The organism is Burkholderia anthinoferrum (genome assembly GCF_002925705.1).
Lineage (GTDB): Bacteria > Pseudomonadota > Gammaproteobacteria > Burkholderiales > Burkholderiaceae > Burkholderia > Burkholderia semiarida.
On sequence record NZ_LFZP01000029.1, the window covers coordinates 1 to 90,321 of the forward strand.

Here is a 90,321-nt window from a genome sequence, read left to right on the forward strand (position 1 = left end):
TTGAACTGCTCGTTGTACTTCGTCATGAAAAACACCCCAAAGGTTGGACGGGTGTCCAACTTTTGGGGTGCAGTTCATTTCCCGCCTTTTTCTTTATGCAAATGCGCAACTAACCGTCGATATTTTTCATTGACGCCGACCTGAGTTTCGCCCGGTTTTGCACCATTTTTGTCAACAAAATCGGCGGAAGGGTATACGACGAGAAGGGCCTCCGTCTTGCCTGTGAGGCTTGATATGCATGGATTTCGTGCGCGTTGCACCGAATGCAGGCACGCCGGCGCACGCCGATTGTGCGAAATCCTTCAAAAGAATTGTTGACAATCTTTGTGTCCACTCTAGGATGAGGACCATCACACGATGCCGATCATGAACGAGCCCGATTCCCCTCCGTCCGGTGCGGCCAGCCCTGACGCGATCGCCGAGCGGATCCGCACCGCGATCCTCGAGCATCGGCTCGCGCCCGGCGCGAAGCTCACGGAGGCGCAGCTCTGCGACGTGTTCGGCGTGAAGCGCGGAACGATCCGCCAGGCGCTCGCGCAGCTCGCGACCGACAAGCTGGTCGAGCTCGAGCCGAACCGCGGCGCGTTCGTCGCGAGCCCGACGCTGCAGGACGTGCACGAAGTGTTCGAGATGCGCCGGATCATCGAGCTGGCCGTGGTCGAGCGGCTCGCGACCGGCCCCGGCGCCAGGCGGCTGAAGGGCGTCGCCGCGCTGATCGACAAGGAACGCAAGGCGTTCGAGCGGCACGACTTCGCGGCGTGGATCCGGCTGTCGGGCGAATTCCATACGGCGCTTGCCGCGCTGATGGGCAATGCGACGCTCAGCGAGTGCCTCGAAGGGCTCGTCGCACGCTCGACGCTGATGTCGGCGCTGTACGAATCGCACGGGCGCAGCCCGTGCTCGTGCGACGACCACGACGAGATCCTCGCCGCGCTGGAGGCGGGCGATCCGAAGCAGGCGGTGACGCTGATGGCGCGCCACCTGCAGCATGTCGAACTGAAGATGCTGGACCGGCCCGCGCAAGGGCAGGTCGATTTGCGCGAAGTGTTCGGCGGCGCCTGAGCGGCGACGCGAACACGGCCGCGCGCCACAGAACGAGCGAAATGCAGGCCCGCGGCGTTTGCCGCGGGCCGCTGGTCCGACTCCGGGCGACGATCCGGGGCGATATCGATGACGGTGGAGCGGCCTTGCGGCCGCGTCAAGGAGAAGTCATGGCTCAGTTCAGTGTGGCGCACGACAGCGCCTATCCGGCGGAAGAAGGCAGCGAGGGCGGTGGTCCGGCACTGCCGGATGGTTACAGCGAACGTCTGTACAACGAAGATTTGGCACCCCTTAAAAATCAGACGTGGGGTGCGTACAACATCTTCGCGTTCTGGATGTCGGACGTCCACAGCGTCGGCGGTTACGTGTTCGCGGGCAGCCTGTTCGCGCTCGGGCTGACGAGCTGGCAGGTGCTGATCGCGCTGATCGTCGGCATCGGCCTCGTGAACGCGCTGTGCAACTTGATCGCGCGGCCGAGCCAGCAGATCGGCGTGCCGTATCCGGTCGCGTGCCGCGCGACGTTCGGCGTGCTCGGCGCGAACGTGCCGGCCGTGATCCGCGGGTTGATCGCGATCGCGTGGTACGGGATCCAGACGTATCTGGCGTCGAGCGCGCTCGTGATCGTCGTGCTGAAATTCTTCCCGCAATGGCTGCCGTACGCGGACGTCCATCGCTACGGCTTTCTCGGGCTGTCGGCGGTCGGCTGGGCCGGCTTCATGCTGCTGTGGGTGCTCCAGGCGTTCGTGTTCTGGAACGGGATGGAGACGATCAAGAAGTTCATCGATTTCGCGGGCCCGGCCGTCTACGTCGTGATGTTCATCCTCGCCGGCTACATGGTGTGGCGCGCGGGCTGGCGCAACATCGGCATCAACCTCGGCGGCGTCAAGTATCACGGCGCGGAAGTGATTCCGGTGATGATCACCGCCGTGTCGCTCGTCGTGTCGTACTTCTCCGGGCCGATGCTGAACTTCGGCGATTTCTCGCGCTACTGCCGCTCGTTCGGCGACGTGAAGCGCGGCAATTTCTGGGGGCTGCCGGTCAACTTCCTCGCGTTCTCGCTCGTCACGGTGATCACCACCGCCGCGACGCTGCCGGTGTTCGGCCAGCTCATCACGGACCCGGTCGAGACGGTCGGCCGCATCGACCATCCGACCGCGGTGATCCTGGGCGCGCTGACGTTCACGATCGCGACGATCGGCATCAACATCGTCGCGAACTTCGTGTCGCCCGCGTTCGATTTCTCGAACGTCGCGCCGCGCCTGATCAGCTGGCGCGCGGGCGGGATGCTCGCCGCCGTCGCGTCGATCTTCATCACGCCGTGGAACCTGTTCAACAACCCGGCCGTGATCCACTACACGCTCGACGTGCTTGGCGCGTTCATCGGCCCGCTGTACGGCGTGCTGATCGCCGACTTCTACCTCGTCAAGCGCGGCCGCCTCGTGCGCGACGACCTCTACACGATGTCGGAAAGCGGCGCCTACTGGTATACGGGCGGCGTGAATCGCCGCGCGCTTGCCGCGCTGCTGCCGGCCGCGGTGATCGCGGTCGCCTGCGTGATGGTGCCGGGTTGGGAGGGCGTCGCGAATTTCTCGTGGTTCATCGGCGCGGGGCTCGGCTTCGTGTTCTACCGGATGCTCGCGAGTGCGAAGGCGTAAGGAGCGGGCGATGAAGATCCGACTGATCAATCCGAATACGACGCAGCGGATGACCGACGCGATGGGCCGCTGCGCGCGCGAGGTCGCGGCCGCCGGCACGGAGATCGTGGCCGTGAGCCCGCCGATGGGTCCGCCGTCGATCGAAGGGTATTACGACGAGGCGCTCGCGACGCCGGGGCTGCTTGCCGAGATCGCGCAAGGCGAGCGCGACGGTTGCGACGCGTACGTGATCGCGTGTTTCGGCGATCCGGGCCTGTATGCGGCGCGTGAGCTCGCGCGCGGGCCGGTGATCGGCATCGCCGAGGCCGCGATGCATGCGGCGAGTGTGCTGGCGCCGGGATTTTCGGTCGTGACGACGCTCGCGCGCACCTGCGGGATGGCGTGGCACCTCGCGGAACGCTACGGGATGAAGCGGTTCTGCCGCAACGTGCGCGCGACCGACGTCGCGGTGCTCGAACTCGACCGGCCCGGCTCGGCCGCGCGCCGGATCATCGCCGACGAATGCCGGCGCGCGCTCGACGAGGACGGCGCCGACGCGATCGTGCTCGGCTGCGCGGGCATGGCCGAATTCGCGCACGAGATCGAGCAGCAGATCGGCGCGCCGGTGGTCGAGGGCGTCACGGCGGCCGTGAAGTGGGCCGAGGCGCTCGTCGCGCTGCGCCTCGCGACCGCGAAGCGCGGCGACTACGCGCGCCCGCTGCCGAAGCGCTACGACGGCGCGTTCGCCCGCTTCAGCCCGCCGGATGGCGAAGCGGCGGAGCCGGGCCCGAATTTGCCGCAACCGCACATACACACCGTCTGACACGCACTATCTGCGCCGCTGTATGGGCGCGTATGAGCGTTTTCGCTACACTGGGCCGTCATCGCATCGGCTCGTGCGGCCGGCCTCGGGCGCCGTGCAGCCGATGCGAACCCATTACTTCAGCAAGGCTTTCGCCGCACCTCGAACCCATGCCACTCGATCCCAATTATCCTCGCGACCTGATCGGCTACGGCCGCCATCCCGTGCAGGCGAACTGGCCGGGGCGCGCCCGCGTCGCCGTGCAATTCGTGCTGAACTACGAGGAGGGCGGCGAGAACTGCGTGCTGCACGGCGATCCGGGCTCCGAGCAGTTCCTGTCCGAAATCGTCGGCGCGGCCGCGTACCCGGACCGCCACATGAGCATGGAGTCGATCTACGAATACGGGTCGCGGGCCGGCGTGTGGCGCATCCTGCGCGAGTTCGAGAAGCGCGGATTGCCGCTGACGGTATTCGGCGTCGGCATGGCGATCGAGCGTCATCCGGAGCTTGCGCGCGCATTCGTCGAGCTCGGCCATGAAATCGCGTGCCACGGCTGGCGCTGGATCCACTACCAGAGCATGACGCCGGAGCTCGAAGCCGAGCACATGCGCCTCGGGATGGAGGCGATCGAGCGCGTGACGGGCGAGCGTCCGCTCGGCTGGTATACGGGCCGCGACAGCCCCAATACGCACCGCCTGGTCGCCGAATACGGCGGCTTCCTGTACGACTCCGACAACTACGGCGACGACCTGCCGTTCTGGATGGACGTCGAGGTGTCGGGCGGCCGCACGTCGCCGCAACTGATCGTGCCGTACACGCTCGACACGAACGACATGCGTTTCGCGACGCCGCAGGGCTTCAACACCGGCGACCACTTCTTCCAGTACCTGCGCGACGCCTTCGACGTGCTGTACGCGGAGGGCGACGAGGCGCCGAAGATGCTGTCGATCGGCATGCACTGCCGGCTACTCGGCCGGCCGGGCCGGTTCCGCGGGCTGCAGCGTTTTCTCGACCACATCGAGCAGCACGATCGCGTATGGGTGACGCGCCGTGTCGATATCGCGCGTCACTGGCGTGAACATCATCCGTATCAGCCCAATCATCGAAACGAAGGGAAAGCATGAAGGCGATGCGTTACACGTTGGAGCAACTGAACACGATGGCGCCCGGCGCATTCGTCGCGGCGCTGTCGGGCATCTTCGAACATTCGCCGTGGGTGGCCGAGGTCGCCGCGGGCAAGCGGCCGTTCGCGAGCATCGACGCGCTGCACGAGACGATGTCGGATGCGGTGGAAACCGGTGGCGAAGCGCGCCAGCTCGCCCTGATCAACGCCCACCCGGAGCTGGCCGGCAAGGCCGCCGTGCGCGGCGAGCTGACGGCCGAGTCGACCCGCGAGCAGAGCGGCGCGGGCCTCGACCAGTGCACGCAGGAAGAATTCGACAAGCTGCTGACGCTGAACCGCACGTATCGCGAGAAATTCGGCTTCCCGTTCATCCTCGCGGTGCGCGGCTATGACCGGCACGGCATCATCGCGAACTTCGAGTCGCGCGTGAATCATTCGCGCGACGAGGAGCTGCGCGCGAGCCTCGACCAGATCTACCGGATCGCGCGCTTTCGCCTCGACGACCTGATCGACGCCTGACACCGCACTCTGGGCCGCCGCGTCGCGGCGGCCCGATCGCTTCACTGAAACAAGGAAACATCATGGCTGTTCCGCTTCTCGATCCGAACGCACCCGATTTCACGCGGCGCTACGTGAACCTTGCCGACCCGCGTCTCGGTGCGCAGGCGCTCGAGGCCAGCGACGATTTCTTCGCGCCGAAGGAGCGGATGCTGAACCCCGAGCCGGCCGTCTTCATTCCCGGCAAGTACGACGATCACGGCAAGTGGATGGACGGCTGGGAAACGCGCCGCAAGCGTACGACCGGCTACGACTGGTGCATCGTCAAGCTCGCGCGGCCGGGCGTGATCAAGGGCTTCGACATCGACACGAGCCACTTCACCGGCAACTTCCCGCCGGCCGCGTCGATCGAGGCCGCGTTCGTGGCCGACGGCGCGCCGACGCAGGCGACCGACTGGGTCGAGATCGTGCCGTCGACGACGCTGCAGGGCAACAGCCATCACTACGTCGAGGCGAGCGACGCGCGTGCGTTCACGCACCTGCGCGTGAACATCTACCCGGACGGCGGCATCGCGCGCCTGCGCGTGTATGGCCAGCCGCAGCTCGACTGGGCCGGCGCGAGCGCGACCGAGCAGTTCGATCTCGCGGCGATGGAAAACGGCGGCTACGTGGTGGCCGCGAACAACCAGCACTTCGGCGTCGCGTCGAACCTGCTGCTGCCGGGCCGCGGCGTGAACATGGGCGACGGCTGGGAAACCCGCCGCCGCCGCGAGCCCGGCAACGACTGGGCGATCATCGCGCTCGCGCAGCCGGGCGTGATCCGCAAGATCGAAGTCGATACCGCGTTCTTCAAGGGCAACTACCCGGACCGCTGCTCGATCCAGGCCGCGTACGTGTCGGGCGGCACCGACAGCTCGCTGATCACGCAGTCGATGTTCTGGCCGGTGCTGCTCGGCGAGCAGAAGCTGCAGATGGACAAGCAGCACTACTTCGAACATGAGATCGCGTCGCTCGGCCCGGTCACGCACGTGCGGCTGAACATCATTCCGGACGGCGGCGTGTCGCGCCTGCGCCTGTGGGGGACGCTCGACAAATGAAGACGCTTGCCATCGAACCGCTGACCAGGGAAGCCTTCGCGCCGTTCGGCGACGTGATCGAAACGGAAGGGGCGAAGCAGATCCCGATCAACCTCGGCACGACGATCCGCTTTCACGATCTCGCGAAAGTCGACGTGGCCGACGAAGGCGGCCGCCCGCTCGTCAACCTGTTTCGCGGCCAGCCGCGCACGCTGCCGTTCGAAGTGAAGATGCTGGAGCGGCACCCGCTCGGCAGTCAGGCGTTCGTGCCGCTGAACGACCGGCCGTATCTCGTCGTCGTCGCGCCGGCGGGCGATCTCGATCCGGCGAAGATCCGCGCGTTCGTCACGAGCGGCTGGCAGGGCGTGAACTACGCGAAGGGCGTGTGGCATCACCCGCTGATCGCGCTCGGCGGCGTCAGCGACTTCATCGTCGTCGATCGTGGCGGCGACGGCCTGAACCTGAACGAGCAGGATCTGCCGGAATCGCTGTGGCTCACCGACGACGCGCTGCATGCGTTGACGGCCTGAGTCGGGCCGATCGTCCGTCGATCGAAACCCGCGCGATTCGCGCGGGTTTTTTCATGCGCGTCGTTTTCAGGCGAATCAGGCCGCCGCGCCCTTGCGCGTATCGCGCGCACCCTGACCGCGGCGGCGGCTCGCGACCGGCGCATGCCGCGCCATCAGCTCGGCCACCCAGTCGACGAATACGCGCAGCTTCGCGCTGACGTGCCGGTTCGGCGGGAAGGCGACATACATCGGCATCGGTTCGAGTTGCCACTGCTCGAACAGCGGCACCAGCTCGCCGCTCGCGCGATGCGCGGCGGCCATGTAGTCCGGCAGCCACAGGATGCCGAGCCCCGCGAGGCCGGCTTCGAGGTACGCATTGCCGTCGTCGACCGCGAGCACGTAGCGCCCGCGCACGTTGACCTGCTCGCCGTCGCATGCCATCGCGAACGGCAGCGTCTTGCCGGTGCGCGCCCACAGAAAGCCGACGACCCGGTGATGCGTGTCTTCGAGCTCGGCCGGATGCGACGGCGTGCCGGCGCGCGCGAGATAGGCGGGCGATGCGTACACGCCGAGCCGCAGGTCGCCGATGTGGCGTGCGACCAGCGCGCGGTCGGTCGGCTCGCCGCCGCGCACGACGCAATCGACGTTTTCGCCGATCACGTCGACCACGCGGTCGCTCACGCCCATGTCGAGCTGGATGTCCGGATGGCGCGCATGAAACGCGGGTAGCGCCGGGATCAGGATCAGGCGCGCGAACGGGGTCGGCACGTCCACCCGCAGCCGCCCGCGCGGCGACGCCGACGCCGCGGACAGGCTCGTTTCGGCATCGTCCATGTCGGCCAGCAGCCGCACGACGCGCTCGTAGTATGCGGCGCCGTCCGCGGTGACGACGACCTTGCGGGTCGTGCGATTGAACAATTTCACGCGCAGTCGCGCCTCGAGCTGCTGCACCAGTTGCGTGACGGTGGTGCGGCTCATGTGCAGCGTGTCGGCTGCCTTCGTGAAGCTGCCGGCTTCCACCACGCGGGCGAACGCCTGCATTGCGTCGAATCGATCCATCGGGTCGGGGCTCCGCGTCGGTCGCAGATTGTTTGGGGCGAGCAAACAGTGTTGGACAGGGTTGCCGGTTTATCCGCCGCGCAACGGTCCTTAAAGTGCCTCCATCGTTGATGCAAGGGCATGTCGCCCGACAAGACCGATGGAGGTGTCGAATGGCAAAGCGTAGCGTAGTTTTCCCGCCGGGTCGCCAGGCGCTGTACGACCGCAACCGTTACTCGCCGGCGCTGCGCTCGAACGGCTTCCTGTTCGTGTCCGGGCAGGTCGGTAGCCGAGAGGACGGTTCGCCCGAGCCGGAACTCGGCGCGCAGGTCCGCCGCGCGTTCGACAACCTGAATGCGGTGCTGCGGGCGGCCGGCTGCACGTTCGACGACGTCGTCGACGTGACGGTGTTCCTCGTCGATCCCGAGGCGACGTTCGAGCGCGTCTGGGAAATCGTGCCCGAATACTGGGGCGATGCACCGCATCCGACGCTGACCGCCGTCGGCGTGACCTGGCTGTACGGCTTCCAGTTCGAGATCAAGGCGATCGCGCGACTGCCGGAGACGGTCGACGCGTGAGTCGAGCGTTGCGGTTCGACGTTCCGCGAAGCGGACGACGCGATGCGCGACTGACGCGCGAAGCGCATTCAGCTCCGCGCGGGCAAAAAAACGGGCCCGTCACCGGGCCCGAGAACGAAGAGGCTGGCGCCGGCGAATGATTTCCGGCGCCCGGCGGGCGGCTTACTTGACCGCGCCGCCCTCGAACCACGCGGCGAGCTTCGTCCGCTCGTCGTCGGTCATGTGCGTGACGTTGCCGATCGGCATCGCCTTCAGGCGCACGGCCTGGTCGTAGATGCGCTGTGCGTTCTTCGACACTTCGTCGGGCGTGTCGAACATCACGCCGGCGGGCGCGCTGCCCATCAGCGTCGGCTTGGCCGAGTGGCACGCGACGCAGCGCTGCTGCAGGATCGGCATGATGTCGTTGATCACGATCTTCGGTGCGTTGGCCGCTTGCGCTTCCGGCGCGACCGGCTTCGGCATCGTCCACACCAGCGCGCCCGACAGCAGCGCGACGCCGCCGATCGGCAGGTACCACAGCTGCTTGCCGCGGTGACGCATCACGAAGAACTGGCGAATCAGCGCGCCGGCCAGCATGATCAGCACGAGCACGACCCAGTTGAACTTGTTCGTGTACGTCATCGCATAGTGGTTCGACAGCATCGCGAACACGACCGGCAGCGTGAAGTACGTGTTGTGCACCGAGCGCTGCTTGCCGCGCTTGCCGTAGATCGGATTCGGTTCCTCGCCCTTGAGCATCTTGTCGACCATCTTGCGCTGGCCCGGGATGATCACGAAGAACACGTTCGCCGACATGATCGTCGCGAGCATCGCGCCGACGATCAGGTAGGCGGCCCGGCCCGAGAAGATGTGGCATGCGAGGTACGCGGCGGCGACGACGTAGAGGCCCACGCAGATGCCGAGCACGCGGTCGTTGGTGCCGAGGATGCGGCACAGCGAGTCGTAGACGATCCAGCCGGCCGCGAGGAAGCCGAGCGCGGAGGCGACGGCGACCACCGGGCCCATGTCGAGCACGTTCTTGTCGATCAGGTACGTGTTCGGGGCGAGCAGGTACAGCACGAAGAACAGCGTGAAGCCCGACAGCCACGTCGTGTACGACGGCCACTTCGACCAGTGCAGGTCGTCCGGCATTTCCGGCGGGGCGACCGTGTACTTCTGCATGTTGTAGAAGCCGCCGCCGTGGACGTGCCACAGCTCGCCGAACACGCCGCGCTTGCGCTGGTTCGCGTCGGTCGGCGGTTTCAGGCTGTTGTCGAGCGCGACGAAATAGAACGACTCGCCGATCCACGCGATGGCGACGATGACGTGCAGCCATCGCAGCGCGAGGTTCAGCCAGTCGGTGATGAAGCCTTCCATGAAACTCCTCCAGACTCAGATCGTTTGTCTTGATGCGGGCGCTGATTCGTGTGTCAGCTGCCGCGATAGGTGCTGTACGACCACGGCGACACGAGCAGCGGCACGTGGTAGTGCGCGCCGGTGTCGGCGATGCCGAAGCGCAGCACGACGCGGTCGACGAAGCGGGGTTCGGGCACCTTCACGCCGAGTGACGCGAAGTAGTCGCCGGCATGGAACACGAGTTCGTATTCGCCGGCGGCGAGCGCGGGGCCTTCGAGCAGCGGTTCGTCGCAGCGGCCGTCGCTATTGGTCAGCACGGTCTTGATCGCGCGGCGCGATTCGCCGTCCAGCGCGTAGAGGTCGACCTTGATGGCCGCGCCGGGACGGCCGTGCGCCGTATCGAGTACGTGGGTAGTGAGCTTTCCCATTCGTTGTGTCCTTGTGTGAATGCGAGGTTCGGCGGCGACCCGATCCATGACTGTGCGGCGGATCGAGGCTCCACGTCACGTGGCTACATACCCGTCGGCGAGCGTGAAGCGAGCGCCGTGCAGGCATTGTAAAAAGGTTCCCCGTGCAAATACGTGCGCGATATCGAAGATAATGCGCCGCGCATGAGCGGCTGTCGACGGCCCGCCCGACAGGGCTTCGCGCGTGGATGCCGGGCGCCCGGCGGGGCGGCGGGCGGCGTACCATACCGAATCCCTGAAGGACGGTATTCGGGATCGCGCATTGTGCGCGGCGCGCGCTTGGGCGATCCTCCCGCCGTGCGCGTCGGCCCGTGGCCCGCGCGTACCCCGAAGACGGCGAGCACGCCGGGTAACCGGGCCAGGGCGTTCGAACGGACGCAGGCACCGGGGCGTGCCGCGATTCAGCGTTCGAACGGCTGTGTGACCGCCTCCAGGGCAACCCGGGAGGCAGACCGACGCGGAGAACGCATGAATCTCGAGCAGCACGCCGGCGCACGCGCGCCGAACCCCACCTCATCCCGCCCGACGACGCTGCTGGTCAAGCACGCCGACGTGCTCGTGACCATGGACGACACGCGCCGCGAGCTGCGCGACGCGGGGCTCTACATCGAAGACAACCGGATCGTCGCGGTCGGCCCGAGCGCCGAGCTGCCCGACACGGCCGACGAAGTGCTCGACCTGCGCGGCCACCTCGTGATCCCGGGGCTCGTGAACACGCATCACCACATGTACCAGAGCCTCACGCGCGCGGTGCCGGCCGCGCAGAACGCCGAACTGTTCGGCTGGCTCACGAACCTGTACCGGATCTGGGCGCACCTGACGCCCGAGATGATCGAGGTGTCGACGCTCACCGCGATGGCCGAGCTGCTGCAGTCGGGCTGCACGACGTCGAGCGATCATCTGTACATCTATCCGAACGGCAGCCGGCTCGACGACAGCATCGGCGCCGCGCGGCGGATCGGCATGCGCTTTCACGCGAGCCGCGGCGCGATGAGCGTCGGCCAGCGCGACGGCGGGCTGCCGCCCGATTCGGTCGTCGAGCGCGAACCGGATATCCTGCGCGACACGCAGCGCCTGATCGAGACCTATCACGACGAAGGGCGCTACGCGATGCTGCGCGTGGTGGTCGCGCCGTGCTCGCCATTCTCGGTGAGCCGCGAGTTGATGCGCGACGCGGCCGTGCTCGCGCGCGAATACGGCGTGTCGCTGCATACGCACCTCGCGGAGAACGTCAACGACATCGCGTACAGCCGCGAGAAGTTCGGGATGACGCCCGCCGAATACGCGGAAGACCTCGGCTGGGTCGGTCACGACGTGTGGCATGCGCACTGCGTGCAGCTCGACGATGCGGGCATCGGCCTGTTCGCGCGCACCGGCACGGGTGTCGCGCATTGCCCGTGCTCGAACATGCGGCTCGCGTCCGGCATCGCGCCGGTGAAGAAGATGCGGCTCGCGGGCGTGCCGGTGGGGCTCGGCGTCGACGGTTCCGCGTCGAACGACGGCGCGCAGATGGTCGCCGAGGTACGCCAGGCGCTGCTGTTGCAGCGCGTCGGCTTCGGGCCCGACGCGATGACCGCGCGCGAGGCGCTCGAGATCGCGACGCTCGGCGGCGCGAAGGTGCTGAACCGCGACGACATCGGCGCGCTGAAACCCGGCATGGCCGCGGATTTCGCCGCGTTCGACCTGCGTCAGCCGCTGTTCGCGGGCGCGCTGCACGATCCGGTCGCGGCGCTCGTGTTCTGCGCGCCGTCGCAGACGGCGTACACGGTGGTGAACGGCAAGGTGGTGGTGCGCGAAGGGCGGCTGGCGACGCTCGATCTGCCGCCCGTGATCGAGCGCCACAACGCGCTTGCGCACGCGCTCGTGGAAGCGTCGCGCTGACGCGTCGGCGCGGAGGTCGCGCAGCACGTTGCGGATCGGGTGCGCGGCCGTGGCGGCCACCGCCCGCCGCGCAACCCGCCGCGGCCACGCGCAACGGCGTGACCGGCGCGCGCGGGGCGCGCCCTGTGCGCTTACGCCTCGATCAGCGTGCGGGTGGCTTCGGCGACGAGGCTGCGCAGCCAGCGCACTTCGTCGGAGTAATGGCAGCGCTCGTGCCACAGCTGGTAGTACTGCATCGGCGGGAAGTCGAGCGGCGCGGGCACGACCGACAACGGCAGGAACTTCGCGTAATGATCGGCGAACAGCCGCGTGGTCGTGAAGATCAGGTCCGACTTCACGAGCACGTAAGGCGCGAGGTTGAAGTACGGCAGCGTGACGACCACGTGGCGCTTGAGCCGTTCGCGCGCGAGATGCACGTCGATCGCGCCGCGCTGGCCGACCGAGTACGGCGTCGGCGCGAGATGCGGCGCGTTCAGGTACTGGTCGAGCGTGAGCCCGCCGCGCTTCGCGAACGGGTGCGTGTTGCTCATCAGGCAGACGATTTCATCGACGAACAGGTTCGACAGGTGCAGTTGCTCGGGCGGCTCGGGCCAGTTGCCGACGACGATGTCGAGCTTGCCGTCTTCCAGCGCGAGCTCGTAGTCGAACGCGGGGCCGAGCGAGTGGAACTCGAGCGTCGCATTCGGCGCGGCCAGGCGAAAGCGTTCGACGACGGTCGGCACGAACAGCACGTTCAGGTAGTCGGGGCAGCCGATCCGGTAGCAGCGGATCGACGTGGCCGGGTCGAAGTTGTGCTGCTGGAACTTGATGCGCTCGATTTCACGCAGGGCGTTCTGCACGGGCTCGAGCAGGCGCAGCCCGTATTCGGTCGGCACCATGCCGGATTTGCCGCGCACCAGCAGCGGATCGCCGGTGATGTCGCGCAGGCGCCGCAGCGCGGCGCTGATCGCCGGTTGCGACTGGTTCAGTTTGACGGCCGCGCGCGTGACGCTGCGCTCCATCAACAAGGTGTGCAAGACGCGCAAGAGGTACGTGTCGATCGCCTCGCGTTGCTGACTCATGTTATCTCCGGGTTATATGGCTGGGCTGATCGAGGAGTGGGTGGGGTATATCGTTTTTAATATGAACGAAAATCAGCGTCAAGAGATGGATACCCGCAGGTATCCGCCGGCCGGGCCGCGACAAGGGGCCTGAACGGATGGGCGCGCGGCGCCGCGCGGATCCGTATTGCGCGGATCCGGACCGCGGCGCGGCGGGTGGCGACGGGTGCGTCAGTCGTCGATGCGCATGCCGACCTTCAGCGTGACCTGCCAGTGCACGACCTGATCGCCTTCGATGTGGCCGCGGGTTTCGGTCACCTGGAACCAGTGCAGGTTGTGCAGCGTCTTGCCGGCTTTCGAGATCGCGTTGCGAATCGCGTCGTCGCTCGATTGCCGCGACGAACCGGTCAGCTCGATCATCTTGTACACGTGGTCGCTCATGATGCCTCCCTGGGATATCGATCTGTTTTGCCGGTGCAAGGCGCGGTCCCGAGGCGGTCCCGCTACGGTCCCCCTACGGTCCCGCTTCGGTTCCGCTACGGTCCCGTGCGTGCCCGGCTTCTTGAGTGATAGGTATGATGGGCGGCAACTGCAACCCATATCGGAGACGACGAACGTGGAAGTCGGATTTTGCGGACCGGGATTGATGGGCGCGCCGATGATTCGGCATTTGCTGGCGGCCGGGCATCGCGTGAGCGTATGGAACCGCTCGCGCGAGAAGGCCGAGGCGCTGGTGAAGGACGGCGCGCAGGTGGTCGGCACGCCGCGCGAGCTGGCCGAGCGCGTCGAGACGGCGTTCGTGTGCGTGCTCGACGGCCGGGCGGTCGGCGACGTCGTGTTCGGCGAGCACGGGCTGCTTTCCGGTGACGCGAGCGCGCGCCGCGTGCGGCGCATCGTCGATCATTCGAGCATTCCGCCCGCCGTCACGCGCGACTATGCGGCGCGTGCGGCCGCGCTCGGCGTCGGCTGGGTCGATGCGCCGGTGTCCGGCGGCGTGCCGGGCGCGCAGGCCGGCACGCTCGCGGTGATGGCCGGCGGCCGCGCGGCCGATCTCGACGCGGTGCGCCCGTTGATCGATACGTACGCGTCGCGCATCACGCACATGGGCGACGCGGGGGCGGGCCAGACGGCGAAACTGTGCAACCAGGCGATCGTCACCGCGACGGTCACCGCGATCGCCGAGGCGGTCGGCCTGGCGCAGGCGAGCGGCATCGACGCCGCGCGTCTGGCCGAGGCGCTGGCCGGCGGATGGGCCGATTCGGTGCTGCTGCAGACCTTCGTGCCGCGCATGACGTCGGGCGGCCATCCTGCGATCGGCGCGCTGAGTACGTTTCAAAAGGATGTCGACGCCATCGCGGACGCCGCGCGCGACACGGGCGCGGTGATGCCCGTGTCGGCCACCGTGCAGCAGGTACTGAGGCTCGGCGCCGCGCAGGGGCTGGCCGGCGCCGATTTCGCCGCGTTCATCGACATCGTGCGGCCGGGAAACGGTCGCCGGCAGGCGCCGTGACGGGCAAGCAGGGCGCGTGAATGGCAGATGGGCCGCCCGGAGGCGGCCCATCGAATGACTGGCGGATCAGCCGAGCGAGCGGGGTGTCGTATCGCCGGCGTTCTGGCGGCCGAGGCCGCCGCGCAGGCTCGCTTTCGTGCCCGCACCAAACTCGGGCAGGATGCGCGCACGCGCGCGACTGGCGAACACGAGGAAGCCGAAGCCGTTCGCTTCGTACCAGTAACCACCGTTCTCGAGGCCGTCGAGCGGTTGCTCGAGCGCGTTGGCGATCGATTCGATGCAGCGCTTGCGCAGCTCGGCGATGGCCGGATAGGGCGGCTGCGCGCCGCGCACGCTGCACAGGAGCACGTCGAGGCCGGGCAGCACGTGCGCATAGAGGACGGGCTCGTCCTGCGCGCGGGCGCGGGCAATCTTGGTGTCGAGCTGGGCAAACGGCTTCGAGTGGCGCAAGACCGCGAGGAACGACTCCTGGCCATCCTGCGGCGCACGCCGACGTTTTTTCGGGAAGGACATAAACACTCGCCTCAAAAACAATTGCAAGAAATGCGGCACTTTCATGCGACCCACTCCCGGCTATGTACGCCGCATGTCGATCCTTTATAGCACACGAAAATGCTGCATTCGTGCAGTACGACGATCAATGTCTCCCGTCGACCTGCTCGCCATGATCGACACAGCCAGCGTCTTGGCGCCCGTACTGTCGTTTAGTCTCCATCATAGACCTGCTTTTCCCGCGCGTGCATTCGCCCGTCACAAAAAAGTGAGATGGGCCGCATGCGGCGGTGCATCGCATGCGCAATAAAAAGGCCCGCACGGGGCGGGCCTGGCACGCGAAGCGTGGCGCGATCAGCGCTGCTTGAGCGAATCGCGGATCTCGCGCAGCAGCACGATGTCTTCCGGCGTCGCGGCCGGCGCGGCTTCTTCCGGCTTGCGCAGCTTGTTGATGAATTTCACCATCAGGAAAATGATGAACGCGAGGATCACGAAATTGATCGCCACGGTGATGAACGAACCGTAGCCGAATGCCGCGACGCCCGCGGCCTGCAGGTCCTTGAACGAATCGGGATTACCCTTGAACGACGGGGGGATGGTGCCGAGCAGAATGAACTTGTTCGAGAAATCCAGGCCGCCGGTCAGCACGCCGATGACCGGCATGATGAGGTCCTTCACGACCGAGTCGACGATCTTCGAGAACGCGCCGCCGATGATCACGCCGACGGCGAGATCCATCACGTTGCCCTTGACGGCGAACTCCTTGAATTCCTTGATGATGCTCATGAGCGGCTTTCTCCTGTTGGGGGGGCGGGGGAGGCGTGCCGCGACGCGCAGGATTGCCTTGCGTCGAATGAGGGTCGGTGGCACGCCGATGGCCGCATGATAGCGAACGTGCCCCATTGCCGGTAGTCCATCTTGAAATGATTGACAAATCCGCGCGTCGGCAGCGGGCGGCCATGCGGCAGCGCGCGGCGTGCGCGGCCGGGCGTCGAGACGGACGTCGACGCCTGGCCGTCGGTGCTTCAGGTGTTGTCGTCGGTCCAGCCGTCGTCGTTGCTGCCGAGGTCCATGCCGCCACCGCCACCATTGCCGTCGCTCCAGCTCGAATCGTCGCCGCGGCCGAGGTCGAAGCCCGGGTCGGCCTCCTGCCGGTGGCGTTCGCCGTCGACGATCACGTCGCGTTCGACCACGCGCTCGCGGCCGCCCGACATCGCTTCGCCGAGCAGCACGCCGGTCAGGAGCCCGCCCATCCCGCCGCCGAAACCGCCGCCTTGCTGAATCACGACGGGCGGCTGCTGTTGCGGATAGGGCTGTTGCGGCGGGTAGGGCTGCTGCTGATACGGCTGGCCCTGGGCGCCCGTCATGCGGTCGGCTTCCTGCGCGTACACGGAGCCGCTGCCGTTCGCCGGCGCCGCGGGCTGCGCCGCCGGGTCGGGACGGCCTTCGACGCGCGCCTTCACGCTGGCGTGGCGCTGTTCGAGTTCATCGACGCGATACGGCGGCACCGGATTCTTGCCGCTCGAGAGCGTCTCGACGAGCGTGCGCGCGTCGTTCTCGATCGCTTCGAGCTCGCCGGTCAGCGCCGCGGCGCCGGGCGCCGTCGACAGCTTCGCATCGAGCTTCAGCGGCCGGATGTCGTTCAGCACGTCGGTCGCGCGCTTGAGCTGCGTGCGGCGTTCGTCGTCGGCGCGGCCGTCGTCGGCCGTGCGCGCGCGTCGCAGCGTCCAGCGCAGCACCAGCGCGATCACGGCGACGATCAGCCCGAGGCCGATCCACATGCCGGTCGACGGGCCGTGTTTTTCGGCCGGCGCGACGGCGGGAGCGAGCCCCGGCTGCAGGGTGCCCGCCTGCGTGGCCGACGGCGTGTTGCCGCTCACGCGCGCGGCATCGGCGCGAATGCGCGACTCCGTCTGCGCGAAGCGCGACGCGTCGGTGAACTTCAGTTGCGGATCGAGCGATTTCGCGCGCTGCAGTTGCGCGAGCGCGTCGGACGCGCGGCCTTCGCGGTCCAGCACCTGCGCATACAGGTAGCGCGCGTGCGCGTTGTTCGGATGGGCATCGATGACTTGCGACAGTTGCGTGTCGGCTTGCTGCCAGTTGCGCTGCGCGATCGATTGCTCGACCTGCTGCAGCGACGGGACCGCAAACGCGACGGACGACAGCAACATCAGCGAGAGGCCGAGTGCGGCGAGAGATTTCTTCATGGTCGAACCGGGCGCGAGGCGCCCGTCTCCTGACGATCGGTTCGCGCCGCGCGCCCGGGCCGGGGCGCGACGCGGGGGCTCGCGGCGGCGGTTACTGCGCGGGCGTATCGAGCTGCTTCTTCAGCGCGGCGAGACGATCTTCGACCGACGGGCCCTTGTTCAACGCGGCGAGCTTGTCCTCGAGCGCCTTGCCGCTCGACGTGTCGGCGGAATTGAGGCGCGCGTCCGAGCGGGCATTCTGCAGCGCGACCTTGTCCTCGAGCTTCTGGAAATCCTCGGACAGGTTCTTGCCGCCGATGCCGCCCAGCGCGCTGGCGGCCACGTCCTTCGCCTGCGCGATTTCCTGCTTGGCCTGCAGGATGTTCGAGCGCGCGTTGAGGTCGTTGCGGCGCTGGCGCATGTCGGCGATCTGCCCCTTCAGCTTGTCGACCGACGGCTCGAGCGTCGCCAGTTCGGCCGCGAGCGCATCGCGCTCGGCTTCCGCGTTGGACTGTGCGGCGAGCGCCTCGCGGGCGAGCGCTTCGTCGCCGGCCTGCAGCGCACGCTTCGCGCCGTCCTCGTACTTCTTCACCTTGTCGTCGGCCGCATCGCGCTTGCTGCGCTGGGTGGCGACCTGTGCCTCGATTTCGATCAGCGAATTCTCGGCACGGCCGATGCTGTCGTCGAGCTCCCGCACGATCTGCCGTGCGTCGCGCGACGGATCCTGTACCGAATCGGCCGCATCGTTCAGCAGGCCTTTGATCGTGCGCGAAATAGAGTCGAAAAGCGACATGAAATCCTCCGTGGTTGAAAGGCGCCGCGTGACCGCGGCAATGCCCGCTGCGAGCTGGTCCCGCTACGGTTCCGCTACGGTTCCGCTACGGTTCCGCTACGGTTCCGCTTCGGTCCCGCTACGGTTCCGGCCCGCGTGAGCCGGCGGATATTACACCACCGGTTCACTTAAATACGGCTTAAACGCGCGAGTTCAAGCGGCTCGTGCATCAGGACGCCCAACCTTTCGCGGCTGAAAGAAACGCGTGCGCACGCGCCGTGTCGCGTGTCCATCATAGGCCGAGGATGCCGACAATACGTGCCGCAAATCACGCCATTGCGGGAATTTTTACAAAAAATCGCGAAGGCCCCCGGTCGATTTCATTAAAATGCGCTGTCACGTCGCGGGAACGGATCGCCGCGCGGCGGGGTCTGTCGACGTGACAGCCGCATCTCGATGCACCCACTCTGATTCATCCGCTTGCATTTCCGCATGCGTCCGAGGGCGCCACGACCGCCCGCCATTCCGACATGCCAATTATCAAACGACCGCCTTCTTCTTCCGACAGGAACGAACCCCACTACACGCTGCGCCGTTCGCCGTCCGGAGCCTATTACCCCGATGACGACGATCGCGACGACGGCCGCCGTGCGCAGCAGCGCGGTGGCGGAGGCGGAGGGCGCCGCCGCACGTTCGGCTCGCGCGTCGCGCTGTGGTTCGTCGGCCTCATCGCGACGCTCGCGGTGGTCGGCGCGCTGATCGTCGGTTACGCGCTCGTCGTGATGGCGCCGCAACTGCCGTCGCTCGATGCGCTGACGAATTACCAGCCGAAGGTGCCGCTGCGCGTGTTCACGGCCGACCACGTGCTGATCGGCGAGTTCGGCGAGGAGCGCCGCAGCCTCGTGCGCTTCCAGGACATTCCCGACGTGATGAAGAAGGCCGTGCTCGCGATCGAGGACTACCGCTTCTACGAGCACGGCGGCGTCGATTTCCTCGGCATCCTGCGCGCGGGCGTGGCCGACCTGATGCACGGCGGCGCGCGTCAGGGCGCGAGTACGATCACGATGCAGGTCGCGCGCAACTTCTTCCTGTCGAGCGAGAAGACCTACACGCGCAAGATCTACGAAATGCTGCTCGCGTACAAGATCGAGAAGGCCCTGACGAAGGACCAGATCCTCGAGCTGTACATGAACCAGATCTATCTCGGCCAGCGTTCGTACGGCTTCGCGGCCGCCGCGCGCGTGTACTTCGGCAAGGACCTGAAGGACATCACGCTCGCGGAAGCGGCGATGCTCGCGGGGCTGCCGAAGGCGCCGTCCGCGTACAACCCGGTCGTCAATCCGAAGCGCGCGAAGGTGCGTCAGGAATACATCCTGAAGCGCATGCTCGACATCGGCTACATCACGCAGCCGCAGTACGACGCAGCGATCAAGGAAGAGATTCACGTGCGCACGCCGGGCAATCAATACGCGGTGCACGGCGAGTACGTCGCCGAGATGGTCCGGCAGATGATGTACGAGCAATACAAGGACGAAACCTACACGCGCGGGCTGACCGTCACGACGACGATCAATTCGGCCGACCAGGAAGCCGCATACCAGGCCGTGCGTCGCGGGATTCTCGACTACGAGCGCCGCCACGGCTATCGCGGCCCCGAAGCGTCGATCAACCTGCCCGCGGCCGGCGACGAGCGCGACGAGGCGATCGACGACGCGCTCGCCGACCACCCGGACAACGGCGACCTGCAATCGGCGGTCGTGCTGTCGGCATCGCCGAACGCGGTCGAGGTGCAGTTCGTCGGCGGGGCGACCACGACGATCGGCCCGGCCGGGCTGCGTTTCGTGTCGGCCGCGCTGGGCCCGCGCGCGAACAACGCGCTGCGCATCAAGCCGGGCTCGGTCGTGCGCGTGCTGAAGGACGGCAAGACGGGCTGGCAGGTCGTGCAGTTGCCGCAGGTCGAAGGCGCGCTCGTCGCGATCGCGCCGCAGGACGGCGCGATCCGCTCGCTCGTCGGCGGCTTCGACTTCAACAAGAGCAAGTTCAACCACGTGACGCAGGCGTGGCGGCAGCCGGGCTCGTCGTTCAAGCCGTTCATCTACTCGGCGTCGCTCGACAAGGGGCTCGGGCCGGCGACGATGATCAACGACGCGCCGCTGTACTTCCCGCCGAGCGTGCCGGGCGGCACCGCGTGGGAGCCGAAGGACGACGACCAGCCGGACGGCCCGATGACGATGCGCACCGGCCTGCAGCGTTCGAAGAACCTCGTGTCGATCCGGATCCTCGCGTCGATCGGCACGCAGTACGCGCAGCAGTACGTGACGCAGCGCTTCGGCTTCGATCCGGCGAAGACGCCGCCGTACCTGCCGATGGCGCTCGGCGCGGGGCTCGTGACGCCGCTGCAGCTCGCGACCGGCTACGCGGTGTTCGCGAACGGCGGCTACAAGGTCGACCCGTACCTGATCGCCGAAGTCGACGACGCGCGCGGCCAGCCGATGCAGAAGTCGCAGCCGGTGGTCGCGGGCAGCACGGCGCCGCGCACGATCGAAGGCCGCAACGCGTACGTGATGAACAGCCTGCTGCATTCGGTCGCGACGGCCGGCACGGGCGCGGGTACCAACGCGCTGGGCCGCAACGACCTGCAGGGCAAGACGGGTACGACGAACGATGCGAAGGATGGCTGGTTCGCCGGCTACCAGCAGTCGCTCGTCGCGGTGGCTTGGATGGGCTTCGACCAGCCGAAGAGCCTGGGCAGCCGCGAATTCGGCGCGCAGCTCGCGCTGCCGATCTGGGTGAACTACATGCGCACCGCGCTGAACGGCGTGCCCGAGCAGCAGATGCCGATGCCGGACGGCCTGACCACGATCGACGGCGAGCTGTACTACGCCGATCGCACGCCGGGCAACGGCTTCGTCGCGAACGTCGACATCAACCCGGCCGAGAACGCGATCAGCGCGAACGACGCCCTCGGTTCCGCCGGCGCGGCAGGGCTGGCGCCGCCGCCCGTCACGCCGCAGGAGAAGCAGCAGATCATGGACATGTTCGAGAGCAAGTAAGCGATACGCCGTTCTCCGCGCATGCGACGGGCGCCTTCGGGCGCCCGTTTTTTTGCGTGCGGCCGGGCGGCAAAGACGGTGAATCAGAACGACGCGCAGGCCGGCACGACGGTCATGCCGACCGATTGCTGATGAAATCGCTCGACGTACGCTTGCCGGATCGCGGCGAGCCGCGTACGCGTGTCGGGCGTATCGTCGGCGATGATACGGATCACGAAACTGTCTTCGCGCGTGATCGCGCCGCTCGCGCGGTCGCGCCACTGGCCGTGCGTGTCCCAGTACGTGAGGCCGTCGGCGAAGCGTGGCGTGACCGTGTCGGCGAGGAATGCCGCGCGTTCGGCATCGGTGACGGGGCCGCGCCCGGCGATGTCGCGCCCGAACAGCAGGTCGGCCTGCAGCATGCGGCTTTCGCCCGGCCGCGCGCAGGACGCAGATTGCGCGGGGGAGGTGGACGAGGGTGGCGCCGCGCAACCGGCGAGCAGGGCGAGCACCGCAGCGCATGCGGCCAGCCGCCGCATCTGCCCATTTCGTGACGATCGACCTTCGCGCGCGCAAAACGCCGCCCGCTCAACCACTTGCGCGCTTGTCCGGCGGGTTATCAACAGGGCTGTCAACATAATCTGGGGATAACCCCGGGTCGGTTTGCGCACGCACGACGCGTGGTCAGTGCTGCAGTTGCGCGTGCGCGAGGTGCATGCCGAGCGTGGCGGGATCGGTGTTCGTGCCCGACAGCAGCACGCCGACGCGCTTGCCCTGCAGCGTTTCGCGCAGCGGGCCGAGGAGCGCCGCGAGCGCGGCCGCGCAGGCCGGCTCCACCGACAGTTTCAGGTGCGAGAACAGGAACAGCATCGCGGCGCGCAGTGCATCGTCGGAGACGGTGACGATGCGATCGAGATGGCGCCGGCACAGCTGATAGCTGTATTCCTCGGTATGCGGCGCCATCAGCGAATCGGCGATCGACTGCATCGCGCTCATCTTGATCGTGTGATTGGCCGCGAAGCTGCGGCTCATCGCGTCGGCGCCTTCCGGCTCGACGCCGTACACGTGCACGCGCGGATTCGCGAGCCGCAGCGCGGTCGCCATGCCGGCCGCGAGCCCGCCGCCGCCGATCGGCACGATCACCGCGTCGAGGTCCGGCGTCTGCGTCGCCCATTCGTAGCCGAGCGTCGCGGTGCCTAGGATCGTGTGATAGCCGTTGAACGGATGAATGAAGAAGCGGCCTTCCTCGGCCTCGATGCGCCGCACGAGGTCGAATGCCTGCGACGCGCTGCCCGCGAGCACGACTTCCGCGCGGTACTGCTTGCACTGCGCGATGCGCGTCGGGCTTGCGGTATGGAACATCACGACCTTCGCGCTGCTGCCGAGCCGCATCGTCGCGTACGCGACGGCCGCCGCATGATTGCCGGCCGACACGCAGGTGACGCCCGCGTTCTTGCGGGCTTCGTCGAGCGCGAGCACGTGCGTGAACGCGCCGCGCGCCTTGAAGCTGCCGCTCGCCTGCAGCAGCTCGAACTTGAAGTTGACGTGCGTGCCTTCGAGGGAGGGCAGGTCGGCGCGCTCGAATACGGGCGTGCGCGCGACCCACGGCGACAACGCGAAATGCTGCGCGGCAATCTCGTCGAGCGTCGGAATCGGCTCGCCGTCGATCGTCGTATGGGCCGTGCCCTGTTGTTCAGTCGACATGACGTGGCGGGTGGCGGAGTGGGCCGGCCCGCGCACGCGGGCCGGCGTGGCGGGAGGCAGTCAGTGCGCGTCGACCGACATGCTGCGGATGAACTTGCGCAGGAATTGCTCGCAGCCGGCGAGCTGCGCGAGCTCGACATATTCGTTCGGCTTGTGCGCCTGCTCGATGTTGCCGGGCCCGCACACGACGCTCGGGATGCCCGCGCGGGCGAACAGCCCGGCCTCGGTGCCGTACGCGACCTTGCGCTTGTCCTGGTCGGCCGTCAGCGCGCGCACGAGCTGCGTGATCGCCGCCTGTTCGGTCGCGTCGAGGCCGGGCGCCGCGGCGATCTTCGAGAACTCGATCGCGGCGCCCGGATGCTCGCGCAGCATCTGCGGCAGCAGCGTTTCCTGCGCGTACGCTTCGATGCGCGCGAAGATCTGTTCGGGATCGAGCGTCGGCAGGTTGCGGAATTCGAAGTCGAAGCGGCACTCGGCCGGCACGGTGTTGATCGCGTTGCCGCCCTGGATCGTGCTCGTCTGCGCGGTCGTGAACGGCACGTCGTACAGTTCGTCGAACGGGCCTTCGGCGCGAAAGCGCTCGGCGATGTCGCGGATGTGGCAGATGAGGCGCGCCGCATACTCGATCGCGTTGAGCCCCTTCGGCGTCAGCGACGAATGCGCGGCGTGGCCGCGCACGCAGCAGCGGTACGCGTTGATGCCCTTGTGCGCGATGATCGGCCGCATGCTGGTCGGCTCGCCGACGATGCAGCCGGACGGCTGTACGCCGCGCTTCACGAGATCGGCGATCATCAGCGGCGCGCCCGCGCAGCCGATTTCCTCGTCGTAGGACAGCGCGAAATGGATCGGCTGCGCGAGCTTCGTCGCCTGCATCTCGGGCAGCAGTGCGAGCGCCGCGCCGATGAAGCCCTTCATGTCGCAGGTGCCGCGGCCGTACAGGCGGCCGTCGCGGATTTCCGGCGCGAACGGGTCGCTGTCCCATTGCTGGCCGTCGACCGGCACGACGTCGGTATGGCCCGACAGCACGATGCCGCCGTTCGTCGAACCGTCGTGCGCGGGCACGGTGGCAAACAGGTTCGCCCAGCCGTCGCGCGGGTCGTGCGTGATCGTCGACGCGATGCCCTTCGCGGCGAGCGCGTCGCGCACCGTCTCGATCAGGCCGAGGTTCGGCACGCGGCTCGTCGTGTCCATCGACACGAGTTGCTTGACCCAGGGCAGGCTGACGAGCGATGCATCGCGTTCGGTGGCGGCGGACGGCGCCGTCGCGTCGGGAGTGGACATGGCAAAACTCCGTCTGATGAATGAGAAATCATACTCAAAAACGCGCCCGGCCGCCTTCGCCGGGCGCGATGCGGTGCAGCAACGTCGCGCCCGTCAGGATCGCATCGGCGCCGCGTCGGCGCTGCATCAACGGGCCGCGACGGCCGCCCCCTGTTTCGGGGCGAGCGCGCGCAGCGTTTCCTTGATCGTCGACACGCGGATCGCGAGGTCGGGCGAGCGCGTCTCGATGCGCAGCTTGTCCTGGCCCGCGAGCTTGATGTGGCGATGCTTCTGCACCATCTCGATGATCCGCATCGGATCGATCGGCGGGTTCGGCTCGAACTGCAGTCCGATCGCGGCCTCGCTCGCGTCGATCTTCACGATGCCGAGCGGCTTCGCGGCGATCCGCAGCCGGTGCGTCTCGACGAGCGCGTGCGCCTGCGGCGGCAGCTTGCCGAAGCGGTCGATCAGTTCCTCCTGGATGCCGTCGATCGCGTCGCCGTGCTCGCAGTTCGCGAGCCGCTTGTACAGCGACAGCCGCTCCTGCACGTCCGCGCAGTAGTCGGCCGGCAGGATCGCGGGCGCATGCAGGTTGATTTCGGTCGTCGCGGCGAGCGGGGCGGTGAGGTCGGGTTCCTTGCCGTTCTTCAGCGCCTTCACCGCGTCGTTCAGCATGTCCGTATAGAGCTGGAAGCCGATCTCGTGGATTTCGCCCGACTGCTTGTCGCCGAGCACCTCGCCGGTGCCGCGGATCTCGAGGTCGTGCATCGCGAGATAGAAGCCCGAGCCCAGTTCCTCCATCTGCTGAATCGCTTCCAGCCGGCGCTGCGCCTGCTTGGTCAACGACTGCGGATCGTTGACCAGCAGGTACGCGTAGGCCTGGTGGTGCGAGCGGCCGACGCGGCCGCGCAACTGGTGAAGCTGCGCGAGGCCGAACTTGTCCGCGCGGTGCATGATGATCGTGTTCGCGCTCGGCACGTCGATGCCGGTCTCGATGATGGTCGTGCACAGCAGCACGTTCGCACGCTGCGCGACGAAATCGCGCATCACGCGTTCGAGCTCGCGCTCGTGCATCTGGCCGTGCGCGATCACGATGCGCGCCTCGGGCACGAGCGCCTCGAGCATCGCCTTGCGGTTCTCGATCGTCTCGACCTCGTTGTGCAGGAAGTACACCTGGCCGCCGCGCTTCAGCTCGCGCAGCATCGCCTCGCGGATCACGCTTTCTTCCTCGCGGCGTACGAACGTCTTGATCGCGAGCCGCTTCTGCGGCGCGGTCGCGATCACCGAGAAATCGCGCAGCCCTTCGAGCGCCATGCCGAGCGTACGCGGGATCGGCGTCGCGGTGAGCGTCAGCACGTCGACTTCCGCGCGCAGCGCCTTCAGCGCTTCCTTCTGGCGCACGCCGAAGCGGTGCTCCTCGTCGATGATCACGAGGCCGAGGCGCTTGAACTGCACGTCCGACGACAGCAGCTTGTGCGTGCCGATCACGATGTCGACGCTGCCTTCGTTGATCTGCGCGATCGCCGCGTTCACTTCCTTCGCGGTCTTGAAGCGCGACAGCTCGACGATGCGCACCGGCCAGTCCGCGAAGCGGTCGGCGAAGGTCTGCGTGTGCTGCTCGGCGAGCAGCGTCGTCGGCGACAGCAGCGCGACCTGCTTGCCGCCCATCACCGCGATGAACGCGGCGCGCAGCGCGACCTCGGTCTTGCCGAAGCCGACGTCGCCGCACACGAGGCGGTCCATCGGCTTGCCGCTCGTCATGTCGCCGATCACGGCCGCGATCGCCGCGGCCTGGTCGGGCGTTTCCTCGAAGCCGAAGCTTTCCGCGAATTTCACGTAGTCGCGCGGGTCGAGCGCGAACGCGTGGCCCTCGCGGGCCGCGCGGCGCGCGTACAGATTCAGCAGCTCGGCGGCCGTGTCGCGGATCTGCTGCGCGGCCTTGCGCTTCGCGCGCTCCCACTGGCCGGAGCCGAGCGCGTGCAGCGGTGCGCTGTCGGGATCGGCGCCGCTGTAGCGCGAGATCACGTGCAGTTGCGCGACGGGCACGTAGAGCTTGCTGTCGCCCGAGTATTCGAGATGCAGGAATTCGGTCTCGCCTTCGCCGAGATCCATCGACACGAGGCCCATGTAGCGGCCGATGCCGTGCTGCGCGTGCACGACCGGGTCGCCCACTTTCAGCTCGGACAGGTCGCGCACCATCGCGTCGACGTTGCTCGCCTGTTCCTGCCGGCGGCGGCCCGCGCGGCGGCCGAGCGCGCCGTACAGCTCGGTTTCGGTGACGATCGCGTAACCTTCGCCCGGCACCGCGAAACCGTTCGCGAGCGGCGCGACGCCGAGCGCGAAGCGCGCGTCGCTCGCGAGCCAGCTCGCGAAATCGTCGTTCGAGGATGGCCGCAGGTGATGTTCCGCGAGCAGTTGCAGGATCGTTTCCCGACGGCCGGCCGATTCGACGGTGAGCAGCACGCGCTTGCCCGACGATTCGACGAACGTGCGCAGCGACGCGAGCGGATCCTCCGCATGGCGGTCGACGGTGAGCTCGGGCAGCGCGGTCGCCCAGCCGCCGGCCGGCTGCGCGGGCAGCACGACGCGCGCGAACGGCTTCGCGAACGCGAAGAAATCCTCGTCGGACAGGAACAGCCGCTGCGGCTCGAGAATCGGCCGCTCGCGATCGTGCGCGAGGAACGCGTGACGCTGCTTCGTATCGGCCGTGAAGCGGCGGATCGACGCTTCGAGATCGCCGGTGAACACGAGGTGCGCGTCCTGCGGCAGGTAGTGGAACAGCGTGGCCGTCTCGTCGAAGAACAGCGGCAGGTAATACTCGATGCCGGCCGACGGCACGCCGTTGCCGATGTCCTTGTAGATCGGCGCGCGGCTCGGGTCGCCCTCGAAGGTTTCGCGCCAGCGGCTGCGGAAGGCCGTGCGCGCGGCCTCGTCGAACGGGAACTCGCGGCCGGGCAGCAGGCGCACGTCGCGCACCGGGTACAGGCTGCGCTGCGTGTCGGGGTCGAACGCGCGGATCGAGTCGACCTGGTCGTCGAACAGGTCGATCCGGTACGGCAGCGGCGAACCCATCGGGTACAGGTCGATCAGCGAGCCGCGCACGCAGTATTCGCCGGGCCGCACGACCTGGCTCACGTGCTCGTAGCCGGCCAGCGTGAGCTGCGATTTCAGCTTAGCCTCGTCGAGCCGCTCGCCCTGCGCGAACGCGAACGTGTACGCGGCCATGAACGACGCGGGCGGCATCCGGTACAGCGCGGTGGTCGCGGGCACCAGCAGGATGTCGCAGCGGCCCTCGCCGAGGTCGTGCAGCGTCGCCAGCCGCTCGGACACGAGGTCCTGGTGCGGCGAGAACGTGTCGTACGGCAGCGTTTCCCAGTCGGGCAGCAGGCGCACGCGCGCGTCGGGCGAGAAGTAGTGGATTTCCTGCGACAGCCGCTGCGCGTCGACCGCGTTCGCGCAGATCACCGCGAGGAGCGGCACGTCCTGGCGGTTGTCGGCGAGATAACGGGCGATGGCGAGCGCGTCGGCGGAGCCGTGCGCGCCGTCGAAGGCGAAACGCTGGCCGGGCTTGACGCGGGCAACGGGTGAAGCGGACGGGGTGGAAGCGTTATCTGGCATAGGGACGACAGGGGTGGCGTGCACGGGCGCATCGCGGTGCGCCGGTCGAGACGAAAGACCTATTATAAAATCCGCTTCTCGATTTCACCTTTCCGGCGTTTCCCTTCGTGACTCCCCGACTTTTCGCCCTGATTCCCTGTGCCGGCACGGGCAGCCGTTCCGGTTCGGCCGTGCCGAAGCAATACCGCACGCTGGCCGGCCGCGCGCTGCTGCACTACACGCTCGCCGCGTTCGACGCGTGCAGCGAGTTCGCGCAGACGCTCGTCGTGCTCGCGCCCGACGATACCCATTTCGACGCGCGCCGCTTCGCGGGCCTGCGCTTCGCGGTGCGTCGCTGCGGCGGCGGCTCGCGGCAGGCGTCGGTGCTCAACGGGCTGCTGGAGCTGGCGGAATTCGGCGCGACCGACCACGACTGGGTGCTCGTGCACGACGCCGCGCGCCCGGGCATCACGCCGGCGCTGATCCGCACGCTCGTCGCGACGCTGAAGGATGACCCGGTCGGCGGGATCGTCGCGCTGCCGGTGGCCGATACGCTCAAGCGCGTGCCGGCCGGCGGCGACGCGATCGCGCGCACGGAGCCGCGCGACGCGCTGTGGCAGGCGCAGACGCCGCAGATGTTCCGTATCGGCATGCTGCGCGAAGCGATCCTGCGCGCGCAGCGCGAAGGGCACGACCTGACCGACGAAGCGAGCGCGATCGAATGGGCCGGCCATACGCCGCGCGTCGTGCAGGGCAGCCTGCGCAACTTCAAGGTCACGTACCCGGAAGATTTCGCGCTCGCGGAGGCGATCCTCGCGCGCCCCGAAAACGCTTCCTGACTTTCACTCCTCTCAATCGGAACACGCATGGATTTCAGAATCGGACAAGGCTACGACGTGCACCAGCTCGTCGAAGGACGCCCCCTCATCATCGGCGGCGTGACGATTCCGTACGAGCGCGGCCTGCTCGGCCACTCGGACGCGGACGTGCTGCTGCACGCGATCACCGACGCGCTGTTCGGCGCGGCGGCGCTCGGCGACATCGGCCGCCATTTCTCCGACACCGACGCGGCGTTCAAGGGCGCCGACAGCCGCGTGCTGCTGCGCGCGTGCGCCGAGCGCGTGAAGGCGGCCGGCTTCGCGATCCAGAACGTCGACAGCACCGTGATCGCGCAGGCGCCGAAGCTCGCGCCGCATATCGACGGGATGCGCGCGAACATCGCCGCGGATCTCGGGCTGCCGCTCGAGCGCGTGAACGTGAAGGCGAAGACCAACGAGAAGCTCGGCTATCTCGGCCGCGGCGAGGGGATCGAGGCGCAGGCCGCCGCGCTGCTGGTGAAGCAGGGCGGCTGACGTCCGGCCGTGGCGGCGTGCGGTTCGCGCCGCACGCCGCGCCGCCGAAATGAAAAATGCCACGCGCATGCGTGGCATTTTCGTTGGAAGCGGGCGTCGCGTATGGCGAGCGCCGCGCAACCGCTCATTCGCTCATTCGCCTTCGGCGGCGATCACCTGCGCGGCGGCGTTGATCACCGACGCGATGCGGCCGACGTCGCGCAGTTGCGTGACGGTCATCCCTTGCTCGTTCTTCAGCAGCGCAAAGTGCGACTTCACGCAGAAGTGGCACTTGCCGACGATCGACGCGGCAAGCGCGTACATCTCGAACTTGCGCTTGTCGACGCCGCCGTGCGTCGCATACGCGCCCATCCGCAATTCGGCGCGCTGCGTCTTCAGGTCGGCGTCGTCGGCCATCTCGACATACGGATACCACGTGTTGTTCATCCCCATCAGCGCGGCCGCCGTCAGCACGGCGTTCGTCTCTTCGGGCGACAGCACGCCGGCTTCGCGGATCGTCTTCACGAGCACCGTGCTCTTCGCTGCGATGGCCGCCGCCAGCGCCACGCCGACCGCGTCGGTGCCTTCGAGCGACGAGCGCGAGATCGTGCCGTCGAGGTTCAGGCGAATGTCCTTCGCGTAGTCGGGGATACGCGCCTTAATCGAGTCGATGAATTCCATTGATATCTCCTATGGGTTGGCCGTTAAAAAAGCCCGCAGGCAGGACGTGCGCCGCGGGCTTCGTGCATCGATGCGCTTACAGCGTTGCGCCGCCGACTGCACGGTTGCACGGGCACAGTTCGTCCGTTTGCAGGCCGTCCAGAATACGCAGGACTTCTTCCGGGCTGCGGCCGACGTTCAGGTTGTTCACCGAAACGTGCTGGATCGTGTTGTCCGGATCGACGATGAACGTCGCGCGCAGGGCCACGCCGGCTTCCTTGTCGCGCACGCCGAGCTGGTCGATCAGTTCGCCCTTGACGTCGCCGAACGAGTAGTGGTTCAGCTTGTCGAGATCCTTGTGCTCACGGCGCCATGCGAGCTTGACGAATTCGTTGTCCGAGCTGCCGCCGAGCAGGACGGCGTCGCGCTCTTCGAACTGCTTCGTGAGCTTCGCGAATTCGACGATTTCCGTCGGGCACACGAACGTGAAATCCTTCGGATAGAAGTAGATGATCTTCCACTTGCCCGGGAACGACGCTTCGGTGATCGTCTCGAACGCCGACTGGCCGTTTTCCTCATGATTGTTGAAGCCCGGCTTCGCGGCTACGACGGTGAATGCTTCGAGTTTATCGCCCACGGTTTTCATGCGGATACTCCTGTGTGAGTTGGGAAGAAGACTGAGTCAAGCTACCTCGGTGCTGCAACGATGATGTGACAGCATGCCGAAGACTATAACACTATTAATAAGACACTTCAATAGATTTTGACTAACGACCCTCATAGCTTTTATCAACCGGGCCGATAGTGTGACGCGCAAGATGCGTGCGCGAGCGTGTCACGCGGTCGCACGCGCCTTGCCGGCGCCCGGGAACTCGAGCGTGACTTCCAGGCCCGCTTCGGGGTGGCGGTTGCGCAGGCGCAGCGCGCCGCGATAACGGCTGACGAGCCGCAGCACGATCGCCATCCCGAGGCCCGTGCCGTCCGCCTTGGTGCGCGCGGTGTCGACGCGGTAGAACGGTCGCATCACGAGCGGCAGTTGATCCTCGGGGATGCCGGGGCCTTCGTCGCTCACCGCCAGTTCGACACGCGCATGCGACACGCGCGTCTCGAGCGTGATGCGCGAGATGCCGTCCTGCTTGCTCTGGCCGTACTTGCGCGCGTTCTCGACGAGGTTGCCGATCACGCGACGCATGTCGGTCTCGTCGGCTTCGATGATCGCGCTCGGCGCGAGCCGCGTGCGGATCTCGACGCCGTCCTCGCCCGACACGCGCGCGGCGACTTCGTGCGCGATCGACGACAGGTCGACCGGTTCCGGCTTGCGCTGCGACGGGCGTGCGTAGTCGATGAAGGCCGCGATGATGCGGTCCATCTGCTCGATGTCGTCGACCATCGCATCCTTCGTCGCCTGGTCGGACGGGCTCATCTCGGTTTCGAGCCGCAGCCGCGCGAGCGGCGTGCGCAGGTCGTGCGAGATGCCCGCGAGCATCAGCGCGCGATCGGCCTCGAGCTGTTCGAGGTCGCGCACCATCTGGTTGAAGCTGCGGTTGGTTTCGGCCGCGACGCCCATCCCGCGCTCGGGCAGCGGCTCGGGCGCCTGGCCCGAACCGACCTGGCGCGCGGCGAGCGCGAGCCGCGAGAACGGCCGGTTCACGAGGCTCGTGATGAACGCGGAGCCGAACAGCGACAGCGCGAGCGCGAACAGCCCCCAGCCGGCCCACTGCAGGCCCGTGACGTTGTCGAGCTGGTCGCGGTCGAGCGCGACCCAGTAATCGTCGTCGTCGATCTTGAAGCTGATCCAGACGCCGGGAATGTCGTTGACCGACTGCGCGATCACGGTATCGTCGCCGAGGCGGCTGCGGATGTCGTGCTCGATCAGGCGGTTCAGCGATTCGTCGGGCTGCAGCTTGAACTTGTCGGTTTTCTCGCGCGGGTACACGCGCACGCCCTCGTTGCTCTCGAGATCCTGCAGCAGCGCGCGCCGCAAGTCGGGATCGGAATAGAGCAGGGCGGTGCGCGTGAGCTTCACGACCGCGACGAGCTGGAGCGCGACGCGCTGCGCACGCGGCTCGCGCTCGATCACGCGAAAACTCTGGAACCACGCGGCGAGACTGACCGAGATCAGCAGCGCGATCAGCAGGAAGGTGCGCCAGAACAGCCCGCCGAACGCGAGCTGCAGAAGGCGCCGGTCGATACGCATGGGACGGGCCGTGGGCGGGGCGAAACCGGGAAGAAAAAACTCAGGCGGCGCCGTCCGGGATGAACACGTAGCCGAGGCCCCAGACGGTCTGGATGAAGCGCGGGCTGCCCGGATCCGGTTCGATCAGCTTGCGCAGGCGCGAGATCTGCACGTCGAGGCTGCGGTCGAACACTTCGTATTCGCGGCCGCGCGCGAGCTCCATCAGCTTTTCGCGCGACAGCGGCTGGCGCGGATGACGCGCGAAGACTTTCAGCACCGAGAATTCGCCGGTGGTCAGCGGAATTTCCTGGCCGGACTTCGTCAGCGTGCGCGTGGCGAGGTTCAGCGAGAATTCGCCGAACTCGAACACCTCGGTGGTTTCCGACGGCGCGCCCGGCAGTTCGGCCGGCGCCTGGCGGCGCAGCACCGCATGAATGCGCGCGACCAGCTCGCGCGGGTTGAACGGCTTCGGCAGGTAATCGTCGGCGCCCATCTCGAGGCCGACGATGCGATCGACGTCTTCGCCCTTCGCGGTGAGCATGATGATCGGCGTGCGGTCGTTGCTGCCGCGCAGGCGGCGGCAGATCGACAGGCCGTCTTCGCCGGGCAGCATCAGGTCGAGCACGAGCAGGTCGAAACGCTCGCGTACCCAGAGCTTGTTCATCGCGGTCGCGTTTTCCGCGACGTAGACGTTGAAACCCTGCTCGCCGAGGTAGCGGCGCAGCAGATCGCGCAGGCGAGGGTCGTCGTCGACGACGAGAATCTTGGAGGGGTTTTTCGTTTCCATGATCGGCATCTTATCGCGAATGGGAATTGACGCACGGCCGCGTATTTTCGTGCGTTACAGTCGGTTACAAAATTTACCCGTAGTGTCGCGCCGAGTAAAGGCAGGCTATATAGATTCCTTTACTCGAAGCCGAAATTCGGTAGATACTCCCCTGCACTCCATCTTTCATCTTTGCACACCCGAATTCCGCAGGGTTTTTCAAGTACCAGAGGTAGCCGGTTGCCGCGTGACGAAGGGAACAAATCGACCAAAGAAGCGAGGACGGTCATGCGATCTGCCCGGATTGCACTGATGCTGACGATCGCACTTGCCGGTCCGTATGCGTCGAACTTCGCGTATGCGCAGCGCCCCGAGCAGGGCGCACCGTCGCGCAAGCTGCCGCGCGGCAAAGCGTCGCAACCCGATCGCGCCGCCGACATGACGGCCCGTTCCGCCGTGCCTCCCGATCTCGAACAGCGCCGCCGCGACGGGCACATGACGCCCGAAGAGCGGCACCTGTTGCGCCAGCACATCGAAGACGCCGTTCGCGAGCTGTACAAGCGCTGATGCGTGCCGTCGTTTTTCGTGCGCGGAAATGCCCGCGCGGAAAGAATTCGTAGCACTTTTTCCGTCAACTTTCGGCCGCCGAATGCCGTTGTACGGGCATCCGCACCGTCGGTGCGTTCCGGGAGTCCATGACGATGAAAGCGAACGCTGCCGCACCGGCGCCGTCGCCTGCCATGCAGTCGCCGCTCGATGCCGACGACGCGCTGTTTTTTCTCAGCCGCACCGGTTTCTCTCCCACACCCGCCGAGGTCGCGCGCATCGTCGGCATGACGCGCGCGCAGGTCGTGGCCGACACGCTCGGCGATGCGCGGCGCGAGCCCGTCACGACGTGGCCCGACTGGCTCGCCGAGCCGCCGCCGACGCGCGCGCAGCGCCAGGCGCTCACGCCCGACATGCGGCGCGACGAGCAGCGCGAGCGCAATCGCCGCTACGATGCGTTGCGGGCGGCCTGGATCAACGAGATGGTCGCGACGCCGTCGCCGCTCACCGAGCGCATGACGCTGTTCTGGCACGGGCACTTCACGTCCGGGCAGGACAAGGTGCCTTACCCGCAGACGATGGCCGCGCAGAACGCGCTGTTTCGCCGCGAGGCGCTCGGCAACTTCGGCACGCTGCTGCATGCGGTCGCGAAGGATCCGGCGATGCTGCAGTATCTCGACGGCGCGAGCAATCGCAAGGGGCGGCCGAACGAGAATTTCGCGCGCGAGGTGATGGAGCTGTTCACGCTCGGCGAAGGGCGCTACACGCAACACGACGTGACCGAAGCCGCGCGCGCGATGACGGGCTGGACGGTCGATCCCGACACGCTGCGCTTCGCGGTGCGGACCGACTGGCACGATGCCGGCGACAAGACGATCCTCGGCGAAACCGGGCCGTTCGACGGCGATGGCTTTCTCGACATCCTGCTGAAGCGGCCGGACACCGCGCGCTTCATCGCCGGCAAGCTGTGGCGCGAGTTCGTGTCCGATACGCCGGAGCCGGGTGCGCTCGATGCGGTGGCCGACCGGTTTCGCGCGAGCGGCTACGACGTTCGCGCGGCGCTCGCCGCGCTGTGGTCGGCCGACGCGTTCTGGGATCCGCGCAATCGCGGCGTGCTCGTCAAGTCGCCGGTGGAATTCGTCGTCGGCTCGGTGCGGCTGTTCGACGTCGCGTACGGCGATCCGCAGATGCTCGCGAACACCGTGCGCACGCTCGGGCAGAACCTGTTCTATCCGCCGAACGTGAAGGGCTGGCCGGGCGGCGCGCTGTGGATCAACAGCACCACGCTGCTGTCGCGCAAGCAGTTCGTCGAGCAACTGTTCCGCGCGACCGAGACGGCCGGCATGCGGCCGCCGGCCCGTGCGGTTCCGGCGCCGCCGAACGCGCGGGCACAGGCGATGCCGGTGGCCGACGCGGCGTCGGCCGGTATGCGCGGCACGCCCGCGAAGCCGGCGCGCGGCGGCCTGCGTTTCGATCTCGAACGCTGGCTCGGCCAGTATCGTGCGCGGCCGCAGGCGATCGCGGGATTGTCGACCGAGCTGCAGTTGCAGCATGCGGTGCTGCAACTCTCGCCGGTCGCCGCGATCGACACGGATTCGACCGGCGGCGCGTATCTCGAGGCGCTGCTGATGGATCCGGCCTATCAACTGAAATGATGCGAACGATGACGAAGCGGGCAGCCGCCGCGGCCAAGGCGCCGGGCGGAGAACCGAAGGATGTGCGATGAACCGACGTGATTTTCTGACGCTGACCGGTGCCGCGGCCGCCGCCGGCGTGTCGATGTGGCAGGCGCCCGCGACGGCGGCTGGCGCGACGCCGGCCGAGCGAAAGCCGGCGGCCGGGTATGCGAACGTGCTGATTCTCGTTGAGCTCAAGGGCGGCAACGACGGCCTCAACACGGTCGTGCCGTACGCGGATCCGCTGTACTACCAGTGCCGACGCAGCATCGGCATCAAGCGCGACCAGGTGCTGCAGCTCGACGCGCGGACGGGGCTGCATCCGTCGCTCGCGCCGCTGATGCCGCTGTGGCGCGACGGTCAGGTCGCGGTCGTGCAGGGCGTCGGCTATCCGCAGCCGAACCTGTCGCATTTCCGCTCGATCGAGATCTGGGACACCGCGTCGCGCTCGGATCAGTACCTGCACGAAGGCTGGCTCACGCGCACGTTCGCGCAGGCGCCCGTGCCGCCCGGTTTCGCGGCGGACGGCGTCGTGCTCGGCAGCGCCGAGATGGGGCCGTTGTCGAACGGCGCGCGCGCGATCGCACTCGTCAATCCCGCGCAGTTCATCCGTGCGGCCCGGCTCGCCGAGCCGTCGTCGCTGCGCGAGCAGAACCCGGCGCTCGCGCACATCATCGACGTCGAGAACGACATCGTGAAAGCGGCCGACCGGCTGCGCCCGCGCGGCGGGATGCGTGAATTCAGGACGACCTTTCCGGCCGGCGCATTCGGCACGTCGGTGAAGACCGCGATGCAGGTGCTGGCCGCGTGCGAAGCGTCGGGGCCCGGCGTGCAGGACGGCGTCGCGGTGCTGCGCCTGACGCTCAACGGCTTCGACACGCACCAGAACCAGCCGGCGCAGCACGCCGCGCTGCTCAAGCAGTTCGCGGAAGGGATGAGCGCGATGCGCGCCGCGTTGATCGAACTCGGGCGCTGGAACGAGACGCTCGTGATGACGTATGCGGAATTCGGGCGGCGCGTGCGCGAGAACCAGAGCAACGGCACCGATCACGGCACGGCCGCGCCGCACTTCGTGATGGGCGGCCGCGTGGCCGGCGGGCTGTACGGCGCGCCGCCGGCGCTCGGGCGGCTCGACGGCAACGGCAACCTGCCGGTCGCGGTCGATTTCCGCCAGCTTTACGCCACCGTGCTTGGGTCCTGGTGGGGGCTCGATGCGACGCGCGTGCTGCAGCAGCGCTTCGACACGCTGCCGCTGCTGAAGGCGTGAGGCGCGCCGCTCAGCGGCGGCGCGCGGCGCGCCACGCGATCCACAGCTTGCGGATCGGCGTCAGCGCGATGCGCTGGTGCAGCACCTGGTAGCCGTCGCGCGCGATTTCGTCGAGCAGCGCGCCGGCCAGCGCGATCTGCGCGCGCAGCGTGCGTTGCGCGCGGCGTTCGGCGGCGGGGATCGCCGCATCGGCCGCCGCGAGCGCGTCGCGCGCACGGGTCGTCTGGAATTGCAGCAATTCGGTGAAGGCCGGGCTGTAGCGGCGGTTCAGCAGATCGGCCGCGGTTACGTTGTAGCGCTGCAGTTCGTCGATCGGCAGATAGATACGGCCGTGGCGCGCGTCGTTGCCGAGCTCCTGCACGAATTGCGCGAGCATCAGCGCGCGGCCGACGTCCGCGGCCCACGGTTGCGGTGCGGCCGGATTCGCCGAACTGGCGCGCGCGACCAGCGACGCGAAGGTGCCGCCGACCTGCGCGATATAGCGCTGCAGGTTCGCGAAGTCGAGGTAGCGCGCCTGTTCGAGATCCATCCCGTAACCGTTGACGAGCGTGCGCAACGCATCGGCTTCGGCGGCGATCGCCGGGTGATGCTGCGCGAGCGCCTTCGTGACGGGGTGCGACGGCTGCCCGTCGGCCAGTGCCGCGAGTTCCTTGTGCCACCAGGCGAGCTTCGTGTGGCCGACCGTCGGATCGCTGGTTTCCTTGACGGTTTCCTCGAGTTCGCGGCGCAGCGCGAACAGCGCGGTCAGGCGCGGCTGCGTGGCGAGCGGCGCCTGGCGCAGCGCGTAGTAGACGCTGGAGCCTGCGGGGGCGGCCTTTTGCTGACAGTAGTCGTCGAAGTTCACGGGCTGAATCGGGTGGGGCGGGTTCGGGGGACGCGCGGCGGCGCGTTGCCGAAACGTCGAGCGCGGCATTCTAGCACCGCGGCACGACGGGCGCCGGCAGGGCGAGACAAGACCGCAGGGATCGGGTAGAATCTCGCGCTCGCCTGATCGGGCGTGCCGGTTTTCGGGCCGGCGTGAAGTCCCGGGCGCGTGGAGCACGCATCTTGCGTGCCGCGCGGTCAGGCGACGGAATGCGCGTGAGTGGCGAAATTGGTAGACGCACCAGGTTTAGGTCCTGACGCCCGCAAGGGTGTGCCGGTTCGAGTCCGGCCTCACGCACCACATATACTCCCAAGCAATCCCATGTTTGGCTAAAAAGCCCCGCCAGTCAAGTACTTGCGGGGCTTTTTGTTACCAGCGTTGCCCATAACTTCCCATTGACACCCACGGAACCCGGGGGCATCGTAGGGGGCAGTTTTCCTGATCTGGGGCATCGAAATGCCCCCGCGCTCAAATGCCCCTCACCGATGTCGCTGTCCGTGCGGCCAAGCCCCGCGAAAAGTCCTACAAGTTGGCCGACGGCCAGGGCATGTACCTCGAGGTCATGCCGAACGGCTCCAAGTACTGGCGGCTGAAGTATCGCATCGATGGCAAGGAGAAACGGATGGCCATCGGGGTCTATCCGGCGGTGACGTTGCTGGCTGCTCGGAAGGCTCGCGACGAGATCAAGGACCAATTGCGCGCCGGCCTCGATCCCTCGCATGAAAAGAAGCGCGTGAAGGCTCAGCGAAGCCTCGATCGTGCGAACTCGTTCGAGCCCATCGCACGGGAGTGGCACGAGCAGAGGAAGGGCGCGTGGAGCGAGCGACACGCCGACCGGATCATGAAGCTGCTCGAGCGGGAGCTGTTTCCGGTGCTCGGCGTGCGACCGATCGCCGAGATCACGGCGCCCGAGTTGCTGGCGGTGATTCGAAAGATCGAGGCTCGCGATGCGATTGAACTGGCACACAAGACGATCCAGGCAACAAGCCAGATCTTCCGATACGCCATTGCCACCGGTCGGGCAGAACGCGACCCAGCGCCCGACCTCCGCGGCGCGCTGAAGACCCGTACCGTCGTGCACATGAAGCGCGTCAGCGAGGCCGAGTTGCCGGAACTGATGCAGAAGATCAGCACGTACGACGGGGACTTGCAGACGCGCCTGGCGCTCCAATTCATGGCTCTGACGTTCGTCCGTACGAGCGAACTGCGGTTTGCAGAGTGGACGGAGATCGACGAGAAGAAGGAGGAGTGGCGCATCTCGGCCGAGAAGATGAAGATGCGCTCGCCGCACATCGTGCCGCTGTCGAAGCAGGCTCTGGACGTGGTCGCGAGGCTCCGCGAACTGAACGGCAATAGCCAGTACCTGTTTCCGAGCCGGTCGAGTTCCAAGAAGCCGATGAGCGAGAACACGATCCTGTACGCCCTGTACCGGATGGGGTATCACTCACGGATGACGGGACACGGCTTCCGCGGACTCGCGTCGACTATCCTGAATGAGCACAATTTCAACCGGGATTGGATCGAACGCCAGCTTGCCCACAGCGAGCGCGACGGCGTCCGGGCGGCGTACAACCACGCCGAGTATCTGCCCGAGCGCCGGAAGATGATGCAGTGGTGGGGGGACTATTTGTCGGGCGCACAATCCGCATGATGTCCGAAGGTGTCGGGAACATACGCACGTTCGAGTATCATCCCCACGGGTAGGAGAACCCTACAGCTACTATCCTTGAGATATACTGTTCAAATATACAGTATCTTTGGGCTGAGGACATGTCAGCGATAGAATTTGACTCATTGCTTTCTGCTCCGCCGGTCGATCAACGACGGGAGATGGGAGCCTATGAATGGCTTTGGAACTCCGAGCGCGCGTCGTTTAAGTCGCTCGCTGAGACCTTTCGGCAAAATCCTGGGTTGACCCCAGCGGAGATTGTCGAAGATGAGTTGATCGATTCGACGTTGGAGCAGGTCGATCGTGAACTTGTCGCGGCGAAAGTTCATGATCTTAACTTTTGCGTCCACCAAACTGCAGACTACCCACCGAAACTTCGCGACGCCGAGCATCCTCTCGAGTTCTTCTACTATCGAGGTTGGCTCGACCTTGCTTACTCCCCTAGATCCGTCGCAGTCGTTGGTACGCGGAACCCGTCTGAGGATGGAATTCGTCGAGCCAAGCGGCTGGTTAGGCTATTGGTAGAGCATGACGTGACCATCTATTCGGGCCTTGCTAAAGGGATCGATACGATCGCGCATACTACCGCCATCGCATGTGGAGGGCGCACGGTAGCGGTAGTGGGCACTCCGGTGACTGAGGTCTATCCCCGCGAGAATAAGGAATTGCAAGAGCATATCGCCAAGGAGTTTCTGTTGGTGAGTCAGGTTCCTATTCTTCGTTATGCTCGTCAAACGTGGCAAGGAAATCGCTTGTTCTTTCCAGAGCGTAATGCGACGATGTCTGCATTTTCGGATGCAACGATTATCGTTGAGGCAGGGGACACTTCTGGTACCCTAATTCAGGCGCGTGCTGCATTGAAGCAACGTCGGAAGCTGTTTATTCTCGACAGCTGCTTCAATAATCCAAATATTAGTTGGCCTGCAACTTACGAGAAGCGTGGCGCAATTCGAGTGCGCGATCTCGACGACATTCTGACTCATCTCGATGCTCCGACTTGTCAAGATTGACCAAGCACTCTTTGGTCTAGGGCAGCTTCACTGCTATGTTGACGCTGCTGACCATTGCTATTGTCTCGGCGACTATACGTCGGGGAAGAATTGGGCATATAGTCCAATGAACCAACTCGTCTCGAACTTGAAAAAGAAGCCGGACCTTCGGGGAACAAGTCAGTGGCCGCATAAGCTACGGGCGATCCAAGAAGCCGGCGACTCGTTTCGAGCATCAATCAATAAAGATAAGATTGGCTCGATCACGTTTGTTCCGATTCCCCCCTCGAAACACAGAACGGATCCGATGTATGACGATCGAATGCGGCGTGTTCTCGATAGAATGGCCTCGCACGGAGCGCTGGATATCCGCGAACTTGTCTTGCAGACGAAGAGTCTTGATGCCTTCCATGAGGGAACGAGGCTTCCGCCTGATGAGTTGCGGAAGCATTACAAAATTGACGAGAGCCAGTGCGCGGTTACGCCGACGTCGATCTTTGTCGTAGACGACGTTCTTACGACGGGCAGTCATTACAAGGCTATTAAGACAGTGCTTCATGCCCGATTTCCCCAAGCCGCAATCGGCGGATTGTTCGTCGCTAGGAGAGTATTTCCGGATCCAGCAGACGCATTTGATGTTGTCGAGGACGATTGACGTGCCATAAGGGAGCTTCAATCGTTAGTTTGAACTGAAGCCCCGCCCCGAGCGGGGCTTTTCACATCTGAAGGCCAGCGCGATGATGACGCCGTTGCGTGCCCTGGAGCGTTCTATGCCTGCCATCAAGCTGTATATCCCACGAGAAGACGTCTTCGAATTCAACGACGACCTGTCTGCCTGGTCGACCGCCAGCGGCGTCGATCCTAAACTGGCTGTCGGCACGCAGATGCAGACAACCAACCCTTCGTCGCCAACCACCCTGTACTTGGCGTTCGTCGACGAACGATTCTTCGAGCAGTATCCGAGATGGCGCCAGTTCGTGGAGCATTGACCTACGAGGTCGGCTGAGGTTCGTCAGGATCCTCGCCCATGGCTCGTAGCAGATCGCGGAGGTAGTCTTCTTCGGCAGCTTGATGTTCTGGCGATCCGTAGACGAAGTCTGCGGGATTGCTTTTGCCTTGGGCCCTCCGAACGACCCGAACGGTGCGCTCGAGCGCCATAGCCTCGTCGTACCGCGGATCTCCCGGACGAAGGCGGGATTGCTTTTCATTTTCCATTCAGAAGTTAACGACGTATCCTGTCGAAGCTTTAGGGAAGTCTTTCTGCGCCAATAGCCGGAAACAAAAACTCCAAGGGGACCAGCATGTCAGATGGAAGCATTTCAATTTCCTTCGAATGTAAGACGTGCCACACGAAGCTGTCTTGGCCCGATGACATCAAGGATAGTGACGAGGTTCGTTGCTCGGGCGGCGGGGCGAGTGCCGGCACCTATGGGGAGCTTAAAGAAACGGCGATCGAAGCAGCGAAGGGGAAGTTGAACGAGATGATCGGCGATCTCTTCAAGCGAGGGTGATGCTACGCAGTGAATCGGGGCTGACCAGAAATGAAAATTTGCACAGTGCTTGTCGGATGCTTATTGGCGCTACCTTTTTCAACTGAAGCTGCACCAATGACGGGGCAGCAACTCGAAAGCTGGATCAACTCGAACGACGGCGCTCTTCATTTGGCCGCCAGTATGTATGTCATGGGAGTCGTAGATGACGACGCGGTGCTGCAGGCCGGTGAGATTCGGGGGCTGACGGAGCGATCAAGCATCGTGCATATGTGCGTCGCTGGCAAAGCAAATGCAACCAAGCTACGACAGATTGTCGGCATGGCGTTCCAGAGAGATCGAGAGCTCGGTGCACAGCCCGCTGTCCTTGTCGTTCGTAAGGCCGTCGCGGAAGCTTACCCCTGCAACTAGATCTGTAGGCGTATGGAAAGGGCGAAACAAGAGAAGTAGTTCTATTCTGCGATCCACTTCCTTCCATGAAATGACTCGTACTCCTTGATAGCGGCGGCGCGCTGCTTGTCGATGAACGCGGCGAGGTCCGAGATGTGGACGCCCTTGGCCGCCTTCTGTGACGTACTCATCCGAATGAGGGGGAGTGCGATGTCGCCGGCTGAGATCTTTTGCAGCAATTTCGGCAAGGTGAGCGGCGCGAAGTAATCCCGGCAGACGTCTTCTATCGGGATGATGGCGCGGGCGCCGTACTGCGCCATGAGTATGAACACCGTGTTCATGGCACCGAGGGGTCAATGGACGGTTGTGCGCCTGGCGGCAACATCTCGGAGATCGGCCGTGCCTGAGCCCACTCCTCAAGTTCCCGGACCAGCCAGCCGACGCGTTCCTTCGAGAGGGCCCGCGGAGCTGGAAATTCCTTCGATGCGACCAGTTTTTGGATGATGGCCTTGGACAAGGATGTTGCCTCGGCCACTTGATGAACGTTCAAGAAGATCGGTTTCATCGTGATGATCGCTGGCGCGACCTTCTTTGCTTTGGACATGGCATCAGCGGCCATTGATCATCCTTTGAATTTTCTGGGCGACCGGGTCGATGTACTTGGCGTCCGGACTGAGGAAGTATGAGCGCCCAACCTTAACCGGAATTGGAAGGATCTTGCCGTGTTTGATCCAGCCACGGATAGTGTTCATATGAGGCGCATACTCTCCGAACGTTTGCTCTGCCCATACGTTGAGCGGTATCAATTTTGGCTTCTTGGTAGTCATAGAATTGTCCCGTCTGAACTCCGGAGGACACTTGTGAGCATCCTGCAAAAGAAGCGCGTCAGTGCTGCCGAGGCCGCCGCCATTTTAGGTATCCCTAAGGAAACGATCAGTCGAATCGATTGGCGAGGTGAAATCATCCGTCGATACAAGCTTGGCCACAAGACCTTTGTCTACGACGTCGAGTCGCTTGAGCAGTTTCTGTTGGCGAAGGAAGTGCGACCGATGCAAGCGCCGATGGTCGAGCCAGTCGTCCGCGGTCGGAAGCCGTATCCGACGCGTACTATTACGTTGCCGAGCGAGACGAAGCAAAGCAGCCTCCGTGAACTCCTGATGGGCAAGCCCGAGGAGAGCAGCCGACAAAGTAATGGAACGGTGGATGTGCGATCCCGAAAGAAGAAGTGACATACGTCATACGCGCAGCGTGGGTTTACAAAATTCCGCTTGACGACGTAACGTGCCGGACATAATCTTGAAGCGCGCTCGAGACAACAAGCGCCGGGTTTGGCGACCTGACACTCAAGGCGGATGACGACCGCCACATGGCGGTATTTTTTCGTCTGTACACTACGCGTACGTCCAGTCAATGGGCGGGCGATGGTGGGGATACCCGCGAGGGTATGCCGGATGCCTTGAGTGCCGGTTCGCCAACCCTGTCATTTGCCCGCTCACCCCGTTTGGCGACGGAAGGCGGGTCCAACACTCAAGGATCCATCATGTCGCACAATGTCGAAGCCGCAACGCCGGCAGCCAGTCAAGCAAATTCCCTGAATCAGGTGTTCAACCGTGTGAGCGTGCGCGGCCTCGCCGCTGACGCCGCCGCCTCCGCATTGAGCGATGTATATCGCGGCCTCATCGGCATCAGCGCCATCTCTCAGATTCTCATTGCGAACGAAGTCGCCAAGGATTGCTCCGAGCCGGCTCTTGACGGCCATTTGGCCGGCGGTCTGCTTGACGCTGTCAATGCACTCTCGTCTTTCATGATTGACCATATCGAGGATCTCGCCGATCACGCTGACCGTCGTTCGGACGATGCTGAGGTGCGTCATGGCTGATATTCGCGCCCTGAAGACCCTTCCGGAGACGCTTCCCAACGTCAGCGTAATGACCAATATGCTTTCAGTCACGGGCGGTCTGCCGCTTCTCGATGCTCTGCAGTCTGCGACGAGTCATCTGGGCGTCGCGCTCGACGTGCTCGGTGAGGTCGCCTGCAACAGCACAGAATATTCAAGTCAGTTGTACGCAGTTCTCACGTCGGCCGGCATAGCCTCGGGACTGGTAAATTCCGCGATTGCTGCGATCGAGGCGGGAGACAAGGAGGCGCATCATGGCTGACATCCATCCGCCGTCCAGTACACTCAAATGGATCGGCGACTCGCTGCTTTGCGATGGGGATCCTGCCTTATTCCATTCATGCGCTGTAATGAGGTGATCGAGATAATGCCCTCGGGGAATGTCTTGCGATCATTCATCAGATCGGTCCGTATGGGCGAGGTCGCATCGTGTCGGCGCTCGAGTACGGCTTGCAGCACAATATGCTTGCTGACGCGGACCGTGACGCTTGGCAAGCCGAGCGGGCTCGCGTTCTTTCGTGGACTGACTGAATGACGTTCTGCGTTGCAACATGCCGCGTGCATCGCATCCGGCATAATCATTTCACCGCGCCTAGCTCGACGGGGCGAAAGCAGGGCCCCCTTACCCTGTTGGCGCGGTTCCTCATAGGGGGCGCGTGAGGGCACAATGAACAACCAAAAGAAAATTCTGTCGACTGTTCCCGACTGGTTCGATCTCAAAAAGTATGATGGCGTTGCAAGCCTCGATATTTGGGGATGGCATTGGAACATCACGCACCGGCTCCGACTACAACAGCAGTTGCGGTTTAAGGTTCCCGAGGACTTTCCGTTCCAAGTAAATCAGGAGTACGAAGACGAAGAGCTGGACCAAGCACGTCAGTCAATCAGACAACATCTGGAATATCCGGTCGTACGAAGGAATGAACCACATTCGCTCGATAAAACTTCACCACGCGAAGCGGTGAACGATGAAATGGTTATGGACGCTCTTTATCACGCTGAATCACTACTGGAGGACGAAACGTATGCTCGGGCGTTCGAGGCTCATAAATTTGCCATGAGCACGACGGAGGAGTGGGCGAGTAAGGAGGCATACAAGAAATCGGAACCAATAGAGGATTCGATAAATGAAATTTTGGCGAAGAAATTCCCTGCCAGTGCTCGCTATGTCTATGCCGAAGTCGACATCGGTGCACCGATAGAGAAGCTTCTCGAATCCTTCGAAAAATGGGTTCGCAACGTTAAGCAGTCTCGGAATCAGATTTTTTCGAAGAAGAAGCAGTTCGGCGAATCAGACTTCTCAAAGTGGGAGCGGTATCGGCTTCTCGCCTACTTCGACTTGGCGCTCTGGGCTGAGATGGAGAACTACCATCTTTCGCACGACCTCTATGTAAAGTGCCTGTTTCCGGAACGCTCGGGCGATACTCTCAGCTTTTTTCGGAGGACAGTCAAAGACGAAGCTGAAAGCGTCTTCACTTGGGAGTGTTCGGAGGCGCTGCAGGCCCAAGCGGACATCAAGTGGTAAATATGTGTAGCCAGGAATCTACTGGTAGAAAACAGTACACATAAAACTGCCAGTAGATTTTTAGCATCAAAAGATCACCTTCCAACAAAAGCTGCCGTATACCACCATTAGCTCGCGAACTACACCAACAGCGAGCGAACGTGAAGAAGACAGCAGCGCCAGCCGATTCCGGCAAGCCGATGGAGCCGATCCTCCCGCGGGTTGGCCTCTCCAAATGGGCCCAGATCGCGCCCTTTATTCCGATGTGCCGGGAGTCCTGGCGCAAGCTGGGGCTCGCCGGCAAGGCTCCCCAGCCCATCCGGATGAGCCGCACGCATTCCTGCTACAGCAATTCTGAAGTGCACCGGTGGCTGTCGGATCCGCTTGGCTACGCCGCGGCGCCTCAGGAAGGGCGGGAGGCGGCATGATGAAGGCGAAGATTACGCACGCAAGCGATTGCGCGCTGCACAACGAACCGGCATTCCCGGCGGCGCAGTGCAATTGCGGCGCTGAGCTCACAGCTCAGCGTAGATATGCGGCATGGCTAAGTCGCTGCGCTTATAACCAGGTCGCGCGTTTCGGAAAACTGCTCCGCTTTCGTGTAGGGAGCCAATTTCGTCGGTCCGGAGAAGCTTCCAGCCAACCGTGTTCCCCGACTGACTGCCGCCGGCCGTCTGATAGCAGCGGAGTAGGTAATGACCTTCATCGCTGACTCCGTACGCGTGCGGCTCGACGATGCGGAAATAGCCATCGTAGCGAAGCTCAAGAACGCGCATATGGTCAATAGCGCTGACAAGCTGTTGGTGAAATCGCATAAGTGTCCCCGACGAAATAGTTATTGTGGTCTCAGCCGCGACGATTTTACTCCCAGCGCGGGTCACCGTTCCGCCGGCAGCCTGCCGATGATCGCAGACAGCATCAGCAAGCCGACACCCGGGGTGTTCGAGAACATGCCGTACAACCGCGAGTTCGAGAGACTGAACGAGATCACCAAGCACATGGTCGACAACGTCCGAGACATTGCCGAGATCGCCGATAGCAACGACTGTAAGGCTACTTCCAAGGCTTCGGCGGCTTGTTTTGTGGCACCGGATGCCCGCCAAATCGTGCAAAACGAGGCTGGTCTGTCCCTCGTCGCCTGAAACGTTCGGGAAATTGATTTAGCTTATGTCTGTCGACTGCCAATCGATGGACAAAGAGGGAAGCCCCGCTTGGGGAGAGTTGAGGTAAGCCGAACCCTCCGGCAAACCGAACCGGCTTGGCCGCCGGCAGCTTTCCCCCAGCGGGGTTTTATTTTGTCTAATTCGCACTGCTTAGGAAGTGGTGGGAAAGGATGGCAGGTATGAGACGCGTTGAAATTGATCGGTCAGTTGTTGATGACAAGGCACGCGAAAGGCGCATCGCCGAGCTCGGACGCTTGCTCGAAGCGTCGTGTGATTCGGCCACACGTCGACAGCGCTGGCTCGAGATGCAAGCCGAGATCGCTGCACGGAGTTCCTCTCAGGTTGCTCGGATGGAACGTGCGCGGGGGCTGAGCCGATGAGAACGATCCTCAAACAGCTTTTGATGCGGGCATACAACGCCGGCCTCTTGTCGCTGCAGAACACGCAGCGCGTCTATGACTTCTTCCGTCTGTCGAGGCACTGATGGCCGCCACCGATTATCTGCTCGACCTCGGGCACCCCGTTGCCTACTACCCGGGCCTCGTGAAGCACCTCGGCAGCGTCAATGCCGTCCTGTTCTTCAGCCAGATCTTCTATTGGCAGGACAAGGCCGCATCCGAACTTGGCGTCTACAAGACCGTCGAGGAAATCGAGGCGGAGACCGGCATGACCTATCGCGAACAGGCGACCGCCCGCAAGCAGCTCGTCGAACGTGGTGTCTTGGTCGAGACGAACAAGCGGCTCGAACATCGCGTGTACTACCGCATCGACCTCGATCGTCTGAACGAGATGTTGGGATTCGCGAACTGCGGAAAGCGCATTTCGGGGGAGGCTGATTCCGCAGTCCGCGGGGCAGCGAAAGCGCAAGTCGTTAATAAGACAAAGACTACTACAGAGACTACATCAAAGAGTACGGCTGACACGTCAGCCAAGCGCAATGTCGTCGATGGAAAGTTCGATGAGGCATGGCGGCAGTATCCGAAACGTGAAGGCTCGAATTCGAAGCCGGCAGCGCTGCGGGCATGGAACGCTCGGATCCGTGAAGGCATCGATCCGGGTGTGCTGGTCGCAGCTGTGGTCGCCTACGCTGCAGCGATGAAGGCTGCGGGCAACATCGGCACGCCGTACGTGAAGCAGGCGTCGACGTTCTTCGGTCGTGATCGGCACTTCGAGGAATTCGCGAAGCCCGGCGCGAAGGGCGATCTCTTCGATGGCGGCGGCACGGCGGTTCCGTGGTGGAAGGCGGCGGGCTTCACGTACCAGTGGCAGGCCATCAACGCCGGCTGCAGCGAGCGATCCGCGCATCTCTGGGCGAACGGAGTACGGCAAGGAGCGCCGGCATGAACGCACGAGAACTGGCCGAACTGATGGCGCAAAACGCGCCGTCCGTCGCCGAGCACCTCCTGCCGAACGGGCGCAAGTCGGGCAAGGAGTGGAAATCCGGCAGCACGGCGGGCGAGAAGGGGCAGAGCCTGTCGGTGTGCCTCGCCGGCGCCAAGCGGGGCGTGTGGAAGGACTTCGCCAGCGGCGAGGCGGGCGATCTGCTCGACCTCTGGTGCGCATGTCGGTCGCTGTCGGTGGCGGACGCGATGCGCGAGGCGAAGCAGTTCCTGGGTGTTCGCGACGACATGCCGAAGCGCCAGGCTCCGACGTATCAGCGTCCGGCGCGGCCGAAGGCGACGCGGCCGACGAGCTTGCTTGACGAATGGTTCGGCGGCCGCGGTATCACGCCCGAGACCGTGAAGGCCTTCCAGATCGCCGAGCAGACCAACGGTCCGAAGACGCACATCGTCTTCCCGTACCTGCGCGGCGGCGAGCTGATCAACGCCAAGTACCGGAACATCGCGGACAAGAAGGACATGCGGCAGGAGGCCGGCGCCGAGCCGTGCCTGTTCGGCTGGAACCTGATCGACCCGGCCCAGCGCGTCGTTGCGATCGCCGAGGGCGAAATCGATGCCATGACGTTGCACCAGGTGGGTATCCCGGCGCTGTCGGTGAACGCAGGCGCGGGCAACCACCAGTGGATCGACAGCGACTGGGAGCGACTCGAGCGGTTCAGCGAGATCCTGCTCTGCTACGACAACGACGAGGCCGGCCGGAAGGGTGCTCAGGAGGTCGCAAACCGCCTCGGCATCGAGCGCTGCCGCGTCGTGTTCTTCGGTGAATCGAAGGATGCGAACGAATACCTGCTCGCCGGCGCCACGGCGGAGGATTTTCGCCGCTGCTGCGATCAGGCATCGGGCTTCGATCCGGACGAGCTCAAGTCGATCGAGCGCTTCTGGTCGAACGTCAAATCGATGTTCTACCCGGCGCATGAGGAGGCGGGCTTTCCGTACCTGTCGTTCTGCGGCCGCAACGAATTGTGGTTCGAGTTTCGCCCGGGCGAGGTGACGGTATGGACGGGCATCAACGGGCACGGCAAGTCGCTGTTGCTTGGCCAGGTGCTCATCGGCCTGATGTGCCAGGGCGAGCGCGCCTGCGTCTTCTCCGGCGAGATGCGGCCGGAGATGCAGGGCAAGCGCATCGCGAAGCAACTGGGCGGCCTCGATCGGCCGGCGCCGGAGTATCTCGACCACATGGGCGCATGGCTGCGCGATCGGATGTGGGTCTTCGATCTCGTGGGAGTTGCGGCGGTCGAGCGTCTCGTGACGGTCTTCACGTACGGGTTCAAGCGCTACGGGATCCGTCACTTCGTGATCGACAGCCTGATGATGACCGACGTCCCTGAAGACGGCCACGGCGCGATGACTGCGCAGAAAGAGGCGATGCGCCTGCTCGCCAACTTCGCTCGCCAGTACAACGTCCACGTGCACCTCGTCGCTCATCCGCGTAAGGGCCAGGACGAGAAGCGCAGTCCCGGGAAGATGGACGTCGGCGGCAGCGGAAAGATCACGGACGCCGCAGACAACGTGTTCTCAGTCTGGTCCGCGCAGAAGGATGAGGACGACCAGAGCGTCGACGAACCGGACGCGTTCCTGACGCTGCTGAAGGCGCGCAACGGCGAGACGCAGCGCCGGTCGCTCGCGCTGTTCTTCAACCGTGAATGCATGCAGTTCGGTCCGAGCGAGAGCCGCCGGCCGTACGTGTATTTGCCGTTTAGCTGCGTTTCCGAGGATTACACCTGCTAGGCCACACCGTGAGAAAGGAGACAAATGATGGCGAAAATCGAAGTGACGAACTCAATGATCGCTGCGGCGATGGATATCGGTACGAGGACCGGTCTTTTCGCGCCGGGCCCGAAGCGTGACGACGTGATCAAGATGATCGAAGGCGTCCTCTCATTTGTGGGCGCTCACGCCGCTGATCGATTCAATTGTCGGGTTCGAACTGCGGACGGCAAGAAGGAGGTTCGAGGACGGATTGTCGGGCCGGCACCCGAGCGCCGTGGCTTCTTCCGCGTGGAAACCGAGGATGGAAAGCAACTCTTCCTCAGCGGAAACGAAATTTATCCGTACTCGACGTACAAGCCGAGGTAACACGGGTGAAGCAGATCGAGCGAGAAGGATCGGCGCAGCGTTGCATCTGCGAGCTGCTCGCGCGCCGCGGTCCGATGACGATCAACGAGATCGCCGAGGTGCGGGGGATTCATCCGCGGGCAACGGCTCGTCAGCTCGATGCGTTGGCCCACGCGGGATTCGTTTCCGCGTCGGGCAGTCCCAAGCGCTACACACGCACCGACAAGCCGATTCCGCCCGTCGTACCGCTTACGCCGAAGTCCGCGCGTATCGCGGAGAGCCGGCGGCGCGACGCCGAGCGCGTTTCGATGCCGTTCCGGATTCCGGCGCCGACGGAACTCGATCGCGTGATGCTGTCCTGGGTTGGAGCTGAGGCATGATCTCGCTGCGAAACCTGTCCAATCCGGATCTCGTCGGGCACCGCATCTGCGAGCTTCTCGAGCAGCAGGGCATGCTCACGCAGGCGAGTCTCGGTTTGCAGATCGGTGTGCCGCGCGGGACGATCTCGAAGTACCTGACGGCGCTGACCGACGAAGGCTATACGTACATAGCCAACAGCATCGCCTATGCCAAACCTAGTTCATCGAAGGGTATCCGGCGCGGCGTGATTCTGCTCTACGCCCGGACTGATAAGCCGCTGCCCACAAGCCGTGGCGATCGGGACGAGCTCACGGCGACCGAGCTCCATCAGATCATGTGCGGCATCGTTCAGCGCGGGAAACCGGACTAACGTGGTCGCGTCTCCTTCACTACGGTGATTTGCCCGGCAAGTCCGGGCATTCTTTTCTGGAATGCGCCTCGAATCCTCCATCTGCCCGCAATGCAAGCGCCTCTGGCGACTGAACATCGTCGCCATGCTGCGTGAAGCGAAGGGCAGGAGATGGGTGTGTCGCGTCTGCCAGATCGCCAACGAAGCGGATGCCGCAAATAGTCAGCGCGGGGTAGGAAGAAACGACGACGGGGGCCCATTAGCCCAGGCCCGAACAACTGGTGTCGCGCCAGCTCGATAAACGTGGCTGAGTGGCGGAGATGCACCGCCAGGACCGACCGGAATGGCTGAACGCACCAAGGCGCAGCAGGTCGACCAAGCCGGATATACCCGCCGCGACCTAGCAACGCTTCTAAAAAAAGCGGGTGGGAGGTCACGCCCGTTCCATTGGTCCTAGTCAAGCTATCGGCACCGGACGATTGATCACATGGCAACAATCACACGATAGAATCCCCTTGGCTTTTGCCGAACCAACGGAGACCAACAATGACCATTTATACGTTCGTCGTAACGGGGATCACCGATCAAAATGAAGCCAGCGTCGCCCAGACGCTTAGCGGCATCGCGGGCTTCGTACGTCTGTCCAGAATCGGAGTCGGCGAATACATCCTTGTGTTTGAAAGCTCCTTGGATGAGCATGCGACGCTGGCACACATTCAACAGTATCTTCCGGCTGGCGTCGTCGTGAGGCCGACTACAACGATCAAAGATACGCCGTCGAAGAAGTTCGGTTATAAGGGTTGATTCGGTTGACCTGCGCTCAGTGAACTGGAGCGAAGCCGAGCTGCTCGATGCCATACGCCTCAATCCAAGCATCCCGATCGGAAAAGCCGAGTTCTTCGGCGAGATAATCAGCCAATTCCTCGGCTGTCGGCGCCCCAGGTGAATCGAAGTACCCGAGAGGGGCTTCGTCTTGCGAGGTCAAGATGGCGTAGAGCATGTGAACCTCCTGTCTCTACCCATCTTATCGGCGTTACCCGCAAAGTCTTGACGCCGGGGACATCCCTATCAATTTGCTCCGAGGTTCTTCAGCAGGTCCCCGAGAGCTTGGACCTGAGCCGCGTCGGCTTCTCTGTTCCGCGCTGGTTGGAAGTTCGTATGGACGACAGTTTGAAATCCCGCCGGCTGGGAAGCAGCGTTCTGCTGCTCAACGGCTAGGTTGTACTTCATGCGTAGGCTGGCGTGAATTTTCTTCAATACGTCAGGATCGTGGCGGGCTATCTCAAACATGGCACCCTCCAGAGCGTCGATGCGTGCTTTGAGTAGTTCGTCGTTATACGTCAGCATGTTTCCGTCTCCATAGCAGGGAAGGGAGTTGGCGGTGGCCAGCCAAGACCTTAGCAGGTTTCGATGGTCGGCCGATTGACCATGGGCAATCCCTCGCGTGCGCGCACGTACGCGCGTGGAAAGGCTCGACGATGCAGAGAGTGCAGAGAGGAGAAAAGAGACAAATGCAGAGAGAGGTGGCGGAACAGGGTGTCCCGCGTGCCTCAAAAACACCCGTTTCCAGCGCCGACGCCATCCATTCAATTACCTTTCTATCGCATTAAATACCTTTCATGCTGCAACGCGATCGCCGTGATCGGGCCGATGCTCGACCTGATAAAACGCGTAAGCTATTGATTATATTGGGTTGGTGCACCGCACATCAATTTGACATAATGGAGGCTATCAGTCGAAACGGGGTATTATCACTGGTTAATGAGAGCTATTCTCATCTGAACCTTACAAAAGCCTAACTTTGGGACCACCCAAGGGCCTCCGGACGGGGGTGACGAAATTTCGCAGACCGCCTCGCCAATCCGCACGCGGGAAAAACATTGATGATCCTCCGCGAGGAGGAATCTCATGGCCCTGACCAATGGAGCGTTGCTAACGGCGATCTCGGAAGATCGGGCGCTCGGTTCCGCGATGCTGTTTCCGCATCGGCATCCGCAGGCGTCTCCGGCGTTCCACGTCGAGGTCATGGACCTCTGGCGTTGTGCAGACGAGTGGGTGCTGATCGAGGCGTTCCGGGAGGGCGCGAAATCGACGCTGTCCGAGGAGCACCTGTTGATCGAGGCGTGCTTCGGCAACTTCGGGTACTGCCTGATCATCGGCGAGACGTACACAAAGGCCTGCCAGCGTCTCGAGGCGATCAAGTTCGAGGCGACCCGAAACACGAAGCTGCAGGGCCTCTTCGGCCGGCTGAAAGAGTCGGGACGGGTCTGGAACGAGCACCAGATGGAGCTTTCGAACGGCGTCCTGCTCGAGGCTCACGGCTGGGAAGAGGAGTTCCGCGGCTTCAAGTGGCGCGACATTCGCCCCGATCGGGCGTACCTCGACGACATCGAGAACAAGGAGCGGGTCAAGGACAAGGCGGCGGTCGACGCGTCGATGAGGAAGCTCTACCTTGAACTGATCCCGGCGATGGACAAGGTCAAGGGCAAGATCCGGGTCACTGGCACGCCGCTGGCCGAGGATTGCATGATCACCCGGCTTCGCGAGAATCCGGACTGGACGAGCCGACGGTATCCGATCTGCAACGGCGACATCGACGATCCTGAGACGCAGGCATTGTGGCCGGAGCGCTATCCGATGGACTGGATCCGCCGGAAGCGCGACGAGATGGAGCGGGCCGGGCAGCTCCGGGGCTTCATGCAGGAGTACATGCTCATGGCGATCGGCTCGCAGGACAAGCCGTTCGAGAGTGAGCATATTCGGGAGTGCGCGGTCGATCCGGCGCCGTGGCTGCCGAAGGTGGTGATCACGGACCCAGCCCGGACGACCGACGTGAAGAAGAGCGACCGGACGGGACGTGTGGTGGTGAGCCGTCTCGGTACGAAGATCTACGTCCACGCGTCGTCCGGTGAATTCTGGAAGCCGGACGAGGTCATCGAAGATGCGTTCAAGACGTCGGCTCGGTACGGAGATGCGGCCGTCGCGATCGAGAAGAACTCGCTCGACGAATGGCTGTTGCAGCCGATGCGGGCGGAGATGCTTCGTCGCGGCGTGACACTCGCGCTACGTCCGCTTACTGCCCCACAGGACCGCGACAAGGTGCAGTTCATCATGGGCATGCAGCCGTTCTTCGAGGCCGGCGACATCGTGCTGGTCGGCGGGCAGGGGCAGCATCCGAAGCTTGTCGCGGAGATCCTGAACTTTCCCAGCGGCAAGCGCGACATCCTCAACGCGCTCGCGTACTTCCAGCGCGTTTTTTCGGGTTCGCCGGTGTACGAGGACTTCGGGCAGTGGAACATCGCGTCGGAGTACCAGCCGAGTCAGCAGCATCCCCTTGCCTTGGCGTTCAATTCGAACGGCACAGAGACAACCGCGGCTCTAGTTTGCATCGAGGGGCAGCGAATCGTCGTCGTGGCTGACTGGATCTCGCCAGTACCTCCCAAGGAAGCGGTCGCCGACGTTACGCAGCTCGTGCGCGCCGCGTTTCCACGCGCGCGCGTGACGACGTGGCTGCCGGCTGATGTGCTCGACCAGGCCGACCGCATGCCGATCGTGGCTGCACTTCGCGCCACGAACATGTACCCGATGCGCGGGGCATACGTGAACGTCGCGCGGGGTGCGCTTTCTCCGCTCATCCGTACCGAGGCAAAAGCACGACGTCTGTTCCAGGTCGACCACGAAGGCGCGAAGCACACGCTCAACGCGATGGCCGGGGGCTACAACTATCCTGTCGACCGCGCGGGAAACCGGAATACGCTCCCCGAGACTGGTCCGCACCGTACCCTCGTCGAGGGACTCGAAGCGGCCGTGTACGTGATCTGCTCGCAGCAAGCGGACGTCCTGCCGGAAGGCGTGAACATGGGCGTGAACCCGCAGGGTGTGAGCTATCTGACCACTTTGCCGCGGAGATGAACATGGCAGTCGATCGCAAAATCACGCCCAAGGCGCCGTCGCAGCGCCCGTCGGATTTCTACAAGGGCAAGCAGCAAGGCGGCGCGTACGGCAAGGCCGAGAAAGTCGGCGAACGCATGTCGGGCGGTCCGATGCGCGAAAAGATGTCGAAGCCGGGTCTGTGATCGTGAAGAAGCGCCGCGAATTCCAGGGTACGCGCTCCGAATCGCGTCCGGTCGGTGACTTCTTTGCCGAGAAGACGCCGAAGAAGCCGAACGTCGACGATCGCCCGAAGCGCACGCCTCGTGATCGCAGTACCGGCACGTCGCTCGAGCGCAAGCTCCGCGGCAAGGTGATCGGCTGATCCTTCCATGGCCCGCTCGAAGAAGCCGAAGAAGCAGGACGACAAGCCCGCGGTCGAGACACTGGACGCGCGGGCGCTCGACGCTGAGAAGACGGGCGAAGAGATCGAGAACTGGGCCGACAAGCCCGATTCCGACGCCTATACCGAGGCGGCGAGGCTGTATCCGAAGATCGCGAAGTGCTACCAGAACAAGCAGGAGCAGATGGACCGCTGCGAGGAGTACTGGTCCATTTACAACGCCCAGCCGGACGAGAATCAGCAGTATTCCGGCAACTCCCAGTGCTACATCCCCGCCGTGCGAAACGCGGTCAACGCGCGCATGAAGCGCACGCTGGCGCAGCTGTTCCCGGTGAACCACAAGCACGTCGGTGCGACCGGTCCGGACGGCAATATCCCATTCGCGCAGATCAGCCTGCTCGAGCATTACATCCGCTCGGCAGCCGTGAAGGACGTCGTGCGCGCGGACCTGATTGCCGGCGACGTCACAGGGCAGTGGAATCTCTACGTCGACTGGTCGCGCACGCAGCGGCGGGTTACCGAACTGATCAAGAAGCCGCCGATCCTGGAGGACCACGAGCTGGGCGGCGAAGTCGAAGACCTTGCCGCCGACGAGGATGACTGGGACTGGGAGAAGGAATCGAAGGAGGTCACGACCGAGGGACCGGATATCGTTTCGTTCGCCACCGAGGACCTGGCCGTCTATCCGCCGACCTGCAACGACATCGAGAAGGCCACCGCGACCGCGATCCGGCTGCGCCTGACGATCGACGCCGTTCAGCAATTCGTCGACGAAGGCGTGTTCGTCGGCGTGTCCGCGAAGGAACTTGTCGACAACCTCGCGAAGCCGGACGGCGGTCGCGAGAAGCACGTGCCCCCGAAGAAGCGAACCAGCGACGCCGGCATCCGCACCGAAGGCACGTTCAAGTACGCGCTGATCTACGAGGTCCACACGAATCTGGACCTGGGCAATGGCAAAGAGCCGTGCTTTGTGTACTTCGCCGGGCAGGACGTGATCCTCGGGATCATCCGGAACCCGTTTTGGTCGGGCAAGCGGCCGATCATCTCGGCGCCGATCGAGCGCATTACGGGCTCGTTCTTTGGCATCTCGAAGATCGAGCCGGTCAAGTTCCTGCAGTGGAACCTGAACGATTTCTGGAACATGGGGCAGGACTCCGCGCAGTACAGCCTGCTGCCGATCACCATGGTCGACCCACTGTCGAGCCCGAACTACCAGTCGATGGTGGTGGGCCTTGCCGCCGTGTGGCTGACGGATCCGAACAAGACAAAGTTCGCAAACTTTCCGGCCATCTACAAGGACGCGATCCCGCTCTGCGAGAACCTGAAGCAGCAGATCAACGAGTCGATGGACGTCAACGACGCTATGCTCGGGAAGATGCCCACCGGCCGGAAGAACCAGGCGCAGATGGCCGCCATGGCGCAGCAGCAGGAGTCGAACATCATCGACAACGCGAAGCGGTACGAGGAAGTCATCCTCAACCCGCTGCTCGAATGGATGTTCGAGCTCGACCGGCAATTCCGCACAGAAGAGCTGACCGTCGAGGTGCTCGGCGAAGTCGGCGCGCGCGCGAACCTGCAGACAATTCCGCCGCAGGCATTCGGCCAGCGATACTTCTTCCGCTGGTGCGGCACGTCGTATCAGCAGAACCTGCAGCGCATGCAGCAGATGATCGCGTGGATGAACGTCTTGCGCGGCATCCCTCCACAACAGCTCGACGGCCGGCGCCTGAACATCGGCCCGATCCTCGAGTACGGCACCGAGCAGATATTCGGGCCCGAGGTCGCGCCGCGCATCCTCATCGACGAGCGGAACCTGTTCCATCTCGATCCGCAGGACGAAAACCTGATGATGCACAACGGTCTGCCGGCCGAGATCCATCAAGCTGACGACGACCGCGCGCACATCGCGGCGCACCTACAGGCCGCGCAGCTCACGGGCGACGCGGCAGGCCTGTTCCGTGCGCACATTCAGCAGCACCAGCTCGCCATGAAGGCCAAGCTCGAGGCGCAGATGGCGCCGAAGCAGCCGCAAGGGCAACCGGGCGTGCCCGGCGGCGCAGGTCCGGGTGTAGCAGGCACGCCGCGTCCCGGCGCGCAACCGGGGCAACCGCGGCCGCAGGGGCCGGCCGGCATGATCCACGCCGATCAGATCGCCTCACCAATGGCGGGGCCGCGATGAAACGCTTCGTCGCCCGGTGCACGCCGTGGGGAACCATCCAGACCGGCATCTTCTTTCGATCACTGACAGCGATCGAGAAGGATGCAGTGATCGCGCACGAGCGCGCGCACCTGATTCGTTACGACCCGTTGCGCCGGCTCTGGTGGCTGCTGACGCTGCAGTTGATCTTCCGCCCGGAATGGGTTTTCGCGCGCGTGCGCGAACAGGAACTGGAGGCGGATCAATACGTGAAAGAGCAGGGTCTCGCGGCGGGACTTCGCATGTTCCTGCGCCGGCATCCGCACCCGGGCAGCGCGCTGCACCCGAGCTCACAGGAAAGGCTGGAGGCGCTCCATGTCTGACGCATTCCACATCACGCCGTATCAGGTCAGGGCGGAAGGCAAAGATGTCCCGCCGAACGAGATCCAGACCGCCATCAATTCGCTCGCCAACCAGATGACGACCGCGCTGAATGTGCTGGGCAATGGCGCCAGCCCGCAGTTCGCCGCGGCGATGCTCGCCTGGTTCAACAGCCTGCCGACCACATTGCCGGCGACGTCCGGTGTGCTCTGGAACAACGGCGGCACGCTCGCCCAATCGTGAGGTACCCCATGAAGAACCTTCTCGCTGGCTTGCTCGCGCTGATCTGTTCGGCCGCGCTCGCCCAGAGCTACCCCTCGCCGACGTACAACAACCTGACGGTGCAAGGCGTAGCGACGCTGACGGCCCACCCGCTTGGGGTGTCATCCGGGGGCACCAATTCTGCGACGGCGAGCGGCACTGCATTGGACAACATCACTGGATTTTCGAGCACAGGGTTCCTAACGCGGACTGGCGCGGGCGCGTATTCATTCCAGAGCCTGACAAACGGCATTGCGCTTTCGAACATCGCACAAATCGCCGCGAACACTTTGCTCGGCAACGCGACCGGTGCGACCGCCAACGTCACGACCGTGACCGTCACTGGATGCAACGGTGCCGCACAGGCACTTCAGTGGGCAAACGGGGCAGGGTTCCAGTGCAATTCGTCGATCGCGACTTCGGGAGCAAACGCCAACATCACGAGCCTGTCGGGTCTTACCACTGCGCTCTCGGTTGCCCAAGGCGGAACGGGCCGGCAGACGCTTACGACGCATGGTGTGCTGGTTGGCGAAGGAACAGCAGCGATCAATCAACTAGCAGTCGGAACTACGGGGCAGGTGCTCGTCGGCGCAACTGGAGCGGATCCAGCATTCGGGTCGACGGTTGGTGCGATGAACTTTACGGGCGCAATTACCCCATCGTCGACGGCCGGCATCGTAGGCACTACGACGAACGACAACGCAAACGCGGGGAGCGTAGGTGAGTATCAAGCCGTTACTGGATCGGCGACGGCGCTCACGTCGGCCGCCTACACGGATATTGCCACGCTCACCTTGTCTGCTGGCGATTGGGATGTGGAAGGTTCTGTTGGTTTTGCTAATTCGGGCGCCACTACGACTGCCTTTGTTGGCGGTCTGAACACGGTAGCAAATACGAATCCGAACAGCACACCGGGGGTCGGTTTTACCGTGGCGAACGCCGCCGGCGGCTCCACGTATCTGCCGACTCCGGTAGTCCGTTTCAGTCTTGCTTCATCCACGACCGTTCGTTTGGGCGTGCAAGCGAACTTTACCGGCGGAACCGTGACTGGCACTGGCATGATTCGCGCTCGGAGGGTTCGATAATGACGACCACAACAGCAGCCGCCACAATCGTCAAAGCTGTCTTTAATGGCGTCTCGGGCCCTGGTCCTGTGTCAATTCCTGGCCTCAATGCTGGGGACGTCCTGCTCCGCTGCGTGCCGTCTGGATTTACCAACGGGTTCGAGCCGGTCGTTTCAGCTGATGGCCAACTCCAGCAGATCGATATTATCGATTGGTCGAGTATTCAGATCGTCGGCTACTTCCTGCGGGATGTTTGAGCAGCCGGGAAACCGATATATAAATTTGCGCAACCTGATCAGGAGATCATCGTGCGCAAAACCCTTCTGTCCCGTCTCGTCTGCCTCGTCTTCCCAGCGGTCGGCGCCGGCAATCCGCCGAACATTCCGGACAACGGCGCGATGCCCGATCAGATCGGCTTGGCCAACGCGGTTCTCGGCATGAACCCGTTTCAGGAAACGGGTTACAACGCCGCGACGAACACGTCCGGCTTCACACTCGGCGCTGCTCAAGTCTGCGGCGCCGCGCAGAACTTCCTGAACCTCACAGGCGCGCTGACCGGCGCCGCCAACGCGCAATTACCGACCGTCGCCGCGCTGATCGCACAGTTGCCGACGGTCGTGCAGAACGCACCAGTCGGTCTCAGCTTCCAACTGCGCATCATCAACAGCTCGAGCGGTGCATTCGCCTGGACGGTGACGACGAACACAGGCTGGACCCTCGGCGGCACGATGTCGATCGCGCAAAACACCTGGCGCGATTTCATCGTCACCATCACCAGCGCGACGACCGCAACGCTTCAGGCGGTCGGTACGGGCACGCAATCGTAAGGGTGGCCATGAGCAAGTTCCTGCAACGACTTCTCGGTTTTTTGTTTCCCGGTGTCGACGACGATGGTGCGGCGGATCCTGGCGGTGATCCTGGCAGCGGTGGCGTCGACGATGATGGTGCTGGCAGTGGCGACCCTGCTGCCGGCGCTGGCGCTGCTGATACTCCGGATGACGATTTCGACTTCGATTTCGTCGAACCGGCCGCCCCGACGCGACGCACCGCGACTGACGCAGATCGGCTCGCGGCTCTCGAAGCAGAAGTAGAGCGCCGCGGGCGCCTGGTTGACGCGTCGCGCGCTGCGCCGACGGCGCCCGTCACGGACCGTGATTTCGAAGCCGAAGAGGCGCGTCTGCGCGATCCGAACACCACGGATATCGAGCGCTGGCAGATCCAGTCGAACCGCACGCTGCGCCAAAGCCAACAGGCGGCGCAGGCGGCGTTGTTCCAGGCGCAGGACCTGCGCGACCAGACGCTGTTCGAATCGAAGATCGCCAGCGACCCGCACCGTGCACGCTATCGCGATCGCGTCGAGCAGGCAGTTCAGGAAGAACGCCGCGCAGGCCGGAACGCCTCCCGCGAGGCGGTCTACTACTACATGCTCGGCAAGGACATTGCGGACGGCAAGCTAAAGCCGAAGGCAAAGGCGAAAGCACCGGCCGCCGACGTGCCGCGCGGTAAGACGCCGGGCGTGCGCTCGACTGTGCCGCCGGCCCGCGGGCAAACTGAACACCAGAAGCGCGCCGCGCGGCTGGCCGACGTGAATATCTGACCAGCACGAGGACACCATGCTGACGAAAATTCTGGCCCTCCTCACGGGCCTCATGTTCCCCGGGGTGACGAACCAGTCGTCGAGCTTCACGGCTGACGTCGAAGCGTACATCCAGGAAGAAGTTGAGCCGCTCGCACGCCGGCAACTGGTCGCGTACCAGTTCGGCAAGCCGCTCAAGCTCGACACGAACCGCGGCACGACGTACACCGCGTCGCGCTACCAGCGCCTGCCTCTGCCGTATGCACCGCTGCAGGAGGGCGTCGCGCCCCCGGGCGAGGCGATGACGCTGCAGCAGGTCAGCGCGACTGCGCAGCAGTGGGGCGACCGCGTCATTATCACCGACGTGGCGAACCTCACGATTAAGCACCCGCTGTTCCAGCAAGCGTGCGAACTGGTGTCGCTGCAGATGCCGGAAACGCTCGAGCGCAACACGCTGAACACGCTCCTGTCCGCGCCGCAGGTGAACTACGCCGGGGGTGCCGCAAACCGCGCTGCGCTGACGGCATCCAATGTGATGTCGCCTCACGAGTCGAACCGGCTGTTCGCGTCGATGGCCGCGTACGGTGTGCCGCGCTTCAACGGCGACGAGCGTGAAGACATGATGATCGAGGCGGGCGCGTACCGCGATCCGTCGCAGACGCCGCGTGTCAAGCAGCACTACGTCGCACTGATCAGCCCGTTCTCGGCACAGGATATGCGCGAGAACACGTCGGTCCAGCAAGCGTGGGCCTACAGCGACGTCAACCGACTCTATAACAACGAGCTCGGCGACTTCGGCGGCATTCGCTTCTGCGAAACGAACATGATGCCGTACTGGACTGGTGCAGCCGCGATCAACGGCTCCGCGTCTACGTCGGGCGGCCAGCTGGCGACCGGCACGTATTACATCCAGGTCACCGCCGCGCCGGCGCTGACGTCCGTCGAGCAGACCATCTACCAGGTCTCCTCGTCGATCAGCGTGACGGGCCCGACCGGCTCGATCTCGGTGACGCTGCCGTCGTTCCCGAACTACGTGTTCAACGTGTATATCGGGACGACCGCGAACCCGGCCAACCTCGCGACGGCAATCGGCAATGGCGTGCCGGTGACTGGCGTGCTCGCCGGCCAAGCGACGCAGCTTCAGCCGAACCAGACGGTCACGCTGACTGGTATCGGCGTCACGCAGACGCCGCCGGCCGCCCCGGCCACGGGAGTGTCGGTGTTCCCGGTGATTTTCATCGGCAACCACAGCTACGGCCAAGTGCTGCTCGAGAATCCCGAGTTCCACTACCTGACCGGCGCCGACAAGTCTGATCCGCTGAACCAAACCCGGGTCGTGTCGTGGAAGGTGTTCTACGGCTCGATCCTGCTCAACACGGCCTTCCTGGCTCGCGTCGAATGCGGCTCCGCGTTCGCTCCGGGCTATCAGGGCGGTACCGTGACCACCCCGTAAGGAGTAACTGATGGCCGCACGTAACTCGCAGGAGCCGGGAAAACCGGCTCCGGAGTCGGCTGACGCCGACGAATTGCTCGGCGGTACCGCGCCGGTCGACGAAAGCCGCGAGGCGCTGCTCGAGCGTATCAAGGCGCTCGAAGCCGAAAACGCAAAGCTTGGCGCCGCGAAGGACATCGCCGAGGAAGAGTCGGCGCGGTTGTCTGCGCAGGCTCAGTCGGCGCTGCTGACATCGGGCGTTGTCGAGCGCTATGCAGGCAAGGACGAGGACGGCAAGACGGACATGTGGTGGTATCGCATCGATCTGGCGCCGTGCGGTGGCGAGCATCTGAAGATCAACGGAACCCCGTACCTGCACGGCCACACGTACAAGTTCGACACCGACACTCTGCGCTCGATCAAGGAGATGGTCGCGCGCACGTGGGTGCACGAGAACGACATCAACGGCCACGCGTTCAACCCGTATCGGCAGGCGCAGAACAAGGTGCTCGGAGGCGGCCCCGTGCCGGCCTGGGCACGATCGTAATTCCCTCCACCCCGAAAGGAAGACCATGACGCAAGCCTCTCAGGAAGTTACGGCTGCAACGGTGATCGGCAACTTCACGATCACTCTCCCGGCGCCGAATCAGGCGCAACTCTCGGCCAGCGGTTATCTGGTCGAGGGTGAATCGAAGGATTCGCTCGACAGCCGCATGGACATGGTGCGCGAAGCGCTCCAGCGCCAACAACGGATGCTGGAAATCCCGGTGCTCGAGGCCCACATCGAGCAGTGGGAGACGGCCCGTGACGACGTCGCGCGTGCCTACGCAGATCTGCTCGAGCGCCACAACGCCAAGTCTGCCGGAAAGGCCGGCTCGAAGGCACTGTCGAGCCAGGAGCAGGCGAACCTGAAGAACGCGCCGCAGCAACTGAAGGGCATCGACGCCGAGCTCGAGAAGGCGCGCAAGAAGATCGCGGAAGCGCGCGCGGGAGCATGAGATGGCCTACCTCCAGGCCCAGCAGATCGTCGCGCGCGCATGCGCCGTCGCAAAATGCCCCGGCTTCATCCAGCAGGGCGGCATCTATCTGAATATGGTCCTGGAGGATCTCTGGCTGCATCGTGACCTGAAGATCAACCGGGTCACCGAATTCATTACCGTGCAAGCGAACAACTACGGTCCGTTCGCGTTGCCGCTGAATTACCTCCGCCCGTACGATCTGTTTTTTCAACAGAACAACCTGCCGTATTTCCTGCATCCGATTTCTACGGAAGAGTGGGACCAGGAGTTCAAGGATCCGTCGATTGCGAACTATCCATACGAGTTCATGACGATCCTTTACGACGAAACGACCGCACAGACGAACCAGTCGGCAGGGCAGCTCTTCATCTATCCGCAGTCGTCCGGGCAGATCACGCTGACGCACCGCTACATGGTGAAGCAGCCGGATATCGCTACGCCCGAAACGTCGACGGTGATCCCATGGTTTCCGGACCAGCAATACCTGATCAAGGCGACCGCCGTCGAGCTGATGGGCGAGACGGACGATACGCGTCAGGAGGTGTGGCGCGCGCAATGCGAGGCAATGCTGCGCACGCACTTGATCATGGAAGGCGACGAACAGCAGGTCGTCAAGTCGGTGCGACTGGATCCGCGGCGCTTCCACACGAACCGCACGCTGAAGCCGACGAAGATCACGGACTGAGGGCGCCATGGGCATTCGCGCTGGTTACCCGGTCCGGTTCACCCCGAAAGGACTTTGCGACGCACTGGACGCGACCGACGCGTTCCCCGGTGCATGTTCGCTACTCGCCAATCTGGTCTTCGACCAGGGGAATCCTGAACTCGTCGTCCCGCGGCCAGGTGTCGGGGCTGCGCTGACTACGTTCGCCGGGTTTACGTCGCCGACGTTCGTATCGGTCTACATCGTGATCGGCAACGTCGCTTACGGCATGGTGTCGAGCGGTCGGACCGCCGGCTTTGACGAACCGTTCGCCTATAACCTGGCGACAAATTCATTCATTACGATCACAGGCGTGACGGCCGGCAATGTCCCGTCGTCCCCGCCGTCGAGCGGCGCGTGGACACCACCGACGATGGCGGTGATCGGCCCGAACATCATCGTTGCGCATTCAGGCTTTTCGGGAGCCGGGTCGAACTTCTTCGGCGTTATCAATATCTCGAACCCGGCTGCGCCGACCTGGAGCGCAGCCAACACCGCCACGAACGGACTGCCGGGCGTGCCGACGTCCGTCGCGAACTTCAACAATCGCGCATGGTTCGCGATCGGCAACGTTGCGTACTACAGCGATGTGCTGGCCCCGACGACGCGTACCAATGCTTCTCAGTCGGTTACGTTCGGCGATACGACGCCGATCACGGCGTTCGCCGGACTGCCGGTGCAGACGACGTCGGGTGGTGTTACCGCCGCGCTGATCGTGTTCAAGTCATCGCAGATCTGGCAGGTTACCGGCGACCTCGTGACGAACAACCTGGGCGTGAACTACCTGTCACTGACGATCGGTACGACGTCGCCGCGTAGCGTCGCGCAGAGCCCGCTGGGCACCCATTTCGTGGGTTCGGATGCGCCGTACGTTGTGACACAGCTCGGTGCGGTTCAGCAGCTGGTTCCGAACGGCCGGACGACTGCCGATGTGCAGACACCGTTTCTGAATACGACGCAGCCGACACGTGTGGCGGCCTCCTACTCGGGAAGCGTATATCGGGTGTGCGTGCCGACGCAGCTGTCGGGGCAGAACCAGACGAACGACTACTGGTTCGACATGCGCCGCCGCCGGTGGAATGGGCCGCACTCATTCACATATGACTGCGCGGCGCAATACGGATCGTTTTTTGTGGTGTCGGGAATCGCACACGGGGCAGCGTTGTTCCTGAGCACGACGCTGCCGACGTCGAATACATCGTATGCCGATGCCGGCAGTACGTATCAATGCCATCTTCGCTCGTCGACATTCCCGAAAAACAACCGGATGTCACAGTTGCAAGTGGTCGAATCGAACATCGAGCTGAGCACGTCCGGGTCGGTATCGACGAACTTCACCATTACCGCGCTCAACGAGAAGAACACGTCGCTCGCCTCGACGTCGCTTACCAAAGCGGGCGGCGGTTCGATATGGGGCAGCTTCACGTGGGGTAATGCTTTGTGGACCGCGCTGACGGCCATCCCCGATGTCAATCAGGTCGCGTGGCCGAACACGTTGGTATTCGCGAAACTCGCGATCGATATTTTCACGAACTCCGGCAGTCCATTTCAGATCGGCACGTTCTACGCCCGGTATCAGGATGCCGGGTACATCGCACAGGGGTAAGTCATGTCCATTATCGGGAATTTGCCGAACACGTTGAGTAACGGGACGACTGCGGATGCTACGCAGGTCATGGCTGACTTCAACTACATCGTCAACCAGGTCAACGCGAACGCCCAACCTTTGTTGCCCGCGGCACCATCGTTTTCTGGTCTGACGGTCACTGGACTTTCTGTGACCTTAGGCAGCGGTCAGAACAACGAGATCGATCTGATCGTGACAAACGCCAATACGAGCGGTCAGTATTTCCTCAATCCTACCGGCCTCCAAGGCTTCTACGACATTGGTCGCGCCCTTGTCCGATGGTCGTCTGACACGTCCGGTAATTTCAACGTAGCCGGGAATTTCACGTCTGTCGGAACGATCAGCGGATCGAACGTGACCGCAACTTCAGACGAGCGTCTGAAAAAAGATTGGGCGCCATTCGAATCTGATTTTCTTGAACGTGTCGCGACAGTTCTGCATGGCACCTTCACACGCATCGATACCGGTGAGAGGCGTGTCGGGGTAGGGGCGCAATCCCTGCGCGAGGTCATTCCTGAGGCGGTGTTCGGCGGCGAGACGCTAACCGTTTCTGAGGGGAGCGCGGCGCTGGCTATCGTGGTCGAGCTGACCCGTGAAGTCCTGCGCCTGAGGGCGCTTCTGGAGCCGGTGAAATGACGCTTCCGGCCTCGTTCCCTCTTTCCATGTCGCAAGTCGCGACCGAACTTGGTTTGTCGTTGCCGCTTTGGCTCAGCCATGGCTGGGTGATCGCGCTGGCTGGGAAATCGGCGCCGCCGGTCAGTTTCAGTGATCTTCTCGGTCAAACAGGTACCGCCACCGGGAATGCTACGGCCTCGTCGGGAGGCGGCGGCATTACCGCGCCATTCTCGTCTCCATGGTTCCGCGGACAAATTTCTCAGTTGGGGGCTACGACTGGTGGTGCGCCAGGCAATACGGTATCCATCTCGTTCAGCAGTGCGCCGAACTGGAATGGAAACATCTTGCTGAAGAACAACACGACCGGCGGCTCGATCGTACTGGCGAAACAGAACTCAACGGCGTGGCAAGTGAACAGCAATCCAGGAAACATCGTCCGCGCCGGCTTTACGGACAATTTCACGGTCGCACCGTCGAATTAACGCGGCGGGAAACGGCTATATCGTATTCGCACACAAAATCGGGGAAACCATGGGAAACCGGACACTGACCGAAGACGACGTCAAGGCGATCGCAGAGCAGATCGAAAGCGGCATCACCCAGCGTTTCCAGCTCAACGTCGGCCGGGGCGTCCTTGGCTTGGCGTGGCGGGTTTTCATGTACGCGCTCGTCGCGCTCGCCGCTTATGGCGCGGGCGGCGGGTTCAAGAAGTTCCTCTAGGAGATGGACATGCTCGAATCGATCAAATCCGCCATCGAGGCGCGTTTCCAGGCTCTCGCGAATGACGGCCGCGCCTTCGTCGAAAAGGTCGAGGAAATCGTCGGCCTCGGCAACGCAGCTAAGGAGCTCGCGGACCTGGAATCGCGCGTGACCACAATCGTCAACGACGCCGAGGCCACCGCCGAGCAGAAGGTCGAGCAGATCCTGCACGCGGTGGGCAAGCTGTGAGCAGCTTCGACGACGCATTCGCGGCCCTGATGGGCAATGAAGGCGGGTACTCGAACAATCCCGCAGACCCCGGCGGCGAAACGATGTGGGGCGTCACGGCCCGCGTCGCGCGCGCGAACGGGTACGGCGGCGACATGCGCTCGATGCCACAGTCGACCGCGCGGTTGATCGCGAAGCGGGTCTACTGGGATCCGTACTACTGCGACCAGTACGATCCACGCGTGGCGTTCCAGGTTTTCGACGCTGCGTACAACGGCGGCCTGCCCGTGACCTGGTTGCAGGAAGCCGCCGGCCTGAAGCCCGACGGCCGGATTGGGCCGGTGACGATCGCCGCGGTGAATTCGACGGATCCGGTGCGGCTCGTTGCACGGTTCCTCGCATACCGGCTGAAGTATCTGGCCGACCTGCACAACTGGCCGGCGTTCAGCCACGGGTGGGCGAACCGCATCGCCAACAACCTTTTGAAGGGAGCCGCGTGATGGGATTCCTCGATCCGATTTCTGCAGTTTCCGACGTCGTCGGGAAGATCATTGACCGCGTATGGCCGGACCCGGCGCAGGCCGCTGCGGCAAAGCTGCAGCTGCTGCAGCTTCAGCAGACGGGCGAGCTCGCGCAGATCACCGGGCAGATGCAGATCAACCAGGCTGAAGCCCAGAGTAGCGACCCGCTGCAGCACTGGCGCGGTGGCATGGGCTGGGTGTGTGTGACTGGGTATGCCTGGAACTTCGTGCTGCGCCCGGCGATGAGCGACATTTCCGCGCTTTTCGGGCATCACATCGTCCTCACGGAAATGGATCTCACGCAGCTCGCGACGATCACGATCGGCATGCTCGGCCTCGGGGGTATGCACGTCTATCAGCAGGTCAAAGGTAAATGAACAACCTCGTCCGCATCGCCGCCGGCATCGACACGGCGCCTCTCCTGCTCGCAATCGCGCGGCAGCCGGGCTTGTGGGATCGCCATACGTTTCGCACGGAGCGCGAGGGCAGTCCGCACGCCGACGTCTCGGATATCTGGCTGCGCTACAACGACGAGAAGCCGTACAAGGCGGCCGGCGACTACACCGGATTCAACGACGCGCACGATGCAGTGTTCTACCCGGAGTGGTACGCGCTGCCGCAGGTGCGGCCGATCGTGTTCGGATTGATGGCGCGCGTCGAGGGCACGCGTCTGGGCGGCGTCCTGATCACGAAGGTGCCGCCCGGCAAACGCATCCTGCCGCACGCGGACGACAGCTGGCACGTGCGGCACTACAACACGAAGCTGTACGTGCCGCTGCAGTCGAACCCGATGTGCTGGAACCGCGTCGAGGACGAGCGCGTCGTGATGGCTCCGGGCGAAGTCTGGTATTTCGACAACACGAAGGAGCACGAGGTGGTCAACGAGGGCGACGACGATCGGATCACGTTGATCGTGTCGATTCGGTGCGAGAAATGACCATCAAGCACCACTTCACGGCCGGCGGCGTGTACGCGCGTGAGCAGACGCTACGCGCCGGCGAGGAAGTGCAGAAGCACGTGCACGACTACGACCACCTGAGCTATCTCGCGCACGGTACGGCGATGCTCGACGTCGACGGTGATCTGCAGGTGCTGCACGGGCCGTGCATGCTCGAAGTGAAGGCGGGGCGCACGCATCGCATCACCGCGCTGACGGATCTGACGTGGCTCTGCATTCACGCCGAGAGCGTAGCGGATCCCGAAACCTTGATGAAGGGGTAAGCCATGCCATTCGCAGCAGCCGTTGGAGCGGTCGGATCCGTTGTAGGCGGCCTCGTATCGGGTGGTTCGTCGCCGAGCACCTCTGGTGGCGGACCGTCCTATTACGTGCCAACGGGGCTTGGCACTGCCGACACCACGTGGCAGAACCTGTTGTCGGGCATCAATGGCGCGTACGGCTCGAGCAACCTGAACCAGTACGGTCAGCAATCCCTGCAGGAAGGGATTAATGCGAACAACTATTACAGGGACCCCTATCAGAACGCGGCCGGTACCGCCGGCGCATGGTATCGGGATCTCGCCGGCCAGATGGCCCAGTACGGGCACGAGAATATCGCGACGCAGAATTCCCTGCTGAATGCGGGAATGGGCGTCTACAACATGGGCCTCGACCCGCAGAACGCACTGTATAACCGGACGCATCAACAGGTCCTGGATCAGTCGAACGCGGTGAACTCGATGTATGGGCTCGGCTCGTCCGGCGCGGGTGCCGGGCTGACAAATCAAGCGCTGTCGAACTTCAATATCGACTGGCAGAACAACCAACTGCAGCGCGCCGCGCAGGGGCTGCAGGCATATTCCGGCGCCGCGAATACGGCCGGCCGGTTCGGTGAGCTCGGCACGTCACAGCTCGGTTCCGCACCGGGGTACATGTTGGCGGGTGGCTCGACGCCTTACAACGTGGCCCAGTCGATCGCCAGCACGCCGGGCAGTCTCGGCAACACGTACGGCTCGTTCCTGAACCAGAACATCTACGGCCCGGCCGAAGGGATCATGGGGTCGATCATCCCGTACATGAACTACGGGCAAGGTGCTCAGGCCGTGCCGTACCAGAGCCAGGCGCAGGGCGCCGGGGCGCTAGGCAGCATGGTTTCGCAGGGCATTTCGGGACTGTTCAATAACCAACAGGTGCAGAACGGCATTTCGAACTTCTTCAGTCCTGCGAGCGGATCGTTCAGCGGGGGCGACTTTAGCGGCGCGTTCAGTTCCAGCCCGTACTACTCGGGCGGCGGGAACTCGTACGGCTTCACGATGTGAGGTAAAAAATGGCCGGGCTCGCGGGGCTCCCGTACTTCCTTCAGTACCAGCAGCAGGCGCAGGAAGACGCCATGCGGCGTCAGTACGCCCAGATCCAGCTCGCGCAGTTTCAACAGCAACAACAGGATCGACAGCGGCAGCAGGCAGCCCTGACGGCCGCAGGCAATGCACTGCCCATGCTGCTCGGGGAGCAACAGCAACCCGCGCAGATGCCGCCCCCGCCGCCTCAAGCCCCGAATCCGGGTCAACCATCGGTGCCGATGCAGCAACCGAGCGCTGGGGCGGGTCAGATTCCGCCGCTACCGCCCGGCATGCCTGCGGGAATGGGCCGTGGCACCGGTGCGCCCGGCAAACCGCCACTGCCGCCTTTTCAGCCGATGCCCGCAGCCGGTAGCCCGGCGCAGGCTGGGCCCGCTCAAATTCCCGCACCCCCGGCTCCTTCGCTCAACGGCACGCAGCAACCCGGCGGCCCGCTCACGCTCGACAACGCAATCAAGGTGCTGAAGGACCAAGGACTATCGGGCGCGGACCTGATGGCCGGTCTGCAGCAGCTGACACCGATTCTCGATTCGCAGGCCAAGCAGCAGGCCGCGCAGATTCAGCAGCAGTTCCAACACCAACTGCAGATCGCGCAGTTGCAGGAGCGCTACGACGCATTGCGTCAACGCGCGGAGGACAACGCACTGAATCGCGAAGACCGTAGGCAGGCGCGTGCTGAGTCTAATGCGCTGCGGGCTGAATCGATTGCGCTTCGCCGGCAAACGCTCGCAATGGGGATGGGCGACGATGCAAAGTTCTCGCCAGAAGACCTGAAGTTTCTCGCGGAGCAGGCACGTGCGGGCGATACGTCGGTCTATCAGAACCTCGGCCGCGGCGCGCAGGGCGCGAAGAACATCATCGCGCTGCGGCGCGAAGTGATGCGGCAGGAGCGCGAAGCGGGTGGTACCGGCGCGGACATCGCCGCAGCGAATGCTGGCTTCCAGGGCGAGAAAGCGGCTGCCCGCACCGGTGCAACGCGCGCGGCGAACATCGGCATGGCTGTCGCCGAAGCGCAGAAGACTTTCCCGCTCGTGCGCGAGGCATCTGCCGCGCTGCCGCGTACCGAGTTCCCCGGCGTGAACCGCGCGATGCAGGCAGCGCAAACGGGTACAGGCGATCCCCGCGTCGTTGCGCTTGGCACGGCGCTGAATACGTCGGTGAACGCCTATGCTCGCGCGATCAGCCCGACCGGCGTGCCGACAGTGTCGGACAAGGAGCACGCACGCGAGCTGTTGTCCACCGCCAGCACGCCGGAGCAGCTGAATGCGGTGCTGTCAATGATGGAAAAGGAAATGTCGGCGGCCCGCCAGGCGCCGACCGAAGTGCAGGCACAACAGAAGGCTCGCATTTCCGGCCGCGGTGAAGGCGCGCCGGCGGTCGGCACGATCGAGGGCGGCTACCGGTTCAAGGGCGGCGATCCGTCGAAGCAAAGCAACTGGGAGAAGATGTAATGGCCGGCCCGTGGGAAAAATACGCGCAGGACACGGCCGCGTCCGCAACCGGGCCGTGGGATAGGTACGGCGGCGCACCAGCAGCAACGCCGCGCGGCCCCGTGGCACCTCTCAATCGTCTGCCGCCTGATAGCCCGGCGCCCGCCACGGCGTCGAAGCACGCCGACACCATCGCGGAGCGCCTGCTCGGCTTGGGCAAAAGCGCGGTCGGGCTCGGCGAGGCCGGTCTGTCAACGGTGACCGGTGCGTTGGCCGCGCCCGTGGGCGCCGCATACGGCATCGGCAAGACGCTCACGAGCGGCAAGTACGGCACGCAACAAGGCATCGAAGAAGGCGGCCTCGCGGGCGCCACCCTGGCCGGCAAACTGACGTACCAGCCGCGCACCGAGGCCGGCCGCGCCGATGTCGAGGCGCTCGGCAATTCGGGGCTGATGCACGCACTGCAGGGATTGCCGGTCGAATCGCCGATGATTTCGCGAATCCCGGAAGTGCCACGCGGCGTGCTCGCGACCGGTGAAGGCGCAGCCGGCGCCGCGCGCGCTGGGGCGAATGCCGTCGGCCGCGGTGCCGTGCGCGCCGCTGCTCGTGCGCTGCCTGAAGTCGATCCGGAGACACTTCGGCTCGCGCGCGAGGCGCACGAGATGGGCTTCCGCTTCCGGCCGGACCAGATGTACGAGAACAAATTCGGGCGCATCGCCGGGCAGTTGTCGTCGGACGTGCCGTTCTCCGGCGAGACGTCGGGCGCGAACCAGCGCGTGTTCAACCAGCGCTTGATTCACGCGATCGGTGGCGAAGGTGACAAGTTGACGCGCCAAGTCTACGCCAACGCGATGAAGAAGTCGGGGACAGAGATCGACGCGATCACGGCCGCGCACAGCATCCCGGTCGACAACGCGTTCCTGAACCGCCTGCAGCGCGCGAAGGGCAACCAACTGCCAGAAGTGCAAGGCGTTGTGCAGGGGTACATCAACGATCTGGAGGCGCTCGCCGGCCCGCGCCAGAAGCTCACCGGCGGTGGCGCGACGTCGGCGGCTCGTCAGCTCGACGGCACGAAGCTGCGGCCGTTCCTGACGAAGCTGAAGTCGACGATCCGCAGCACGTCCAATGGCGATCTGCGGCATGCGCTGAGCGATCTGCAGGGAGAAATCGAAGACGCGTTCCTGCCTCAGCTGTCGGCAGACGAAGCTGCGCGCTACGCGGCCGCGCGCCGGCAGTATGCGATCGGGAAGACGATCGAGCCGCTCGTTGCGAAATCCCCCGGCGGCAATATCAGCCCCAAGGCGCTGATGGGCGCGGTCACGTCGAATGCATACGGCAAGCGCGCGATGGCGATGGGCCAGGGCGGCGAACTGGGCAAGCTGGCGGACATTGGTTCACTGTTTCTGCGCGAGCCCGGCACGTCGAACACTGCCGAGCGCGGCATCGTGGCCGGTCTGCTCGGCGGCGCGGGGTTCGGGGTCAATCCAGCCGCCGCCGCGGTGCCTTGGGCGGCCGCGAATCTGTACAACCGCGCTGGTCCTGCCATCACCGAACAACTCCTTCAGCGGCCGCCTACCCCATGAGAATCCTCGCGATCGACGTCGGTTCGAACTGCCTCGATTGGCTGATGCGCTGCCAGGAGTGGGGCCACCAGGTTCTCTGGTACGACAAGCCACGCCCGGACGGCACCGATCGTCATGCGGGCGAAGGCATCGTGCCGAAGATCCGCGACTACGACGAACTGCGGCGGAAGTGGCTCGGCTGGGCGGACCTGATCTACACGCCCGACAACGTCAGCTACCTCGACATGCTCGAGCCGTACCGCCGGATTGGGTACCCGATCTACGGCTGCAACTTGGCGGCCGTCGAATGGGAGCTTGATCGCGAGGCCGGGCAGAGGGTCATGGAAGAGTGCGGGATGCGGATCATTCCCGGCAAGACCTTCCATGACTACGAGTCAGCGATCGCCTACGTGAAGAAGCAGGGCAAGGCGTTCGTCTCAAAGCCGTCCGGCGACGGCGAGCGCGCGATGTCCTATGTCGCCGACAGCGCGGCCGACATGGTCTACATGCTCGGGCGCTGGAACAAGATCGACAAGTACCGATCGGCTGCGCGCAAGGACGGCTTCATCCTGCAGGAGAAGATCAGCGGCATCGAAATGGCCGTGGGCGGTTTCTTCGGGCCCGATGGATGGTCGAAGGGCTGGGTCGAGAACTGGGAAAACAAGAAGCTGATGAACGGCGACCTGGGCGTGAACACGGGCGAAATGGGCACCACAGTGCGCGTCGTCCGGCAGTCAAAGCTTGCCGACGAGGTACTGAAGCCTGCCACCGAGCACCTGAAGCGGATCGGATACGTCGGGTACGTCGACGTGAACTGTATGATCCCGGCCGATGGGAAGGGCCCGTATCCGCTCGAGTGGACCATGCGTGATGGCTGGCCGATCCGGCACAACCTGACCGCACTGATCGAGGGCGATCCGGCGCAGTGGATGGCCGACAAGATCCAGGGCCGCGACACGCTGAAGATCCGCATGGACGAGGTGTGTATTTCGGTACTGATGGCGTTACCCGACTTCCCGTACTCGAAGATCACGAACAAGGAGTTATGCGGCATCCCGATCTACGGCGCCGAGGACATGGAGCACCTGCACTTCTCCGAGGTGATGATGGGCACGGCGCCACGTGAGGTGAACGGCAAGGTCGTTGACCTGCCGGGGCCCGTGACGGCTGGCGATTACGTGCTGATCGCGACGGGCACCGGAGAGACGATCACTGGCGCACGCCGGTCGGCCTACAGCGCGATCAAGAAGGTGAAGATCCCGAACAGCCCGTTCTACCGCACGGACATCGGTGTTGGCCGGCTGAAGAAGCAACTGCCCGACTTGCAGCAGATGGGCTACGCGAAAGGGCTGAGTTACTGAAATGAGACGATCCATGCGCGCCGGCTTGATCTCCGAAGAATCGATCAAGACCGCTCTGACCGAAGCCAAGGGAGACATTTTCCTGGCTGCCTCGACGCTCGACTGCACCGCCCACGAGTTGGACGGATACATCCGTGCATCGGCTGACCTTCAGGGATTCGCCGCGGCTATCGAGAGGGTCAAGGTCGATCCGGCATACTCGAGGATGAGCAGCGAGCAATTCGAAATCCGAGTAGCGGATCTCACCCGCGCATACAAGGTTGTCGGACTCGAGGAACTTCATGGTCTGGCGACGATGGATCACAAGGACAGCGCGGCGATGGCGAAGGTCAAGCTGCAGGCTGCGATCGCTCTGCGTGGCGGCGAACAGCGCGCGGTTGGCGATCGGGAGATCGAACACGCTCTGTCCGAGCTAAACCAGCTGTATCACGACAACGCCCCGCGCATCAAAGAGATCCGCCAGACCGTCATCAAGCTTGAAGGTGGTCCGGCAGAGATTCAACAAGTGATCGAACTTCAGCAAGATCAGCAATAGCCTGCAGGCGCTTTCGTTCAAGCAGGTCCCAATCGGGTTCGTCGATGCGGTACACCTGCCACTTTGTCAAGGAGATGTGCCCGAGGCGCGCCATCTCCTTGATGGCGGCCTTGTGACCTTCTTCGCGTGCCACCTTCTTCAACTCGGTCCGTCCGGACCCGATCCAATCCCAAGCGGGTACCAATCCGGGCCCGTCAGGTGCCAACCGCGGACGCAGTTCCCATTCCTCGACTGGCTTCAGACTCTTGCGCATGTATGTCACGCGCTGGCGAGGAATTCCTGTCTCGGCCTCAAGTTGCTCGTCCGTCAATCGTCGTCCGCGGCATGCGCTCCAGATCGCGCGTAAATCTTCGACGCGCGGCGTGCGCAGGTCGATGCATTCCTCGTGTACGCGCCAGGTGTGCGGTACCGGGATCACGGTGTATTCGGAAGTATTGGCGTGAGAGCGGGTCAGCCGGTCCATCGTCATCGGGCATTCCGCGAATACAAGGACGTCCGCCGCGCCGGCCCGATCCGAATACGTGTAGCGATCAAGCAAGACGCCGCCGTTTTCCCGCCATCTCGCCAGTTGTCCGTCGCTCGCGCGATCCCACCACGCCCACACATAGACGGGGAGATCGGCGATCGACGCGCTCTTGAAGAACGCCGGCTTGATCGTGGTGTATCCGCGGTTCACCAGGACATGAGTGAAGCCCGCAAATGCCTTGCGGATTGAGCCGGCAGTATCAGAAGTCGAATAGAGCTTCACGGCGCGTCGTCACTTCCGGAAGCCGCCTTGAGCTTGCGATGCCGGGCAGGGCGCCTCGGGTGCCTCACACGCCCGAAGCGCTGGTCCGACTTGTCCGCCGGCCGTCGCATTGCGTGCTACCAGAGGACCGGGGTCGTCCCCGCCACCACATGCGGCACATGCCAGCAGTACAGCAACGGCCAACGAAACACGAAATGCCCCCGCGAAGTTCTTTGCCATGACGATCTCCTTGCGCGATGATTGAATCTGTCGATGTGTTGTGCCGATGAGACACAAAACCGACAGGTTGAGCGCAAGGGGGCATATGCGGGGGCATCTGGAAAATACGAACTCGCAGAATGCCAATAACAGAAAGGAAGAGCGCTTTTAATGTGGCTCCGGCCTCAGCACCAGAAGTCGAACGTGCCCCGTCACGGGCCGTTCGCGAAAAAGCGCTGCCGGTCGGCTGACCGCAGCGCTTTTTTGTTGATGGCCCTCAGCGGCGATGATGCCGTTCGCGCAGGCACGGTAAATCGGCGATGTGTAATATGACGCAACCATTCAGAGCGCTGCGTCGTTCGACAAGCAAGCGCCGCGCGTCGCCCGAGCGCGCCGCTTCGTCGTTTCCGCCACGCCTATTCCCAGAAGCTGCGGATCGCGACGGCCACGATCACCGGCACCGAGAACACCAGCGGAATCGCGAAATACTGCGCTTCGCGATCGACGACCCAGCTATAGATCACCCACGCCGCACCGATCGCGAACGTGATCAGGCCGACCGTCACGGCGGCGATGTTCAAGGCCAGCTTCGACGGCTGGCGGCGCGTTTTGGTGTTGTCGTCGTGATCGCGCGGGGACGATTTCATCGGAAGAGTGCGGCCTCGTGCCGGAACAAGGGTAAAGGCACAGGAAACCCCATCCGCGCGGATCGCGCAAGGGCCGGCGCGGGCCGGCCCTTGCCACGTCCGTTCCCGCCCGTTACAACCCGAACGACGCGGCCAGTTCGTCGAGCAGTTCGCGCTGAAACGCGACGAACCGTTCGCCCGGCTGCTGCGCGATCGCGAGATCGAGCATCGGATCGGCGACCTCGGTGCGAATGCCGGCCAGTTCCTCGATGATCGCGAGCCCGCAGAACGGCACGTACGCCTCCGAATAGCCGCCTTCGTGAACGATCACGAGCCGCCCGCCGCAATGACGCTGCGCGGCGTCCTTCACCGCGCGGGTCATGAACCGGTAGCTGTCGGTATGCAGTTGCATGCGCGCGAGCGGATCGACCGCGCTCGCGTCGAGGCCGCTCGCGACGACGATCAGCTCGGGGCGAAAACGGGCGAGCGCCGGCAGCACGATCCGATCGAATGCATACCGGTAGGCATCGTCGCCGCTGCCCGCGAGCAGCGGCACGTTCAGGTTCGAGCCGATGCCCGCGCCTTCGCCTCGGTCGTCCGCGCCGCTGTAGCCGGGCGGAAAGCAGCGATCCTGGTGCAGCGAGATCGTCAACGTATCCGGATCGTCGTAGTAGATCGACTGCGTGCCGTTGCCGTGATGCACGTCCCAGTCGATCACCGCGACGCGCTCGATGCCGTGCTTCGCGCGCGCGGCCTCGATCGCGATCGGGATGTTCGCGAGCAGGCAGAAGCCCATCGGGCGGTCGCGCAGGCAATGATGGCCGGGCGGACGCGACAGCGAGAACGCATTCGCCGCGCGCTCGCCGACGACCGCGTCGACCGCCGCGATCGCGAGGCCGGCCGACAGCGCGGCGATCTCGTAGCTGCCCTTGCCGAATGGCGCGAGATCGCCGAGGTCGCCGCCGCTCGCGTCGCTCAGCGCGCGGAACGCGTCGAGATAGTGCGCCGGATGAATGCGCAGCAGGTCGGCTGTCGTCGCGGGTGCCGCGCCACGCAGGTCGAGCCGGGCGGCCAGCCCCGACGCCTGCACGAGCGACAGGAAGCGGCGCTTCGAATCGGGCGATTCCGCGTAGCCCGCGCTCGACGGCGGCTGGACCCAGCCGCCAACCGGGAGGAACAGCGCGTGCGTGCCGCCGGTGTGCCAGAAAGTGCGTTCGTCGGTGAAGAAGGCAGTGCGATTCATGGGTGCTTGACCTGTCACGGTTGGGAGGAAACGGAGGGGCGCGCGCGGCGATCGATGTGGCGCAGCGCGGCGAACGACACGATCGCGACGGCCGTCGCGGCCACGAACAGCGCGCGCATCGTGCCGCCGGCGTCGAGCATCAGGCCGGCCAGCAGCGGGCCCGCGGCGAGCGCCGCGCCGATCACGAAGTTGAGCGTCGCGACGAGCCGCCCAGACGTGTCGATCTGCGCGACCGTCGCGAGAATGAACGGCAGCACGAAGGTCCATGCGAACTTGAACCCGAAGATCGCCGCGCTGTAGCTGCCGCCGTGGCGCATCGCGGCGAGCGCGACGAGCGATGCCGCGAGCAGCGCGTAGCCGGCCGCGAGCATCGCGCGCCGCGCGAGCCGGCCGCCCGCGCACGATGCGAGCGCCGCGCCGGCGATGCCCATCACGCTCGCGATCGCGAGCACGTTGCCGGTCGACTGCGGATCGAGCCCGGCCTCGGCCGCCGCGCGGCTCGCGAACGTCCATACGCTGCCGATCGCGAGATAGAACGTCAGCACCGCGCCGATGGCGAGCACCACGAAGCTTCGGGGCGTCTGGGGCGCGTCGCCGTGCGCGGTGCGCGCGGATGCCGTTCGCATGCCGAGCGACGACGGAAAGCCGCGCGACAGCGGCGCCGCGAGCAGCGCGAGCACCGCGAGCGCGACGTACAGCGCTCGCAGCCCGAACGCGGCGAACACGTGCGGCAGCACGAACAGGCCGATCGCGCCCGCGATCAACTGGCCGACGACCCACAGGCCGTACACGCGGTCGCTGTTTCCGCTCGTCGCGGCGCTGGTCATGCAGAGCACCATCAGCGAGCCGCCACCGAGCGCGGTGACGGCGCGCAGCGCGAGCAGCGCGGCAAAACCGGGCATCCACAGCGCGGTCAGCAGGTTGCCCGCGCCGAACAGCGCGATGGCGAACGCGGCGACGCGGCGCGCGTCGATCCGGCCGAGCCACAGGTACGACGGCACGGTCGCGAGGCTGAACGCGCCGAGTTCGACGAAGAAGTAGGTGCCGATCTGCGATGCGGTCAAGCCGAGCTGCGTCGCGAGCTGGCCGGCGACGGCGGGCGCGACGAGCAGCAACAGCGGCGTGATGGCCGCGAACACGACGAGCGCGACGAGGGTCGAGCGTGCGAACGTCGACGCGCGGCCGTCGGGCGAGCGGGCGGCATCCGGGGACAGGATTTTCATGGCGGGATCTCGTCGAGGGAATCAGAACAGGTGGTACATGCCGACCATCGCGCCGAACTGCGACGCGCCGGCAAGCGGTGTCGGGTCGTATTCGTAGACGGTCTGCGAGCTTTGGCCGCCGTTGCGCGCATAGCCGAGGTTCACGTAGGCGACGGTGCGTTTGGACAGCGCGTACGTGGTACTCGCGATGAACAGCGTCGGGTGGCCGATCGCCGGCGTGCGCGAATCGGTGTGGTAGACGCCGGCGTTCAGGCCAATCCCGTTCGACATCAGGTAACGCGCACCACCCCACACGATCGTGCGCGCCGCGTCGAGGTCGCCGGTCAGGCGTTCGACGCCTGCATGGACGGTGAGCGGCAGCGCGGCGAACGCATAGCGTGCGGCGAGCGTGCCCAGTTCGCGGCGCCGCGCGGAGGCGTCGCCGGCCGCCGATACGTCGCCGTGCGCCTGATGCAGCACCGCGCCGACCGACAGGCCGTTGCTCGTGTACTGGCCGCCGAGCTCGAGCACGCGGCCGGCGCGCGTATTGCCGGCGACGCCGGAGGTCGCGGCGAGCGCCTCGACGTCGAAGCAGGCAAAGGTCGGCGACTGGTATTTGACCGAGTGGTCGATGAAGTTCGCGTTCATCGGCACGAGCACGCCCTGGCCGCTGTACGACCCATACCAGAGCGGGTCGTAGAACAGCGTCTTGTCGAACAGCACGCTGAACTGGCGGCCGAGCGTGACGGTGCCGACCGGCCCCGCGATCCCCACGTATGCGCCGCGAAAGAACGCATAGCCGGGCACGGTCGCGGTGCCATCGTTGAGGTTGAGGCCCTGTTCGAGCTTGAACAGCGCACGCCAGCCGCCGCCGAGATCCTCGTGGCCCTTGATCCCGATCTGCGAAGGCAGGATGCCGTAGTTTTGCAATCGCACGGCCGACTGATGTCCGTCGGCGTGCGTCAGGTACAGCACGCCGGCGTCGAGCGCGCCGTACAGCGTGAGGGCGGACTGCGCGTGCGCAACGCCGCCGCATGCGGCGAGCGTCGCGGCGGCCGCGGCCATGCGGATGAAGCGGGGTGTCGTCACGTGGGGTTCTCCATACCGTGCTGCATCGATTTGTCGTTGGTATCGTCGCGACGCAGTGTCCGTAGCGGGAAAACCTTCGAACAGTCGTCCAGATGAACGGTGCGGAAAACCCGCGGTGCCCCGCATGAACGCCGTGCGATGCCGGCGCGCGCGGTGCTGCGCAGCAGCAATGCGCGGTGCACCGTTCAAATGGATGGGGTTGACGAGCGTTCCGGCACCGTGGCCCGCCAAAAAAGCGGCTCGCTATAATCGGCCGTGTCGTTGCGCACATCAGCAGCCCGACCGGGCAGGAGAGCGGAAAGTGAGGATCACGACCGATATCGGGCAGGACCTCGACGCGCTGCGCGACGTGCCGGCCGCCATCGTGCTCGACGAATTCGCGTGGCCGACGCGGCCGTCCCGGCGCGCCGATTTCGACGGCGTCACGCGTGGCGACGCGCCGCAGCGCGAACTCGGCCTGATGCTGCTCGACCTGTACGCGGTGGCCGCGCAGTCCGCCATCGGCGAATTCGAGTACCGGTTCTTTTCGCTGCTGCAGGCCCTCATTCCGTTCGATGCCGCGTGGACGGGCGTCGCGACCCATGTGCCGACCGGCCCCGTGATGCACAACAGCTTTTTGTACCGGTTGCCGCATGCGTTCTTCACCGACTGGAAGCGTGTGCGCGATTGCGATCCGCTCGCGCACCGCACGCTGCACGGCGCGCACGGTCGCGCGGTGCGGCTGACGGTCATCGAGCCGGGGCTCGATGCACGATTTCGCGATTGGTGCGTGAAGTACGGGCTCGCGCAACTGATGTTCGTCTGTACGATCGATCGCCGCTTCGGCCTGACGACGTTCGTGTCGATTTACCGCCAGGGCCTGAATCGGCCGTTCGGCGACAACGACGCACATCGTTTCGAGGAACTCATTCCGCACCTCGCGGCGGCGTTGACGATCAATCGCGCCGCGCAGCTCACGCGCGAACGCGAGCGCGCCGACACGGTCGCCCCGGCCGCGCGAGCGTTGTGCGACAACTTCGGCGTGCTGCACCATGCCGACCCCGGTTTCGACGACGTGCTGCGCGCCGAGTGGCCGGCCTGGGCGGGCCCGCGCGTGCCGGAGGCGCTCGTCGCGCACCTGCGACGCCAGTCGGGCCAGCCGTTCGTCGGCGACGCGCTGCGCATCCAGTGCGTGCCCGTCGCGGGGTTGTTCCAGATCGAGGCACGGCCGCGCTCGCTGCTCGACCGGCTCAGCCCGCGCGAGCTCGCGGCGATCCGCTATTACGGTGCCGGGCGCTCGCACAAGGAAGTCGCGCAGCAGATGGCGATCTCGCCGACGACCGTGCGCCATTACCTGCGCTGCGCGTACCGCAAGCTCGGCATGCACGACAAGAGCCAGATAGCCGGCGTGCTCGGTGCGACGACGAGCGGTACGGCCGACGACGAGGCGGTGGAAGCCGGCGGCATGCCGCGCTGACGCGCACGCATGACCGGGTGCCGCAGGGAGCGGCCGGCGTTGTCGGAATGGTTGTGCCCGCAACTATTGAGCGTTATGCTCGTCTGCTCTCGAAAGACGGAATCCCATCATGAACGACACGAATTCAGGGTCGGTGCGCGCGGCGGTGGTCGGGGTCGGCGCGATCGGCGGATTGCTCGCGGCCGCGTTGTCCAGAGCCGGCATGACCGTGAGCGCGTACGCACGCGGCGCGACGCTCGATGCGCTGAATACGCATGGCGTGCGCGTGATCGACGAGGCGGGCGCAACGTCGTCGGTGCCGGTGCGGGCAAGCGACGATGCGGCCGCGCTCGGCGTGCAGGACTACGTGGTGATCGCGCTGAAGGCGCAGGCGCTGCCGGCGCTGGCCGCGCGCATTGCGCCGCTGGTCGGGCCCGACACCGTGATCGTCGCGGCGATGAACGGGTTGCCGTGGTGGTTCACGCACGGGCTCGAAGGAGCGCTCGACGGCGTGCCGCTCGAGGCGGTCGATCCGGCCGGTGCGGTGTCGGCGGCATTGCCGCCCGCGCGGGCGATCGGCTGCGTCGTGCACTTGTCGTCGAGTACCGACGCGCCGGGCGTCGTGCGGCGCGGGCGCGGCAACCGGCTGATCGTGGGCACCCCCGATCCGCGGCTCGACGTGCCCACGGCGCGGTTCGCCGCGGCACTCTCGGCCGGCGGTTTCGACGTCGAGTCGACGCCCGCGATCCGGACCGAGATCTGGACGAAGCTCTGGGGCAACATGAACATGAATCCGCTGAGCGCGCTGACCGGTTCAACGGCCGAGCAGTTGCTGGATGATCCGTTCACGCAGGATCTGGCGTTGCGGATGATGGAGGAGGCGGCCGCGATCGGCGCGAAGCTCGGCCTGTCCACCGGGATGAGCGGTCCTGAGCGGATCGCGGTCACGCGCAAGCTCGGCGCGTTCAAGACGTCGATGCTGCAGGATTTCGAAGCGGGGCGCCCGCTCGAGATCGGGCCGATTCTCGGCGTGTTTCCGGAACTCGGCCGCAAGCTTGGCGTGTCGACCCCGTACTGCGACGCAGTGCTCGGATTGTTGCGTCAGCGCGCGACGAACAGCGGGTTGTAGTGTGCGCCAGGCCGGCGCGAATGCGCGGCTGCCGGCAACGCGCGCTTCGCGCGAGATCGCCGCGTGATGCAAAACCGGCCGCCCGGATCGCGTGTGACGCGACCCGCGCGGCCAGTCTGATTCATCGGATCAATGCGGCCCGCGGCAAGCGGCCGTCCGGCGATGCCGGGGCCGACGCGACGCTCAGTCGTCGCGTTCGACTGCGTGCGCGACGACCTTGTCGAGCAGCCGCTCGAACGTCTGACGTTCGCTGTCGGACAGGCATGCGAGCAAGCCGTCGTTCCACTTGCGCACGATCGGCATGATCTTGCGATACAGCGCGCGGCCGTCGGCAGTCAGCGCGATCAGCACGATCCGGCCGTCCTCCTCGCTCGCGCCGCGCTCGAGCAGCCCCTGGCGCAGCAGCGCTTCGGCCGCGCGGCTCGCCTGGCTCTTGTCGAGATTGGTGTGGCGTGCGAGATCCATGATCGAGAACGGACCGAACGCGCCGACGGCGGCGATCACGCGCGCCTCGGGCAGCGAAATGTCGAGCTTGTGCCGGTACACCTCGCCGATTCCGCGGTCGGAGTGCTTCGTGAGCACATGGAGGCGATAGGTCAGAAACTGATCGAGCCCGGCTTGGCGGCCTTTCATGTCGAATCCTGAAGAAAAAGGGCGGGCCCGATTGTTCCTGTATCGCGCGCTCGGGTCAACGGTCAGTGTGCGCCGTACTTCAGCCGTGTCAACTGTTCTGCTTCGTTCGCGAGCAGATTCGCCGCATCGCGGATCGCGACGTCGAGCGTGATCGGCCCGGGAGCGGGCGAGAAGCAGCCGGAGAAATGCTCGGACAGGCGCGGCAGCGCGGCCGGATCGACCGCGCCCGACAGCAGCGACGCCGGGACGCCGGCGGCCCGCGCGTGCCGGCACGCGATGAACGGCGCCTTGCCGTGCAGCGTCTGCACGTCGGAGCGGCCTTCGCCGGTGATCAGCCAGTCGGCGCCGGCCAGTGCGGCGTCGAGCCCGACCTGGCGCGCGACCACTTCGGCGCCTGCCTCGAAGCGTGCGCCGAGCATGTGCAGCGCGAAACCGAGGCCGCCCGCGGCGCCCGCGCCCGGCAGATCGCGGCCGCCGCGGTCGAGCGCGGCCTCGAGCAGATCGGCGAAGCGGGCAAGGGCGGCATCGAGGGTCGCGACCTGCGTTGCCGTCACGCCCTTTTGCGGACCGAACACCGCGGTGGCGCCATGCGCGCCCGTCAGCGGATTGTCGACGTCGGACATGCCGATGAATTCGGTTTCCTTCAGTCGTGGATCGAGCCCCGATGCGTCGATGCGCGCGACGTCGGCGAGCCGCGACGGCACCGGCTCGACCGGCTGGCCATTCGCGTCGAGGCACTGCAGGCCAAGGCCCGCGAGAAGCCCCGCGCCCGCGTCGTTGGTGCTGCTGCCGCCGAGCGCGACGAAGAAGCGGCGCACGCCTTCGTCGAGCAGCAGGCGGATCGCTTCGCCCATCCCGCGCGTGCTGCGCGCATCGACCGGCACGCTCATGCCGACCGGGTCGGTGATGCCGACGATCTCGGCCGTCTCGACGATCGCGGTGCGCGCGTCGATCACGCCGACTGCCGCATCGCGCGCCGCGAGCGACGCGCCGGCCACCCGCAGCGTGCGCCGCGTACCGCCGCCCGCCAGCATCGCGTCGAGCGTGCCTTCGCCGCCGTCGGCCATCGGGCAGCAGCGCACGACGGCATCGGGCCGGGCACGGCGAATGCCGGTGGCGATCGCGTCCGCGACCTGCTCGGCGGAAAGCGAGCCTTTGAACGAATCGGGCGCGATGACGACGACAGGCGCGGACGGGCGGTGCGGCATGGTGTCTCCGAAAGGCGTGATTGGTATGAAGGTCGGGCCACGACGGTGGCCCGCACGTTATCGGAGCTTACAGGATGGCGGGGCCGGGGAGGATACGCCGTTCGGCATAGCGACGATCCGCGTGCAGGGGCGTGCGACGGGCCGCCGACAGGGCTGGGACAGCCTGTATCGCGCCGATCTGGCGGTATGAGGAAAATTGTTTGCTAGAATAGTCGATTCTTCCGGCCAAAGCCGTGCTCCGAGCCGCTTGCGCTAGCCATCCGGCGCGTGCAGGGATGGCGTGGCGCCCCGGCGCGGCGTGTGAGTGTGCGCACCTCGCGCCGCAGGCAGGCACGGCAAGGAAAACCCGATTCGCTCGAATAATTTTAGGACGATTGAAGCCATGGCTAACGTTGTTGAGAACCTCGGCAAGCTTGAACGCCGTGTGACGATTTCTTTGCCGAAAGACACCGTGCAGAAGGAAATCGACGCCCGCATCCAGAAACTCGCGAAGAACGTGCGCATGCCGGGTTTCCGCCCGGGCAAGGTGCCGCTGAAGATGGTCGCGCAACAGTACGCGGGTCAGGTCGAGGCGGAAGTGCTGAGCGACAAGATCGGCCAGGAATTCTTCACGATCAGCCGCGCGGAAAACCTGCGCGTCGCCGGCCAGCCGAGCTTCGAGCCGAAGCAGGAACAGGCCGAGGACGCATACGCGTTCGACGCGACGTTCGAGGTCTACCCGGAAGTGAAGATCGGCGATCTGGCGACGGCTGAAGTCGAGCGCTCGACCACGACGATCGGCGACGCCGAAATCGACCGCACGCTGGACATCCTGCGCAAGCAGCGCGTGCACTACCACGCACGCGGCGAAGCCGGCGAGCACGGCGACGGCGGCGCGGACACCGCGGCGAAGAACGGCGACCGCGTGACGGTCGACTTCGTCGGCAAGATCGACGACGTCGCGTTCCAGGGCGGCACGGCCGAAGATTTCCCGTTCGTGCTCGGCGAAGGCCGCATGCTGCCGGAATTCGAAACGGCGGCGCTCGGCCTGAAGGTCGGCGAACAGCGTACGTTCGACCTCAAGTTCCCGGACGACTACCACGGCAAGGACGTCGCCGGCAAAACGGCGCAGTTCACGGTCACGATGAAGAAGATCGAATGGCCGCACCTGCCGGAAATCGACGCGGAATTCGCGAAGTCGCTCGGCATCGAAGACGGCGACCTCACGAAGATGCGCGCCGAGATCAAGGAAAACCTCGAGCGCGAAGCGAAGCGCCGCACGCAGTCGATCGTCAAGAACCAGGTGATGGACGCGCTGCTGAAGATTTCCGAACTCGACGTGCCCAAGGCGCTGATCGAGCAGGACCAGCAACGTCTCGTCGAAATGGCTCGCCAGGATCTGGCGCAGCGCGGCGTGCCGAACGCGAAGGATGCACCGATCCCGGCCGAAATGTTCGCCGAGCAGGCCGAGCGCCGCGTGAAGCTGGGCCTCGTGCTGGCCGAGCTGGTGAAGGCGAACGGCCTCGAAGCGAAGCCGGAGCAGATCCGCGCGGAAGTCGACGAGTTCGCGAAGAGCTACGAAGACCCGAAGGAAGTGGTCCGCTGGTATTATTCCAACCAGCAGCGCCTCGCCGAGATGGAAGCGTTCGTCGTTGAAAGCAACGTCGTCGACTTCGTGCTGGGCAAGGCAAAGGTGACGGACAAGGAAGTGAGCTTCGAGGCACTCGCGAGCGCATCGGCGCAAGCGTAACTGTCGCTCTTGCGGCGTGCCGGCTGTCGGAGCGACGGCCCGCACGCCGTTTTTACGTCAAGCGCACGGTTGCCATTAATATGGCGATTGAGCGGGCGGCTTCCTTCCGTTCAATTTTCCAATCGAACAAGGTTCATTGAATGATCACTCGCGCTGAATTGCTGGACATGCTTGCTTCGAACGCGCCGCAGGGTTTCGAGGCGCAAGCGCTGGGGCTGGTGCCGATCGTCGTCGAAACGAGCGGCCGCGGCGAGCGTTCGTACGATATCTATTCGCGTCTCCTGAAGGAGCGCCTGGTGTTCATGGTCGGCGAAGTGAACGACCAGACCGCCAACCTCGTGGTCGCGCAATTGCTGTTCCTCGAGAGCGAGAATCCCGACAAGGACATCAGCCTCTACATCAACAGCCCGGGCGGCTCGGTGTCGGCCGGCATGGCGATCTACGACACGATGCAGTTCATCAAGCCGGACGTGTCGACCCTGTGCATGGGCCTCGCGGCCAGCATGGGCGCGTTCCTGCTCGCGTCGGGTGCGAAGGGCAAGCGCTTCGCGCTGCCGAATTCGCGCGTGATGATTCACCAGCCGCTCGGCGGCGCGCGCGGCCAGGCATCCGACATCGAGATCCAGGCACGCGAGATCCTCTACCTGAAGGAGCGGTTGAACAACCTGCTCGCGCAGCACACGGGCCAGGACGTCGAGCGCATCGCGCGCGACACCGACCGTGATAACTTCATGTCGAGCGAGGACGCGAAGGCGTACGGGCTGATCGATCAGGTGCTGCTGAAGCGCCCGTGAGCTTAAACGGGGTGCCGCCCCGATTCGGGCCGGCGCCCTCGAACGTCCCGAGTGCCCTGAGCATCTGCGGCAAGCGCATCCAGCCGGCTCCGGTCGCGCCCTAGGCGCGGCGTCCGGAGCAATCGGCGTATCATGTCATCTACCTGTCCGGAGGCTCTACATTCATGGCGGACAAAAAAGGTTCGAACAGCGAAAAGCTGTTGTATTGCTCGTTTTGCGGGAAGAGCCAGCATGAGGTGAAAAAACTCATTGCGGGCCCGTCGGTGTTCATCTGCGATGAATGTATCGACCTCTGCAACGAAATCATTCGCGACGAGGCGGCTGCCGCCGGCGTCGAGGCCAGCCTGTCCCGGTCGGATCTGCCGAGCCCGCAGGAAATTCGCGATATCCTCGATCAGTACGTGATCGGCCAGGAGCGCGCGAAGAAAATCCTCGCGGTGGCCGTGTACAACCACTACAAGCGCCTGAAGCACCTCGACAAGAAGGACGACGTCGAGCTGTCGAAGAGCAACATCCTGCTGATCGGCCCGACGGGCTCCGGCAAGACGCTGCTCGCGCAGACGCTCGCGCGGTTGCTCAACGTGCCGTTCGTGATCGCCGACGCGACGACGCTGACCGAAGCCGGCTACGTCGGCGAGGACGTCGAGAACATCATCCAGAAGCTGTTGCAGAATTGCAACTACGAGGTCGACAAGGCCCAGCGCGGGATCGTCTACATCGACGAAATCGACAAGATCAGCCGCAAGTCGGACAACCCGTCCATCACGCGCGACGTGTCGGGCGAGGGCGTCCAGCAGGCGCTGCTGAAGCTCGTCGAGGGCACGATGGCGTCGGTGCCGCCGCAAGGCGGCCGCAAGCACCCGAACCAGGATTTCATCCAGGTCGACACGACCAACATCCTGTTCATCTGCGGCGGCGCGTTCGACGGTCTTGAAAAGGTGATCACCGATCGTACCGAGAAAACCGGCATCGGCTTCGGCGCGACGGTCAAGAGCAAGCAGGAACGCGACGCGGGCGAGGTGCTGCGCGAAACGGAACCGGAAGACCTGATCAAATTCGGTCTGATCCCCGAATTGATCGGCCGCCTGCCGGTGGTCGCGACGCTCGGCAAGCTCGACGAAGCCGCGCTGATGAAGATCTTGGTCGAGCCGAAGAATGCGCTCGTCAAGCAGTATCACAAGCTGTTCGCAATGGAGCGCGTCGAGCTGGAAATCCGGCCGGGCGCGTTGCAGGCAGTCGCCCGCAAGGCGATCCGCCGCAAGACCGGCGCGCGCGGTTTGCGTTCGATCATCGAACAGGCGTTGCTCGACGTGATGTACGAGTTGCCGACGATGAAAGGGGTCAGCAAGGTCATCATCGACGAGAACGTCATCGATGGGGACGGCAAGCCCTTGCTGATCTACGAGGACACGCCGAAGGTGGCGGGTTCGAACTGACCGGCTTGCCGACGATGTTCATCGAAAAAGGCCGTTCATGAGTCCGTGGGCGGCTTTTTTTCGTTTATCTTGTGGGTAACTCTGACTCGACACGCGGTGGTTACTTTCTTACCGAATATTTCCCGCACTTGAAGGCTTGCAATTCGTTGTGGCGGCCTCAATTACCGAACAATTGATTCCACTCATGGGGAAATGAAATGTCAGGCACCCAACTTCTCCCGCCGGAACGCATCACGCTCCCGCTGCTGCCGCTGCGGGATGTCGTCGTTTTCCCGCACATGGTCATTCCGCTCTTCGTGGGCCGGCCGAAATCGATCAAGGCCCTCGAAGCAGCGATGGAAGGCGGCAAGCACATCATGCTCGTCGCCCAGAAAACCGCGGCCAAGGATGAACCGACCGAAAAGGACATGTACGAGGTCGGTTGTATTGCCAACATTCTGCAGATGCTGAAGCTGCCGGACGGCACCGTGAAGGTGCTCGTCGAAGGCCTGCAGCGCGCGAAGGCGTTGTCCATCGAGGAACAGGAGACGCAATTCTCCTGCGACGTGATGCCGCTCGAGCCCGATCACGCCGACAGCGCTGAAACGGAAGCGCTGCGCCGCGCGATCGTGTCGCAGTTCGACCAGTACGTGAAGCTGAACAAGAAGATCCCGCCGGAGATCCTCACGTCGCTGTCGGGCATCGACGAAGCGGGCCGTCTCGCCGACATGATCGCCGAGCGCCTGCCGCTCAAGCTCGACCAGAAGCAGCACATCCTCGAGATGTTCCCGGTCATCGAGCGCCTCGAGCATCTGCTCGCGCAGCTCGAAGCCGAGATCGACATCCTGCAGGTCGAAAAGCGCATCCGTGGGCGCGTGAAGCGCCAGATGGAAAAGAGCCAGCGCGAGTACTACCTGAACGAACAGGTCAAGGCGATCCAGAAGGAGCTGGGCGAGGGCGAGGAGGGCGCGGATCTCGAGGAACTCGAGAAGCGCATCAACGCCGCGCGCATGCCGAAGGAAGCCAAGAAAAAGGCCGACGCCGAGCTGAAGAAGCTGAAGCTGATGTCGCCGATGTCGGCGGAAGCGACCGTCGTGCGCAACTACATCGACACGCTGATCGGCCTGCCGTGGCGCAAGAAGAGCAAGGTCAACAACGACCTGTCGAACGCCGAGCAGGTACTCGACGAGGATCACTTCGGCCTCGAGAAGGTCAAGGAACGGATCCTCGAGTATCTCGCGGTGCAACAGCGCGTGGACAAGGTGAAGGCGCCGATCCTGTGCCTCGTCGGGCCCCCGGGCGTCGGCAAGACCTCGCTCGGCCAGTCGATCGCCCGTGCGACGAACCGCAAGTTCGTCCGGATGGCGCTCGGCGGCGTGCGTGACGAAGCCGAGATCCGCGGTCACCGCCGCACGTACATCGGCTCGATGCCGGGCAAGATCCTGCAAAGCCTCGCGAAGGTCGGCGTGCGCAATCCGCTCTTCCTGCTCGACGAAGTCGACAAGATGGGCATGGATTTCCGCGGCGATCCGTCGTCGGCGCTGCTCGAAGTGCTCGATCCGGAACAGAACCACACGTTCGCCGACCACTACATCGAAGTCGATTTCGATCTGTCGGACGTGATGTTCGTCGCGACGTCGAACTCGCTGAACATCCCGCCGCCGCTGCTCGACCGGATGGAAGTGATCCGTCTGTCGGGCTACACGGAAGACGAGAAGGTCAGCATCGCCCAGCGTTACCTGCTGCCGAAGCAGAAGAAGAACAACGGGCTGAAGGAAGGCGAGGTCGAGGTCACCGAACAGGCGATCCGCGACATCATCCGCTACTACACGCGCGAAGCCGGTGTGCGTTCGCTCGAGCGGGAAGTGTCGAAGATCTGCCGCAAGGTCGTGAAGATGCTGCTGCTGAAGAAGGCATCGGGTGCGATCAAGGTCGATGGCGAGAACCTCGACACGTTCCTCGGCGTGCGCAAGTACGACTTCGGCCTCGCGGCGAAGGAAAACCAGGTCGGTCAGGTGACAGGCCTCGCGTGGACGGAAGTCGGCGGCGACCTGCTGACGATCGAAGCTGCGGTGATGCCGGGCAAGGGCAACGTGATTCGTACGGGCTCGCTCGGCGACGTGATGAAGGAGTCGGTCGAGGCTGCGCGTTCGGTCGTGCGCTCGCGTTCGCGGCGTCTCGGCATCAAGGACGAAGCGTTCGAGAAGCAGGACATCCACATCCACGTGCCGGAAGGCGCGACGCCGAAGGACGGTCCGTCCGCCGGCGGTGCGATGACGACCGCGCTGGTGTCGGTGCTGACGGGTATTCCCGTGCGGGCCGACGTCGCGATGACGGGCGAAATCACGTTGCGTGGCGAAGTGCTGCCGATCGGCGGGCTGAAGGAAAAGCTGCTGGCGGCGCATCGCGGCGGCATCAAGCTCGTGCTGATTCCGGAAGAGAACGTGAAGGATCTCGCGGACATTCCGGACAACGTGAAGAACGCGATCGAGATCGTGCCGGTCCGCTGGATCGACAAGGTACTGGAGCTCGCGCTCGAGCGTTCGCCGACTCCGCTGCCGCCGGAAGAAGAAGCGAAGGCAGCGGCGCCGGTCGGCGAGGCGGCGAAGGATGCCGGCTCGACGGAAGTCGTCAAGCACTGAGACCCTGACGACCGTCGTTGTTGACGGTTGTTCACGAAACCCGCGGCGATGCCCGCGGGTTTTTTTATGCGCGTCGGCATCGTGCGAGCGCGGGCGTTAAAAAAATTCACGCACAGGCTTGGCAAAATGATCGGGGATGAATTAAACTTGCGGGCTCGCTGATTGTTGATGCGGAAACGCAGATCGCAGTCGGAACGAATCGGAAACGGGTGCTTAGCTCAGCTGGTAGAGCGGCGCCCTTACAAGGCGTAGGTCGGGGGTTCGAACCCCTCAGCACCCACCAGTTTCACGATTCAGCCAGACCAAGGAGCGGTAGTTCAGTCGGTTAGAATACCGGCCTGTCACGCCGGGGGTCGCGGGTTCGAGTCCCGTCCGCTCCGCCA

Annotated in this window: 98 protein-coding genes and 3 tRNA genes; 71 read left to right on the forward strand and 30 right to left on the reverse strand. The window is 64.6% G+C overall.

Annotated features, from left to right (window positions below; genetic code table 11):
- Positions 1-357: 357 nt before the first annotated feature.
- The 7 genes from C5F75_RS08180 to C5F75_RS08210 all read left to right on the forward strand — a co-directional run bounded on the left by C5F75_RS08180 (position 358) and on the right by C5F75_RS08210 (position 6,704).
- Positions 358-1,062 (forward strand): GntR family transcriptional regulator, encoded by a 705-nt coding sequence (locus C5F75_RS08180; RefSeq protein ID WP_059585145.1) that lies wholly within the window; start codon positions 358-360, stop codon positions 1,060-1,062.
- A 149-nt stretch (positions 1,063-1,211) separates the two neighbouring features.
- A complete protein-coding gene (locus C5F75_RS08185) occupies positions 1,212-2,696 on the forward strand; it encodes an NCS1 family nucleobase:cation symporter-1 (protein ID WP_059585146.1) in 1,485 nt (494 codons plus the stop codon).
- Between the two features lie 10 nt (positions 2,697-2,706).
- Positions 2,707-3,498, forward strand: coding sequence for an aspartate/glutamate racemase family protein (locus C5F75_RS08190; RefSeq protein WP_059585147.1), 792 nt, complete (start codon positions 2,707-2,709; stop codon positions 3,496-3,498).
- Between the two features lie 149 nt (positions 3,499-3,647).
- Positions 3,648-4,601, forward strand: coding sequence for an allantoinase PuuE (gene puuE, locus C5F75_RS08195; protein ID WP_059585148.1), 954 nt, complete (start codon positions 3,648-3,650; stop codon positions 4,599-4,601).
- The gene (uraD, locus tag C5F75_RS08200) at positions 4,598-5,119 is read left to right on the forward strand and encodes a 2-oxo-4-hydroxy-4-carboxy-5-ureidoimidazoline decarboxylase (RefSeq protein ID WP_059585149.1); all 522 of its coding nucleotides are present in this window, start codon (positions 4,598-4,600) and stop codon (positions 5,117-5,119) included. Before puuE ends, uraD begins: the two co-directional genes overlap by 4 nt.
- Before the next feature lie 62 nt (positions 5,120-5,181).
- A complete protein-coding gene (gene alc, locus C5F75_RS08205; protein ID WP_059609106.1) occupies positions 5,182-6,195 on the forward strand; it encodes an allantoicase in 1,014 nt (337 codons plus the stop codon).
- On the forward strand, positions 6,192-6,704 hold the full coding sequence (locus C5F75_RS08210; RefSeq protein WP_059585151.1) for an ureidoglycolate lyase: 513 nt from the start codon (positions 6,192-6,194) through the stop codon (positions 6,702-6,704). Before alc ends, C5F75_RS08210 begins: the two co-directional genes overlap by 4 nt.
- 75 nt (positions 6,705-6,779) lie before the next feature.
- On the opposite strand, the gene C5F75_RS08215 is transcribed toward C5F75_RS08210, so the two are convergent.
- Complete coding sequence (locus tag C5F75_RS08215; RefSeq protein WP_104012062.1) at positions 6,780-7,742, reverse strand: LysR family transcriptional regulator; 963 nt, start codon at positions 7,740-7,742, stop codon at positions 6,780-6,782.
- A 152-nt stretch (positions 7,743-7,894) separates the two neighbouring features.
- Between C5F75_RS08215 and C5F75_RS08220 the strand changes: the two genes are divergently transcribed.
- On the forward strand, positions 7,895-8,299 hold the full coding sequence (locus tag C5F75_RS08220) for a RidA family protein (protein ID WP_059585153.1): 405 nt from the start codon (positions 7,895-7,897) through the stop codon (positions 8,297-8,299).
- A 162-nt stretch (positions 8,300-8,461) separates the two neighbouring features.
- Here C5F75_RS08220 and C5F75_RS08225 read toward each other — a convergent pair whose 3' ends face one another.
- Both C5F75_RS08225 and uraH read right to left on the reverse strand, forming a co-directional pair.
- On the reverse strand, positions 8,462-9,655 hold the full coding sequence (locus tag C5F75_RS08225; protein ID WP_059585154.1) for a urate hydroxylase PuuD: 1,194 nt from the start codon (positions 9,653-9,655) through the stop codon (positions 8,462-8,464).
- A 53-nt stretch (positions 9,656-9,708) separates the two neighbouring features.
- Positions 9,709-10,062 carry a hydroxyisourate hydrolase gene (gene uraH / locus C5F75_RS08230; RefSeq protein ID WP_089464897.1) on the reverse strand — a complete coding sequence of 118 codons (354 nt, stop codon included), beginning with the start codon at positions 10,060-10,062 and terminating at the stop codon, positions 9,709-9,711.
- A gap of 507 nt (positions 10,063-10,569) precedes the next feature.
- Between uraH and C5F75_RS08240 the strand changes: the two genes are divergently transcribed.
- The gene (locus tag C5F75_RS08240; protein WP_059585156.1) at positions 10,570-11,982 is read left to right on the forward strand and encodes an 8-oxoguanine deaminase; all 1,413 of its coding nucleotides are present in this window, start codon (positions 10,570-10,572) and stop codon (positions 11,980-11,982) included.
- 131 nt (positions 11,983-12,113) lie between these two features.
- Here C5F75_RS08240 and C5F75_RS08245 read toward each other — a convergent pair whose 3' ends face one another.
- The gene (locus C5F75_RS08245) at positions 12,114-13,043 is read right to left on the reverse strand and encodes a LysR substrate-binding domain-containing protein (protein WP_006478550.1); all 930 of its coding nucleotides are present in this window, start codon (positions 13,041-13,043) and stop codon (positions 12,114-12,116) included.
- A 210-nt stretch (positions 13,044-13,253) separates the two neighbouring features.
- The gene (locus C5F75_RS08250; RefSeq protein ID WP_006493215.1) at positions 13,254-13,463 is read right to left on the reverse strand and encodes a dodecin; all 210 of its coding nucleotides are present in this window, start codon (positions 13,461-13,463) and stop codon (positions 13,254-13,256) included.
- Between the two features lie 175 nt (positions 13,464-13,638).
- On the opposite strand from C5F75_RS08250, the gene C5F75_RS08255 reads away from it, so the two are divergent.
- Complete coding sequence (locus tag C5F75_RS08255) at positions 13,639-14,532, forward strand: NAD(P)-dependent oxidoreductase (RefSeq protein WP_104012063.1); 894 nt, start codon at positions 13,639-13,641, stop codon at positions 14,530-14,532.
- Positions 14,533-14,598: 66 nt separating this feature from the next.
- Here C5F75_RS08255 and C5F75_RS08260 read toward each other — a convergent pair whose 3' ends face one another.
- From C5F75_RS08260 to C5F75_RS08275, 4 genes are all read right to left on the reverse strand, one after another.
- A complete protein-coding gene (locus C5F75_RS08260; RefSeq protein WP_006488003.1) occupies positions 14,599-15,045 on the reverse strand; it encodes a hypothetical protein in 447 nt (148 codons plus the stop codon).
- Between the two features lie 333 nt (positions 15,046-15,378).
- A complete protein-coding gene (gene mscL / locus C5F75_RS08265) occupies positions 15,379-15,810 on the reverse strand; it encodes a large conductance mechanosensitive channel protein MscL (protein WP_059585158.1) in 432 nt (143 codons plus the stop codon).
- Positions 15,811-16,049: 239 nt separating this feature from the next.
- The gene (locus C5F75_RS08270; RefSeq protein ID WP_059585159.1) at positions 16,050-17,231 is read right to left on the reverse strand and encodes a tetratricopeptide repeat protein; all 1,182 of its coding nucleotides are present in this window, start codon (positions 17,229-17,231) and stop codon (positions 16,050-16,052) included.
- Positions 17,232-17,322: 91 nt separating this feature from the next.
- Positions 17,323-18,003: a PspA/IM30 family protein gene (locus C5F75_RS08275; protein WP_059585160.1), complete on the reverse strand. Its 681-nt coding sequence runs from the start codon at positions 18,001-18,003 to the stop codon at positions 17,323-17,325.
- A 509-nt stretch (positions 18,004-18,512) separates the two neighbouring features.
- Between C5F75_RS08275 and C5F75_RS08280 the strand changes: the two genes are divergently transcribed.
- A complete protein-coding gene (locus C5F75_RS08280) occupies positions 18,513-21,035 on the forward strand; it encodes a penicillin-binding protein 1A (RefSeq protein WP_059585161.1) in 2,523 nt (840 codons plus the stop codon).
- 83 nt (positions 21,036-21,118) lie between these two features.
- Here the strand turns inward: C5F75_RS08280 and C5F75_RS08285 are convergent, their stop codons facing one another.
- The 4 genes from C5F75_RS08285 to mfd all read right to left on the reverse strand — a co-directional run bounded on the left by C5F75_RS08285 (position 21,119) and on the right by mfd (position 27,596).
- Positions 21,119-21,553 carry a DUF3574 domain-containing protein gene (locus C5F75_RS08285; RefSeq protein WP_059585162.1) on the reverse strand — a complete coding sequence of 145 codons (435 nt, stop codon included), beginning with the start codon at positions 21,551-21,553 and terminating at the stop codon, positions 21,119-21,121.
- A 145-nt stretch (positions 21,554-21,698) separates the two neighbouring features.
- Positions 21,699-22,718 carry a threonine/serine dehydratase gene (locus C5F75_RS08290; protein ID WP_059585163.1) on the reverse strand — a complete coding sequence of 340 codons (1,020 nt, stop codon included), beginning with the start codon at positions 22,716-22,718 and terminating at the stop codon, positions 21,699-21,701.
- A gap of 60 nt (positions 22,719-22,778) precedes the next feature.
- Positions 22,779-23,999 carry an acetylornithine deacetylase gene (gene argE, locus C5F75_RS08295; RefSeq protein WP_059585164.1) on the reverse strand — a complete coding sequence of 407 codons (1,221 nt, stop codon included), beginning with the start codon at positions 23,997-23,999 and terminating at the stop codon, positions 22,779-22,781.
- Positions 24,000-24,125: 126 nt separating this feature from the next.
- Positions 24,126-27,596, reverse strand: coding sequence for a transcription-repair coupling factor (gene mfd, locus C5F75_RS08300; protein WP_059585165.1), 3,471 nt, complete (start codon positions 27,594-27,596; stop codon positions 24,126-24,128).
- 107 nt (positions 27,597-27,703) lie between these two features.
- On the opposite strand from mfd, the gene ispD reads away from it, so the two are divergent.
- On the forward strand, positions 27,704-28,414 hold the full coding sequence (gene ispD / locus C5F75_RS08305; RefSeq protein ID WP_059585166.1) for a 2-C-methyl-D-erythritol 4-phosphate cytidylyltransferase: 711 nt from the start codon (positions 27,704-27,706) through the stop codon (positions 28,412-28,414).
- A gap of 27 nt (positions 28,415-28,441) precedes the next feature.
- Positions 28,442-28,927, forward strand: a complete 486-nt coding sequence (gene ispF / locus C5F75_RS08310; RefSeq protein WP_059585167.1) for a 2-C-methyl-D-erythritol 2,4-cyclodiphosphate synthase — start codon at positions 28,442-28,444, stop codon at positions 28,925-28,927.
- Between the two features lie 132 nt (positions 28,928-29,059).
- On the opposite strand, the gene C5F75_RS08315 is transcribed toward ispF, so the two are convergent.
- The 4 genes from C5F75_RS08315 to ompR form a co-directional block, all read right to left on the reverse strand.
- Positions 29,060-29,587: a carboxymuconolactone decarboxylase family protein gene (locus C5F75_RS08315; RefSeq protein WP_104012064.1), complete on the reverse strand. Its 528-nt coding sequence runs from the start codon at positions 29,585-29,587 to the stop codon at positions 29,060-29,062.
- Positions 29,588-29,663: 76 nt separating this feature from the next.
- Complete coding sequence (locus tag C5F75_RS08320) at positions 29,664-30,212, reverse strand: peroxiredoxin (protein ID WP_034207560.1); 549 nt, start codon at positions 30,210-30,212, stop codon at positions 29,664-29,666.
- 189 nt (positions 30,213-30,401) lie between these two features.
- On the reverse strand, positions 30,402-31,763 hold the full coding sequence (locus C5F75_RS08325) for an ATP-binding protein (protein ID WP_059585168.1): 1,362 nt from the start codon (positions 31,761-31,763) through the stop codon (positions 30,402-30,404).
- 40 nt (positions 31,764-31,803) lie between these two features.
- Entirely contained in the window at positions 31,804-32,538 is a 735-nt protein-coding gene (ompR, locus tag C5F75_RS08330) for an osmolarity response regulator transcription factor OmpR (RefSeq protein WP_006478565.1), read from the reverse strand.
- A 258-nt stretch (positions 32,539-32,796) separates the two neighbouring features.
- On the opposite strand from ompR, the gene C5F75_RS08340 reads away from it, so the two are divergent.
- The 3 genes from C5F75_RS08340 to C5F75_RS08350 all read left to right on the forward strand — a co-directional run bounded on the left by C5F75_RS08340 (position 32,797) and on the right by C5F75_RS08350 (position 35,997).
- Positions 32,797-33,075, forward strand: coding sequence for a hypothetical protein (locus tag C5F75_RS08340; protein WP_059585169.1), 279 nt, complete (start codon positions 32,797-32,799; stop codon positions 33,073-33,075).
- A gap of 134 nt (positions 33,076-33,209) precedes the next feature.
- Complete coding sequence (locus C5F75_RS08345; protein ID WP_059585324.1) at positions 33,210-34,709, forward strand: DUF1800 domain-containing protein; 1,500 nt, start codon at positions 33,210-33,212, stop codon at positions 34,707-34,709.
- Positions 34,710-34,776: 67 nt separating this feature from the next.
- Positions 34,777-35,997 carry a DUF1501 domain-containing protein gene (locus C5F75_RS08350; protein WP_059585170.1) on the forward strand — a complete coding sequence of 407 codons (1,221 nt, stop codon included), beginning with the start codon at positions 34,777-34,779 and terminating at the stop codon, positions 35,995-35,997.
- Positions 35,998-36,007: 10 nt separating this feature from the next.
- Here the strand turns inward: C5F75_RS08350 and hpnD are convergent, their stop codons facing one another.
- Positions 36,008-36,841, reverse strand: a complete 834-nt coding sequence (hpnD, locus tag C5F75_RS08355) for a presqualene diphosphate synthase HpnD (RefSeq protein WP_059585325.1) — start codon at positions 36,839-36,841, stop codon at positions 36,008-36,010.
- 234 nt (positions 36,842-37,075) lie between these two features.
- Here hpnD and C5F75_RS08360 point away from each other — a divergent pair.
- The 7 genes from C5F75_RS08360 to C5F75_RS37605 all read left to right on the forward strand — a co-directional run bounded on the left by C5F75_RS08360 (position 37,076) and on the right by C5F75_RS37605 (position 41,421).
- Positions 37,076-37,162, forward strand: a tRNA-Leu gene (locus tag C5F75_RS08360).
- Positions 37,163-37,334: 172 nt separating this feature from the next.
- The gene (locus tag C5F75_RS08365) at positions 37,335-38,513 is read left to right on the forward strand and encodes a tyrosine-type recombinase/integrase (protein WP_104012065.1); all 1,179 of its coding nucleotides are present in this window, start codon (positions 37,335-37,337) and stop codon (positions 38,511-38,513) included.
- 119 nt (positions 38,514-38,632) lie between these two features.
- Entirely contained in the window at positions 38,633-39,541 is a 909-nt protein-coding gene (locus tag C5F75_RS08370) for a DNA-processing protein DprA (RefSeq protein WP_104012066.1), read from the forward strand.
- A gap of 106 nt (positions 39,542-39,647) precedes the next feature.
- Complete coding sequence (locus C5F75_RS08375; protein WP_146075175.1) at positions 39,648-40,175, forward strand: hypothetical protein; 528 nt, start codon at positions 39,648-39,650, stop codon at positions 40,173-40,175.
- Positions 40,176-40,290: 115 nt separating this feature from the next.
- On the forward strand, positions 40,291-40,509 hold the full coding sequence (locus tag C5F75_RS08380) for a hypothetical protein (RefSeq protein WP_146075176.1): 219 nt from the start codon (positions 40,291-40,293) through the stop codon (positions 40,507-40,509).
- Positions 40,510-40,821: 312 nt separating this feature from the next.
- A complete protein-coding gene (locus tag C5F75_RS36215) occupies positions 40,822-41,031 on the forward strand; it encodes a hypothetical protein (RefSeq protein ID WP_146075177.1) in 210 nt (69 codons plus the stop codon).
- A gap of 96 nt (positions 41,032-41,127) precedes the next feature.
- On the forward strand, positions 41,128-41,421 hold the full coding sequence (locus tag C5F75_RS37605; protein WP_104012070.1) for a Rap1a/Tai family immunity protein: 294 nt from the start codon (positions 41,128-41,130) through the stop codon (positions 41,419-41,421).
- A gap of 41 nt (positions 41,422-41,462) precedes the next feature.
- Here C5F75_RS37605 and C5F75_RS08395 read toward each other — a convergent pair whose 3' ends face one another.
- Genes C5F75_RS08395 through C5F75_RS08405 form a run of 3 tightly spaced genes read right to left on the reverse strand, consistent with a single transcriptional unit; the run spans position 41,463 to position 42,227 of the window.
- Positions 41,463-41,741, reverse strand: a complete 279-nt coding sequence (locus C5F75_RS08395) for a pyocin activator PrtN family protein (RefSeq protein WP_104012071.1) — start codon at positions 41,739-41,741, stop codon at positions 41,463-41,465.
- The gene (locus C5F75_RS08400; RefSeq protein ID WP_258048546.1) at positions 41,738-42,019 is read right to left on the reverse strand and encodes a helix-turn-helix transcriptional regulator; all 282 of its coding nucleotides are present in this window, start codon (positions 42,017-42,019) and stop codon (positions 41,738-41,740) included. Before C5F75_RS08400 ends, C5F75_RS08395 begins: the two co-directional genes overlap by 4 nt.
- The gene (locus tag C5F75_RS08405; protein ID WP_104012072.1) at positions 42,009-42,227 is read right to left on the reverse strand and encodes an excisionase; all 219 of its coding nucleotides are present in this window, start codon (positions 42,225-42,227) and stop codon (positions 42,009-42,011) included. Before C5F75_RS08405 ends, C5F75_RS08400 begins: the two co-directional genes overlap by 11 nt.
- 33 nt (positions 42,228-42,260) lie before the next feature.
- Here C5F75_RS08405 and C5F75_RS08410 point away from each other — a divergent pair, with 33 nt between their 5' ends.
- The 12 genes from C5F75_RS08410 (at position 42,261) to C5F75_RS08470 (ending at position 50,932) form a co-directional block, all read left to right on the forward strand.
- Entirely contained in the window at positions 42,261-42,629 is a 369-nt protein-coding gene (locus C5F75_RS08410) for a helix-turn-helix transcriptional regulator (protein WP_104012073.1), read from the forward strand.
- Positions 42,630-42,940: 311 nt separating this feature from the next.
- Positions 42,941-43,279 (forward strand): hypothetical protein, encoded by a 339-nt coding sequence (locus tag C5F75_RS08415; RefSeq protein WP_146075178.1) that lies wholly within the window; start codon positions 42,941-42,943, stop codon positions 43,277-43,279.
- Complete coding sequence (locus tag C5F75_RS08420; RefSeq protein WP_146075179.1) at positions 43,272-43,559, forward strand: hypothetical protein; 288 nt, start codon at positions 43,272-43,274, stop codon at positions 43,557-43,559. The genes C5F75_RS08415 and C5F75_RS08420 overlap by 8 nt, the downstream gene beginning before the upstream one ends.
- A 405-nt stretch (positions 43,560-43,964) precedes the next feature.
- A complete protein-coding gene (locus C5F75_RS36220; RefSeq protein ID WP_146075180.1) occupies positions 43,965-44,822 on the forward strand; it encodes a DUF6387 family protein in 858 nt (285 codons plus the stop codon).
- Positions 44,823-44,962: 140 nt separating this feature from the next.
- Positions 44,963-45,229, forward strand: a complete 267-nt coding sequence (locus C5F75_RS37135; RefSeq protein WP_258048547.1) for a transcriptional regulator — start codon at positions 44,963-44,965, stop codon at positions 45,227-45,229.
- 267 nt (positions 45,230-45,496) lie between these two features.
- Positions 45,497-45,943: a hypothetical protein gene (locus C5F75_RS36685; protein ID WP_181035388.1), complete on the forward strand. Its 447-nt coding sequence runs from the start codon at positions 45,497-45,499 to the stop codon at positions 45,941-45,943.
- 504 nt (positions 45,944-46,447) lie between these two features.
- Positions 46,448-47,308, forward strand: a complete 861-nt coding sequence (locus C5F75_RS08445; protein ID WP_104012079.1) for a hypothetical protein — start codon at positions 46,448-46,450, stop codon at positions 47,306-47,308.
- Positions 47,197-49,092 (forward strand): toprim domain-containing protein, encoded by a 1,896-nt coding sequence (locus tag C5F75_RS08450; protein WP_258048548.1) that lies wholly within the window; start codon positions 47,197-47,199, stop codon positions 49,090-49,092. The genes C5F75_RS08445 and C5F75_RS08450 overlap by 112 nt, the downstream gene beginning before the upstream one ends.
- Before the next feature lie 27 nt (positions 49,093-49,119).
- A complete protein-coding gene (locus C5F75_RS08455) occupies positions 49,120-49,440 on the forward strand; it encodes a hypothetical protein (RefSeq protein ID WP_146075181.1) in 321 nt (106 codons plus the stop codon).
- Between the two features lie 5 nt (positions 49,441-49,445).
- The gene (locus C5F75_RS08460; RefSeq protein WP_104012081.1) at positions 49,446-49,799 is read left to right on the forward strand and encodes a MarR family transcriptional regulator; all 354 of its coding nucleotides are present in this window, start codon (positions 49,446-49,448) and stop codon (positions 49,797-49,799) included.
- On the forward strand, positions 49,796-50,149 hold the full coding sequence (locus C5F75_RS08465; protein WP_104012082.1) for a hypothetical protein: 354 nt from the start codon (positions 49,796-49,798) through the stop codon (positions 50,147-50,149). The genes C5F75_RS08460 and C5F75_RS08465 overlap by 4 nt, the downstream gene beginning before the upstream one ends.
- A 525-nt stretch (positions 50,150-50,674) precedes the next feature.
- Complete coding sequence (locus tag C5F75_RS08470; RefSeq protein WP_104012083.1) at positions 50,675-50,932, forward strand: hypothetical protein; 258 nt, start codon at positions 50,675-50,677, stop codon at positions 50,930-50,932.
- 16 nt (positions 50,933-50,948) lie between these two features.
- Here C5F75_RS08470 and C5F75_RS08475 read toward each other — a convergent pair whose 3' ends face one another.
- Together C5F75_RS08475 and C5F75_RS08480 are read right to left on the reverse strand one after the other, a co-directional pair.
- Positions 50,949-51,128 carry a beta-lactoglobulin I gene (locus C5F75_RS08475; RefSeq protein WP_104012084.1) on the reverse strand — a complete coding sequence of 60 codons (180 nt, stop codon included), beginning with the start codon at positions 51,126-51,128 and terminating at the stop codon, positions 50,949-50,951.
- A gap of 68 nt (positions 51,129-51,196) precedes the next feature.
- Positions 51,197-51,475 carry a hypothetical protein gene (locus tag C5F75_RS08480; RefSeq protein ID WP_060010974.1) on the reverse strand — a complete coding sequence of 93 codons (279 nt, stop codon included), beginning with the start codon at positions 51,473-51,475 and terminating at the stop codon, positions 51,197-51,199.
- Between the two features lie 561 nt (positions 51,476-52,036).
- Here C5F75_RS08480 and C5F75_RS08485 point away from each other — a divergent pair.
- The 28 genes from C5F75_RS08485 to C5F75_RS08615 all read left to right on the forward strand — a co-directional run bounded on the left by C5F75_RS08485 (position 52,037) and on the right by C5F75_RS08615 (position 73,847).
- Entirely contained in the window at positions 52,037-54,040 is a 2,004-nt protein-coding gene (locus C5F75_RS08485; RefSeq protein ID WP_104012085.1) for a hypothetical protein, read from the forward strand.
- A 2-nt stretch (positions 54,041-54,042) separates the two neighbouring features.
- Positions 54,043-54,204: a hypothetical protein gene (locus C5F75_RS36690; protein WP_155624950.1), complete on the forward strand. Its 162-nt coding sequence runs from the start codon at positions 54,043-54,045 to the stop codon at positions 54,202-54,204.
- On the forward strand, positions 54,201-54,383 hold the full coding sequence (locus tag C5F75_RS08490; protein ID WP_060010978.1) for a hypothetical protein: 183 nt from the start codon (positions 54,201-54,203) through the stop codon (positions 54,381-54,383). Before C5F75_RS36690 ends, C5F75_RS08490 begins: the two co-directional genes overlap by 4 nt.
- Positions 54,384-54,390: 7 nt before the next feature.
- Entirely contained in the window at positions 54,391-56,580 is a 2,190-nt protein-coding gene (locus C5F75_RS08495) for a hypothetical protein (RefSeq protein WP_104012086.1), read from the forward strand.
- A complete protein-coding gene (locus C5F75_RS08500; protein WP_104012087.1) occupies positions 56,577-56,921 on the forward strand; it encodes a M48 family metalloprotease in 345 nt (114 codons plus the stop codon). The genes C5F75_RS08495 and C5F75_RS08500 overlap by 4 nt, the downstream gene beginning before the upstream one ends.
- A complete protein-coding gene (locus C5F75_RS08505; RefSeq protein ID WP_104012088.1) occupies positions 56,914-57,162 on the forward strand; it encodes a hypothetical protein in 249 nt (82 codons plus the stop codon). The genes C5F75_RS08500 and C5F75_RS08505 overlap by 8 nt, the downstream gene beginning before the upstream one ends.
- Positions 57,163-57,170: 8 nt before the next feature.
- Entirely contained in the window at positions 57,171-58,265 is a 1,095-nt protein-coding gene (locus C5F75_RS36225) for a hypothetical protein (protein ID WP_146075182.1), read from the forward strand.
- Positions 58,265-58,501: a hypothetical protein gene (locus C5F75_RS36230; protein ID WP_146075183.1), complete on the forward strand. Its 237-nt coding sequence runs from the start codon at positions 58,265-58,267 to the stop codon at positions 58,499-58,501. The genes C5F75_RS36225 and C5F75_RS36230 overlap by 1 nt, the downstream gene beginning before the upstream one ends.
- Positions 58,502-58,642: 141 nt before the next feature.
- Positions 58,643-59,071 (forward strand): hypothetical protein, encoded by a 429-nt coding sequence (locus C5F75_RS08515; protein WP_181035390.1) that lies wholly within the window; start codon positions 58,643-58,645, stop codon positions 59,069-59,071.
- An 8-nt stretch (positions 59,072-59,079) separates the two neighbouring features.
- Complete coding sequence (locus C5F75_RS36235) at positions 59,080-59,841, forward strand: hypothetical protein (protein ID WP_146075184.1); 762 nt, start codon at positions 59,080-59,082, stop codon at positions 59,839-59,841.
- 16 nt (positions 59,842-59,857) lie between these two features.
- The gene (locus C5F75_RS08530; RefSeq protein ID WP_104012093.1) at positions 59,858-61,273 is read left to right on the forward strand and encodes a N4-gp56 family major capsid protein; all 1,416 of its coding nucleotides are present in this window, start codon (positions 59,858-59,860) and stop codon (positions 61,271-61,273) included.
- Between the two features lie 10 nt (positions 61,274-61,283).
- On the forward strand, positions 61,284-61,799 hold the full coding sequence (locus C5F75_RS08535) for a hypothetical protein (protein ID WP_146075185.1): 516 nt from the start codon (positions 61,284-61,286) through the stop codon (positions 61,797-61,799).
- Positions 61,800-61,824: 25 nt separating this feature from the next.
- Positions 61,825-62,250: a hypothetical protein gene (locus C5F75_RS08540; RefSeq protein ID WP_104012094.1), complete on the forward strand. Its 426-nt coding sequence runs from the start codon at positions 61,825-61,827 to the stop codon at positions 62,248-62,250.
- A 1-nt stretch (position 62,251) separates the two neighbouring features.
- Entirely contained in the window at positions 62,252-62,956 is a 705-nt protein-coding gene (locus tag C5F75_RS08545; protein WP_060010997.1) for a hypothetical protein, read from the forward strand.
- Positions 62,957-62,963: 7 nt separating this feature from the next.
- Positions 62,964-64,580 (forward strand): hypothetical protein, encoded by a 1,617-nt coding sequence (locus C5F75_RS08550; protein WP_060010999.1) that lies wholly within the window; start codon positions 62,964-62,966, stop codon positions 64,578-64,580.
- A 3-nt stretch (positions 64,581-64,583) separates the two neighbouring features.
- On the forward strand, positions 64,584-65,237 hold the full coding sequence (locus tag C5F75_RS08555) for a tail fiber domain-containing protein (RefSeq protein ID WP_060011001.1): 654 nt from the start codon (positions 64,584-64,586) through the stop codon (positions 65,235-65,237).
- Positions 65,234-65,698: a hypothetical protein gene (locus C5F75_RS36240; RefSeq protein WP_146075186.1), complete on the forward strand. Its 465-nt coding sequence runs from the start codon at positions 65,234-65,236 to the stop codon at positions 65,696-65,698. Before C5F75_RS08555 ends, C5F75_RS36240 begins: the two co-directional genes overlap by 4 nt.
- Positions 65,699-65,747: 49 nt before the next feature.
- Positions 65,748-65,936 carry a hypothetical protein gene (locus C5F75_RS08560; protein ID WP_048806072.1) on the forward strand — a complete coding sequence of 63 codons (189 nt, stop codon included), beginning with the start codon at positions 65,748-65,750 and terminating at the stop codon, positions 65,934-65,936.
- Positions 65,937-65,945: 9 nt separating this feature from the next.
- Positions 65,946-66,164, forward strand: a complete 219-nt coding sequence (locus tag C5F75_RS08565) for a hypothetical protein (protein WP_146075187.1) — start codon at positions 65,946-65,948, stop codon at positions 66,162-66,164.
- On the forward strand, positions 66,161-66,643 hold the full coding sequence (locus C5F75_RS08570; protein WP_060011006.1) for a glycoside hydrolase family 108 protein: 483 nt from the start codon (positions 66,161-66,163) through the stop codon (positions 66,641-66,643). Before C5F75_RS08565 ends, C5F75_RS08570 begins: the two co-directional genes overlap by 4 nt.
- Complete coding sequence (locus tag C5F75_RS08575; protein WP_060011007.1) at positions 66,643-67,041, forward strand: 3TM-type holin; 399 nt, start codon at positions 66,643-66,645, stop codon at positions 67,039-67,041. The genes C5F75_RS08570 and C5F75_RS08575 overlap by 1 nt, the downstream gene beginning before the upstream one ends.
- On the forward strand, positions 67,038-67,601 hold the full coding sequence (locus C5F75_RS08580) for an aspartyl/asparaginyl beta-hydroxylase domain-containing protein (protein WP_104012095.1): 564 nt from the start codon (positions 67,038-67,040) through the stop codon (positions 67,599-67,601). Before C5F75_RS08575 ends, C5F75_RS08580 begins: the two co-directional genes overlap by 4 nt.
- Positions 67,598-67,885, forward strand: coding sequence for a cupin domain-containing protein (locus tag C5F75_RS08585; RefSeq protein WP_104012096.1), 288 nt, complete (start codon positions 67,598-67,600; stop codon positions 67,883-67,885). The genes C5F75_RS08580 and C5F75_RS08585 overlap by 4 nt, the downstream gene beginning before the upstream one ends.
- 3 nt (positions 67,886-67,888) lie before the next feature.
- Positions 67,889-68,920 carry a hypothetical protein gene (locus C5F75_RS08590; protein ID WP_146075188.1) on the forward strand — a complete coding sequence of 344 codons (1,032 nt, stop codon included), beginning with the start codon at positions 67,889-67,891 and terminating at the stop codon, positions 68,918-68,920.
- Between the two features lie 8 nt (positions 68,921-68,928).
- Entirely contained in the window at positions 68,929-70,410 is a 1,482-nt protein-coding gene (locus C5F75_RS36245) for a hypothetical protein (protein ID WP_146075189.1), read from the forward strand.
- Positions 70,410-71,972: a hypothetical protein gene (locus C5F75_RS08605; protein WP_146075190.1), complete on the forward strand. Its 1,563-nt coding sequence runs from the start codon at positions 70,410-70,412 to the stop codon at positions 71,970-71,972. The genes C5F75_RS36245 and C5F75_RS08605 overlap by 1 nt, the downstream gene beginning before the upstream one ends.
- Before the next feature lie 44 nt (positions 71,973-72,016).
- A complete protein-coding gene (locus C5F75_RS08610; protein WP_181035392.1) occupies positions 72,017-73,312 on the forward strand; it encodes a phosphoribosylglycinamide synthetase C domain-containing protein in 1,296 nt (431 codons plus the stop codon).
- Between the two features lie 13 nt (positions 73,313-73,325).
- Positions 73,326-73,847 (forward strand): hypothetical protein, encoded by a 522-nt coding sequence (locus tag C5F75_RS08615; protein WP_146075191.1) that lies wholly within the window; start codon positions 73,326-73,328, stop codon positions 73,845-73,847.
- Here the strand turns inward: C5F75_RS08615 and C5F75_RS08620 are convergent.
- From C5F75_RS08620 to C5F75_RS08640, 5 genes are all read right to left on the reverse strand, one after another.
- Positions 73,783-74,595 (reverse strand): hypothetical protein, encoded by an 813-nt coding sequence (locus C5F75_RS08620; RefSeq protein WP_104012103.1) that lies wholly within the window; start codon positions 74,593-74,595, stop codon positions 73,783-73,785. The two genes, C5F75_RS08615 and C5F75_RS08620, sit on opposite strands and share 65 nt — an antisense overlap.
- A 614-nt stretch (positions 74,596-75,209) precedes the next feature.
- The gene (locus C5F75_RS08625) at positions 75,210-75,440 is read right to left on the reverse strand and encodes a hypothetical protein (protein WP_059585171.1); all 231 of its coding nucleotides are present in this window, start codon (positions 75,438-75,440) and stop codon (positions 75,210-75,212) included.
- 112 nt (positions 75,441-75,552) lie between these two features.
- Positions 75,553-76,662 (reverse strand): class II histone deacetylase, encoded by a 1,110-nt coding sequence (locus C5F75_RS08630; RefSeq protein ID WP_059585172.1) that lies wholly within the window; start codon positions 76,660-76,662, stop codon positions 75,553-75,555.
- Positions 76,663-76,676: 14 nt separating this feature from the next.
- Entirely contained in the window at positions 76,677-77,885 is a 1,209-nt protein-coding gene (locus C5F75_RS08635; protein ID WP_059585173.1) for an MFS transporter, read from the reverse strand.
- Between the two features lie 21 nt (positions 77,886-77,906).
- Entirely contained in the window at positions 77,907-78,953 is a 1,047-nt protein-coding gene (locus C5F75_RS08640) for a porin (protein ID WP_059585174.1), read from the reverse strand.
- Positions 78,954-79,254: 301 nt separating this feature from the next.
- Between C5F75_RS08640 and C5F75_RS08650 the strand changes: the two genes are divergently transcribed.
- Positions 79,255-80,409 (forward strand): helix-turn-helix transcriptional regulator, encoded by a 1,155-nt coding sequence (locus C5F75_RS08650; RefSeq protein WP_059585175.1) that lies wholly within the window; start codon positions 79,255-79,257, stop codon positions 80,407-80,409.
- 109 nt (positions 80,410-80,518) lie between these two features.
- The gene (locus tag C5F75_RS08655; protein ID WP_059585176.1) at positions 80,519-81,517 is read left to right on the forward strand and encodes a 2-dehydropantoate 2-reductase; all 999 of its coding nucleotides are present in this window, start codon (positions 80,519-80,521) and stop codon (positions 81,515-81,517) included.
- A gap of 183 nt (positions 81,518-81,700) precedes the next feature.
- Here C5F75_RS08655 and C5F75_RS08660 read toward each other — a convergent pair whose 3' ends face one another.
- Together C5F75_RS08660 and C5F75_RS08665 are read right to left on the reverse strand one after the other, a co-directional pair.
- Complete coding sequence (locus C5F75_RS08660; RefSeq protein ID WP_059585177.1) at positions 81,701-82,150, reverse strand: MarR family winged helix-turn-helix transcriptional regulator; 450 nt, start codon at positions 82,148-82,150, stop codon at positions 81,701-81,703.
- Positions 82,151-82,212: 62 nt separating this feature from the next.
- A complete protein-coding gene (locus C5F75_RS08665; RefSeq protein WP_059585178.1) occupies positions 82,213-83,358 on the reverse strand; it encodes a glycerate kinase in 1,146 nt (381 codons plus the stop codon).
- A gap of 382 nt (positions 83,359-83,740) precedes the next feature.
- Between C5F75_RS08665 and tig the strand changes: the two genes are divergently transcribed.
- From tig to C5F75_RS08695, 6 genes are all read left to right on the forward strand, one after another.
- Positions 83,741-85,087 carry a trigger factor gene (gene tig, locus C5F75_RS08670; protein ID WP_059585179.1) on the forward strand — a complete coding sequence of 449 codons (1,347 nt, stop codon included), beginning with the start codon at positions 83,741-83,743 and terminating at the stop codon, positions 85,085-85,087.
- Positions 85,088-85,227: 140 nt separating this feature from the next.
- Complete coding sequence (clpP, locus tag C5F75_RS08675; protein WP_006496351.1) at positions 85,228-85,881, forward strand: ATP-dependent Clp endopeptidase proteolytic subunit ClpP; 654 nt, start codon at positions 85,228-85,230, stop codon at positions 85,879-85,881.
- A 164-nt stretch (positions 85,882-86,045) separates the two neighbouring features.
- Positions 86,046-87,317: an ATP-dependent Clp protease ATP-binding subunit ClpX gene (clpX, locus tag C5F75_RS08680; RefSeq protein ID WP_006489345.1), complete on the forward strand. Its 1,272-nt coding sequence runs from the start codon at positions 86,046-86,048 to the stop codon at positions 87,315-87,317.
- A 197-nt stretch (positions 87,318-87,514) separates the two neighbouring features.
- Positions 87,515-89,938, forward strand: a complete 2,424-nt coding sequence (gene lon / locus C5F75_RS08685) for an endopeptidase La (RefSeq protein WP_059585180.1) — start codon at positions 87,515-87,517, stop codon at positions 89,936-89,938.
- A 207-nt stretch (positions 89,939-90,145) separates the two neighbouring features.
- Positions 90,146-90,221 (forward strand) — tRNA-Val (locus C5F75_RS08690).
- Positions 90,222-90,244: 23 nt separating this feature from the next.
- A tRNA-Asp gene (locus C5F75_RS08695) sits at positions 90,245-90,321 on the forward strand.

What these genes read in the sequence shown, in the direction of transcription:
- C5F75_RS08180 (WP_059585145.1), top strand. Translation starts at nt 358, where the DNA reads ATGCCGATCATGAACGAGCCCGATTCCCCTCCGTCCGGTGCGGCCAGC.
- C5F75_RS08185 (WP_059585146.1), top strand. Translation starts at nt 1,212, where the DNA reads ATGGCTCAGTTCAGTGTGGCGCACGACAGCGCCTATCCGGCGGAAGAA.
- C5F75_RS08190 (WP_059585147.1), top strand. Translation starts at nt 2,707, where the DNA reads ATGAAGATCCGACTGATCAATCCGAATACGACGCAGCGGATGACCGAC.
- puuE (WP_059585148.1), top strand. Translation starts at nt 3,648, where the DNA reads ATGCCACTCGATCCCAATTATCCTCGCGACCTGATCGGCTACGGCCGC.
- uraD (WP_059585149.1), top strand. Translation starts at nt 4,598, where the DNA reads ATGAAGGCGATGCGTTACACGTTGGAGCAACTGAACACGATGGCGCCC.
- alc (WP_059609106.1), top strand. Translation starts at nt 5,182, where the DNA reads ATGGCTGTTCCGCTTCTCGATCCGAACGCACCCGATTTCACGCGGCGC.
- C5F75_RS08210 (WP_059585151.1), top strand. Translation starts at nt 6,192, where the DNA reads ATGAAGACGCTTGCCATCGAACCGCTGACCAGGGAAGCCTTCGCGCCG.
- C5F75_RS08215 (WP_104012062.1), bottom strand. Translation starts at nt 7,742, where the DNA reads ATGGATCGATTCGACGCAATGCAGGCGTTCGCCCGCGTGGTGGAAGCC.
- C5F75_RS08220 (WP_059585153.1), top strand. Translation starts at nt 7,895, where the DNA reads ATGGCAAAGCGTAGCGTAGTTTTCCCGCCGGGTCGCCAGGCGCTGTAC.
- C5F75_RS08225 (WP_059585154.1), bottom strand. Translation starts at nt 9,655, where the DNA reads ATGGAAGGCTTCATCACCGACTGGCTGAACCTCGCGCTGCGATGGCTG.
- uraH (WP_089464897.1), bottom strand. Translation starts at nt 10,062, where the DNA reads ATGGGAAAGCTCACTACCCACGTACTCGATACGGCGCACGGCCGTCCC.
- C5F75_RS08240 (WP_059585156.1), top strand. Translation starts at nt 10,570, where the DNA reads ATGAATCTCGAGCAGCACGCCGGCGCACGCGCGCCGAACCCCACCTCA.
- C5F75_RS08245 (WP_006478550.1), bottom strand. Translation starts at nt 13,043, where the DNA reads ATGAGTCAGCAACGCGAGGCGATCGACACGTACCTCTTGCGCGTCTTG.
- C5F75_RS08250 (WP_006493215.1), bottom strand. Translation starts at nt 13,463, where the DNA reads ATGAGCGACCACGTGTACAAGATGATCGAGCTGACCGGTTCGTCGCGG.
- C5F75_RS08260 (WP_006488003.1), bottom strand. Translation starts at nt 15,045, where the DNA reads ATGTCCTTCCCGAAAAAACGTCGGCGTGCGCCGCAGGATGGCCAGGAG.
- mscL (WP_059585158.1), bottom strand. Translation starts at nt 15,810, where the DNA reads ATGAGCATCATCAAGGAATTCAAGGAGTTCGCCGTCAAGGGCAACGTG.
- C5F75_RS08270 (WP_059585159.1), bottom strand. Translation starts at nt 17,231, where the DNA reads ATGAAGAAATCTCTCGCCGCACTCGGCCTCTCGCTGATGTTGCTGTCG.
- C5F75_RS08275 (WP_059585160.1), bottom strand. Translation starts at nt 18,003, where the DNA reads ATGTCGCTTTTCGACTCTATTTCGCGCACGATCAAAGGCCTGCTGAAC.
- C5F75_RS08280 (WP_059585161.1), top strand. Translation starts at nt 18,513, where the DNA reads ATGCCAATTATCAAACGACCGCCTTCTTCTTCCGACAGGAACGAACCC.
- C5F75_RS08285 (WP_059585162.1), bottom strand. Translation starts at nt 21,553, where the DNA reads ATGCGGCGGCTGGCCGCATGCGCTGCGGTGCTCGCCCTGCTCGCCGGT.
- C5F75_RS08290 (WP_059585163.1), bottom strand. Translation starts at nt 22,718, where the DNA reads ATGTCGACTGAACAACAGGGCACGGCCCATACGACGATCGACGGCGAG.
- argE (WP_059585164.1), bottom strand. Translation starts at nt 23,999, where the DNA reads ATGTCCACTCCCGACGCGACGGCGCCGTCCGCCGCCACCGAACGCGAT.
- mfd (WP_059585165.1), bottom strand. Translation starts at nt 27,596, where the DNA reads ATGCCAGATAACGCTTCCACCCCGTCCGCTTCACCCGTTGCCCGCGTC.
- ispF (WP_059585167.1), top strand. Translation starts at nt 28,442, where the DNA reads ATGGATTTCAGAATCGGACAAGGCTACGACGTGCACCAGCTCGTCGAA.
- C5F75_RS08315 (WP_104012064.1), bottom strand. Translation starts at nt 29,587, where the DNA reads ATGGAATTCATCGACTCGATTAAGGCGCGTATCCCCGACTACGCGAAG.
- C5F75_RS08320 (WP_034207560.1), bottom strand. Translation starts at nt 30,212, where the DNA reads ATGAAAACCGTGGGCGATAAACTCGAAGCATTCACCGTCGTAGCCGCG.
- C5F75_RS08325 (WP_059585168.1), bottom strand. Translation starts at nt 31,763, where the DNA reads ATGCGTATCGACCGGCGCCTTCTGCAGCTCGCGTTCGGCGGGCTGTTC.
- ompR (WP_006478565.1), bottom strand. Translation starts at nt 32,538, where the DNA reads ATGCCGATCATGGAAACGAAAAACCCCTCCAAGATTCTCGTCGTCGAC.
- C5F75_RS08340 (WP_059585169.1), top strand. Translation starts at nt 32,797, where the DNA reads ATGCGATCTGCCCGGATTGCACTGATGCTGACGATCGCACTTGCCGGT.
- C5F75_RS08345 (WP_059585324.1), top strand. Translation starts at nt 33,210, where the DNA reads ATGAAAGCGAACGCTGCCGCACCGGCGCCGTCGCCTGCCATGCAGTCG.
- C5F75_RS08350 (WP_059585170.1), top strand. Translation starts at nt 34,777, where the DNA reads ATGAACCGACGTGATTTTCTGACGCTGACCGGTGCCGCGGCCGCCGCC.
- C5F75_RS08365 (WP_104012065.1), top strand. Translation starts at nt 37,335, where the DNA reads ATGCCCCTCACCGATGTCGCTGTCCGTGCGGCCAAGCCCCGCGAAAAG.
- C5F75_RS08370 (WP_104012066.1), top strand. Translation starts at nt 38,633, where the DNA reads ATGTCAGCGATAGAATTTGACTCATTGCTTTCTGCTCCGCCGGTCGAT.
- C5F75_RS08375 (WP_146075175.1), top strand. Translation starts at nt 39,648, where the DNA reads ATGAACCAACTCGTCTCGAACTTGAAAAAGAAGCCGGACCTTCGGGGA.
- C5F75_RS08380 (WP_146075176.1), top strand. Translation starts at nt 40,291, where the DNA reads ATGCCTGCCATCAAGCTGTATATCCCACGAGAAGACGTCTTCGAATTC.
- C5F75_RS36215 (WP_146075177.1), top strand. Translation starts at nt 40,822, where the DNA reads ATGTCAGATGGAAGCATTTCAATTTCCTTCGAATGTAAGACGTGCCAC.
- C5F75_RS37605 (WP_104012070.1), top strand. Translation starts at nt 41,128, where the DNA reads ATGACGGGGCAGCAACTCGAAAGCTGGATCAACTCGAACGACGGCGCT.
- C5F75_RS08395 (WP_104012071.1), bottom strand. Translation starts at nt 41,741, where the DNA reads ATGAACACGGTGTTCATACTCATGGCGCAGTACGGCGCCCGCGCCATC.
- C5F75_RS08400 (WP_258048546.1), bottom strand. Translation starts at nt 42,019, where the DNA reads ATGGCCGCTGATGCCATGTCCAAAGCAAAGAAGGTCGCGCCAGCGATC.
- C5F75_RS08405 (WP_104012072.1), bottom strand. Translation starts at nt 42,227, where the DNA reads ATGACTACCAAGAAGCCAAAATTGATACCGCTCAACGTATGGGCAGAG.
- C5F75_RS08415 (WP_146075178.1), top strand. Translation starts at nt 42,941, where the DNA reads ATGTCGCACAATGTCGAAGCCGCAACGCCGGCAGCCAGTCAAGCAAAT.
- C5F75_RS08420 (WP_146075179.1), top strand. Translation starts at nt 43,272, where the DNA reads ATGGCTGATATTCGCGCCCTGAAGACCCTTCCGGAGACGCTTCCCAAC.
- C5F75_RS36220 (WP_146075180.1), top strand. Translation starts at nt 43,965, where the DNA reads ATGAACAACCAAAAGAAAATTCTGTCGACTGTTCCCGACTGGTTCGAT.
- C5F75_RS36685 (WP_181035388.1), top strand. Translation starts at nt 45,497, where the DNA reads ATGACCTTCATCGCTGACTCCGTACGCGTGCGGCTCGACGATGCGGAA.
- C5F75_RS08445 (WP_104012079.1), top strand. Translation starts at nt 46,448, where the DNA reads ATGGCCGCCACCGATTATCTGCTCGACCTCGGGCACCCCGTTGCCTAC.
- C5F75_RS08455 (WP_146075181.1), top strand. Translation starts at nt 49,120, where the DNA reads ATGGCGAAAATCGAAGTGACGAACTCAATGATCGCTGCGGCGATGGAT.
- C5F75_RS08465 (WP_104012082.1), top strand. Translation starts at nt 49,796, where the DNA reads ATGATCTCGCTGCGAAACCTGTCCAATCCGGATCTCGTCGGGCACCGC.
- C5F75_RS08470 (WP_104012083.1), top strand. Translation starts at nt 50,675, where the DNA reads ATGACCATTTATACGTTCGTCGTAACGGGGATCACCGATCAAAATGAA.
- C5F75_RS08475 (WP_104012084.1), bottom strand. Translation starts at nt 51,128, where the DNA reads ATGCTCTACGCCATCTTGACCTCGCAAGACGAAGCCCCTCTCGGGTAC.
- C5F75_RS08480 (WP_060010974.1), bottom strand. Translation starts at nt 51,475, where the DNA reads ATGCTGACGTATAACGACGAACTACTCAAAGCACGCATCGACGCTCTG.
- C5F75_RS08485 (WP_104012085.1), top strand. Translation starts at nt 52,037, where the DNA reads ATGGCCCTGACCAATGGAGCGTTGCTAACGGCGATCTCGGAAGATCGG.
- C5F75_RS36690 (WP_155624950.1), top strand. Translation starts at nt 54,043, where the DNA reads ATGGCAGTCGATCGCAAAATCACGCCCAAGGCGCCGTCGCAGCGCCCG.
- C5F75_RS08495 (WP_104012086.1), top strand. Translation starts at nt 54,391, where the DNA reads ATGGCCCGCTCGAAGAAGCCGAAGAAGCAGGACGACAAGCCCGCGGTC.
- C5F75_RS08500 (WP_104012087.1), top strand. Translation starts at nt 56,577, where the DNA reads ATGAAACGCTTCGTCGCCCGGTGCACGCCGTGGGGAACCATCCAGACC.
- C5F75_RS08505 (WP_104012088.1), top strand. Translation starts at nt 56,914, where the DNA reads ATGTCTGACGCATTCCACATCACGCCGTATCAGGTCAGGGCGGAAGGC.
- C5F75_RS36225 (WP_146075182.1), top strand. Translation starts at nt 57,171, where the DNA reads ATGAAGAACCTTCTCGCTGGCTTGCTCGCGCTGATCTGTTCGGCCGCG.
- C5F75_RS36230 (WP_146075183.1), top strand. Translation starts at nt 58,265, where the DNA reads ATGACGACCACAACAGCAGCCGCCACAATCGTCAAAGCTGTCTTTAAT.
- C5F75_RS08515 (WP_181035390.1), top strand. Translation starts at nt 58,643, where the DNA reads ATGCCCGATCAGATCGGCTTGGCCAACGCGGTTCTCGGCATGAACCCG.
- C5F75_RS36235 (WP_146075184.1), top strand. Translation starts at nt 59,080, where the DNA reads ATGAGCAAGTTCCTGCAACGACTTCTCGGTTTTTTGTTTCCCGGTGTC.
- C5F75_RS08530 (WP_104012093.1), top strand. Translation starts at nt 59,858, where the DNA reads ATGCTGACGAAAATTCTGGCCCTCCTCACGGGCCTCATGTTCCCCGGG.
- C5F75_RS08535 (WP_146075185.1), top strand. Translation starts at nt 61,284, where the DNA reads ATGGCCGCACGTAACTCGCAGGAGCCGGGAAAACCGGCTCCGGAGTCG.
- C5F75_RS08540 (WP_104012094.1), top strand. Translation starts at nt 61,825, where the DNA reads ATGACGCAAGCCTCTCAGGAAGTTACGGCTGCAACGGTGATCGGCAAC.
- C5F75_RS08545 (WP_060010997.1), top strand. Translation starts at nt 62,252, where the DNA reads ATGGCCTACCTCCAGGCCCAGCAGATCGTCGCGCGCGCATGCGCCGTC.
- C5F75_RS08550 (WP_060010999.1), top strand. Translation starts at nt 62,964, where the DNA reads ATGGGCATTCGCGCTGGTTACCCGGTCCGGTTCACCCCGAAAGGACTT.
- C5F75_RS08555 (WP_060011001.1), top strand. Translation starts at nt 64,584, where the DNA reads ATGTCCATTATCGGGAATTTGCCGAACACGTTGAGTAACGGGACGACT.
- C5F75_RS36240 (WP_146075186.1), top strand. Translation starts at nt 65,234, where the DNA reads ATGACGCTTCCGGCCTCGTTCCCTCTTTCCATGTCGCAAGTCGCGACC.
- C5F75_RS08560 (WP_048806072.1), top strand. Translation starts at nt 65,748, where the DNA reads ATGGGAAACCGGACACTGACCGAAGACGACGTCAAGGCGATCGCAGAG.
- C5F75_RS08565 (WP_146075187.1), top strand. Translation starts at nt 65,946, where the DNA reads ATGCTCGAATCGATCAAATCCGCCATCGAGGCGCGTTTCCAGGCTCTC.
- C5F75_RS08575 (WP_060011007.1), top strand. Translation starts at nt 66,643, where the DNA reads ATGGGATTCCTCGATCCGATTTCTGCAGTTTCCGACGTCGTCGGGAAG.
- C5F75_RS08580 (WP_104012095.1), top strand. Translation starts at nt 67,038, where the DNA reads ATGAACAACCTCGTCCGCATCGCCGCCGGCATCGACACGGCGCCTCTC.
- C5F75_RS08585 (WP_104012096.1), top strand. Translation starts at nt 67,598, where the DNA reads ATGACCATCAAGCACCACTTCACGGCCGGCGGCGTGTACGCGCGTGAG.
- C5F75_RS08590 (WP_146075188.1), top strand. Translation starts at nt 67,889, where the DNA reads ATGCCATTCGCAGCAGCCGTTGGAGCGGTCGGATCCGTTGTAGGCGGC.
- C5F75_RS36245 (WP_146075189.1), top strand. Translation starts at nt 68,929, where the DNA reads ATGGCCGGGCTCGCGGGGCTCCCGTACTTCCTTCAGTACCAGCAGCAG.
- C5F75_RS08605 (WP_146075190.1), top strand. Translation starts at nt 70,410, where the DNA reads ATGGCCGGCCCGTGGGAAAAATACGCGCAGGACACGGCCGCGTCCGCA.
- C5F75_RS08610 (WP_181035392.1), top strand. Translation starts at nt 72,017, where the DNA reads ATGCGCTGCCAGGAGTGGGGCCACCAGGTTCTCTGGTACGACAAGCCA.
- C5F75_RS08615 (WP_146075191.1), top strand. Translation starts at nt 73,326, where the DNA reads ATGCGCGCCGGCTTGATCTCCGAAGAATCGATCAAGACCGCTCTGACC.
- C5F75_RS08625 (WP_059585171.1), bottom strand. Translation starts at nt 75,440, where the DNA reads ATGAAATCGTCCCCGCGCGATCACGACGACAACACCAAAACGCGCCGC.
- C5F75_RS08630 (WP_059585172.1), bottom strand. Translation starts at nt 76,662, where the DNA reads ATGAATCGCACTGCCTTCTTCACCGACGAACGCACTTTCTGGCACACC.
- C5F75_RS08635 (WP_059585173.1), bottom strand. Translation starts at nt 77,885, where the DNA reads ATGAAAATCCTGTCCCCGGATGCCGCCCGCTCGCCCGACGGCCGCGCG.
- C5F75_RS08655 (WP_059585176.1), top strand. Translation starts at nt 80,519, where the DNA reads ATGAACGACACGAATTCAGGGTCGGTGCGCGCGGCGGTGGTCGGGGTC.
- C5F75_RS08660 (WP_059585177.1), bottom strand. Translation starts at nt 82,150, where the DNA reads ATGAAAGGCCGCCAAGCCGGGCTCGATCAGTTTCTGACCTATCGCCTC.
- C5F75_RS08665 (WP_059585178.1), bottom strand. Translation starts at nt 83,358, where the DNA reads ATGCCGCACCGCCCGTCCGCGCCTGTCGTCGTCATCGCGCCCGATTCG.
- tig (WP_059585179.1), top strand. Translation starts at nt 83,741, where the DNA reads ATGGCTAACGTTGTTGAGAACCTCGGCAAGCTTGAACGCCGTGTGACG.
- clpP (WP_006496351.1), top strand. Translation starts at nt 85,228, where the DNA reads ATGATCACTCGCGCTGAATTGCTGGACATGCTTGCTTCGAACGCGCCG.
- clpX (WP_006489345.1), top strand. Translation starts at nt 86,046, where the DNA reads ATGGCGGACAAAAAAGGTTCGAACAGCGAAAAGCTGTTGTATTGCTCG.
- lon (WP_059585180.1), top strand. Translation starts at nt 87,515, where the DNA reads ATGTCAGGCACCCAACTTCTCCCGCCGGAACGCATCACGCTCCCGCTG.